Consider the following 115343-nt stretch of genomic DNA (forward strand, 5'->3'; position numbering starts at 1 on the left):
AAAGTTATTTACAGAAATTTTATTCTGGCCGGGTCATGTGTTTCATGAATCTCGACTACCGTCGATTTCGATTCACGCTCGCTACGTTTTGTTCATTTCAATATCTTAAAGAACTCTTCTTTTCATCTTGTCGCTCCCGTCATCCCCTCGTGCCCTCCTCTTGAAAGCGGCTGCAAAGGTAAGGCTTGTTTTTCATTCTCCAAACTTTTCAAGCTTTTTTTTCAAACTTTTTTTTCCCGTCCCCTCGTTTAACCTCTTTCCCTCGTGCCCTCTCTCTCGAAAGCGGGTGCAAAGATAAGGCAATGATTCCCCCTTTTCCAAATTTTTTCACCATTATTTTTCATCTTTTTTTCAAGCCCCCGACCAATACCGTGACTGGCAAAACGTTAGGGAGAAAAAATTTTACCGGGAAAACGGGAAAGACCACCGGGAAAAGGGAGGGAAAGGCGGCACGACCGGGAAAAGGGACCGCGCTCTCGCCCGGCAAGCACCTTTCATCGACACCCGTGAACGTCTTTGAAACGTCCTTGATTCGAATTTGATACGCCTTTAATCCCTGTCTTCCCCCTGTTTTCAACGGGAAAACAACGGGAATAACAACGTGGCCCTGACGATTCTTACCCGCCGAACAAACGCCCACGAGCGACCTTGTACCGAAGGAGAACCGAAGATGTACCGTGATTGATTGCTGTCTTCACCCTGTAATCTACGGGTATTCACGTAAAGTGATCGAGAGTATTAAAAATTAAGAGGGAGTCAACATTTTTTCAACTCCCCCTTTCGCACGCACCTGAAAATAAAAAGCACTTTATTTCTTCTTTTTCCTCTTCGTCAACTCCGCCATTTTAGCACGAAGCTCTGGAAACGAAAGATTACGAGCAACGATACGATTCTCGGCATCCAGCAGGAAATAAGTCGGGAGATCCCGCACCAGATAGAGGCGGACAATCTCGGACTCCATACCCTTAAGGTCTGAACCGTTGGTCCAAATCATCCCATCAAGCCCAATAGCCTGTTTCCACATGGCAGCACTTTCATCCAGAGCCACACTGACAATTTCAAGACCTTTCGGGCGATATTGCAGGTAAAACTTAACCAAATCAGAGTTATCCTGCCGAGAACTACCTTGTTGTGCAGCCCAAAAATGTATAACCTTCCATTTAGCGGGCAAACCATGTAAGGTAAACGTGTTGCCATCAGGTTTCATCAAGGTGAAATTGGGAACAACTTCTCCCTCGATCAATTTACCATATCGATCTAACATCGCCGCTATGGCTTTGCCGGGAGCTGTGGCACGAGCCGACGTCCCCAATAATTCATATTTAGCACGAAGCGTGGCTTCATCATCTGCAGCCATGTTCAAGGCGATGATGTAAGCCGAGACATAATTGTCAGCGTTAGCCTTGATCAATTCCTGTGTTTTAAGCACCGATTGCTTGTAAGCATTGTCAAGACGAAATTGCAAACTTTCAACTTTCGCCGCATTACCCTCGCCTTCCAAAGCCTTATACTCTGCCTCGGCACGGTTTTTCTCGACAGCATAATCATGGCCGATGCGTTCAAACTCCTTCCAAAGTTTCACGGCCAGTCCTTCACCCTCTATTGCAGCCCCTTGTGCCGTAACTGAAACCTGGTAATTTATATTCTCCAACAACAAGGGTACCTGTCCTTCCACCCCGGCAAAAGCTAGATTCACGGCACGAGCTTCCCCGGACACCGTTCCTCTGAGTATAAACTTATCCCCCTCAACAAGGGTTGATGCCAGCGTATCGACCCGACCAAAATCGGCTGTCACGACAAAGACTTTAGTAATCGATATGCCCCGAATTTTCCCGGAAATCGTGTATCCATCCTGGGCCAAACAAGTCCCTCCAAACAACACTCCGGATAATAGTAACAGTATCACTTTCTTCATATATAATTATTTTTATGCCCCAATCAAAAGGAGCGTTCTACATGTTTATTCAAATCACTGATCACATTTTATCTTCACGCTTCAACTTCGCATTCAGTCAACGTTTCTATAAAATTAAGCCATGCGTAATCCTATTTTACAATTAATATTTCATCAGCGTTACAATGTTAGAAAATGGGGTTACATTCAGGTCCATCTTAAAACATGTATCTACATCTGCTGTTCTTCATCTCTTCTCTTGCTTCCTATCCTCTCGTTCTCTCTCCTTCCTTATTTGGTCCCATTCTTTCTGATCTTGTTTCTGCCTCTTTTTTCTCACTTTCATAACCTTTTCCACTTCAAGAATTTCATTAGAAAATACACAGAATGGCAAATTCTCTGTCAAAAGATCCTTCAGCCTATCCTCGCTGATTTCAGGGACTTTGAACCTTTTCACGATATCTTGTTCTATTTCGTGGAGTCTGTCAGGATCAATATTTAACCAAAATCCATCGTAATGATCCGGGTAGCGCTGTCTTTTCCGAACAATTTGTCCTATTTGCAAAGCACTACTTAAATTTACGTTCGCACCGGGATTATTTACCGGTTCCCACCTTGTCATTGTATCGGGATTATGAATATTACGAACCGTCCACTCAGCATAATTCCATTTATACTCTTTTACTTCGTATGTCACATTTTTCCCTTTCACTATTCCAAGTTTGAATACATCTTGACAAAACAGTGAAAAATTCACGCCGAATAGTAATAATACTAATAAAATAACCTGTTTCATTTGTCTTTTTTTAATAGCTTCTGGTTATTTCATAAAATTTCTCATGTTCGATCTATTTAACTATTACGATCCATTCCGACATTCATTTTTAATGAAAACATCATTCTTCATCTTGTTTTTCCTTTATTACAAATTTAGGCCATGGCCGAACTTCAACTTTAAAATCTTTTTGCTTCCAGGCTTCTATCGCTTTTCTTCGAGTCTCTCTCGTTTCCTCTATATTTTGAATCTCACTTCCATATACAAAAACGAAAAAGTCAGCTTCCACGTAGATTTCTTGCAATTTCGACGGTAATTTCAATTTTCTCAAGATAAGCTGTTCCAAATCATGCAATCTGTCCGGAGAGAAGTTTGCCCAAAACGGTTCATCGCACAAGTAAAAAAAATTAGTTACCTGCAATAATTCCTTTTTTTTCGCATCGACCCTAAATGTCATACCGATAAGAGCACTACGATATATTTGGGCTAATTCTTTCGGTGACAATCCATCGTGTATAATTTCAGCTACTTGCATGTTGATATCAACCATTTGCGGAGGGATTATATTATGATTAGGCACCTCTCGAAAAGTGGTGTCCGGGTTATTCACGTTTCGTATAAACGTGAACGATTTCAAATGTCCTTTGCCACGCTTGACTTCATACGTCACGTTCTTACCTTTCACGATACCTTCGTCATACAATATTTGGGAAAACAAGATATTCACGATAAACAAAGAAATAATCAACAAAATAATCTTTTTCATGTGTATTCTATTTTATAATTTTTACAACAATACTGGGCAACATAAGCTTCCACTTCATTGTTCAAGTTCCTATTTGGAAGTAAGTTGCCATTTTGAAAAAAGTGAAAAAACTCATGAAACAAGAGTTCATCTCTATTCGCATCTCGTAATATCTTTTCATTATAATCAATCCTTCCCATCCCATAATATCTCAGTTCTCCATCAACCCCCATGACCAAATTTCCGTCTTTATCCATGATGGGCCAGAAATAAATTAAAGGACGATTCGGTATACTTTTAACCCTTAGAAGCAATCTCCTTCCCAGTGTATTCCCCAATATTTTTCCCGTGGCTTGTTTAAATTCCTCGGGAGAATTATCTCGAAGCAAATCCGCAACCGTTACATTTTCGGGAAGAAGGTTCAATTCGGCATCAAAAAGTATCTCTTCCTCGATTCCCAACTCTGGCTCCGCACAATTCCAACAGGAAACGAGTAAAACAAATAACAATATAAATTTGCACGTCTTCATGTCCTCTCTTTTTATTTATTCCCGCCCAGCAACTCCACTATCTTTTTTTCCAGTGCCTTTCCTCGAATTTTAAAAAGCCTATAACTTATACATCTGATTTCTTTTTTGCCAATATTCCCTTGACGCTTTTTGCTCTGCCTCCTCTGCCTCCTTTTTCGCTTTAGCCTTTTCCGGGTCAAGTATTTGATCGGGACATATATATACCTCGAAATCGTCATTCAAATACATCTCCGGTGTGTCTTCAGGCAACACTAATCGTTTCACGATATCTTTCTCTATCGCATACAATCTGTCGGGATCAAAATTCAGCCAAAAACCATCGTAAGCAACAGGATCTCCCTCCCGTTGCCATCCTCTCGCCGCCCGATCCCGTGCCGCCACGTAATGATTATAAAACAAAAAACAAGTCACTTGCAACACTTTACGCTTCGTGCTATCCACACGCAACACGACCCCAGCATTTTCCCCGAATGGTTTATTTTTTCTCTCTTTTTCATTTAGCTCCGCGACCTCGGCTTCTGACAAATGATCGTGGAGAATGATGCCGATCTGCATGCTTAAATCCTCGAAAAAGCCCCGTTTCACCACACCCCTATACGGTATCTCTTTCTGCACGGTATCCACGTTATGAACATTACGAACAATCCATTGCGGGTAAGAAGGCCCCTTAGGCTTATAGAGAGTCACAATATGTTTCACTTCATACGTCACGTGCTTCCCTTTCACGGTTGTCCCGAGTTTAAACACGTCTTGAGCGTTCGCGACACTCGTTGCGAACAATACTGCTAATGATAAAAGAATCTGTTTCATAAGTGTTGATTTAATAATTGAACAAGTTTTGGAAAAGGATGCTCGTTATATCCCGCTTGATCTCGCATCCAATCAGAACCATTATAAGGAGGGGTTTTTGCAATAAAATCCAACGCCGCCACGTATTTCTCGTGAAACTCGTCATACGAGATCCCCTCTTTCAAATAACCGGTACGTTTATCTATACAAGAGGCAAGTGCCACAAGTATTGGTCGAAAATCACGATCAATTACAACAGCAAAATAACTACTGCTTTTACTGTCAGAGTATAAATATTGAGCCAGACAAGCTTCCAGTTCATTGTTCACGCTTTTTCTCGGTGGACGTTCAATACCATTTTGAAATACGTGAAAAAATTCATGGAATAAAAGTTCGTCTTTACAATCATTATTCAGCACTTTACCCGTGTAACGTATTAATCCACTCCCCGCATAAGCCATTTCTTCCTTGCTCATATCCGGCAGTCCATCCTCTCCCGGTATAGCCTCGAAACGAATAAAAGCACGATTGGGACTCAACGCTTTGACATATCTCAACAATTTATTGCCTATACTATTATTCAAAATAGTAAAAGTGGCATCCCCCCAAGCATCAAGGTAACCTGGCGCAAGCAAATCCATGACCCTTATATTTTCGGGGAGAAAGTTCAACTCGGCATCGGGAAGCACCTTTTCCTCGAATCCCAACTCCGGCTCCGCACAATTCCAACAGGAAACGAGTAAAACAAATAACAGTATAAATTTGCACGTCTTCATATCCTCTCTTTTTTATTTATTTTCCTCCAGTAACTCCGCAATCTTCTTTTCCAGTGTTTTCCCCTCCCGGGAAAGTCACTTTACCTTCTAGAATCGGGTTTAAAAAATCAATATCACCACTAGCAACAAATTTCCCTTCGAGGAAATCAAAAAATCCGGTCAAAGGAACTTTCATTTCTTTTATAGTCCGATAAAATCGCTTGATTTGTTCCTCCGTCATGCTTTCAAATAATACACCATACATCTGAAAAGAAACATATATTACTTTTCCTTCTCTATCAAATTGAATAGAAGCCATACAAAAATTCAAATTCGGGTATCGCTCCACATGCTGCACGAGTTTACGCAAAATATCTCCCGGCAAAGCCTTTATACATTGTATAGTCCAAGCCTCTTGTGCGTGATCAAAAGCGATCCGACAAGAATCGATATCATTGTTATAGTCAAAATTATGATCAGCGAACGGGTAATCAGAAACCAAAACCGCATCACAGGTATCTTGGATACAATAAATCCCATTCCCGTATTGAAGTCGATAAGTCAAAGAATCCCAACGAGCCTTCTTTTCCGAACCAAAAACTTTTTCCATCTTCAAATTTTGAGCCTGCCCTCCTAACGTTAGGCATAATAAAACAAATAATAGAATCGCTTTCATCATTTTTATTCATAGTTATATCTACCTGTCTTGTTGCCACTCTATACAGCCAGATGATTAAAGATTGAGGATGAATACAATATACCTTGTTTCATTTTTTCCGTCATTAAAAATTCAGTTTTGCTTTCCTTATTTTCCCCCTAATAACTCCGCAATCTTCTTTTCCAACGCTTTTCCCCGGAGGTTTTTGGCTACGATGCGGTTATCCTCATCCAGCAAGATGGTATGAGGGATTCCCCTGATGAAATAACGGGCGGCGATCTCCGAGTTCTTTCCTTTCAGGTCTGAAACGTTAGGCCAAGTGACCTTGTCGTTTTTCATTGCCTTGGCCCACTCCTGCTTTTTATCGTCTAGCGAAACACCGATGATTTCCAATCCCTTGTCATGATACTTTTGGTATATCTTGCGCACGTTTGGGGTCTCCCGGCGGCAAGGCTCACACCATGAGGCCCAGAAATCCAAGAGTTTCACTCTTGCCTTGATCCCGTGAAGGGAAAGCGTGTCGCCATTCAACGTTACTCCCTTAAAATCCGGGGCAACGGATCCCGGTTCCACTTGTTTTAAAGCTGCTAATTGTATGGCAATCAATTGCCCGTAAAAGCACGTTTTGGCCGGTTCTCCCAACATCTCGTGAAGAGCTTTCAAAGAAGAATAATCCATTTGCAGCATGACAGAGGCGATCATGAAGGCCGTGACGGGCGAATCTTTATAAGTTTTAAACAACTCCTCTTGTTTCTTTCCGACCTCCGTCATTGTCTTCTCAAATTGTTGTTGCAACGCTTGCAACTTCATCTGGTTCTGTTCGGCATAAGCGGCCCGAACCTCCTGTTCCATCCTCATCTTTTCCCGGGTGATAGTTTGATTGATAACGTTGTACTGGTTCAATATCTTTTGGGATTCCCCTCCGCCTCGTACTTCTATGCCATTCTCCCCTGCCACGATCGTGTATTCCAGATTCTCGAGCATCAACGTGGCTATCGGCTGTTGCTCCGCTGTCATTATGTAAGCAAGAATCATGGAATCAACTTGTCCCGAAAATTCAAAACTACCGTTCACCATGAGAGCCTCATCCAATTTAACCGCCCCTCCCGGGCTGGCACTCACCAACACTAAATCTCCCCCGATCGTCCCTCCCAATTCTCCCGTGATCTTGAATCCCTGTTGGGCCAAGCTCACTACAAACGAGCAAACTACCAGCAACATTGATAATACTATTTTTTTCATGACCTTCTCTTTTTTAATAAACCCCTCCCGTTTCGACCGGTAAGTTTCAACGGGAGAGTTGACAACGTGTCTATAATTAATTATTTCTTTCTTCCACTATCGTTGCAACGGATGTTTCAGCACCGGCTCTTCCTCGATCTTCGGTGTAGTCCTGTTGATTTCCACGTCGCCCACGATGATTGCCGACGGGTAGATCAGGGAGGCGGGAACGCCGTTCGGGAAGTAGTTCATCACTCGTTCATCGGAAGATATTCCCTTCAAATCCATTAACTTCGTCAATTCCGGAGCAGACAGATTGTTCACCCGGACCCGGATCTCCTTGCCGTCCTTCACGTTCACCTTGTAAACCGCAGATGCCTCTCCACCGATGCGTCGAACGATGTAGGCGTACTCCAGATCCGCCTCTTTAGCCGCCTTCAACAGGGCCTTCTTCAACTTCTCGGGGCCAACGCCCTTGCTCGCCTGCACGTGAATGGTTCCCGGGGAGACGATCGCCATAGGGTTATCCGGTGAAATCATAAAACGGGCACTACCCGTGGATTCCGGGGCTTTCAGCGTGGGAACCCGACCGTTCAACATTCGCTTAAAGACCCCATTCTCCACGAGGGTCAACTCGGCTGCCGGGACCACGCCATCCCCGTCAATCTCGTAACACCCGAAAAGAGGGGTCCCGTTATATTCCGCCAGCGTCGTGTAATTCTTCACCGTCAAGCGGCTATCTATGATTCTACGCCCCAGTTGCTCGTCCAGCATTCCCCGAGCCGGGGCCATCGTCCGCAGTGCCAGTAATCTTCCCGGTGATAGCAAGTTATCGGTGAACAGCCGGGAGGCAGCCCCCCCCTCGAAGAGCACTGGACCCGTGTAATATTCCTCAATCATCGGTGTCTCCTTCAATTCCATCAAGTTATCGGCAAAGTCCTTCACCTTCTTCTTCAACTCCTCTATGGACGGCAGGTCTGCCGGATTATCCAGCGAACTGATCGCAAGGACATCAGATACCGTCGAGCCGTCGGTCGTTCTCACCGATGCGCTCACCGTGAGCCCTACTAACCCCAGCGGGAATTTCAATCGGACATTCTCGCTTGTCAACCGGTAATTGTCCTGTTCCACGGCGACCAACATCACGTTGGAGTTGAACAACTCCTTGTAATCCTTGAATAGGGCGGAAAGTTCTTTTACCATTCCTTCCAGCGCTGCAAGATCAACCTCGAAGGGTCTCGGCCGCTCTACCATTTTGGTGACGGCCGGAAGTTGTTGCATATCCGGCACGGCTGCCTCGGCCGGCGGCAACGGGTTGCTCTTCAGGTGCGCAATCTTCCGTGCCATCACTTGCAACGAGAAACGATACATCAAGTCCGATGTCTCCCAAAATCCCCGGCGGATGTTGTAGCCGTCCAACTCTGCAGGCAACTGAACGGGAGCCACCTGCCCCATATACTGGATATCACTGTTATGCTGGTAATTCCCCAGCATCACCTGCACTCCACCGGAGCTTTGCCAGGGAGTTACCGTGGAATAAAAGATGCCTCCCAGCGAACCGGCTATCTGCCACTGACGGTAACGGGTCAACACGTAAGACAGGTAATAAGGCTTTGCCTCCCCCGGCAACGAAAGACCGGCCATATTTCTCCGTAACTCCTCGTCCATCGCCCCGAAGATCGCCTCGTCACCATCACCACCGGTAGAAGTATTCACGTCCGGGGCCGGCAACACGGGAGGTAAGTCGCGAGACTGCGTGCGACGTTGCGTTTCCACCTGGCTCACATAAATCATAGGCGAGCAGGCCGTCACGGGAACCCAACCCGACTCGGCACCGCACATCCCCGTGAACACGGCCGGTTGGTCACCGGCGGCGGTAATGTTCGAGAACATCGAGAGCGGGGTCCCAATCATGTCCACCCCGCGAACCAGCTCGTCCGGACGACCGTCAACGTACACCCGGTAAACTTCTAGCGGAGTCACGTTGAACGAGTTCAGACTTCCACCTTCCCCGGTGTAAGTGAATCCGCTGGTCACGGCGTTGAAGTAGTAACCATATTCCTTCCCTTGTTTCTTGGCCTCCTCGATCAACATCTGGCGAAGCTCGGATTCCGTGTAAGGATGTGCGGTCTCGATCACTAGGTTGGACTGCCGGGAAACGGGATCCCCCCCGCCGGAAGTCCGTCCGTGGCCGTTGCTAACCGGAAACCCGTCCAGCGGAACCCGGCTCATCAGAAACTCTTTCAACACGCCGTTCTCCACGTTATTCACCCGTCGAGCCTTCACGCCCTCGTCATCGTAGAGGTAGTGACCGTTCAGGTCCGTCCCGGCATAACGAGTCAACGTGGGATCGCAGTATACTTGGAAATCCACCGGCAACACTTGCTCTCCCACCATTTTCTTGAACGTCTGGCCTCCCGTTTTCAAACGATGACCTTCCAGCCGGTGGCCGAAAATCTCGTGGAAGAACACCCCGCTTGCCGGACCCGAAAGGATCGCCGGACCCGTAAACGGGTCGGCCACGGGTGCATCTCGCAACGCCAGCAGGCGACGGGTCATCTCTTTCGCATCAGCAACCATCCGGTCAATACCCGGTAACTCGTCCGGGTTGTAGGCAAAATAATCCATATTCAATGGTAACACCATCCCGTCGGCAGCTTTTATGGAAGCAGACAACATTACCCGGGCCGATACCCGATTCTGTGCCACCTCCGCACCCTCGCTACTCACCAAGTAGGTCCGGTAAACCTGAAAGGTCAAGTTCGCCATTCCCTGTTGCAGCTCCGGGCAAGCCTTGAACACGGCGGAAACCTCGTTCAAGCGTTTTTCCCACACAGCGACGTCCACTATCTTGTCGATGCCGTCCAGCGGGGCCTCGTAATACTTCTCTGCGGTAACACCCGAAAAACAGGGAGCCTTGTCCTCGTCCTCCACGCTTACCGTGGCTTTCGTTTTCGAGACTTCCAATTGTTGTTGGGCAAACTTGTAACGTTTCAATGTCTCTCGCCAGATTGCCTCGCGGATACCTTCCGTCGTCTCGTCATCCAGCGGCAGGAACACTCCCGAGACATTACCTCTGCGAGGATCTTGTGCCGCCCCTTGCGAATTGTACTTGAAGTTATCCAGTTCCAGGCTGCCCAACCGCACTTGTGGAACCAGTGTTCTCATCCGGGTTTCCCGGGAGGATGCTATCGCACCAAAGCTACTTGTGACGTTCACCGTGTAATCGTCCATTGCCCGCAGATTCATGTAATAAGGAGCTTGAGCCTGCTTTTTTAACTCGTTCATGCTGTACGTCAACTCCGATTTTAGCAATTGCAACAATTTGTCCTGTTCCTGAGCCATGGCAACCGGAGAGCAAAAGAGCAACAAGAACAACAAGAATTTAGATTTTATCATATCTCCATATTTTTAAAGTTCGCCTATAAAATTCATTTTATTAAAAAGAAAGTTTTACATCCCATTTCATATCTCCCTTCAACTTTTCGTCAACGCCAATAACAAAATAATCTGTTTCATTATGAAATTTATTACTTAATACTTCTCAAAAAATCACACAAGGTAGATATAGTCGCGCTACTTCTTTTCATGTTTTCAGCGCCCATAATTTATTTCTCTACACTCCCCGTCAATATACCCCGCTTTAATAAGTACATTCAAGTACGTTCCCTCTCTAGCCCACTTCTCCTCGCTCCTGTCTATCTCTTCGATTAACGCCCGCTCGATTTTATAAAACTGATCCACGGACATCGTCCAAAGCATTCTTGATATTTATCATAAATACATATATTTATGTTTTTCAAAAAATTTCTCTATAAAATATCTCGTAAAGTACACTCTCCTCGGGAATACTTCCTCCGTTTTCCCTCATTCTCTCTAAAATTTTGGATTCGACATTGACCACGAAATAATTTTTCCAACATCCGTTTTTCTTCACTTCCGAATAATAATCGTCCTCTTCATTCAATCGAGCCTTTGCTATAATTCTTTTTTCGATAGCACGAAAACGATCTACCGGGTATGTCCTCCAAAAACAAGCATCACGATGCTTATTGAATGTTCGCTCTACGTGTGCTTTCTCCCACGTTTCAATGGCATCCTTGGAAATCCCGCTATCTATAAATCTCGAGCGCATATAAGCTATATATCCTTTGTCTATTTCGTCAAAATCACAAGGATTTTTAGACAAGCCAAAAACTACTTCTCGTACGCATAAACAAGAATCCAACACGCAAAAAACACGGAAACCGGCCCCCTGACATATTACCTCATCTATTTCCTCCCGAGTTAAATGATTATACACGATTTCCCAAATATTATATCTTAAACTATCAAATCCAGTATTGGCCACATATACATGCCCCTTCTGGTATCCATCTTCAATACCGAGAGTGTCGTACCTATTATTCCGGTTCTTTAAAAAAAGACTTGAAACATCTTTCTTTACCTCGTAAGCCACTTCTTCCCCTTGTAACACATCACCCGTCTTCAAACATTCTAAAGGAATTCCATCGACACAAGAGATTCGTTTACCCCTTATCTCCTGTGAACATACAATGCTATAAAGCAAGATTGACGCTAATAATAAAACTAGTTGTTTCATAATTCCATTAATTTATCATTAAACTTGAAAGTATTCGAACAGAATATGGAGACGGTCCTATTTTCCACCCCTTATCACTACCATACAAAGGATGTAACCCGATCTCTGTAAAAGCGATCAAAAATGCATGTTGAAACATGGATTCATTCGTGGTTTTTCCCGTATATATATCAAAAAATTGTGCTAGACTCTTTATTTTTTCTTCAAAATTCAGATTATTCCCCCTCAACGCCTTAAACTCTTTCCCTGACATCATGCAATAGAAATATTGTCCCAAATAAGCTTCGATTTCAGTTTCCAATAGATATGACAATCTCCCTTTCGGCTCCTGAGCCATATGTATTAATTCATGAAATACTAACTGCAATATGTCACCTGTAGACATCTCTGCAAAATTATACTCCACACACCCATTCCCTATATATTTAAACGTATTCTTCAGTCCCAATTGATAAACAAAACGTGCTTTTATACCACTATTTTTCAAGGCTTCGGCAGCTCGATTGACAAGATTTGCTCCTATTTTTGTTTCATAGAGCCCCAAAAGAGCATCTTTAATAATTAGTGGAACATCCTGAAATTCTGCAGGAAGTTCCTTTTTATTATTCATAATTTGAAGGTCGGGAAGAATCAAATTTTCCTGATCCATATCTAATGGAGACTCAGCACAACTTCCAAAAAGGACAATCGCCACTAGAACCAGTAAAAAGTTTATTCTTGTCATACTCAATTCATTTACTTTTACCAAGATATTTCATCGTGAAAAACTCCAGCATACCGTAGACGTAAGGCTTCATCTGGCTTTCCACATCTCGAATCATCACCACTCACTCTTGTTGTGTTCATGACTTTTTCATGTTTTCAGTACCCGTAATTTATTTCTCTACCACTCCACCCCGCTGTTAATAAGTACTTTCAAGTACGTTCCCTCTCTAGCCCACTTCTTCTCGCTCCAGTCTATCTCTTCGATTAACGCCCGCTCGATTTTATAAAACTGATCCACGGACATCGTCCAAAACATTTTCAAATATTCCTCGTTATCTTTAAACCGGGGATCGACATCTCCCCACTCGGGTTTATCAAACCGGAATGCCAGCTCTTTGATTTTTCCCTGTTTCAATCGAAAATGTATAAACACACCCGCCCACCCCCGTTTGTAAATAGCCCGTTGTTCCGGGGGCAGGCAAGCCCCCACGATCGTCGCCAGTTTCACTCGTACCTCTTGCGGGATATAATATTCATCGATCTTGTCATCCGGGTAAACCTCTCGTAAACCGGTCGAGTCCTGATTGGCCAAGTTTTGCAACACGAAGAGATCATTATCGCTATCCCGGTAAAGCTTGTATTTTACCCCTTTCCCCGTTAGCGTGTCTCCCACCTGCTTGCCTTCCAATATATCCGATTTTGATTCTTTTCCCGTTTGAGAATACAACATTCCGGTATTCAAAACCATTACTAAAAATAAAATAAACTGTTTCATGATAAAGGTTATTACTTGATACTTCTTAAAAAATTACACAAGGTGGATATATCACGAACCGGATATTCCACCCATGGAGCCTCTCCCTCTTTATTTTGATACAACGAACATTGCTTTATCGCTCTCATTGCCTTATCATAGTGAGATGCAAACTCATCGGATGTAATAGTTCCGCTATCCAAATCCATGCATTTTACCAATTTTATTATATTCTCTGTAAGCTCATCATTGGGTGTTTTAAAAATCTCGGGCCGCCCCACGCTCAAACAAAAAATATACTGGGCCATATACGCCTCGATTTCGTCATTCAACACCCGGTTAACATCATTCCCGTCCTTGTAAATATGAAACAACTCATGAAATGCAAGTTGTTCAAGGTCTCCATTCTGCAAATTATTCGGATTGTATAAAACCCACCCCATCCCCATGTAACGCATAGAACGTTCGGGGATACTGAAAGTAGAAGTAAATTCTATCACGTACTTCGGCGGACACCTCAAACTGGCATACGTCAAAAGCGGGCCGCCCAAACGCGTAGTTTTCAAATTCGCTAGAGCTTCATCTATCGGACTAATCCCACTTCGTGTATCGCTAAAAATTTCATCTTCTTGCTCCATTTCTAATGGTGACTCTGTACAACTTCCCAAAAGGAAAATCGCCACCAGAATCAATACATTCATTTTCATAAGCCTATCGTTTAAGTTCGTTATTTCACTCTTCTCGTTTATATTATTGTTGCTTGTTATTCGTTATTTTAAATATTAGAAACCGATCCCGACCTAGATCTTAACATCTCCTCTTTCCAAGCTTCGATCGCCTCCTCTCTCACCTCTCTTGCCTTTTTCAAATTACAGATATACTCGTACAATATACCAATCTGTAAAACATACACGAAATCCCTCGTCATTCCCGGGGGTAGTATGACTTTCTTCACGATGTCTTTTTCTATTTCATACAGCCGGTCGGGATCGAAATGTATCCAAAACCCGTCACTGGGAACATCTGGTTCCTTCTTCCGATATTCTGGTTCTTTTACAAAATACTGCACCTTTGTTATGTTTCCGCTACTGTCTCTATCGATACAATTCATTGGACGTCTCGTTGTATCCGGAATTTCACTGGCACATTTCCGTATCCCGTCCCGATACATGCCGTAAAACACGAACCACTCCACCTGTACCAGCTTATTACTATCAATCCGAATCATCGTTTGAAAATGATCCGAGGGAAAAGATTTTGCTATCTTACTTAGCTTCCGCAATTCTTCTGGTAATAAACGATCGTGAATAATTTTTGCTATCTGCATTTCAATATCCCATGTTTGAGCAACTAAGTTGAACACATCCATCACTTCCACTTTAGCGGTATCCGATTTACGTGTATTTTTGACAATTCTGCCCCACGGGAAAGAATTTTGTTCCTTCACTTCATACGTCACGTGTTTCCCTTTCACCGTCCCAAGTTTAAATACCTCTTGCGAAAACAAGGAACTCGCACTAAACAATGCCACAAATAAAAATACAAAATGCTTCATAAATTTTCATTTATCACGTAATAATCTTATAAGTCTTTGAAAAGGATAGAAACCGTGTTGAACCAACCCCGAAACCCATCCATCACCGCTATAGAACGGCACCGTATTAAGTGCTTGTAAAAAAGTACTATATTTGTTATAATTTTCTTTTCCAACGTTTTCCTCCAAAGTTCAAGACCACAAGCTATATACCCTTCTTCAGACTAAAAAAATGCAACACACCATAAACACAAGGGATTTTTTGATCGTACGCGTTTGCCAGCATCTTGTAACGAATCTTATTTATTGAATCGCGTTTTTCTCTATTCACACGTGAATCCGCCTCTGGGTATTTATCCATAGTATCCATAAACAATTTCCCATCCGGACGATTAAAGTCAAAACAATCCGGGTGGAAAGGCTGATTTATGGCCGCATCATAAATCAGTTGCAATTCCTTTTCTTGAACCACGTCCAACAAGGCCGAATCTACACGAAAATAGACGGACAACACCTCGCCCGTGTTCTTCACTAAAGCATATACATCAAAATAATTCTTGTTTTTCACCTTGCTATATAGCTCGTCTCCTCGTTTCCACAAACGTTTCGTCAATGTATCAGGTATTGCTTCCAACCACTCTTTAGGATAAGGTTGGATTACACCTTCTTTACTTGTAAGACAAACTCGCGATTCCAACCAATAGGTCAGTGTATCGGGAACCGAGGCATTTGTATCCAACAATCCTTTTGCTTTAAAGAACTCGACTTCCTCATCCCAACGAGTATTTCCCTTGCGGACACGGGTTACGTAAGCTATTCCTAAATCAAATCCTTTTTCCCAAACCTCTTGCTGCAAGGCTTCAAATTCCCGCTCTAAATCTAAAGGAACAATCCAAGTAAAATTGTTTTCAATCCGTTTAAAACTTTGAAAATCTTGTCCATATGTATTCAAAAAAGAGAATGATATTGTGAAAATTATATATATCTTTTTCATATCAGTTTTTTTTCTATAAAATCATGGGAGGCCATCCTGCTCGAGGTTTAACATCTTCCTTTTTCCAACGCTCTATCGCTTTCTTTCTCTCTTCTTTTATTTTTTTTATATCACCCAAATCACGAGGCATTATCAAAATATTAAAATCATCCGTTAGAAGTATTTCCGGCATTTTCTCCGGTAGCACCACTCGCTTCACGATATCTTTTTCTATCGCATGTAATCGGTCTGGATCAATATTCAACCAAAAATCATTATATGAAGCGGGGTAATCCTGACGTTTCTCCGGAGGTCTCCTCATTCCAGCCATGTACTTATTGCAAAATCTAAAACAAGTTACTTGCAATAACTTGTACTTATTGCGATCAACACGAAGAATGACCTCAAACCAACAAACTCCTCCTTCCTTTTCTCTCGTTTTCATTTCCAACAATTCTTCCGCTGATAAATGTTCATGTAAGATCTTTGCTATTTGCATTTCAATATCCTTCTCCTGGGAAAAGATCACTCCCGGGTTTGGAACTATTTTTATAGCTGTATCCGGGTTATGAACATTTCTGACAATCCAACGTGTTGGAACATCTTTTTGTTCCCTCACTTTATACGTCACATATTCTCCTTTCACAGTTCCGAGCCTGAACACTTCTTGCGAAAAAAGCATGCTCACGCTAAACAATGCCGCAAATAATAAAACAATACGTTTCATAAATTCTGATTTAGTAGTTTTGCAAGTTTTTGAAAAGGATACAAACCTGCTTCAACCCTACCTGACGTCCAACCGTCACCACTATAATTGGGATGTCCGTCAAGATAATCTAAAGCACTTGTATATACATTATAAAATTCTTCGTAATCAACCCCTTTCCGCAAATAGCCGGTACTTGCATCAATATATGATGCAAGCTCCATAATACGCTCTGTAAATTTTTTATCTATAACCCATGCAGAATACTCTCGACTGCTGGCATAAAAATACTGGGCAAGGTAAGCTTCTAGTTCATCACTCCTATTAAGTAGGTTCCTTACCTGCATACTGGAATACATGAAAAAATTCATGGAATAGAAGTTCGTCTTTGTATTCATTTATTAATGCCGCCTGAGTATAGCCTATTTTCCCTCTCTCACCATAATTCATTCCGATATAACTCATTTCCGGATTTCCATCTTTATCTAGTATTACCTCAAAATGAACAAAAGGCTTATTCGGACTTAGAGCGTAAACAAACTTAAGCAATCTATTTCCTATACCATTATCCAAAATCGTTGCGGTAGCACTTTTCCACCCTTCCGGACTATTCTCTACGAGCAAATCACTAACTTTCAATTTCCCTGCAAGAAGATTCAATTCAGAAATCACAAGTTGTTCTTCCTCTAATCGTAAATCAGACTCTGCGCAACTCCAGAAAAAAACAATGATACCGAATATTATTAAATATCTATTTCTCTTCATCATTACCGGTTTAAATTCGTAGTAATCGTTCTCACGTACCAAACGAAAGGGAAGTATTCCCCTGCCCGCACGCAAGACAGGGAAATACTATTTTGTTAGTAGTTAAACTATTCCACCGTACACGGAATAAACTTACCCAAACGCAAGCAGTACTTTGTCAAGCTACTGATCGTGCCGATCGGACGATTCGACATCTTCAGGCGAATATACCGTACAGGAGTTCGCATTTCCTCCGGTACTAGAAGATAAGTTTCCTCTCCGGGGGTGTTCCCTATCGAGGCACTTCCATCCGTGTAATTGGCATTCGTCCAAGTATAACCGTCGGTAGAAAACTCGATTTTCAAATTAGACAACAAGTAATCTGTATCTCCTTTTTGGTTACGGGTAGGCTGTCCCACTTTAAAACCATCCACAATTTGAGGAGTTTTCATATCATAAGTTACGGAGACAACACTGGCGCCCACCGTTTCTGCCGGCTCAAAATACACCTCCACGTCATATTCTTCCGTATAGCCATAACCATAATCTACCACGACATGCCTCAACCCGTCGAAAAGCAACATGGCAGCCCCGTTATCCTTGTAACCGTTATACACGGTATCAGAACAAGTTACCTCCCAGCCGAGGGTATCCAACGGCGTGTAGACCGGTTTATCAAGCATATTGCTGTTTCCCTTCTCCTCGAATGCTAAATCCGTCAATTTCCCTGCTTTTTTATATGCATCGAAAAAAGACGTTCCAACAGCATCTTTTTGGTAAAAATAGTGCTCATTATAACGCTCTACCGTGAAATCGGGACGAGTATCTTTCAAAAATTGCAACATCACTAAACCCACGTATTCATCCGTGGTACTGTGATTGCTTTTAACATACTGGGAATCCATGTATCGATTTTTACCAAGAACAACTTTCTTCAAGTTCGGAAAATACATCAAATCCTGCATGGAAGTCATATCGAAATCCATTTCCAAGGTCTCCACCTCGTTCACCCGGTTCTCCCAATCCTGTCCGTAGACACCGAGCATCAGCTGGGAGAATGCCGTAGACCACAACCTTTCATTCAGATTCAATGTTTCATCCTTAAAGTCAATTTCATCGACACATCCCAACAATTTTCCCTTCCGCTGCACGATAATCGGTTGGTTAAAATCAATATCCACACCAACCTCATCAGGCAACAAGAAAAAATAGTCACGTCCTAGCTCAACAGCACTTCCCCACTGTTCATAAGAAAGAGAATCGTGTGTGTGGGCTTTCATATCCCACGTATGTTCCACCCCGGCTCTATCTTTAAAACACAACATCATTTCCTTAACATTTTCATTATCCTGATCAAGCACTACCGCCAACTTGTCCCCCATGCGACTAAAAGCCGTGACTCCTCGCGAGAAGGAGCGCAAATCCTCGTGATCGTAGGAATACGGCCGACCGTATTTTTCCTCCACTAATGACTCTCTTCCATTGGCATCCACGTTGTTCACCCGTACCGTGTACATGGCATCTCCCAAATTATCAATATAAACGGTATCCATCAGATCTTCACTGTCTGGATCACAAGGATTGGCGAACATTTCACCAGATCCTTTATCTGATTTCCACGTGATTTTTACTTTTTTTACCCCGGCATCAATATTGTGTTTCCACACCACTTGTAACCGTTCCCACCCCGGATTTACCTCCACATCCGCACATTTGCCCAAGTAGCGGATCATCCCGTCTCCGGCAAACTCGTCGTAGGTCTCTTCAAGACTCTCGCTACAACTTACCACAAAGAGCGCAGTAAGCAGGCCGATTATATAATATAGTTTTTTCATCATAATTGTTCCTTTATTTGTTTTCCATCTTTACAAATACCTCTAGCTCGTCGAAAGTGATGTACTCATTAGCATTATCCTCATATCCATACGGATAGTTATTTGGCCAACGATGACTCATATACGTATCCTCAATGATGAAGAAAACGTAGCGAAAAGCTTTACCTAAATAGTTACACTTCATATCCAAAGAGATGGGATCTGCCGCCTCAAAAGTCTTGTCATCCTTGTCCTTGAATGCTGAACTTCTGTCATTAGGACCTTGTTGATAATCAGAGAAACGACACCAAGCATTACGATAAAAATTAGTCCATCCCGGATCATCATTCAAGGAATAAAGCAGAGTACACTCACTGAGAGGCGCTGTACTAGGATTTTCCGCATTGGTCCCGTACACTTTGATCTTACTTGCTAATCGAGAAGTATACACGGCTGTCCATAACGTACAAACAAACATATCTTTAGTCGGATCAGGATAATTGGGATTAGCATAAGGATAATCACGTCCATGATATAGGAAAGCATCCCCACGCAACATAGCAGGAATCTTCGGTGTGCCAAAGTCTATGACAAAACGTTCCCCGAAGGCATTCGGCCCTGCAACAAAAGTACCAAACTTGTAGTTATCACCTCGCTGGTAATTTTTCCGATAATTAGCACCCTTCTTTTTCCCATCGAAAAGATATTTCACGCCGATTTCGTGGGGTTCATCTTCGATTTGCAAAGCCGGAGGAAAAGAGAATGTAAACTGATCCGGAGACAGCATTTCCATCGCCAAGGCATCAATGCCCTCATAGATTTGCATTTTCACTTGATTTCCCTCGAAATCATCCGTCCGTACAACCACTTTCAGTTCATCCAACGCCTGTTTCAACTCAAAATTTAGCGTGTCTCCCCCTTCTAGAATAGGAAAACTTCCCACCAGGATATTATCCTCTTGTTTCGTGGTAGGATTTATCCCTACATAAAAAATATGTACCGTTCCCTCCACAATAGCTGGCGACGTATAGGTCACGTTGAAACCTCCCCAAAACGGGTTTACCGTTAGATGTTCGAAGAGAGCTACAGTGGCTGCATCTTGTGTGCTGAACGTCTTTTCCAGCGGTGCCGATTCCTTCAGGTTATTATTAAGAAAAGTCAATTGTACCGGCTCGTTAGTCCTCGCCTCCGCAAAACCGTTCAGCAACAATGTGTCAGTCAGATAGGTCCCTTCTTTTACTAACTGCCGCCCGTAAGCATCCTTATAACGGGCCCGTACTCCAAAAATATTCATATTGTCAGGTAACTTGTAGCGCATCACCGCACCTCCCGGAACCGGATCAAAAGAGATTTTCCGAAACTCCACTGGCACGTCGAAACCGTTTTCATCGTCATCCTTACAAGCAACGAATGCAACCAGTATCAATAAAAAGAATAATATCTTTTGCGTCATAATTCTAAATTTTAAATTCTAAATTCTAATTTACCATCCCGGGTTTTGCACACAACCGGCCGTTTGCACCTCCTCACTCCGAATAGGCCAGAAATAGTCTCGCGGTGCAACAAACTTATTGCCGGAATAAACCACCACCGGGCCTCGTCCATTATTATAGAAACTATTAGCATTATTCCCTATCACATTCCACCCCAAGGATTTCTCGTTAAATTCGACATTGGCAATTTTCCAACGCCGCACGTTCCAGAATCTGTATCCCTCAAAAGCAAACTCGATGTTCCATTCTTGACGGATGATATTTCGCATTCCAGTCTTCGTTTTCACTCTACCCGGGTCCTTGGCATTCTTCCAAGCCTCCTCTACATCCGGAATTCCTGCCCGTTTTCGCACCACGTTCAAATATTTGTACACTTCCGCATCAGGAGCTTGTTTACACTCATTCAGAGCCTCGGCTGCAATCAAATACATCTCTGCCAAACGGAAAATAGAAGCCGGTCTTTCTCCCAAACTCCCTAAACCACTTTGATGGCCGAGAAGAGTCGCCCTCGAAGAAGACCATTTTTTCAAATAGTAACCGGTAATGTTTTGCGGACCGGTAGCGGACAAACGTTTTTCATTCAATCCCCATCCTTCACCTTGATAAACTTTCATCAAATAGACATTGTTTGCACCAGTACCCAAGCGCCAATAACAACGATCGGCAGCGATAGTAGCATAAAAACGGGGTTCACGGCGACGATGAAGGTTTAATACAGGTTCGTTCAAAACAACCACATCAGTATACTTCGGGTCGGTCTCCACGCTAAGAGCATAAGGATTTCCACCCCCTACCCACTTCAAATCCTGATCGATGGGTAAACCATTCTCCGTGTAGAACATCTCTACCATTTTCATGCTTGGCGTCAAACAAGCCCCCGGCAACGTATGGTTCGAACCGTCATCAAAATTAGGCAAGGTATAATTAAATAACCCGTCTCCCTGCTGTAGCCTAATCATATACAACACCTCGTCACTCAACCACCCAAACGTCTGAATGGATCTCTCTATATCAAGCATATAACCCTGTAATTCCGTATTAGCAGAATTGCCACTCACCAAGTTCGCTGATCCTGTTTCGGAACAATAATTAATTAAATCAATAGCAGCCTGTGCAGCCCGCTCCCATTTTTGAGGATCAGCCGTAGAACTGAACAAAGGTTCACCTTGTTTATTTTTGAGATTTCCGTAATCGGGATTACCATTGAAAAGATCAGAAGCCTGGTAGCATAATGCCCGCGCTTTCAATGCCATAACAGCCTCTTTATTGAAATATCCACGTCGCTCACTCTGTTTCGCATTGCAGGAGGGAAGTAAATCGACTACCTCATCACAAAGACTCACGATGTAATTGAAACAAGTATCCACGTGAAGACGAGGTAACTTCAATGTTTCGACATCCTGATTCGGATCAAATTGATCCGGCACAATCATTACCGGGCCGTAGCGACGTACCAGCTCGAAATAATAAAAGGCCTTTAGCGCAACCACTTCCGCTTTCCATTCCTCCTTATCTTTATCCGGCAAATTATATACATTGTCTATACGGGTAATAAAATGATTACAAATCACGATTTGCGTGTAAAAATCTTTCCGGCAAGGCACACCATTAGCACTGGTTATATTAAGCCACGTGTCTCCATAAGGATCTAACACGTTCTGCATACCGCCAATAATATCCAATCCTTCCGGATGATAATAAAGTGTATTTCTCATGTAATTGTCGGCAACTAATTCATCTGACCCAGTGTGAGTCACATCATCCCACCGGTCATAAAGGTCTTGCATATAGGCATAAGCACTTTTCAGCCACACGTAAGCCTGATCATAAGTCTCGAATTCCGAATCGATGGTTGCGATATCCTCCTCCGGCACCACATCCAACCAACTGTCACAAGACGTGAACAGTAAAAACGGAAGTAATAAATAAGATAATAAATGTTTCATTTTATCTCTGTTTTTTAATTAGAAGCTAATATTAACACCCATAGCGTAGGTCTTTTGAATAGGGTAATTAAACCCGTTTCCTCCTAATTCCACATCCCACAATTTAAAATTGGAGATCAAAAAAGGATTGTTGGCACGAGCAAAGAATTTCACGTTCTGCATCCGCAATTTTTTGCGGAGTCCCAATGGCAAGTTATACGCCAGTTCCAACGCCGTGCAACGTAAAAAACGACACTCCCGCATAAAATAGGTGGAACGGCGATCATCCGTGTTATTCGCACTCCAATCTTCCTGCTTGTTATAAACAGTGATGTCCTGCACGGAAAGACGGGGCCAGAAGGGGCGGTTATCCACATTTTTCTCCGTCCAATGACTCTCGTAAATTTCCTTCAGCATCGCATGGTCCTCCACAAATGGAGACAAGGCTTTCGGATTAATAAAGAATCCTCGCTTACCAGATCCTTGGAACGAGAAGTTAAACTCCCAGTTCTTGTAATTGATAAAACCGCTGAAACCATACACCATCCGCGGAGTTTCCGGGAAACCGATATGCACCGCATCATTCACATCAATCGTCCCGTTTCCATCCACGTCCCGGTAACGAATATCCCCCGGCATGATACCAGTATTTGCTTGTGGCGAGTTATCGATCTCCGCCTGATCTCGGAATAACCCTTCAGCAATATATCCTACCCGCTGAGAAAGCTCGTACCCTGTTTTCAACTGCCAATACGGTTTATCCTTTGCCTCTTCCAACTCCTTGTAAACCGCCTTGTTATAAGTAAAGGTTCCGTTTAGGATAATCCAAAAATCATTACTGAAAGAGTGTTGCACTTTAGCAGAAAGATCCAAACCTCGAGCCCGAATTTTACCCAAATTGTCCAGTGGGTTCACTTCCACCCCCACCTGAGCAGGAATAGTAACTCGTTGTTCGATAATATTATGACGTATCTCTTGATAAAGATCAAGGTTGACTTCCAAAATATCCTTAAAAAAGCGGGTCTCCAAACCGAGATTTAACTGCTCGGACACCTCCCATTTCACATCCGGGTCACCATAATTTTTAACCTCTTTACGGCTTAATTGCTGCTGTGATCCCGGTTCCGGGTCCATATAACCTGGCCCTCCAATAATTTCCGGCATATACACGAAACGAGGGTCTTTGATGATTCCGTCGTTACCGACCTTCCCCCATGAACCTCTCAACTTTAGGAACGAGATCCATTTATTGATACCTCCCTGCATAAAATTTTCCTTAGAAATAATCCAGGCTCCGCTGACAGCCGGGAAAAACCCCATTCGATTATTTTTAGTAAAACGCTCAGAACCATTATACCCAAAGCTCGCCTCTACAAAGTAACGATCTAAGAATCCGTAACTACCACGCATGGAAAAACTCAAGTTACGTTGCTCGAAACTACCAAACAAATCACTCACCGGAGCAGAATTAGCTTGTAGTGCCTGAAATACAGCCGTCAACGATGTCTGGTGCAAAGTTGCATCAACCCCACCCCAAGCTGCGGTATGCAGCATACGACCTTCATACACCAATTGCGTGGAAGAAGTCGAGGCAGATCCTCCCTGATAAGGCTTTTGCAAGGTCCGTCGTCCATTCGACAACAGCGTCAATTTATGTTCTCCGGTTTCAAAATCATACCCCCCATTTTCTGCATCCATCGCATAATAAAAAGGTCTGAACTCAAAAGCATTCATCTCGTACCCGGTTTTTGACAAAGAGGCACTCGCTCGTAATTCCAATCCCTTCACCAATCCAGATAAATTATGGATATACTCTAATTTAGTCGTCGCACTATAACGGCTCCGATCTTGATAACCACTCTGTATTTGAGCGTATGGATTAAGGGCAACGCCACCACCTTTCCTCACACTCCCGAAACGTAAATGCGGCCAACCATGTTCGAAATCACCCGGATAAGTAGGGGCAAAATTTACTGGTGAAGCATTGAATGCATAAGCATAAGCAGTTTGTACTTCAGAGCGAGGTCCATGATATTTATCGTAATTTATATTCGTATAGACCAACATTCTGATACCGGAACTTAAATTTACATTCAAGTTGATACGCGATGAAAGCGTGGAATTCTTAATGTTCACTTCAAACTGATTCAACCGATCGGTTTTCAACATTCCCTGGTCACGTACATAATTGACAGAAGCATAATATTGGACTGTTTCGGACCCACCCCGAACATTCACCCCCACACGATGGTTCACGGAATAATCTTTGAACAGGACCTTAAACCAGTCGTTAGCAGGGTACACCCAAGAGGGATAATCTTTACTACCCGTACGTTCGATACGATTCAAGGAATACTGGGGAGTAGCACCCGGATTTCGCGCCAACAACGCCTCATTGTACATCCGCATATAAGTTTGAGGATTCACCACTTCGATTTTATCCGTCGGCATAGAGGCTACTGCCTCGTAACGTACAGAAGTATATACACTCCCGGCTTCTCCCTTTTTTGTTGTCACGATAATAACCCCATTTGCACCGCGTGCCCCGTACATCGCTGTTGCCGACGCATCTTTTAACACGGAGAAACTCTCAATATCCTCTGGAGCCATACGTGCCAAATCCAAACGGGAAGATTCCACCCCGTCAATCAACACTAAAGGTTCTGAGGCTCCGTTAGAAGAACTGATACCCCGAATGTAGAACTTGGTGTTCATTTCCTCTTCAGTCAATGCACCAGGAGCACCACCCGTCTGCCAACCGATGATTCCGGCAATTTTACCGGTAAGAGCGGAAGTCAAATCACTACTAGACGATTTCAAATCCATTGGGCGTATGGTAGTAATGGCACTCGTTACACTCTCTCTTTTTTGCTTACCGAAGGCCACAACCTGCACTTCGTCCAATTTTTGCTCCTCGGGATTCAAACGTATATTCACTTTCGTTTTCCCTCTCGGCTCCACTATCGACGTTTTGTAACCGATAAAAGAAACCCGTAAAGCATCTGTCGGTCTCACGTTAATCACATAATATCCGTCCATGTTCGTGACTACACCATTTGTAGTTCCCTGAATCAACACGGTAGCCCCGGGGACCGGATTCCCGTTTTCGTCAACCACCCGACCAGTAATCTCGGTCAACTTCACGTCCGGTAGTTTCCGCAGCGTGATCACCACGTTTTTGTTCACGATCTCAAAACTAAAACGTGTTCCATCCAGACATTTTGTAAGAATCTGTTCTAAAGTCACATTCTTAAAAGATTCGGTAATCTTTTTCGTCTCATTTTTTACGTTCTCGCTGTTGTACGTGAACTTGTAATCGCTATTTTTTCCAAAATAATCAAACACCTCTGTTAAAGAGGCATTTTTAAAATCCACGGTAAATTTCGGGACTTCTTGAGCCACAACAACACCTATATTGCCTATGATAAACAAAGACAACAAACTCAGGAATCGTTTCAAAAACCTGTCATTCCCAAAAATACACTCTCCAAAAGTGTAACAAATCGGTTTTTTCTTCATAAATTTGCTTTTAATTATTCAATTAATGAGTAACAAATAGGTAAAGGGAGTGAAGGCTCTTTGCCTATTTTTCTTTTATAATGATTAAATCACCTATTCTCGTGTAATGGAAATCACCCGTACCTGCCAAAATCTGCAACACACTATCCACATCCGAATACCTTTCCACCATTGTCGTGTAGGGAATATTTTCCAAAGCAGAGTTCTCAAAACGACATTCACACCCGTACCAATTCTCCAGCACGTCTGCAATTTCCCGTAACGGAGCCTCCCGGAAGGCAAACATGTTATCCATCCAACTCGTGTAATATCTCGTATCAACTACCTGCACTCGTATTTTCCCAACCCCGGTAAGCAAAGCTTGTTGCCCAGCGCATAATTCCACGCTATCCAACATTCCATGTTTCATTCTCACACGCCCTTCCACCAAGGTCGTAACACACGAATTTTCTCGGGCGTTCACGTTAAAACTTGTTCCTAACACACTGATCTCGGAAGAGATCGTTTTCACCACAAAGGGATGACCGTGATCTTTTGCCACATCAAAATAAGCCTCCCCTTTCAAATACACAACCCGCTGGTTTTCAACGAACGTATTCGGATATCGCAATTCACTCCCAGCATTCAGCCACACGAGACTACCATCGTACAAAACCACCTTTATATTTCCTTGTTTTGAGGTCGTCAACACGTTGTATTCTACTTCTTGCTCGGGAACAGATTGTACGTCCCGCTCACTTTCCTGCGGTTTCAAAGTCTCCTTATTTCCCCCCATCTTCAAAGACTCTTGTTTTACAGAGTCCTCCAGATAAACCACCTTTCCCGCCGTGGTCACTAATGTCGCAAAAGGTTCCATCTTTCCTTTTGATACGGAAGAAAGTAACACCTGCCTCACCGGCATCTTTTCTTCCTTTTCCATCAAACCCCAAAGCACCACTCCCACCAATAACACGGCCGCAACACCCGAAACATACTTCATCAAACGTACTCGTTTCTTTTTCCTGATCCGATCATCCACATTCTTAAAAGGTACCTTGGTATCCACATTATACATATCTGCCACCCCCTCGTAAAGATGGTCAGCCTCCCGAAGCTCCATGAATAATTTCCGGTTCCTCGGTTCCAAACACCATGCCTCCAACAATTCGTCCTCGCTTTTTGAGGTCTCTCCCCGAAGAGATTTATAAATCAAATCACTAATTTCGATATCCTTCCGTATCCTTTTCATGAATATACTTTTTATCTATTAACAAAAACATGCAACCAACAGCGAAACCAATATCAGAAGGCACTGGTTATAATCCGACAAATGGACTTTCAAATCCTTATATGCCTGTTTTTTATGCGTTTTCACCGTATTAATACTCAGAGATAATTCTTCCGAGATCTCGTCATAGCTATACCCTTTCATGCGTAACAACATGATCTCCCGTTTCACATCCGACAGTTTATTGATCTCTTCCAATATTCTGGCTTTCAACTCATGCTCGATAACCAAATGATCGATAGAAACTTCATCGACAAAAACATCTTCCAATTCTTCCATATTCCGTTCCACCTTATGATCCCGAATATAGTTTAAGGTCTTATTTTTCAGACAACTGTATAAATAAGATTTAAACGATATCATATCCGGAAAACGATATGCTTTTTCCCACATATAGAGAAAAGCTTCTTGAGTAATATCCGCACTAATGACCTCATCCCGGAGTAACTTTAGCGTGAAAGCATAGGCCCGGGGATAGAACATATTAAAAATAGCCTTGAAAATCTGAGTATCTTTCAAGTCTATTTCTGACGTTTCTATTTGAATTTTTTCTACAACCATTATTTAATTATTAGTGCCTTTTCCCCTAAAGCACGAAAACGCCATAAAAGGGGTGAGGCAAATATGACTTTTTTTACAGAATATGATTATATTTTTCACAAACCACTTGTAAAATGTGAAAATTAGTAACAGAAAACGAATATACTAAATAATCCTTACCTTTGCTGAAAACAATAATCTAGAAACAGAGAACATTATGCAAATAAAGAGTATTCAACCCGTATATTTTTCACCGACTCATACTTCTGCAAAAATCGTTTCGACGATTGCAGAAGGAATGAATATTATAGTAAATAAAGAGATTGATTTAACTTACCCGTTCGCAGATCAAAAAACAATACTATCGGACACACTCACAATCATCGGTGTTCCAACCTATGCGGGGAGAGTAGCCCCGACGGCATTGGAAAGGCTACAAAAAATAAAAGGAGATAACACCCCGGCTATCATTATTGTTCTTTATGGAAATCGGGATTACGAGGATGCCTTACTTGAATTACGGGACACCGTGAAACAACTGGGTTTTATCCCTGTTGCCGGTGGAGCCTTTATCGGGGAACACTCGTATAGCACGGAGGAATTTCCCACGGCAGCCGGACGTCCCGATGTATCCGACATACAAATAGCGGTCGAATTCGGAAAGAATATTATAAAGCAACTGGATCAATATACCGATATAACAAAAGTATCGGCTTTACAGGTAAAAGGGAATTTCCCGTATAAAGAGAATAAACCTAAAACTCCGGCAACCCCGATCACCATTGACGAACTGTGTACACAATGTCAATATTGTATCGAAATCTGTCCCGTTGAAACCATTGAATTAAAAGAAGAGATCGTGAGCGATCCCGAAATTTGTATTAAATGTTGTGCTTGCGTGAAGGAATGTCCTAACGGAGCCAGAGTTTTCAACACTCCTTTTTCAGAATTTCTCTTCAAGAACTTCCATGAGAGAAAAGAACCGGAACTTTTCTACCTAACTCGCTAAAGTATTTCTTGATTTACGATTTATGATTGAAAAATAGCCAATCATAAATCGTAAATCAAAAATCATTCAGTCTTTCAGTGCTTCTTCCACAAATTTCTGGATAAAATCCACCGTTTTGTGTACTCCCAATAGACTTGAGTCAACAGATAGATGGTAAGATGATGCCACACCCCACTCTTTATCTGAGTAGAAATTATAATAATTCGGACGAGTTTTGTCCATCTTGCGAATCAACTCACGGGCTTCCTGTTCCGATATATGTTGACGATTCATCACTGTCTTCACGCGTTCTTCTATATCTGCATGAACAAACACGTTGATACAACGTTTATTGTCACGCAAGATGTAATCGGCACAACGTCCCACGATCACACAGGAATGTTCGCCTGCCACCTTACGAATCACGTCCGACTGGATTTGAAAAAGCTTATCATTAGAAAGAAAATCATTGTACTGGAAGGGCCCGAAGGTAAATCCGGCAGCAAAAGCCTGTAACAAGTTTCCGGAATTCTTTTCATCCGCCTTCTCGAAAAACTCCTGACACAAACCGCTTTCTTTCGATGCGAGGGAAATTAATTCCTTGTCATAGAAGGTAATCCCGAAACGTTTTGCCAACTCTTGTCCGATCTCTTTACCACAACTTCCGAATTGGCGGCCTATTGTAATAACAAATTTATTATCCATATTTTGATCTTTTAAATCTATTCTTCTACAAAGCTATCGATTTTTTTTGAACCTGTAACCCGCCATAATATAAATTTCTTCATGCTTTCAGATGTTTTAGTTGCCATCTTAACATACAGGCCGCCACGATCGTTGCGATGGCATCCGCAACCGGCATACTCATCCAGACTCCGACCGTTCCCCAAATGGATGGAAACACCAATAATGACGGGATCAAGAATAGCAACTGTCGTGTCAACGACAAAAAGATCGCCTTCTTGGCCATCCCGATAGATTGGAAGAAACTGGATGTCACCATCTGGAAACCGACAACCGGGAAGAATAGTAACACGATACGCAGACCTTCCACGGCAATATTAGTTAAAGTTTCGTCCGATGTGAAAAGGTAAATCAATGGCCGGGGAAAAATCTGTCCCGCCAGAAAACCGACTGTCGTAACAGTCACACCACAAAAGATGGTATATTTCAATACCTGAATCAAACGGTCGAACTGCCGGGCTCCAAAATTATACCCCGCAATAGGCTGCATTCCTTGGTTAAATCCCATCACGATCATGATAAACAAAAAGACGATCCTGTTTACAATACCATACGCCCCGATAGCCAAATCCCCTCCATACGTTTTCAAACTCTTGTTGATCAAGATCACAACAAAACAAGCACAAAGATTCATCAAGAAAGGAGATAACCCGATGGCCAACATTCCTCCCACGATCTGACGTTTCAACCCGAAGATTCCACGTTGGAAATGTAAAAAACTCTTTTTCCTTGAAAAATGGTGGATTTCAAACCCTAAAGCAATAACCTGTGCGGCAATGGTTGCCAAAGCTGCACCCCGGATTCCCCAGCCGAAACCTAAAATAAACAAAGCATCCAACCCACAATTCACGATAACAGCCGTCAAAGTAGCAGCCATCGCTTTTTGTGGATAACCCGAAGCTCTTAAAACCTCGTTCAACCCCATATAAATATGCGTGACGAGATTTCCCGCCAGAATCACCTGCATATATTCCCTTGCATAAGGCAACGTGTCCGGACTCGCCCCGAAAAAGAGCAATATCGGATCAAGGAAAAGCAATGCCACGGTCATAAATACCAAGCCGATAATCCCGTTCAGCATCACCACGTTCCCCAAAACATGAGTAGCACTCTCCTTGTCTTTCTGTCCTAATTTAATAGCAACCAACGTCGATGCCCCTACCCCCACCAACGACCCGAAAGCCGCAGCCAGATTCATAAACGGGAATGTAATAGCCAATCCCGCAATCGCCAATGGTCCCACTCCATGACCGATAAATATACTATCCACCATGTTATAAAGTGAAGAGGCCGTCATGGCAATAATCGCCGGGATAGCGTATTGCATCAACAATTTTCCGATCTTCTCGGTACCTAAAACTAAAGGTGCGGTATCTCTTGTATCAGTCATTCCAATCTCCGTTCTCTTTTATTAATTGTTTCAATGCCTCAATGGCTTCTTCCTCCGGCACGGCCACACGCACCATCTCTTTTCCCCGGAATAGATTCACTTTCCCGTTTCCGGCACCCACATAACCATAGTCCGCATCCCCCATTTCACCGGGTCCGTTCACGATACACCCCATCACGGCAATCTTCAAACGACTCAGATGAGCAAATGCTTTCTTTACTTTCGCCACGGACTCCTGCAAATTATATAATGTTCGTCCACATCCGGGACAACTGATAAACTCTGTTTTATAACGACGCACTCCTGCCGATTGCAATATATCCTGACTCAAATGTACCCCGTAGAACATATCCGGAATACCGGGACATGACAACCACAAGCCATAAACCAGTCTGTCAAGGAATAAACCACCCAGATGAGCTGCCATCCACAAACTCAACCTGTTGGAATCCGACTCGTCAAACATGGCCCGTACAATTACCCGGTTCATTATCCCTAAACGTTTCAACTCTCCCAAGTACAAACGATACAAAGTGCTAGAAGGACGCTCAAGATTCAACACCACGATCGCATTTTTCTCCCGTTCCAACTTTTCGGCAAGCTCGGTATTTATCACTTCCACGTCGCGCACTTCCACGACAATACCATCCCCCTCCACGGGTTTCGATAGCCGGACGAAATCTTTGGCATCAATCAAGGCGACCGCCTTACGATTATACACGTGGGCAATATCCAGACTATCAAAAGGAACCACCACGGTCACGGAATCCGGTAATTTCGTCAACTCCGGTCCCAATGCCTCCGTGTAGATCATCTCCGGAGACCGCATCCCACCTTGCAACATATCGCCATACACGGGATCATTCTCTGTCGCCACGTGAAAATCCAGACCAGCCATCACAGCCTCGTCAAGACATTCCACCTTAGAAATATCCGCTACAATCACGGGATGAGAGTAACGCCCTTCCACGTGAATCGGTTCCGTTTTCAAATCCTGTAAACAACAAATCTCATTTAAAAGATTCGCCACGGGAATCTCCTGTTCCGGTTCCTCAGTCAAGGATACCCGGATCGTATCGCCTAATCCTTCATTTAATAAAGTACCAATACCCACGGCAGAACGAATTCTTCCGTCCTCTCCTTCTCCGGCTTCAGTCACTCCCAGATGCAACGGGTAATCCATCCCCTCTTTCTCCATCTCCTTCACAAGCAAACGCACGGCCTCAACCATCACCCGGCAATCACTCGATTTCAAGGAAATCACGACATCATCAAATTTCTCATCCCGGCACACCCGCAGGTATTCCATGGTTGCCTCCACCATCCCGGCAGGTGTGTTCCCGTAACGGCTCATAATCCGGTCAGACAAAGATCCATGATTCGTACCTATCCGCACCGCCGTCCCGTATTCCCGGCACACGTCCAGAAATGCCGTGAACTTTTCACGCAAACGCTCTAACTCCGCGGCATATTCCTCGTCCGTATAAGTCAATGTTTTGAAAGTCGCCCGTTTATCCACAAAATTCCCCGGATTAATACGTACTTTCTCCACGTGTCTGGCAGCCTCAATCGCCGCCTCCGGGTTAAAATGAATATCCGCGGAAAGCGGAGTCGTGTAACCTCTCCGACGTAGCTCCGCGTGAATATTTTCCAGATTTTTAGCCTCCTTTATTCCGGGAGCCGTAATCCTCACCAACTTTCCTCCCGCCTCGATAATCCGTATAGCTTGTTCCACACAAGCTTCCGTATTCATCGTATCGGTATTTAACATGGATTGTACCAAAACCGGATACTCCGATCCAATATATATTTCTCCAATCTTAACTTGTTTCGTAGATCGACGCTTCATAATAATTGAAAATTGAAAATTGAAAATTGAAAATGATTACACTTTCTGACTTTCAATTCAAGATATTAATTGCTTTAAATTCTGAAGGTTACGTTTATTCGTAATTTCTTTTCCTTCCGGGGTGTAAAGATAATCGATTTCTTCTTTAAATCGGTCATAAACTTTAGCTCTTACGACTTTCATGGTCGAATTTATCATACCATTCTGTTCGTTCAGCGCCTCCGGTAACACGGCCACGACGGCAGGCAGCCACCTTTCCGGAAATAAATGAGCGTGTTTCCCACCTACCCGGTAAGCCATCAGCTCACTCTGGATCTTTTTCAACATAACCCGGTAAGCATCCATGGAATCCGGTTCGACATTCTGTCTCTCGATATACTCCCGTAACGCCGTTTTATTCGGGACAATTAACCCGGCCGTGTACGGGGATTGATTATTATATAATATACAATAATCTATATATTTCGACTGTTCGGCAATGGTTTCCTCGATTCCTTCCGGGCTGTATTTCTCCCCGTCATTCGCGATCAGTAAGGATTTGAAACGCCCCAGCACGTACAACCAGCCATCGGGATGTAAATACCCCAAATCGCCTGTATGCAGCCAGCCGTCCACGATCGTCTCGGCCGTACTCTTCTCGTTTCGCCAGTATCCAGCCATCACGTTTCCTCCTCTTATCCACAACTCCCCTTTTTGTCCTTGGGGTAATTCCTGTCCTTCCTCATCACAAACTTTCAAATCAATCGGTTTTACCAATATCCCGGAAGAACCGAAACGATAACGCCCGGGGGTGTTCGAGCTGATCACGGGAGAGGCCTCCGACAAACCATACCCTTGAAACATCGGAATTCCCAAAGCCGCGTAGTAACGCTGTAATTCAATATCCAGCAAGGCTCCACCTCCCACGAAAAAACGAAGGTTCCCGCCAAATACCTGTTTCCGAAGTTTCGAGAATAAAAGAGAGTCCCATAATTTCACCAAAGGTTTCAACAACACCTTCCATCCTCGTCCCCGATCGTCCCCGAAACCATTATATGTATAAGCAATCTTCAATCCCAGACGATAAAACCGATCTGTAAAACGTCCTTTCCCTTTGATCCCCGCCTCGATATTCTTGCGGAAATTTTTCGCCAAGGCAGGTACGCTCAATAATATATGAGGTTTCACTTCCTGCAAATTCACCGGGATATTACGCAAATACTCCATTCCCGACTGCCCGTAATCGACAGAAGCCAGCGAGGCCCCGTTATACATAAAAGAGTAAAGCCCTACCGTATGGGCAAAACTATGATCCCATGGTAAAAACAATAATATCCGATAATATGCCGGGATTTGTATCAAGGAATCTGATTGCAACACGTTCGTCACGTAATTCCGGTGGGACAACATGATTCCTTTCGGCTCCGCCGTCGTCCCCGAAGTATAAGAAATATTTACCAGATCATCCTCCGTCACGGCATGAATCCGGTCATTCAACAACTTCTCGCATTCTCCCCGCCAAATCTCCCCCTCTCGTTGTAACAACTCAAAGGACACGTATTTACCTTCATTTATATCTGAATGTATCACGATAATCTTTTCCACCCCTCCGATTCGCCCTTCAATTCCCCGAACTCGATTCAAAAAGTTTACGGACACGATCAAAAAACGAGCCTGAGAGTGTTCCACCCGAAAAACAATTTCGTTATCCGTCAACTTTATGGATAGCGGCACATTCACGCCTCCGGCGTATAACATCCCCAATTCCGAGTACACCCAAGCATTACAGCCTTCGCTTAACAATGCAATCCGGTCTCCCCTGTCCATTCCCAATTGGCACAAAGCACCCGCAAAGTTCAATACTTCTCGCTTTACCTCCATATATGATGTAGCCGCAAATTTCCCGTTTTTCTTTTCCCATAAATAAGGATTATCCGGAAACTTTTCGCAACTTCTTTCAAATAAATCTATAACCGTCTTCATATCTTTCATCATTCCCACAAAGCTAACAAAGAATTTGGAAATTCTTACGAAGAAAACCGACCATTCGTTACCGTAAGGAACTTTTCACTCTAGATCTGTCGGGAAACAAATCCGGAAATGGTAGCTCTCTACAATGAATTCAATTCCCAAGGTTTGGAAATCATCAGTATTTCTCTGGATAGTGACAAATCCGAGTGGCTGGAAGCCATTGGAGAAGACGGTTTACTATGCCTTATCACGGTTCCGAACTAAAATCATCGTTATCAACCTGAAAGGTGAATCCCTAAAACAAAAAATCAAAGGACTGATGAAGTAAACACCGCCAAAGGCCTGCATTGTAACCTTATCGTCACATTTCCCGTAAAATCAAATTCACCTAAAATCGAAAGCTATGATAAGAGCATTAATCTTGGCTATCGTTCTTTTCCTTATCGGAACAACGATAGCAATAAATAATTATATCAAAACTCAAGACCAAGTACCCTCGTCAAAGGAAGTGTTTCAACCGGACAAATCCCATATCCCCAGTTTTACACACAATACGCTCTCTCTCGAATATCATTCATTATAAGCAAGATAATTATTGCATAATTTGTGCAGCACTTTTTATGCTACACAAATTACGCAATGACTTTTAAGAATAACAAGAGATTTAATAACATTTACGCTTTCTTTAATATCTCCTCCAAAAACAATCAACATCTGCACAAATCCAAACATAAAACACCTAATATTTGTCACAGATCCAAACATAAAACGATAAAATCTGTCACAAATCCAAAGTAAGACAAGATAAAACGTCGATAGGAAAACTACCGACGCTTTACTATTTAATAAATGAATTTTATCGTGTTGCTGCCGCTTTCTTCGCATCCAACCGACGTACCACTTTCCCGTAAATAATCAGGGCCACGGCTGATACCAAAGCAATTGCCGCAAAGTAATACCAGATGTAATGCGCATTTGCAGAGGCAGCCATCCAATCGGCCTCGCTACTAAATAATTCACGGGCAGGGCAATATTTACTCAGCAAGAACCCGGACAACCCGAACCCGAAAATGGATGACAAAAAAGAGTGTAGATGACTAAAACCCAAATACATTCCTTCTTCTCCCTTCGGTGCTTGTAAAGAGAAATATTCCAAGAAACGAGGAGAAATAAACACTTCTGCCAATCCCTGGAACACGATTCCCACGATCATCATAAACGCCACGGGATGCAATCCAAGAATCTCACCACCGCCCAACATATTCCCGGAGGCCATACACAAAGCCGAGATCGGCATAATAAACATACCACAAGTCATGGAGAACAAAGCTGACTTTTTACGCATCAGCGAAGTCACCAGATTCACCGTCAACACGACCACCAAAGGATTTACGTTAGCATACCAACCGATAGCACTTGCCTCTCCCGCCAAACGGGTCACGTATTTCGGCATCGTGGCATACAACTGATGTTGTACCATCCAGAACCCGGTAATAATCAAGATCAAAACAATCAACCGTCCGTTAGTACAAACTTTCACCAAAGCCGTCCATATCTGTCCGAAAGTCTTTCCCTCCCCGGCGTGTTTATCACTCTTGTAAAACAAATAAATCGCGATCAACGCGAGAAAAGTCATTCCTGCGGAGAAATAATTTAACACGATCATCCCCTCATGCCCCATGGCATCACGTAACGGGGTGACAAGAACCTTTCCGGAGAAAGCTCCGATATTCACCATCCCGTAAAAAATAGCAAACCCTCTTGCCCGATTTTTCTCGTCCGTCTCTTTGGCCACCGTACCGGAAATCACACTCTTAATGAATGATCCTCCCACGATAATCAGAATCATAATCGGAATAATCCCGTAGCGATAACCGCTTTCCTGCAATCCCGTAAACTTTGTCACGTAACCATACTCAACCAATCCCGTCGAGGCCAGAAAATTCGGGAATAATCCCAATCCCAAATAACCTAACGACAATAAGGTAAACGCCAATAACATTGACTTACGAAAACCGATCTTATCGGCAAGCGCACCCGAAAATGTCGGCAATAAATACAAACAAGCGGAAAAAACTCCCGCGATAGTCGCCGCCTGAATATCCGTGAATCCTAAGACGTTACTCAAATATAACGTGATCACGACGAACACCCCGTAATAAGCGGCACGCTCTAACAATTCTACCGTGTTGGCAACCCAAAACGCTTTACTAAACTTTACTTTCTCTTTCTTTTCTGTTGTCACACTCATACTATTAATTTATTACTAACATTTACACACGCCGACAAAAATAATATTTTACAATTGAAAATGAAGAAAAGTTTAAAGTAATGTAGAATTTAGAGTTTAGAATGAAAAAGATTCCGTGATTGCCGATTCGATGATTGGGTGATTAAAATCACTTAATCGAAAATCATTAAATCACTTAATCGATAGGAGCTAAAATCCAAAACCTAAAATTAATAAATCACTTGTTCGTCCAGTTTTTCCCCTTTCAACGCATCGTCCGAATACACGTGTAAACTGTGAGCCGTATCGCTTAAACAGGTAATCCGGTGAATATGATTGTTGAATTTACCGGCCTCGCCGATAGCATATAACCCGTGAATATCGCTAATTGTCATCTCTTGAACCAGACGGATCCCCTCTTTAAAAGGTTCAAAAACCTCAACCAAAAATTCCCCATCGGCAAACGTGTAACCAGCAAACTGGGGATGAGCATGAATGGCCGTACGGTTTCCTTTCTTCCACGACATCACGATAGCCTCCCAACCGGATTCGTCCCTGCCAATATAATTCCGCATGTAGGTCTCATCCAAAAAGCGATCAAAAGAATCCAACGGGTGATTTTGAACAAAATCCAGCACATACGACTTGATCTGTTCTCCCACGCTCTCGCAGATCGGCCCGGAATGTACGATATTCAACAAACCACCCATAAAACTTTCATATCCGGCAACCATACACGGAGTCAAGTCAAAATCTTCTTGCAATATCTTATTCATACTATTCTTCTTTTTTACCGCATACAAACATACACGATTTCCTGGCTCCCCGCTTGTGTATATATACTTACTTCACAAGGTAAAAAATACGTAATATTTTTATAATTCGATGTTATTCGCTAATTTCACGGTCTAATTGAAACTGAATTCGTAAAAGATGAAAACAATATTCGTCACGTTACTTGCATTTATATTACTTCTTCTTTCTTGTATTAAAGACGAAAAAGAGGATGTTATAAATTACATCGAAGAAAACGACAAATTACCGGAATTCACCGTGAAAAACGCAACCGGAGAAGAACTTCATAGTGAAGATTTATCGGGAAACACAACCCTGTTGGTTTTCTTCGTTACCACCTGTGGCGATTGCAAGCGGGAACTCCCGAAGATTGACAGCGTGTGGAATGAACTGAAAGACCAGCCCACCTTCCGACTCGTCACCATCTCCCGCGGGGAAACAGCCGAAGTCGTCAACGCATTCTGGAAAGAACAAAACTTCACGATGCCGTTCTACCTTGACCCGGACGAAAAAGTCTTTTCCCTTTTTGCCAATAGCACCATTCCCCGAGTCTACCTTGTCAACCGGAAAAACATCGTGACTTGGATGGCCGTTGAGCAAATGAACCTGTCAACTGAACAACTCATTCAAAAAATAGAACAATTGATCAATAAGGTTTTGTAATTTTTCTCTTTCAACAAAATAAATTATTCCTATTTTTGTACAAAACACGGGGATATGATATGAGCGTCAGTGATGCACAAATAATAGCTTTACTACAAGCCGGGAAAAAACAAGGCATGAATACCTTATTCGAACGGTATTATAAACCTTTAGTCCTATTCGCCAATACTCTGCTTCATGATTTACCAGAGGCAGAGGACATTGTACTAGAACAATTCGTAAAAATATGGGAAAAGGAACTTTACAGACACATTCATCCCCATGCTCTTTCCACTTTTCTTTTCACTATTGTAAAAAACGCTTGCATAAACCAAATAGCCAAACAAGGATTATTTACAGAACAATTAGATTTACCTCATTATTCTATTGCCGAAGAGGAATCCAATCAACTAGACGAAACTGCCATCGAAACAGTCTTGACTGCTGTTCGGAAACTTCCTGAAAAAACACAACGTGTTGTTCAATTAGTCATGTGCCAAGGATGTACATACCAAGAAACGGCAAATAAATTAGACGTCTCCATCAATACTGTAAAAACATTATTGAAAGCAGGAATGAAAGAATTACGATCTGAATTAAAAGGATATAAAAAAATATTCCTTCTTTTCATGTTATTTCCTCGAAAGTTTCAATAAAACGCCTTCTAATCATCTATTTATCAGACACATATTTTTTCCTCTCAATTTTTTTCCCAAATTCATTCACCCGCCCAAACCAAAAATCTGTTTAACTAATAAAAGTTACATGGAAAGATGGAAATAAGCGATAACATATTTCAAGCCATTCAAGCATGTTGGAGAGGAAAAGCCTCACGGGAACAAATAGAACTCATTCAAAGCTGGTTAAACACAAGCGAAGAAAATAAAGAGCTATTCGAAAAATTAAGCCGGACCCATTACCAACTGACATACGCCCAAACATGGGAACAGATTGATTCCAAGAAAGGAAGAGAAAAATTAAACTCCCGACTAATAAGTAAAAAGAAATCTATTCATTGGAAACACTTCATATCAGGAGTTACAGCAGCTTGTCTGTTTCTTTTTGCCATAATAAAATTCATTTCTTATGAACCTCTTCCCGAGAAAACAACAATGGACCTAGCCCAAGTAAAAACCGGTAGTCCCAAAGCCACTCTTATCCTTAATGACGGGAAAAAAGTTCTATTACACACGAACAATAACTTCGAGCTAGAAACTAAACATACTATCATCAAAGACGAAGAATCTTCCGGATTAAAATATGAAATTACCGATTCTTTTGCGACACGGGAATTAGATGAAGATATGGAATTCAATACCCTTGTTGTTTCTCGTGGCGGAGAATATATTCTTACCTTATCTGATGGAACGAAAGTATGGTTAAATTCTGAAACAGAATTAAAATACCCCGTCCGATTCATGGGTAATACACGGGAAGTCCACGTGAAAGGGGAGGCTTATTTTGAAGTAAAAAAAGACTCCCTTCACCCTTTTATTGTACACACACCACACACGAACACAAAAGTACTCGGGACATCATTCAACGTCAGTGCCTACGAGGACGAGGAGCTTACAGCCATAACCCTCGTTCAAGGAAAAGTCGAGGTTTACAACCAGAACGAGAAATGTATCTTAGAGCCAGGTTGGCAGGCTGTTTCCAACAATATTTCCGAAGAAATGAAAAAACAACAAGTAAATATTACCAGTTATGTATCTTGGAAAGAAGGGATGTTTGAGTTTTACGATATGCCGCTGGGACAGCTAATTGTTCAACTTAGTCGCTGGTACGATGTAGACTTCTTTTTCGTGAATGAAACGACACGTCAATTCAAATTTACAGGAGCCATAAAGCGAAGTAACACTCTAAAATTCATGCTTGAATTCATAGAGAAAACTTCAAATGTCTATTTTAAAGTAAACGGAAATGTAATTCAAGTATTTCAGAAATAAAAAGACCGTCAGGTGTTCGCACCACCTTTCGGTCCAAATCAAGTTTTATTAACTTAAAGTACAAATGTATGAAAAAAAATCCACTCACAGGGTTCGTTTTTATAAAAAATGAACGTTGGAAATTATTCTTAGCTATGCGACTGACAATTGTATTTTTATTTTGTTTCATGCTAGGAGGAAATGCGACAATAATGGCACAATACCGCCTAAACATGAAAATGGGAGAAACCACTTTCGAAGAGTTGTTTCAGGAGATCCGTAAACAAACCGGCTGTATCGTTATGTACAATAATGACATGTTGAACAAAAACGAAAAGGTCGATGCAAATTTTGGAAAAATCGAACTGGAAGAACTACTCGAAAAAATACTTTCAGACAAAGGCCTAACCTTCGAAATCAATCGGGAATTTGTAATTTTAATGAAGGCCCCTCAGAAAAGGGAAGAACAAAAAAAAGTTACTATAACCGGAATCGTGAAAGATAAACAAGGTGAATCGCTGATTGGAGTAACCGTATTAGTCAAAGGAACATCTATCGGTGCTGTTACAGATAGTCTAGGAAGATATAAAATAACTTTACCTGAACAGCAAGATCTAGTGCTAATATTCTCGTTCATCGGAATGCAATCAAAAGAAGTGAAAATAAACAATCAAAAGGAAATAAACGTAACCCTAGAAGAAGACATAGAAACTTTGGAAGAAGTCGTAGTATCCACGGGATATTATAACCGTAAAAAAGAAAGTTACACGGGAGCCACAACCTCTTTTACCGGAGACAAATTACGCATGGTATCTTCCGGCAACGTTCTATCCACACTCTCCGTACTAGACCCGTCATTCAAACTACTGGATAATATTGAAATGGGTAGCGATCCGAACACTATTCCAGAATTTACAATCCGAGGTGGAGGAAGTCTGCAATCGGAATACGAAAATTCACCCAATATGCCAACATTCATCCTAGACGGATTCGAAGTCAATGCTGAAAAGATTTTCGACCTAGATCCCAACAGGGTAGCCTCAATCACCATATTAAAAGATGCCGCCGCAACAGCCATATACGGATCAAGGGCATCAAACGGGGTAGTCGTTGTTGAAACGGTAGAACCACAAGCTGGTAAATTGCGATTAAATTATACCTTTTCCGGAGATTTTTCGTTTGCAGATTTAAGTGTCTATGACCTAATGAATGCCACCGAGAAACTGGAATATGAACGTCTGGCAAAATTATACACTCACTCCAACATCGAAATGGGAGACCGATATACAGATCTTTACAATCAAAGATTAAAATGGGTACAAGAGGGTATTGATACAGACTGGCTCAGCAAACCGATAAAAGATCTGGGATTCGGGCACAAACATTTCTTATTAATAGAGGGTGGTGACTCGTCTATCCGTTACGCTCTTTCCGTAAATTACAACAAAACGGATGGAGTTATGAAAAAATCAGGAAGAAGGACCGTAGGAATTGGAAGTAAATTACAATACAACTATAAAAACTTGCGTTTCATCAATGACCTGACATATTCTAACGTGAAGGGTACAAACTCTCCTTACGGTTCATTCACGACCTACACTTATCAAAATCCTTATTTCCATCCGTATGATGAAAACGGGAATGTGAAACAATATCTCTACGAACCGACTCTTGACGGAGATGTACTCGTAACAAACCCGTTATACAATGCTGCCAAAAAAACTCGTAATGAATCCACGTATAGCGAATTTAACAACAATTTTTCGATAGAATGGAATATCATGGAGGGAATGACTTTACGCGGGAAATTCTCCTTAAACAGCAAACAAGAAAATACCGACGATTTCAAACCGGCTACACACACGGATTTTGCAACGACACAATACAAAGGAAGCTACCAGAAAGGAGAACAAAAAACATTCACGTATGATGCAAACATTGTGTTCAACTATGCCCGCTCATTCATGAAACACAATATAAATTTAGCAGCAGTTTGGAATGTAAGAGAAAGTAACATCGATAGTTATTCTGTTACGGCGGTAAATTACCCCAATGAACAAATGGACCATTTTGGTATGGGAACAGCTTTCCAAGACGGAGCCAAACCTGCAGGAGACTACGAGGTAAGTCGTTTAATGGGATTTGCTGGAAATGTCAATTACGGCTGGGATAATCGCTATCTATTAGACCTTTCCATCCGGACAGATGGCTCCTCTGTATACGGGGCAAATCAACGCTGGGGGACATTCGGTTCTATCGGAATTGCCTGGAATATACATCGTGAAAAATGGTTTGAAAACTCTCGTATAGTAAATAACTTAAAATTACGAGGGTCTATTGGAAGTACCGGAGGACAAAATTTTTATCCTTTCCAGTCCATCCGTATGTTCTCCTACAAAGACGATTTAGTGGACGGTATTACTTACAACGGTAGCATCGGCGCATTATTAAAAAGTTATGGGAACACTGATTTGAAATGGCAGAAAAACCTAAAACGTAACATAGGGCTAGACTTTGCCCTTTTCACAAGTCGCTTGTCCGGTTACGTGAATTTTTATAAAGAGGATTCCAAAGCCTTGCTAATCGATGTTCTATTAGCACCCTCAACAGGTTTTGATTCATACAAAGACAACCTCGGGGAAGTCGAAAACCAAGGAATTGAAACAAACATTCGGGGATCTGTAATCCGGGACACGGGCAAGGAACTACAATGGGATTTATTTGTCAGCCTGATGAGTAACCGGAATCGACTCCTAAAATTAAATGATGCTTTGGCCGCTTACAATCGTATGCAAGATGATAAGGTAAATAATGCCGATGATGACCAAAAAAGTAATCGCCCCGTGGTCCGCTATCAAAAAGGGAAATCCATCAATGCCATTTGGGCTAATGAATCATTAGGAATAGACCCGAATAGTGGACAGGAAATTTTCCTAGACCAACAAGGGAATAAAGTGGATAAATGGAGTACGGACAATTATAAGCCCTTGGGTTGTACAGATCCCGACGTGGAAGGAAGTTTCGGTACAATGTTCATGTACAAAGGATTCCAACTCAATGCCTTTTTCAAATATAGCATCGGGGGCGACATATATAACCAGACATTAGTTGACAAGGTTGAAAACGTCAACCCCAAAAATAACGCCGATCGTAGAGTCTTATATGATCGTTGGAAAGAAGCAGGAGATATCGCCCGTTTTAAAGCGATCGACAACACGGAAACCACGATGCCGACCTCACGTTTTATAGAGAAAGAAAACTACGTACAACTTTCTTCTTTAAGTGTCTCGTATCGTTTCCCGGTAGAAAAATTACGCCGTCTCGGAATGGAATCATTGAAAGTAACGGCCATCGGTAATGATATATTCCGAGCATCGACAGTGAAAATGGAACGAGGAACAGTTTATCCTTTCGCTCGTACCTACACACTCTCCTTGCAGGTTACTTTTTAAACAATGTAATAAATAAAGATACCAAAGTTATGAAAAATATGAAAATCATAATTATCGCCCTTCTCACTTGTTTAACTATGAGTTCATGCGAGAAATGGTTCGATGTATCCCCAAAATCAGACGTGAAGTCGGATGACCTGTTCAAAGATGAAAATGGCTTTTGGGATGTATTGACCGGGGTTTATTCGATCATGGTTACCCCATCGGCTTACGGTAGGGAACTGTCCTTTGGGTACTTGGATGTAATGGCTCAATATTACGATAAAATCACGAGTCAGACACATAACTATTATAAAACAAAAGGATATGATTATACGGATACACAAGAAGAAACTCGTCTAAAATCTATTTGGAAAGGACATTACAAAGCCATTGTCAACTTAAACGTACTATTGGAATACGCTGATAAAAACAAAAACGTATTTGCTTCCGAGCAACACTATCGAGTCGTAAAAGGAGAAGCATTCGGATTGCGTGCATTTCTACATTTCGACTTGTTACGCCTATTCGGCCCCTCGCCTGCCGACGGGTTGGAACAACAAGCTATACCTTACGCAGACACTTACACGAACGTGGCTCAAGCCGCCCTTCCTCTCGGCTCTTTTGTAAATCGGGTCACACAAGATCTGGATTCTGCCCGAATCATGTTAGCTAATTCCGATTGGTTCGGACCGGCATATCAACAACTCTACGAAAAACGTGATTCCACACAAAAAGAACGTCACAGCCGCATGAATTACTTCACGGTAGCAGCATTACAAGCCAGAGCGTACAATTACATAGGAGACAAAGAAAACGCCTTGAAAGCAGTTCATGAAATCATAAATGAAAATACGAAAGAACCTATGGCTCCACTAAGCCTGACAACTTCTGCCAGTGAAAACGACCGATTATTTAAAAATGAAATCCTGTTCCGGTTGAATATTGAAAAGCTAGAGGATGACATCTCTTCATATTTCGGAGAAAATGCAATTGCTTACGGGGTTAGTTCAAGTGCCACTGCATTATGTTTCACTGCCACGAAAGTCTCAAACCTGTACCAAGCTGTTTCGGCCGGAGATGATGACTATCGCCTGAAATTATGGTTCCAACCTACTGATGTCAGCTCATCTTGGATGCCGGCTAAATATAAAAATGCGAAATATATTCCTATCGTAAGATTATCCGAAGTATATTTAATTGCAGCAGAATGTGCCTCCGGAAACAATGGCCTAGCATATCTAAATAAAATCCGGGCACACCGGGGATTGGTAGCTTTAGAAAACATTACGGACCTAGATGCAGAAATTGCCAAAGAGTACCAAAAAGAATTTATTGCTGAAGGACAAATGTTCTTTTATTACAAACGAATGAACCTAGGGCGCATCGGGGTTTTCAGCAACGTGAACCTGACAGATAAAAATAAAGTGTATCAGCTTCCCGTTCCTACCGACGAATTGGACTACGGGAACATGTAATCAAAATAACTTTTAAATGAAAAGCTATGATAAGAAATATAATACTGATATATATATTCACGATCCTTTGTATCGGGTGTCACGAAAATGATCGTTTGATATACACGACAAAACCTTCGGTATTTTTCCCTGACTACGTAACAGGCAAGGATAGCGTGACATATTCATTCCGCATGACGAAAGAGGACAGAGATACCATTTATTTAACAGCTAAACTGGTCGGAAAAAGCTTTGAAACCCGAACCCCGATAGGCTTAAAAATAGACAAAGACCAAACGACTGCCCAAGAAGGAATCTACTACGAAATGGAAGATTCTTACTGGTTTGAACTGGGTAAAGGAGAAATAAAAATACCTATCTACCTGATACAGGGAGGAACAGACATAGATGATGATATATTAACCATAGCACTTCAACTTATCCCGACAGAGGATATTGATGTCGCTTACGAGGATAAATCCCGCGTGTACGTGAGGATCACCAACAAACTTGTAAAACCCAGTTATTGGGAAGATTTGTTAATCATTTACTTTGGTGAATACTCCCAAGTGAAACACGAGAAATGTATCGAGGTAATGGGACACGACTTTCCACTCACGATGGCTGAAATTGCCACATTCCCGGGCAGCTACAGTTATTTTATGACACAAGGAAGAACAGTCTGTTACTATTACGCCACTCACAATGAAGTGGACGAAAACGGGAAAAAAATAGAAGTGTGGGACCCATTTTAATCAAGAATGAACATGAAACGAAATTTACTTATATGGTTTACAATCCTATCTTCTCTTATAGGATGTGTGGATGACAAAAGCAATACTCGAATAGAAGAATTAAACGAAGTTACAATAGGAGCATTACAGGAAAAATATAGTGCGAAACTGGGAAGTTATCTACAAATTCCTCTTCCAATCACAACACGCACCGGTGATGAATCTCAATTAAGTTATGCATGGTATACCTACACTCCTACCACGAGAACACAGGCAGACACGCTAGGTAAAACCAAAGACTTGAATGCCTTCATGGATCCGAAAATTCTGACCCCTGGCGAGGATTATTCCCTAGTCGTAAAGATTACAGATCTATCAACCGGGGTTTATTACCGGAAAAAAATGAAACTGGAAGTACTCTCAGATTTCACGAAAGGAACTCTTCTACTATGTAAAGAAAACGAAAGTTACGCACTCCATTTTATGGTAGACGATGCTGAGAAAACATTTGTAAAAAACATTTTCGAAGCAGCTAACGGAACAAAATTAGAAAATCCGGTACGAGTTTATGCCTTAAATCCCAATAAATACCAACCACAAATGAAAGAGGTTTTGGTGTTATGCGAAAATGAAACGGGCGGTTATTTTCTCAATCCGGTTTCTATGAAAAGTAATCGAACTGTTGAAAGCGCAATAACTTTCAGTCCCGAAACCGGAATCTATTCACCCCAATTACACGTGGAGAGCAGTTCGAGAAGTGTTGACTATTTAATCATCAGCGATCAAGTCTTCAAACGGGGAACAAACATGGGTGCAATGACTTGGGATGCACCAATGGTTGTAGTCGAAGGTTCGACAGAATACAAAATCGGAACCGGAATGGTTCAATCGTCGAGTGGACCCGCTTTCTATGACGAATTAAACGGACGTATTCTCGTGCATAATAACTCAGCATGGAACAAAGCTCCTTTAAAGCAACTAAAAACAGAAACGGGCGATCTGAACTATTTCGATTGCAATAATATGGGAACGAACATGGAGTATTTGGCGGGAGGACTACTTTCCGCAGATAACGAATGTTGGATGTTACTACGTCACAAAGAAAATCAGCAAAATTATCTATTCAAAATAAAGATCACGTCTGATAACCGGGGAACTAGCCTCGCCAAAATAGCCATAACCCCGGAAGTTGCACCTCATCTTCAGGAAGCAACTCATTTCGCTTCGCTTGAAGGAATGAAAGACCTTCTTTTTTATTCGACAGGAAACAGCGTATACGCTATCGCTTTAAGTAATTTACGAGAAGGCGTAACCAATAATCTGGAAGCACAGATTATAAACGGACTAGAAGATGATTTCTCCATCACCGGAATGAAATTAAGTGACATCCTCGTCCCCGATCCAACGCCTGAAAATCCGCTCGCAACCAAAACAACACAACAAATCCGCCTGTATATCCAAGATCAAAAAATATCAGGCAACCAAAAAGGTGGAGTTGCTTATTATGAATTAGGAACCGTTGGAGGAATCCATGCAGATCCGGTATATCGACTATCCGGATTCTGTGATCAAGTAATTGATGTAGAAGAAAAGTACGAATAACATGAAACAAATTATATTATTAATAATGATCTCATTCTCTGTGCAGCTTGCCTCTGCACAGGGGATCATATTCAGTTCCGGTGATTTTGATGATATTGTAAAACAAGCGAAAGAACAAAAAAAAGGTATCTTCGTGGATGTTTACACCTCCTGGTGTGGACCATGTAAAATGATGGCCAAAAATGTCTTCACAAACACCAAAGTGGGAGAATACTACAATACTTCTTTCATTTGTATAAAATTAGATGCAGAAAAGCAACGAGAACACGTTTTTTTCGCAAAATATAAGGCTGGAGGTTACCCTTCTTTTTTCTGGTTAGATGAAAACGGAGACTTACTGGATTTACACGTGGGTTACCTAGAAGCTGAAACATTTATAAAGAAGGGGAAAGAAGCAAAAGAATCGGATTTCCCCAAACAATTAGCTGCAATGAAAGAACGGTGGGACAAAGGGGAACGCTCCATTGAACTCGTCCGTTCTTATGTCTTCAAAAACCTAAGCAAAATCGATCCGGATCAAGCCGAAACCTGTCTAAGGGATTACTTATCCGGACTCTCACCCGAAGAATTACTCTCGCAAGATGCCTATTCGGTATTAAGGTCCTTTATGCGTTCACCTGACAAGACCATCCGGGAGCAACTCATTCGACATGCTGACGTGTATAAAAAATACGATGATAATTTTTGGATCAATCTCTATCGGGCAATTGTTCGTGTCGGAAGTATCATACATAACGAGAAACCGGAAGAGTACAAACAATACATTACCGAACTAAAAGAAATAGACGTCCCTTTGTCTACCATGTATTGCAACATCTTGGCAATCGAGGAACAGCTCTTTAACCATGAATTCGGAAAAGCAATTCCCGCTATCATACCATTAGTACAAGAATGTGGGGACGAACACCGCTACCTGTATAGTCAGCTTTTTTACACGATGATTATTGCCGATTATTTTCGGAATGCGCCTGTTGTGGATAAAGAAGTTGAAGAGGTGATACGGATTGCCGACCTTGCCATGAAAGCACAGCCTTGTCAAGAGAATTTACTATATCTGGCTGCAGCCCATGCCAAACGGGAGGATTTCAAGCAAGCTTATGCCGTACTGGCAAGTATGCCCATGTTTGAAAAACCCATGTTATCATTGGCCTTATATCGTTACCTAAACTTACCTTTCGTAGGACAAACATATCGATAAAAGAAAGGGCTGTCCCAAAAGCCATTTTATTTCAAGAACTCCTCCGTCACTTCGTGCCACCTTCTCTATAAACAGAGGAGGTGCTGGTGACTCTTCCCGAAGACAAGGAGTATTTCAACTCTCCCTTTGTTTATACAGGGAAATCGGCGAGAGCCGATTCGAGACTGCTTGCAGGCTCAATACCCCGAAGCCGGGAGGGTGTTTGAGAAATGACTTTGGGGACAGCCCCTTTTCATCTAATAATAACATACTTTCCTACAATCGTACCTATAAAATCCATCTCCCCAATTAGTACCATAAACTACCGTAATAATTCCCTGTTAAGTAATTAAAGCCGAGACAAAGACGATTTACAGACGAGATAAAGACAAGTCGAACTCGTCTTTATTGTTATCATATTTAATCCACATACCCCCTATCTGCATTTATTTTTCTATTATATCGGTTACAAAACTGATATTAAAAAGCGATTAAACCAGCCTGAACAACTCCTATATACGTAAACAAACAACTAAAAATTGATATAACAGCTTGTAATAAATCAAAAAAATCATACCTTTGTATTAAGGATTGAGCGGAGAGCCGCCATAAATCCGATTATGATGTTGAGGTTAAAATGTTCATTTTCCAGAAGTAGCGATTCAGACATAATGTCAATGGAAAATGGGATTGCAACACTCACGTTTGTTACACGTATATTCTTTCAGAATTATACTTATAGCGGCGTGGGGTTGCTTTTTTCATGTTGACAGATCGCTACTTCCATGAATTAAGTCAATCCCGAGCCGTTATGCCATACTCCGGATTGACTTGCTCGGTCCGGATTTTTTATTGACCGGGATATAGAAACAGGAGTAGCCGGAACCTGCATTGATCCGGCTATTTTCCCCTGTTACTTTTTGCCCCGACATCAAATAAGACAATTTAGAATTTTCATCGTTGACTTGGTTCAGACCAACACGAAGTCCGGACTTACATTTCACAGTTGCAACCAGTGAAAAGACTTCGTGCAGGAAGGGGGACGATCCATTTTCCCCCTTCCTATTTCTATTACAGAATCTTCGTAGAAGCATCAATCTCGACGCTCGTCCCACATTGCTCCACGGGTAAACTAGGGATAAACTATGACAAATGCCAAGTAATGACAAAGCAAAAACACGGCAAATACATAAGAGATTGATCTTGCTATGTTCATGCTATGAAGATGCTGTGTTCTTGTCATAGCCTATCGATAGACAAAGGATCGCCAACGGGATAATATAGCACGAACTCCCTCCCCCTTCGGGTACTCCCTCTATAAACAGAGGGAGAGCTGGGTAACTCTCCCTCTTCGGGAATTATTTCTAATCCTATAACCTGTGTAATAAAATCAAGGCGTTAGCATTTGCCTCACAACCGCATATAAGCATCAATCTCCCGGAACTGATCGGACGAATAATCCCCCAGCAAGTGTTTCGCGAAGTGGAACCACATCTTCCGTTGATAGAAAGCCTGTTGTATGCCCATAAAACCGTGAGCTTGTCCCGGTAAAATCACCAAGTCAAAATTCTTTCCCGCTTTCAACAACGCATCTGCCATACGCAAGGTATTCGCCGGATGCACGTTATTATCCACGTCACCCGTCACCAGCATCAAATACCCTTTCAAATTCTTCGCCAGCTCGATATTCGTCGGGATTTTCGTCTCGAACTTGATCTTCTCCACGGAAATCGTGGTATCTTTCCCCGTGATGGAATCTTTCACGGTTTTCTTCTCGAAAGATTTAACCTCCCGAACCCCGTGATGCGTCTCTCCCCACCATTGGTTATAAATATTATTGTCATGATTTCCCGCCGACGAAACAGCCGCCGTGTAGAAATCGGGATAAGTACATAACGCCGCAGTAGACATGAAACCTCCACCGGAATGTCCGAAAATACCCACCTTGGACTTATCAATAAAAGAAAAACGATCAGCCAACTGCTCTATACCGCACTTATCATCCGCCAACGGGTAATCCCGCAAATTATTATACCCGAACGTGTGATACCATTTATCCCGCATCGGGCTACCTCCCCGGTGACCGAAAGTTACCACCACGAAACCGACTTGTGCCAGACCAACATTATAAGCTGCCGTCACGGAAAACTCCAACGGAATCGCCTCGGTTTGCGGTCCGGGATAAACATACGAAATAATCGGATAACGCCGGGTTGAATCGAAGTCAAAAGGCTTCCACATAAAACCGTACAAATCCGTATGCCCATCGGCAGCCTTCACCGTGAAAGGCTCCGGCATCTTCCATCCGGCCTCGTAAAGCCGGGTCAAATCGGGTGATGCCAATTCCAGAATCACCTTTCCCTTGTTATCCCGCAACACGCTCCGGGGTTCCAAGTCCGCACGGGAATAATTATCCACGAAATAACGTCCCGACTTCGAAAAATAAGCCTCATGAGTGGCCTGTTCGGGAGTCAGCACCTCCACTTGACCATTCCCGTCAATCCGGGCTTTATTCACCCGGGCATAGTAGGGACACGCCCCCTTCTCCTGCCCGTAAGCCCCGAAATAAATGGTGCGTCCCACGGTATCAATCTTAACCATCTTCCCGGCCGTCCAGTTCCCGGCCGTAATCGCGTTCTTCAGATTTCCCTCGCCATCGTAATGATAGAAATGCCCGTGACCCGTTCTCTCCGACCACCAGATAATATCTTCCCCCTCGTTCAACAAGGAAAGATGGAAGAAATCATTATTGAAATAAGGCTTACTAATCTCGTTAATCAACACCTTCACCTCCCCCGTTTTCAAATCCACCTTACAAAAATCGATCTCGTCACAAGTTCTCTTTTTGCGCAGGAAATAAAGACTGTTGACCTTTTTTCCCGGGGTAAATAATCTCAACGTCTGATCCGGCCATTTCTCAACCGGTACTTTGATCAATTTCTTATCAGTCGTGTCCACCAAGAATAATTCCTCGTGTTGCACCTCCTGATCTCCCGCCATCACGTACTCATACTCGTTCAACGTCGGACGGGAACTCAAATTATTAACCACATAAAGCGTTTTGATCTTTCTCCGGTCTGAGCGACGCACGTAAAAGCGTTCAGAATTCTCGAACCAAGTCACCCGGGCAGACACCCGTTTACTCGTGGTATCCGTATCACCGTAGGCATAAGAGTATTTTAATTCTCCGTCCGTCGTGATCTGGGTTTCCACGGAATCTTTCACGGAAAGCATATACAGGTTATGACTTTTCGCGTAAACGATATAAGTACTATCCGGAGAATACGTTCCCTCCAGCCCGTTCGATTTCTTGGGAGTTGTATCCGGCTTTTTCCGGGCAGAATCTATTTTCACCAACCGATTGGTATAAATGTTATATTCGAAACGGAAAGTATCCACTTCGAACTTCAATGTTTTCTCATCTTCTTTAAAAACCAATGCCCGCACGGGTAGTTCTTTATAATTCACCGGTCCGTGGGTATACTTGCTGATCTCGGCAGTCATAAATTCCCGATCGAATAACTCCCGGTGAATCCTCGCCTTCGGGTCAACGAAATAATAACGGGTTCCATCGCCCGTTTTGTAACTATACCAAAACTTATCGCTTTCCTTCAAAAAGTGGGGACTTACTTTCGTTGATCCTACCAGTTTTTCCGCGTTCCCACGCATAAAACGTTCGGCTTCTTTGTAATTGGCTTTCTGTGCAAACCCGGCCAGCACGAAAAGGCAGGGCACGAACCATAAAAAACATTTGATCATCATTTATTCCTTTAAATTTGTTCTATTGGTCTTTGTGAAAGCGAAATTAATTATATCCTCCCAAAGATTACCTTTCTATCGAAATCTTAATAAATATTTAACAGATTCAGATTATTTAAACTAATCATCTTCTACACAAACGTTTGAATATGCTACAAAACATAACCTCTGACGCCACGATTTCATTTTTTATAGCTATTTTTGCACGTGTATAAACATGCTAATATTTTCATTTACTTTAAATAAACAGGACAAGGTGATGGAAGTTTTCCCGATAGATAAAAAAGTAGAGCAACTCTTTAAAGAAGTCAGCCGAAGAATATTCCGGTTACAAAACGGAAGAAGTCTTGACAGCATGGAACGGATAGGAGCTGACACGCGGGGACAGATCGGGGCAAGTTACCTCTCTCTCAAAAATCTGGCCGGACAATACCAACCCGATTTAAGATTGGCACAACTATTGTGGGGAACAAAGAAACGAGAAGAACAAATCGTTGCCTGTTTTTTATTCCCGGTTCAAGAGTTGATTACAGAAAAAATTACTCAATTATTACAATACTGTTACAACTTCGAGATCGCGGAATATTTCGGGACGTTGGTTCTTTCGAAACGGGAAAACGTGGAACAAATGGTAAATGAATATTTAAATTCCGATCATCCCTATCTTCAAGTCGCGGCACTAACCGCCATCGGCAGGAGCCGGATTGATCGAAAACTAAACTCCCCATTCACCGACAGTTACATTCTAAACATAGATCGTAACAAGTTCACGGACACGAACGTACAAAAGGTATACGATCGTGTAAGCATATGCTTGAGAGAATAGGAAAACAAGAACGTGTTAATAAAACATAAACGGACAAGGGAAAGGAGAAATTGGTTCTTTTATATCAAAATGTTTCCTACTTTTGTGCCGAATTAAAGAAAAAAAGAATTAATTAATTTCTAACATAAATTTATTGCTATGGCAAAATTAGATTTAAGTATTTATGGAATCACGGATGTGAAAGAGATCCTTCACAATCCCTCATATGAAGAATTGTACAAGGCAGAAACAGACCCGAAACTGGAAGGGTACGAAAAAGGATATTTGACCGAGCTTGGCGCAGTTAACGTGATGACCGGAATCTACACCGGACGTTCACCGAAAGATAAATTCTTTGTAAAGAACGAGGCCAGCGAGGATTCTGTATGGTGGACTTCTGACGAATACAAGAACGACAACAAACCTTGTTCGGAAGAAGCATGGGCAGATTTGAAGGCAAAAGCCGTGAAACAATTGTCCGGCAAAAAACTGTACGTGGTTGACACGTTCTGCGGGGCTAACGCGGGTACCCGTTTGAAAGTTCGTTTCATCATGGAAGTTGCATGGCAAGCTCACTTCGTGAAGAACATGTTCATCCGCCCGACAGAAGAAGAATTGGCGAACTACGGGGAACCGGATTTCGTTTCTTTCAACGCTGCAAAAGCTAAAGTTGAAAACTTCAAAGAATTAGGCTTGAACTCCGAAACAGCTACCGTTTTCAACTTGAAAACCAAAGAGCAAGTAATCTTAAACACTTGGTACGGTGGTGAGATGAAGAAAGGTATCTTCTCTATCATGAACTATCTGAACCCGTTACGCGGAATCGCATCTATGCACTGTTCTGCCAACACGGATATGGAAGGTAAGAACACCGCTATCTTCTTCGGTTTGTCAGGAACAGGTAAAACGACCTTGTCAACTGACCCGAAACGTCTTTTGATCGGTGACGACGAACACGGATGGGATGATGAAGGCGTGTTCAACTACGAAGGCGGATGCTACGCCAAAGTTATCAACTTGAGCAAGGAAGCCGAACCGGACATCTATAACGCCATCAAACGTGACGCTTTGTTGGAGAATGTTACCGTGGACGCTAACGGAAAGATCGACTTCAATGATAAATCAGTTACCGAGAACACTCGTGTTTCTTACCCGATCTATCATATCAAGAATATCGTGAAACCGATCTCTAAAGGTCCGGCTGCACAACAAGTTATCTTCTTATCAGCTGATGCGTTCGGAGTATTACCTCCGGTATCTATCCTGACCCCGGAACAAACGAAATACTATTTCTTGTCCGGATTCACTGCAAAATTGGCCGGAACGGAACGCGGTATCACTGAACCGACTCCTACTTTCTCGGCTTGTTTCGGTGCAGCATTCTTGTCATTACACCCGACAAAATATGCAGAAGAACTGGTTAAGAAAATGGAGAGAACAGGAGCAAAAGCATACTTGGTAAATACCGGATGGAACGGAACCGGGAAACGTATCTCCATTAAAGATACTCGCGGTATCATCGACGCTATCTTGGATGGCTCTATCGATAAAGCCCCGACCAAAACAATCCCGTTCTTCAATTTCGAGGTTCCGACTGCGTTGCCGGGAGTTGATCCGAAGATCCTTGACCCTCGCGACACATACAGTAACGCCAGCGAATGGGAAACCAAAGCAAAAGATTTATCAGAACGTTTCATCAAGAACTTCAAGAAGTTCGAAGGAAACGAGGCCGGAAAGGCATTGGTTGCCGCAGGTCCGAAATTATAATTCCAGGATTAGAACAGCAAAAAAGCACTTCGCAAGGAGTGCTTTTTTTATTACCCTTCTCTCCCCCATCACCATATCTTCCCTTACATCCGTTCGTTAAGGCTATTACATCTCTTCGTTATCTCTCCGTTCCTAGATAGTATAACGAAGAGATAACGCCAATATGTGAGTTAATTTACTGATTATCAATAATTAAAATTCATCCCATTGATAATACACCTTAAAGAAATGGGAATTATATACTTAAATCGACTAAATAATATTTAGCAAAATTTTGAAATGGTGTAATAAATGACTATCTTTGCATGTATTTTAATGATATATGCGTATGGTAGTACAGTTTAAATCTTTGCCCGACCTACTAAAAGCATTACCAGATGAGGAGTCATGTATTGCCTATCTTGAATGGATAGTGTGGAAAGGAGAAAAAGTAGTTTCTCCTTATGACCCAAATTCTAAGGTGTATAAATGTAAGGGAGGAAATTATAAGTGTAAGAACACCGGCAAGTATTTCAACGCAAGAACCTTTACGATGTTTTATCGTTCTTCTGTTCCTTTACAAAAATGGTTCATGGCTATTTGGCTTTTTATGACCCATAGGAAAGGAATTTCTTCCGTGCAACTATCTAAGGATATTGGTGTTACACAGAAGACCGCATGGGCAATGTTGCAGAGGATTCGTAAATGTTTTGGCAAAGAAAATGATAAATTGGTGCTTGACGGTACAGTAGAAATTGACGAAACTTTCGTCGGTGGCAAAAACAAGAATCGACATAAGGATAAGAAAGTCAAACATTGCAGAGGTCGTAGTTTTAAAGATAAAGTTCCCGTATTCGGTATGCTCCAAAGGGGCGGAAAAGTTGTTGCTAAAGTTGTAGAAAATACAAAGGCTAAAACTCTCCGTACTGAAATTGATAAGACTATCAAAGCTGGAAGTACCATATACAGCGATGAATGGTATTATGGGAATCTCTCCAAGAAATATATTCACTCCTTTATAAACCATTGTTACGGTGTATATGGAATAGGTGAAGTCTATACCAATACGATAGAAGGATTTTGGTCTATACTGAAACGTGGAATTATAGGAGTGTATCACCGGGTGTCGAAAAAGCATCTACAAAAATATGTGGATGAATTTTCATGGAGATATAACCAAAGAACCCTATCTTTGCAAGAGGTATTTAACAGTGCCTTGAATTGTTTGAATCATAGAATAACTTATAAAGATTTGATATATGCCAACGAGAAAGCCTAAGAAATCTTTTGAAATGAAAAAAGTAAATGGAATTGAAATCAGGCAAAGACTGTCTGACGGTTACATGGACGCTATGGCTATATGTGATGCGTGTGACAAAGATTTTGCCGACTATATTCAGATTCGTTTTACAAAAAGATTCCTTGTAGAGCTATCACGTGATACGGGTATCAATGAATCTGATTTAATACAAAAGGAAGACGGGGTTGATGAAATATGGGTACACCCACAGATTGCTATTAATTTAGCTCAATGGGCATCCCCAAAACTTGCCGTTATAATTCCTAAATGGGCACTTGAATGGAGCATCAAAAGTGCCAAAACAATGGAGCCTACCGAAAAGCCTAAGTTTGTATCTTCATCAGGAGTAAAGTTTGAGGATATTGACCCAAGTTTTGCGGCAATGATAAGTAAGGCTGCTAAGTTTAATCCCGATGAAGATAATACGGAGCCTTAACCCCGTATTATTTCTTCTTTCCGGAAGTAAGGAGTATTATACCCAATACTGCGGCACATACCCAACCAACTGGACCGAAAAATAAAAGTACAATAAATAGAATTGCTACTATACAACCTTTCATAATTACTTGGCTCTAAAGATTGCTATTTCATATTCATTAGCGTATTTACTGCTTGTGGAGACTTCCAGATAAACATTCCCATTTTTAGTTGTTTTGCTATAACGCTTTACTTTAGTGCCATAAACATCAGGAAGTAATTTCCCAGTATTGGAACGTATATTTACGTTTTCTCCTTTAGCCGCATATTTATAACCGTAATCAATAGCTTTTTGTATAAAATCCTCGGCAGTATCTGCATACAATCTGAGAGTCATTTGTATTACCACACCTTCTTTGTTGGCTTCCATTCCTACGAAGCAATCTCCAAAATCGTAGAAGAATGTTAAGTTTAAGATTCGTGCGGGAGTTACATCAAATTCTTTTTCTATTGTAGCAATAGTAAAGAACGAAGCACCAACGAACTGTGTGTAATACTCCGGAGTAAGCATGGCCTTTCGTTTTTCTGAAACAGTTTGCGGTGTACTATTTACTTTGGCAGTAATACTGTCTTGCTGTGGTAACGTATCAGCACTTACAGTCTGTGCAGAACTCATTAAACTAACAACAGAAAATAATACCGTCAAAAGGAATGTTTTAGATACTCTTGTTTCCATTCTACATTTTATTTTAGTTAGACAATAATCTGTAAAACGGCAACGGTAAAAACGTAAAGACGTAGAACCACTGCCTAACGTCGTCATGGCCTACCACAGCCAACTTATCCATAGGCGCAGTCCTACGTCAATGACGTAAGAACACACTTTACCCAATGGATAAGTCCTGCAAATTAGCCTGTTCATATCAAGGTGGTAGTTCGACGACGATTAGGCTATATGTTTCTTGTTGAGAGTGCAAGCACTCCCTTTATGGGCACAAAAATACAACTAATTATTTTTATAACAATAACAATCAAGAAGTATGAAAGCGATTATTGAAAAGAAAATTGAGTATTGCCCCAATCGTGCGGGCAAAGAAACTCTTAGTGATGATGTTTCGGAATTTAAGTTTATCACCACTACTATTTATTTTCTTGGTATCAAGATATACCGAGAAGTAAAGTTATTATCTACACAGATTACAAATCAATCCATTGATTGAAGAATCTACTGTCTATACTTTCTGAATAGCAAAATGTTTGAGTAATGGGGTTGAAGAAAATCACTTTTATCGTATCTTTAGAAACTTCGCATACAGTAAATTTATGTTCGGAGTCTGATTTGAGATATACTACATCTCCTATTTTAAATTCATTCATAACTTGTAGGATTAAAAATTTGAGCGTAAAAGTAGTTACTTCTAATGAGATAACAAATAAGAACTATTTGCTAAATTCAAAACATTACGCTATAATTGTATAGTTAAGTATATAAATACCAAAGAAATATTCTAAAATTTTTCCACGCTTTGAAGGAATTTTAAAATTTTATCGTACATTCGCACCAGCCATAGATAGATATAATACATTCAATATAGTGCCACTTTCACAATAATTATAAATGCAATTCACATAACACTATAGACATTTTAATTGAAACAACATATTGTTATATACTCTTTTAAATGCAAGCAAAACAATGCAACAATCGACATGCAAATACCCTGATTTAAACCGCAACTTGTTGGAACAATTCAACAAAAGAGAGGAAGACGCTTTTTGTTTTGTTTATGAACATTTCTATAATGAATTATATTACTTTGCCTCCAAATTATTTTTAGACAATACAGTTCTACCTTATGATGTTTTACAGGATATTTTTTTGAACGTTTTGGAGAACAAAAAACAGTTCGAATCTTTTGACCTGTTGAAATCCTATTTGTATTTATCTATCCGCAATCGTTGGAAAAATGAACATAAACACACCGAGGCAGCCCAACGTTACACCGCCCAGAATTTCGATGAAAAAGAAGACAATATCCTGTCAAATATTTTCGAGTCAGAAACATTAGCCATTCTATACAATCACCTAAAACTCCTTCCTCCGGAATGTGCCAAAGTCATGAGACTTTCTTTAGAAGGACATAAAAACCCGGAAATAGCTGAGCTCTTATCCATCTCGATTAACACTGTCTATGCTCAAAAACAGAAAGCACTAACCGTTCTAAGGAACAAATTGTCGAAGGATATGTTCGTTATTTTATTATTCTCCCTTTTTTCACACGGGGAATAATCCGCTAATTCTTAGATGGTTATCACAAATACATATTTTTTTTCAAAATATTGCCCTTTTGCGTAATTAATTTTCAAACCGATGTTGTTTCTATTATAAACAGGCGGGAGGAAACAAATTAATTTACGGAAAGATGGATTTGTATTTAAAAGCAAGAAAATTAGCACAGGAAAAGGCACAACAAATTATCGACGGTATAAAACCGGATGAATATTTCGTGGAAAATGACGAATGTAAAGAAACAATATATTTACTTTCTGATCCGGAACAAAGAACCATTCTATTAAAGAAATTTGACCAGAATGAAAAACAAAAAGCCGTAGCCTCTCTGAGAAGTTATATACGGTGGAAAAGACGCCGCCGAATAATACGTAACAGCAGTAAAATTGCGGCAATCCTAGTATTGGTAATAGGGATTGCTATCACATTCTATTCCCCCTCTCCCACCAATTTACAAACACGGGAACCGGATGGTTATCTTACACCGGGGAAACCACAGGCAACTTTAATTCTGGCAAACGGGCAAGAGATTAAATTAGACCGAGAACTTGAATTGAAAGAAAAAAATACGGCTATCCTGAACAAAAAATCAGGGGAGGTTGTTTACACGCCCGACTCCGGAAATGTTGAAATACAACAATACAACACCATCAAAGTACCCCGTTACGGAGAATACTCGGTTGTCCTGTCAGACGGGAGCCGGATAAAATTAAACTCGGAAAGTGAACTTCGTTATCCTGTTGTTTTCACGGGAGAACAGCGAGAGGTGTATTTGAAAGGGGAAGCTTATATGGAGATCTCCAAAGATCAAAAACCGTTTATCGTACACGCGTATGACACCAGAATAAAAGTATACGGGACCTCTTTTGATGTAAACAGCTACAATCCGGATGAAATTCGTATTGTGTTAGTGCAGGGGAAAGTAGGGATTCACCACTCAAAGATGCAAGAAGTAATCCTGTATCCCAATCAGTTGGCACGGGTCTCTGAAAAAGAAGGAATTGTCGTCAAAGAAAATATCAATGTCAATTATTATATCGCTTGGCAGGAGGGATATTTTGCTTTTGAGGAGGAACGTCTCGAAGATATTATGACGACACTTTCACGCTGGTACCGGATGAAAGTAATATTTGAAAATCCACAATTAAAAGATATTCGTTTTACCGCTTCGGTTCAAAAAGAAGAAAACATCAGCAAGCTACTGAATCAATTCGAACTGACCCGTACCGTATCATTCAATATCATTGAAAATCAAATTTTTATAAAGTAATATTTTAAATCAACACAATTTATCAAACTACAGTCAAAAGCTGTCAGTAAAGGGAGTTTTAACACTAATACAAAAGCTATGAAAAATTATCAGTCGGGATTTTATATCCGAAACAATCATTTGAAAATACTCTTTCTGATGATTTGTATGGTGACTCTGGCACTTTCGTTACGAGCCAACGTAACCGCCCAGACAAAAATCAACTTAAACCTTAAAAGTGTCACATTCAATGATTTGTTTCTGGAGATTCAGAAACAAACAAAAATGAATTTCGTTTTTAACGCCGACCAATTGAAAGAAATAGGCAAAATCGATCTGACAGCAAAAGATGAAAGTATCAATAGTTTATTAGAAAGAGTATTGACTCCGTTCTCTTTCACTTATGTCATAGAAGGAACAACCATTGTCATTGTTAGAAAAGACAAGGAGAACCGGGCACAGGAACAACCGGAAATGATTACCATTCGAGGTAAAGTTACAGACTCGGACGGCAACGCCCTAATCGGAGCCACGATACGGATAAAAGGTACTGCTATCGGAACGGCAACCGACGTGAACGGCGAATATAAACTAAGCGTACCCACCGAACAGAAAGAATTACTGGTAACTTACATGGGGTATATTGACCAAGTGGTGAAAGTGAACGGAAGAACCGTTATCAACATAATCCTGAAAGAAGACCGCAAGGAAATGGAGGAAGTGGTAGTCACCGGATACCAAAGCGTGAGACGGGAACGTTTGACGGGTAGTACGAAAACAATCTCGGCAAGAGAAATGGAAGGGAAAGGGCTAACCTCCGTGGAAGAAGCATTGAGCAGCACCGTTGCCGGTTTGAACATGATCAGTACCGGCCGACCGGGACAAGACGCCAAGATTCAGATCCGGGGAATCAATTCATTAAACGGAAGCACGGAACCCATTTGGATTGTTGACGGAATGCCCATGCAAGGAGAAATTCCGAATATAAAAATCGGATCAGCCGATTTACAGTCAACGATCTTCACTTCCGGTATCGGGAACTTGTCTCCCAACGATATAAAATCCATTACAGTACTGAAAGATGCAGCAGCCACGGCCATTTACGGAGCCCGGGCAGCCAACGGGGTTATTGTCATAGAAACAAAACAAGGATTAGTCGGAAAAACCCGTTTCAATTTCTCCTTGAATTACGGTATTACAGAACGGCCTGTAAATAATATACACATGATGAATACCGCCCAGAAGATTCAATTCGAACGGGAGTTTGCCACAGATGAAGCCTCCTGGTTATATGAACCCGGGCAGGTGATGAATATTTTAAGAATGAGAGACATGGGGAAATACACGACCGAGGAAACCGAAGCGAAAATTGCCGAACTGGGAAAAATTGACACGGACTGGTTTAAAGAGATATTCAGAACAGCCATCTCCCAGCAATATAATTTCAGCATGTCCGGAGGTTCTGAAAAAACACAACATTACACTTCCGTAAATTACCTGACGGAAGAAGGTACTGTTCCCAATAACACATACAGCCGTTTAGGAATGAGCAGCAAGATCACCCATTCCCCTTCCGAAAAGATTCGGATTACCGGAGGTTTGAGCGTAACTTATAAAAAGGACCAGATAACAGCCAGCTTGGTAAATCCGTTGGAATACGCCATGTATGCCAATCCTTACGAACGTCTCTATAACCCGGACGGTTCTTATGCATCCGATATTACTTACGCCCCGAATTCAAGTTCATTACATCCCGGTTTACAGTGGTCTACTTTCAATATCATGAAAGAAATCAAAGAGAACACCCAAAACACCCGGTATATTGATGCAGATATTTCGATGAAAGTGGAATGGGAGATTATCAAAGGGTTAATGTTTACCACACATGGTATTTATAACGTCAATTCCAACCATGACCGGACGGTGGAAGGTCCCGGAACCTACACGAATTACAAGAACAATTGGTATCAAAGCATGCTCGGTTGGTCTGGTGAAATGGACCCGGATATGGCGCAAGGTTCTTTGCGGGAAAGTACTTCCTACTCGAACAGTTACACGCTAAAAAATACTTTATCCTATTCAAAAGATTTCTTGGATACCCATTTCCTGAATTTATTCATCGGTCAGGAGATTATGGAACGACAAAGTAAATCTTTCTATAACTATTCCCCGATATTCGATGAGGAACACAACATCATCGGATTTCCCGAACTAACAGGCATAGCACAATCGGACATCAATTTATTGGAATTAGGAAATACGGGTAAAGAAGTTTCCCGTTTGTCTTCCTTCTATGCCAATCTGTCCTATTCATACAAGGATCGTTATATAGTAACCGGGTCCATGCGTTATGACGGTTCGGATGTAATCGGAAATAAAAATCAGTTCACTCCCTTATGGAATGTAGCTTTACGGTGGAATGTACACAAAGAACGTTTCTTGGAAACAGTATCATGGATAAACATGTTATCATTCCGGGGCGGTTTCGGTTATACCGGAAGTATAGATAAAAATGCCCTTCCTTTTCTGGTTTATACTTTAAATAAAAATATAAAATACGACGATCAACTTGTTCCCCAATCATTCACTTACCCGAATCCCAATATCAAATGGCAGACCAAAAGAGATATGAATGTCGGTTTAGACCTGTCATTGTTCGATTACCGGGTAGAGTTGAACTTGAACTATTATTACAATATTACCCGTGATGTACTGGATAAAAAACACTTGGCAATTTCTTCCGGACGAGAGGAAGCAACAGCCAACGTGGCGAACCTGCACAATAAGGGTATTGAAATTGACTTGGGCATAACTTTATTGAAAATGAAAAGATTACAATGGTTTGCCAATTTCAATATAGCCTACAATAAAAATACGGTAAAAAATACTTACTACAAAAGCGTGGATGACCTACCCACAAAAATTTCCCAGGAAGAAGGACACCAATTTGTCGAAGACAAACCGGCAGGAGGCTGGTACGGTTACCGGGTAGCAGGAATAAACCCCATGACCGGGACTACACTGGTACATAAGAATAGCAACGACGCTACTTATGACATGGCGACTAATTTCTACGATATTCCCGGAGACATGGTAAGTTACTTGGGAGACTCCAATCCACATTATGTAGGAGGCTTCTCCACGACAGTAAATTTCAGGCAATTTGTATTCTCCGCCAATTTTGAATTCAAAACAGGCCACATGATCCGTTCGTTCAACACGTTTAAAGACCCGGACAGCCAGAACCGGCACGTAAACGATTTGAATCGCTGGCGGAAACCCGGAGACATCACCAATGTTCCCCGTCTGACTCAATTGAAAGGACTCTATACTTTCTATATGTTCGATTGGGGGTTGGAAAAAGGAGACTATCTGAAGTGCGGCTATGTATCATTAGGGTATAACTTACCACTTGAATGGCTTGAAAAGATAGGGTTCAACTCCGCCCGTCTGAGTTTCACGGCTAAAGATTTATTCACAATCACAAGCTACAAGGGAATAGATCCTTTGTTAATGGGTGAATTTGGTTATCCGAATTCCCGGAAATATACATTTACATTGAATTTTGGATTCTAAAAAATAATGAAGATGAAAAAAATAATAATATGCCTCTGGGCACTGATCGTTTGCTGCTGGGGATGTGAGGATTATTTGAATGTCAAACCGTCAAATGTTCAAGCTATCCGGACTTATGACGAAGTAAAAGCTTTACTGGGTGGACATTTACGTATGTATGCCGAGCCCGATTACGACAATCTGGAGGGAACTTCAATCCCCTATATCGAAAATGACATCTGGACCTTCCTCCACTTTTACGGGGATGACATTGACGTGGACACCTACGTTAAAAACCGCTATATATTCGGGAATATAAAGAATTTGTACGTGGAATCAGCGAACTGGAAAAACACGACACAACCGGGAGTCATCTGGAAAGCCTATTACTCGAATATCGGTTTCTTTAATACGATTATTGATGAATTGAGCCGGGTTGAGGCTTCCAAGGAACAAGCCGATATTGTTCGTTGTGAAGCAAAAGTGTTACGGGCTTGGCATCTATTCAAGTTAATGCAATACTTTTCCCCTTACCACTTAAATAAATACGGGTTACCCGTCAATCTGGATGCCCAAAAGGTAGCAGAATACGACGCCTCACGCAAGACTCAGGAAGAGGTTTACCGGATAATCATTTCCGACCTGACGGAATGTGTGGAATGTACGACCGAACCTCGATCTACCTACAATGTTTTCTATGATAAAAACATCATCCATGCTATCTTAGCCCAAGTATTCCTTTATAAAGGGGATTCGGGAGCCAAAGCCGATGACGATTACGAAAATGCTGTATCACACGCAAAATCTGCCTTGGAAGCATTAAAATTACAATCCACCGAGGATTATCAGCCTTTCCCGGTATATAACGAGGTACTTGGGATTTCAAAAGAGGCTCCGCATGCTTTAATGGTTGACTTTAGGTCTGCCAACGAATTACGATTTATTGTCGGAAATCCTAAATCCGCATCACAAAATCTGTATTCTTCAGCCAGTCTCTACACATTATTTAAAGATAATGATATTAGAAAAACAAAGTTCTTCAATGACAAGCAGGTAATTACTAAATACATGAATATCGCAACCGGATATGTTTCAGTAGAACTCTATCAATTCTGGTCTGCTGCCGAAATGTACCTGATCATTGCAGAGAGCTATGCCCGTTCCGGTAATGAGTCGGAAGGAAAGAAATGGTTGGAGGATTTTCAAAAACATCGGTATTCAAATTATAACGGTTATCAAGGAAATGACCTTTTACAAGAGATATTGAATGAACGTCGCCGGGAATTCTGTTATGAATATGATATGCGTTGGTGTGACCTAAGCCGATTACAAACAGGCTGGACCCGTAATTCTTATGAAGACGCCGAACATCCTACTTATACTTTGGAGGACAACGATTATCGTTTCACGCTACCGATACCCGTGAAAGAGGAATTACAATATAACGACATCGAACAGAATCCAGGATGGCTGATTGTTACAGAATAATTAATAGTTTAAGAATTTGACATCATGAAAAATATCAGTTTTTTTATCATCATAATTTGTTTTTTATGCACAGCCTGCGAAAAACAAGAATATGAATCTTACAAAATCGAGGCTCCGCTAAATATCGTACGCCTAAGCTTGAGCCCCAACAGTCCCGTGCTGATAGCTGACGGCACCGCTGAATTAAAGTTTATCGTAAAAGCTTTCTGTGCAGTTGAAAATACCCGTTTGATACAGAAAGAAGTAGACGGAGAAATAAACCTGATCGAGAAAACTTATAGAGACACGATAGAAGTTTCTGCCGAACAGCTTGACTCGAGTCAAATAAAAATCTACCAAAAAGACGGCACTCCCGTGGATTGGACCTTTAAAACTACCGATCTTTCAGAAGATACACTGGTATTTCAGGCTTCATACCAAGGGTTTGAGTCTACACCTAGGAAAGTTGCTTTACGTCCGGCCCCGACCGATGTGTTTGAACCCATTACGGTACCCGTAATATTTCACATCGTTGTGCCCCGCAGCCAAGCAAATGCCTATGCAAGTATTCATGCCGAAGATATTGAGAAATTGATTGACCGGGTTAACCGAGTTTTTAAAAACGAAATCATTCATGCTCCTTCTTCTATCGATTCAAAAATCACGTTTGAACTGGCTACTCATGATCCCAAAGGAAACGAACTAAAAGAAAAAGGAATCAATCGAGTGGATGTCAGTGATGAGACAAGTATTAATAGTTACATTAAAAGTTATCTGATTTGGGATATAAATCACTATCTAAATATTTATATCTCCGAATTCACAGAAGACCAAGTGAACTTACCCGCATATATTTTAAATAATGGCAGTCATTTGGAAATGGGCGATCGGTATATCAGAACCGTTAATAACATTTCTGATGCAAAATATTATAGTTTCAATGAAGTTGCTGTCGGGCTTACCAGAAGCACCTATTATTCAATGGTTCAAGACAATAAGGGACTCGAAGACGCTTTAGGAATTTTCTATGGACTTTTCCCCACATACTACGGAATAGGAGTCGGAGAGCTAGACGATTTCTGCGATGATACTTACACGGCCGCTTACTCAAACATGAGCCTTGAAAAATGGACGTATCAAGAGGACGGGAATCATCTTTACAAAAACGGTAACGAAATTTACTACAATTCTTACCAGATTATGGATGTTTATGGGCCCGCTTACACGATAACCTATGATCAAGTAAAACGTATCCGCACGGTGATTGAAAATTGTCCTTTCCGGATGATGAGAAAATAAAGAACAGATACAAGTAAGTAAATCCTTACAAACGAAAGAGGTGTGGTAGAGTACCACACCTCTTATATTTTAATGCTTTGGATTTTTATCCCATATAGCCTTTCATGACACCCCGTTTGCTGTTACGCACGAACATAATGATCTCGTCACGTTCTTTGGATGCCGGCATCTCAGCCTCGATTCGTTCCACCGCGTCAGAGTTGTTCAACCCGGATTGGAAAAGTATCCGGTATATATCCTGAATCTCGTTGATCTTTTCGTTCACGAATCCGCGACGGCGCAAACCGATCGAATTCACTCCCGCGTAGGATAAAGGTAATCTCCCGGCTTTCACGTAAGGAGGTACATCCTTACCAATCAAAGAGCCGCCTTGAATCATCACGTGACGACCGATATGTACGAACTGATGTACGGCAGACATTCCACCGATAATAGCAAAATCATCCACAACGACCTCTCCGGCTAACTGACAAGCATTCGTGATAATGCAATTATCCCCGATCTCGCAGTCATGCGCGATATGCACGTAGGCCATGATCAAACAATTGCTCCCGACTTTAGTTACGCCCTTAGCGGCAGTACCTCTATTTATAGTCGCACACTCCCGGATGGTCGTGTTATCACCAATCTCGACGATTGTCTTCTCTCCCTTGAATTTAAGATCTTGAGGAATGGCAGAAATAACAGCCCCCGGAAAAATCTTACAATTTTTCCCGATATGCGCTCCCTCCAGGATAGTGACATTCGAACCAATTCTTGTTCCCTCCTCAATGACAACATTCTTATCAATTGTCACGAAAGGCTCAATCACCACGTTATCCGCGATCTGAGCTTCAGGATGAACATAAGCTAACGGTTGTTTCATTCGTTTTTTTATTTAATTACAATATAATAGTTACATTTTAAGTACAAGCTTATCACTATTTTTTCGTTTTTGCAACCTGGGCCATGAATTCACCCACTTCACAAACTAACGTTTTACCGACAAAAGCGTACCCTCTCATCGTCACGATCCCGCGACGGATGGGAGCAATCTTTACCAGCTTAAAGACCAGCGTATCGCCCGGAACAACTTTATGACGGAATTTGATACCATCTATTTTCACGAAATACGTGGAGTAATTCTCCGGGTCCTCCACCTGATTCAACACCAGAATCCCCCCGCACTGCGCCATCGCCTCCACGATCAGCACACCCGGCATCACCGGTTCTTCCGGGAAGTGTCCCACGAAGAAAGGCTCGTTCATGGTAACATTCTTACAACCGATCACGATGTCATCCGTCACCTCGTAAATCTTGTCAACCAACAAGAAAGGAGGACGATGAGGCAACAAGGCTCTCACCTTATTCACATCCATCAACGGTTCGGCTGTCGTGTCCACGTCAGGACGAACATCTTCTCTCTCCGCCTGCGTGATGGCCTTACACATTTTCTTGGCCAAGCTGGTGTTTGCTTTATGACCCGGTCTCTCCGCGATAACACGTCCTTTGATAAAACGCCCGCATAAAGACAGATCCCCGATAACATCCAGCAATTTATGACGAGCCGGTTCATTGTCAAAGTACAGGTCCAAATTATTCAAAATACCCTGTTTCACCTCGATAGAATCGTGGTTGAACAGTTTAGCCAGACGGTTCACCTCTTCTTGAGAAATTTCACGATCAACGATCACAATCGCGTTATCCAAATCCCCGCCTTTGATCAGATTGTGCTGCAAAAGCATTTCCAACTCGCGCAGGAATACGAATGTCCGACACGGGGCAATCTCTTTCGCAAAATCGGTTACTTGCTCAGAATAAGTAGCATACTGCATTTGCAAGTAAGGAGAATCGTAAGCAACGACCAAATTTATATTATAGTCGGTATCCGGCAATAACGTGATTTTCGTCTGCCCGTCCTCGCTACAAAATTCCATTTGCTCTTTCACGGTAAAGTAGCGTCTATCCGCTTTTTGTTCTTCAAAACCTACTTTCTCTATCTCTTCCACGTAATATTTAGCACTACCGTCCAAGATCGGGAATTCTTCCCCGCTTAACTCGATCAGGCAGTTGTCAATTCCGCTCCCGTAAAGAGCTGCCATCGCATGCTCCATGGTGAACACGCACACGCCGTCTTTTTCAAGACAACTGGCACGATCCATTAATTTTACATATTCAGCCAAAGCTGGAATTTCAGGAGTCCCCTCCAAATCCATTCGACGTATTCGATAGCCAAAGTTCTCTTCAGCTGGCTTAAAGGTCGCGGCCACCTGTTTCCCGGTGTGCAAACCTTTTCCATTCAAAGAAAATTCACTCTTTAAAGTTCTTTGCTTTACTGACATTTTATTCTGATTTTAATTTATTTACTTCTTTCTCTAAATCTTTTATTTGCCCGTATAGCTCCGGTAATTTACGGAACATGACATAACATTTCTGGTATTTCGGATAATCGAATGCAGGCGATCCGCGCAGGACAGATTTTTCCGGTATGTTGGAAGTGATACCACTCTGGGCAGCAATCTGCGTCCCCGACCCGATATTCAAGTGACCGACAATACCCACTTGCCCGCCGAACACGCAGTTCTCACCGACTTTTGTAGTCCCGGCAATCCCAGACTGGGCAGCGATAACCGTGTTACCACCCACCACCACGTTATGTGCAATCTGGACTAAATTATCGAGTTTAACTCCTTTTTTAATAATCGTAGAACCCATGGTGGCCCGGTCGATACAAGTATTTGCCCCGATCTCCACGTCGTCTTCCAGCAACACGTTACCGATCTGCGGGATTTTCTTGTAATGATCACCTTCCGGAGCGAATCCGAAACCGTCAGCTCCCAGTACCACTCCGGCATGAAGGATACAGGATTTCCCGACCACGCATCCCGTGTAAATCTTTACCCCGGCATAAATAATCGTGTTATCCCCGATAACCACACCGTCACCGATATAGGCCTGAGGATATATTTTCACGTTATTCCCGATTTTCGCACCTCTCCCTATATATGCAAATGCCCCGATGTAAGGTTTTTCCCCGATCGTGGCACTATCACTGATATAAGACGGTTGTTCAATTCCTACTGGTTTCGGCTTCATATCATCATACATTTGCAGCAATGTTGCAATGGCATCATAAGCCGATTCCACCCGGATCAAAGTACAGGAATACTCGTGCGTGGGTTCGAATGTTTTATTCACTAACACGATCGATGCTTGCGTCGTGTAGATATAATGTTCGTATTTAGGATTAGCTAAAAAAGCCAACGTTCCCGGCTTTCCTTCCTCTATTTTAGATACGTTATTTACAGAAATCTCGGGGTCTCCATCGACAACCCCGCTTAATAGAGCTGCTATGTCCTTTGCTTTAAACTCCATAATTCAAAAAATTTCGGCAAACTTACAAATTTTATTTGGAACTATATAGAAAATGTGACAAATATGTTTCAATACCAATATTTAAAACCATACATATCAAGGCCTAAAGGCTTGTCTCCAACACGATTTCCATTGCTATGAAACCCCTTTCCCGGAAACGTTCGCACCGAAAAAAAATATTCCGCCATCACCTATTTTCCACTGGAACTCTTTGGATTAAAAATAATTAATTGTATCTTTGCACTCGGTTATTAACAAACGAGGGGGCGATTAGTCCCCTCTTCTGTTATCTTAGATTAAAGAGTAGAATGAAAAGTACAGAGGAAATAAAAGACATTATCGAAACAATACTGCAGGGGACAGATTTGTTTCTGGTGGACTTGAAAGTATCTCCGGACAACTCGATCGAGGTCTACATCGACTCCCTGAAGGGTATTAACGTGGATTCCTGCGTGACCCTCAGCAAACAATTGGACGCAAAACTAGATCGAGATACCGAGGATTTCGAGTTAACCGTTTCGAGTGCCGGAATCGGTTATCCCTTCAAAGTAACCCAGCAATACGAGAAAAACCTGGGTAACCAAGTGGAGGTGAAACTGCAAAACGGGGGGAAATTACAGGGAATATTAAAATCCCATTCCAACACGGGAATCGTGATCGAATGTGAAGAAAAAGTGGCCGTGGAAGGAAAGAAGAAGAAAAGCATTGTCAAAGTGGAGAAAGAGATTCATTTTACAGACATAAAGGAGGTTAAAGATATTGTTGTTTTCTAAATACATAAAATAAAAATGGAAGCCATTAATTTGATAGATTCATTCGCGGAATTTAAAGAGCTTAAAAATATTGACAGGGCAACCTTGATGAGAGTATTGGAAGATATTTTCAGAAACATGCTTATCAAGCGTTACGGGACGGACGAGAATTTTGACATCATTATAAATATCGACAAGGGTGACTTGGAAATCTGGAGAAACCGCATCGTGGTGGAAGACGATGCCTTCGAAAACCCGAATACCCAAATTTCGCTAACGGAGGCAAAGAGAATCGATGCCGACTACGAGGTGGGAGAAGAGGTGACCGACGAGGTGAAATTCAAAGATTTCGGACGCCGTTCCGTGCTGGCTTTAAGACAAAACCTTTCAGCCCGGATTCTTGAACTGGAAAAAGACCACATCTTCACCAAATATAAAGAGAAAGTGGGCCAGATCGTGACCGGAGAGGTTTATCAGGTATGGAAAAAAGAGATTTTAGTTCTGGATGACGAGGGCAACGAGCTGATCCTTCCGAAACAGGAGCAAATCCCCAGTGATTTCTTCAAGAAAGGAGATACCATCCGTGCAGTCGTTATTCGCGTGGAGATGAAAAACGCCTCCCCGTACATCATCCTTTCCCGTACATCACCCGTATTCCTTGAAAGATTGTTCGAGAACGAGGTACCGGAAATATTTGATGGTTTGATCACGATCAAAAACGTGGTACGTGTTCCGGGAGAACGCGCCAAAGTGGCCGTTGAATCATACGATGACCGTATCGACCCGGTAGGAGCTTGCGTCGGAATGAAAGGTTCACGTATACATGGCATCGTCCGGGAACTGAGAAACGAAAATATCGACGTGATTAACTATACGAACAACATCCAACTATACATCACCCGTGCGTTGAACCCGGCCAAGATCAACAAGATCGAAATGGACGAGGAAAACAAGAGAGCGAACGTTTACCTGAACCCGGAGGAAGTTTCCCTGGCTATCGGTAAAGGCGGTTTGAACATCAAACTGGCCAGCCAACTCACGGGCTACGAGATCGATGTTTATCGTGAACTTGAAACCGCAGAGGAAGAAGACGTTAACCTGGAAGAATTCTCCGACGAGATCGAACCATGGGTAATCGAGGAACTGCAACGCGTGGGTTGTGACACGGCAAAGAGCGTGTTAGAGTTAAGTGAATCAGAATTAGAGAGCAGGACTGATCTTGAGATAGAGACCATCAGGGATGTTCTCAAAATATTAAGAGCCGAATTTGAATAAGGAACGCTCAAGGTTATAATGCTTGTAAAATAAAATCTTAATATGGCAGTTAGACTAAGTAAAGTTGCTAGAGAATTTAACGTAGGTTTGTCCACGATAGTGGATTACCTGCAGGAAAAGGGGATTAAGATTTCATCTGATCCAAACGCAAAATTAACAGATGACCAGTACTCTTTAGTAGCGAAAGAGTTTTCTACCGATAGCGAGGCTAAAAAAGAATCCAATCGGGTAGATTTAAAAAATACACGGTTAAAAAAAGAAACGGTTACCATTGATAACATGAACAATGGTACGGAGGAACACGCTCCGGAATTTATATCTATAAAGGACGAGATTAAACTGGAAAATAAAATTAAGGTCGTGGATCACATCGACCTGAACAGACTGAATAAACAACAAAAACCGGAAGAGAAGGTTGAGGAGGTAAAAGAGGTGAAGATCGAGGAAAAGAAAGAAGAAAAACCGGCAGAACCTCAGGTAAAAGAAACTCCCGTAGTTGCACAAAAGCAAGAACGGGAAGAAGCTCAAGCTCCTGTTGCCAGAACTCCGAAAACGATCATCAAGCAACCGAAAGTTGAAACCCGTCAGGAGGAAAAAGCCCCGTCTGAAGATCATTCCAACAGAACCGACAGGGAAGTGAGCTACAAATCACCGACCCCGGCAATTAAAGACGTGAAGGTTGTCGGGACAATCGATCTGGACGCAATCAACCAGCGTACTCGGCCCCCGAAGAAGAGTAAACAAGAAAGAGAAAGGGACAAACGAGAACTCAAGAAAAAATCTTTGGTTCCTCCCAAGAGTACGGATGACATCGTGATCAAGAAAAATGTTGTGATAAACGAAGGTGAAGAAGATTCAGATGAATCGGAAACTCGTAAAAAGAGAAAACGTATTCTGAAAAAAGACGAGAAAATCAATATTGAAGCTTCTAAAACCGCCAAACAGGAAGAAAGCAAGAAAAAAATAAAGAAGATAAAGAAAAAGAAAGCCAGCAAGGCTGAAATTTCTGAAGAAGACGTACAAAAGCAAATCAAAGACACGTTTGCCCGTTTGGGGAACAAGGGAAAAACCAAGAGTTCCAAGCACCGGAGAGACAAGCGAGATGCCGTACACCAGAAGATGCAGGCCGAAATGGAGCAGGCAGAGTTGGAAAAGAGTATCCTTAAACTCACGGAATTCGTTACGGTTAGCGAGTTAGCAACCATGATGGATATTTCCGTGGCAGATATTATCTCAACTTGTATGTCCTTGGGCTTGTTCGTGTCCATCAACCAACGTCTGGATGCAGAAACCATTAATATCGTGGCAGAAGAATTCGGATTTGATGTCGAATTTGTGAGCGTGGATATTCAGGAGGCCATTGACGAGGATGAAGACGAACAAGAAGAACACGTGGAATCCCGTCCGCCGATCGTGACCGTTATGGGACACGTTGACCACGGTAAAACATCTTTACTGGACTATATCCGTAAAGCAAACGTGATTGCCGGAGAGGCAGGAGGAATCACCCAGCACATCGGTGCTTACAGCGTGAAACTTACTGACGGAAGAACCGTGACCTTCCTAGATACCCCGGGACACGAGGCGTTTACGGCCATGCGTGCCAGAGGTGCCCAGGTAACGGATATTGCCATCATCATTATTGCAGCCGATGATAACGTCATGCCGCAAACTGTTGAGGCAATCAATCACGCCAGTGCGGCAGGAGTACCCATTGTATTCGCGATAAACAAAATTGATAAACCGGGAGCTAACCCCGACAAGATCCGGGAAGAACTGGCTGCCATGAACTACCTCGTAGAAGAATGGGGTGGTAAATACCAATGTCAGGAAATCTCCGCTAAAAAAGGTCTTCATGTAGAAGAACTTCTGGAGAAAGTGTTACTCGAGGCAGAAATCCTAGAGTTAAAGGCTAACCCGAAACGGAAAGCGATCGGTTCAATCATCGAGTCCTCGCTGGATAAAGGACGGGGTTACGTGGCAACCGTACTCGTACAAAGCGGGACATTACGCGTAGGAGACGTGGTACTAGCCGGACAATATTTCGGACACGTGAAGGCCATGTTCAACGAACGCGGAAGTAAAATGGAAGAGGCCGGACCATCCTGCCCGGCATTGATTCTCGGTTTGAACGGGGCTCCACAGGCTGGTGATAAATTCAACGTCATGGGTAACGAGAAAGACGCCCGTGCCTTGGCTAACAAACGGGAACAGTTACAACGCGAGCAGGGATTGCGTACCCAGAAACATATCACGCTGGACGAGATCGGCAGACGTATTGCCATCGGAAACTTCCAAGAGTTGAACATCATCGTGAAAGGAGACGTGGACGGTTCTATAGAGGCTTTGTCCGACTCTTTGATCAAGTTGTCAACCCCGGAAATCCAGGTGAACGTGATTCACAAAGCCGTGGGACAAATTTCCGAAGGCGATGTTATGTTGGCTGCCGCATCGAACGCCATCATCATCGGATTCCAGGTACGTCCCTCCATGGGTGCCAGAAAGCTGGCAGAGAAAGAGGAAATCGACATCCGACTTTACTCTATCATCTACACGGCGATCGAGGAAATCAAATCCGCCATGGAAGGTATGTTATCCCCGGAATTCAAGGAAGAGATCACCTCTACCGTGGAAGTGCTTGAAACATTCAAGATTACCAAGGTGGGAACGATTGCCGGATGTATCGTGAGAGACGGAAAGATCACCCGTTCTTCAAAAGTACGCGTGATTCGGGACGGTATCGTGATCTTCACCGGAGAACTGGGATCATTGAAACGTTTCAAGGACGACGTGAAAGAAGTTTCCAAGGGATTCGAGTGTGGTTTGAACATCAATAATTACAACGATATTCAGACAGGAGATTTCATCGAAAGCTTTGAAGAAGTGGCCGTGAAAAAAACATTATAAAAAATTTAACTATAAGCTAACATAGTTTCTCTCGATAATTTTGTACTTTGCATCACTAAATTTTAGAGAGAAATTATTTTAAAAACTAATTTAATTTATTCATGAAAAGACTATTAATTCTTACAGCAATATTAACCTTAATGGTTGGGGCTGCAAATTCACAGGTATTAAAACCAGTGAAATGGCAAATTTCTTTCAAGAAAGTAAGCGAAGGTGTTTATGACATCATCTGCAAAGCGACAATTGAAAGCGGATGGCATCTGTACGATACCAAATTACCGGAAAACGGACCTCTTCCTACAACCTTCAACATGGATGAAGACGAGACGAAAGACATTGAATTAGTAGGAGAATTTAAAGCAACAACAGAACCTAAAACTGAAAAGAGCGAGGCCTTCAACATGGAATTGAAATATTTCGAAGGGACCGTGACTTTCGTACAACGGGTGAAACTGAAAGGAGACAAAGCTAAATTAGTAGGCTACGTAGAATATATGTCTTGCTCTGGCGGACAATGTATCCCTCCTGCCGAAGAAGAATTTGAATTCGAATTAACGAAATAATCAAAAGGCCGTCTTCGGACGGCTTTTTTTATCTCTCTTTCCCATTGATCAACTAGAAAGAATAAAAATACATGCACTACAACCGAATTCTCTTGTTCTGTATCGTCTTCCTGTTGTTCACGTCTTGCAAGGAGAAGAAATCACCCGTTCAAACCGATTACTCGCTGGAATTTCCTCACTCGTCACAAACGCTGACTCTTTTGTTTTGCGGGGACATCATCCAACACCTTCCGCAGATATATAGCGCGCACGAACCATCGGAAAAAGACTACAAGTACCAGAAATGTTTCAAGTACATCGCTCCTTATTGGGCAGATGCCGATTTCGTCATCGCCAACCTGGAAACGACCTTGGGAAATAAAGACTTTTCCGGTTATCCCCGCTTCTGCTCTCCCTGGCAAATTGCCCGGGACCTTCATCAACTGGGAGTAACAACCTTTGTTACCGCCAACAACCATAGCTGTGACCAACTCGGGAAAGGGATCACCAATACCATCTATTATTTGGACTCATTAGGAATCCCACACACGGGAACATTCACAGATACCCTCAATTACAAAAAGAGACACCCGCTCTATCTTCAAAAAGACGGTTTCAAAATAGCATTGCTCAACTACACGTACGGGACAAATGGCCTCCCCGTTCCGAAAGGTTTTGTCGTCCCGCACATTGACACGACCGCCATAAAACAAGACATCCAACTGGCCCGCCGGGACACGGTCACCAACATCATAGCCTTCATGCACTGGGGGTATGAATACCATAACTTTCCGAACAAGGAACAGCGGGCATTAAGTAAATGGTTGCATGAACAAGGAGCTGATATGGTCATCGGCTCACATCCCCACGTGGTCCAGCCGATAGAATATTATACCTCGGACAAAGATACACTAGGCGTTACAGTTTTCTCTCTGGGCAACTTTATTTCCAACCAGTCCCAACAAGGAACAGAAGGAGGAATATGTATTCGCGTGACTTTAACGAAACCCCGGAACCATCCTGTACGTTATCAGATGGAGCCGATTAAATTTTACATGTACCGTCCCTACGAGGAAGGGCGGCGGCGTTATTACGTGGTACCGGAAAATTTGGCTGACAGTGTTATGAAAGATTTTCACCTGACGAAAAGCAAGAATTTCTTCAAGAAAACAGATACAATACTGAAATCAACCAAAACTTTTAGTTTTTAGCTTTCCGGTTTTCACTTACATATTTATATATTTGTATGACCTTAAAATAACATGAAGATGAAACTAGCAGTAATCGCACATGACGGGAAAAAAGCAGATATGGTTGCTTTCCTGAACAGACATTATGAATTCATGCACTCGGCAAACATAGAGATCATTGCTACCGGGACTACCGGAAAACATGCACAGGCTGCCGGGTTAAAAGTTGAACGCCTTCTTTCCGGTCCACTCGGGGGAGATGCCCAGATTGCAGCACAAGTGGCAGAACATAAAGTACAAATGGTGCTGTTCTTCCGTGACCCGCTTGGGAAACACCCTCACGAACCTGACGTGCAAATGTTAATGCGTGTATGTGACGTTCACAATGTTCCATTAGCAACGAACCCGGCATCCGCGGAATTGATGCTGAAAGGTTTCGAGAAACAGATGCAGAAATAGTTAATGTTTTATTAAACTTTGTGTGAAGATTTGCAAATCCGCACACAAAAAACTATGTTTGTATCGATTAAAGGTTTGTAAACCATGAGGAAACGACAGATAGCTATTATCCCGCTTATTTTTGCTAGCATGATTATGCTACTGTCGTCCATTATGCCTCATCATCACCACGGTAAATTAATCTGTTTCACGGCTACACATGAACACAGTTCGTTCATCGAAAAAGCATGTAACCACGAACATGACTCAACTCCTACCGAGGGTGAATGTGAAGTCAGATTACTATTCCAGACAAGTGTTGTAAAACAACATCATGACGAGTGTAATTGTTGCCCGAATATCATTCCGGATCAACCATTCCAATCCATACTGACCCTTGCCAGGTTAGATCACTCGTTATCACTTCTCGGAGTACCAAAAGAAGTTCCACCCATATTTTACCGGGAACGTCTCCACCCGATCACGTGGAGCGTCACCTCTGCCGGCAGGGCTCCTCCTACCGTAATAGCTTAAATATAGAATTACTCGCCCGGCGTGAACCGGACAATTATTATTTATTGTTTTATTCTCAACATTAAATCACTTATTTATGAGAACAATTATTTATGCTATTACAATATTAGCGATCTCCTTATGGGGGTGCAAAAACCAATCATCACAAGATAAACACACTCACTCCGCAACGGAAACTCACGCAGGACATGACCATGAAGGACATGACCATAGCCACGAAGGACACGATCATGAACACGAGGGACATGATCACGAACATGAGGGACACGATCATGAACATGAAACCGGGGAGGAACATGCCGGTCACAGTCACGAAAGTGAAGAAACAAAACACAGTGACGAGATCATTTTCCCGAAAGCACAAGCAGCAAAAACCACTTTCGAAGTACGGGAAATTCAACCCGCCTCTTTTAATCAAGTAGTTAAAACAACAGGACAAGTGCTTGCCGCTCCCGGTGATGAGGCTGTTATCGTCGCTACCAGTAATGGCGTCGTTTCTTTCTCTTCCAACAAACTAACGGAAGGAACAAAGGTTCAAAAAGGGCAATCCCTATTCCAGATTTCTTCAAAGGACATTGCGGAAGGAGATTATTACACGAAAGTAAAAGCAACTTACGAGGCAGCTAAAGCCAGCTATGACCGTGCCGAGGCTCTTGTAAAGGACAAAATCATATCTCAAAAAGAATTCGAAAGTACCAAACTGGAATTCGAGAACGCAAAAACAGCTTATGACGCCGTATCCAATAACAAAACGGCAAAGGGAGTCAGTGTAAACGCCCCGATTAACGGACACATGAAAAACATTCTTGTAAAAGAAGGAGAATACATCACGGTTGGACAACCGTTAGCAACGGTTTCTCAAAACCAACGCCTAGTCCTCCGGGCCGAAGTATCCCAAAGATACTACAATGCCATGCAATCCGTAAAGAGCGCTAATTTCAAGACTCCGTACGATAATAAAGTTTACTCCTTGGAAGACTTGAACGGACGCTTGCTTTCTTTCGGAAAAACTTCCAACGAGAATTCATTCTTTATCCCCGTATCTTTCGAATTTGACAATAAAGGCGAAGTGATCCCGGGATCCTTCGTAGAAGTATATCTTATTTCAGCCCCAATTGAAAACACGTTATCCATCCCTGTATCCGCGTTAACCAACGAAATGGGAATCCACTACGTGTACGTGCAAATTGACGAGGAAGGCTACCGCAAACAAGAAGTGGCATTGGGTGCCAATAATGGCAAAGAGGTACAGATCATCAAAGGCCTGCACCCCGGAGACCGTGTCGTAACCAAAGGAGCCTATCAAGTCAAAATGGCCTCTGCATCCGGAGCAATTCCTCACGGACATAGCCATGAACACTGATAAACTAAAAGTTAGAAGATAAAAACTAAAAGTTGAAATCTAAAATTAATCGCGGATGCTGAATAAGATTATACAATATTCATTACATAACCGGCTGGTGGTAATGATCGCGTCGATAGCTTTGCTCCTATGGGGGTCCTACACGGCGCATAAAATGGAAGTGGATGTATTCCCGGATTTGAACGCGCCCACGGTGGTAGTTATGACCGAGGCGCAAGGAATGGCTCCCGAAGAGGTGGAGCGTATGGTAACCTTCCCGATCGAAACGGCTGTCAATGGAGCCACGGACGTGAAAAGTGTACGTTCATCCTCTACAACCGGATTCTCGGTAGTCTGGGTACAATTTGATTGGGGTACCAATATTTACACGGCCCGTCAGATCGTGTCTGAAAAACTATCCACGTTGGGAGATGTTTTACCGAGTAACGTGGGACAACCCACCCTTGGACCGCAATCTTCCATCTTGGGAGAAATGATGATTTTCGGGTTAACTGCCGACAGTACTTCTTTACAGGATTTACGGACGATTGCCGACTGGACAATCCGGCCCCGTTTGTTATCCACGGGTGGAGTTGCACAGGTAGCCGTGATCGGTGGTGACATCAAGGAATACCAGATTCTTCTTGATCCCGCACGGATGAAACATTACGGGATCAGCATGGATGAAGTGTTGACCGTCGTGGATAACATGAATCAGAACTCCACGGGAGGTATTCTATACGAATATGGTAACGAGTACATCGTGCAAGGTCTTTTGGCAACAAATGACGTGGAAGAAATCGGTAAAGGTGTGGTAAAAACCGTGAACAACGTTCCGGTTCTATTATCAGACATCGCAACCGTACAAATCGGACCGAAAGAACCGAAACTGGGTCTTGCCTCCGAAAGAGCAAAACCTGCCGTACTGGTAACTATCACGAAACAACCGAACACGAACACGCTGGAACTAACCGATAAACTGGATCAGGCCATCGTGGACCTGCAAAAGACATTACCGTCTGACGTGAAAATCTCTTCCGACATATTCCGTCAATCCCGCTTTATCGAAAGTTCTATTTCTAACATACAGCAAGCACTATTCGAGGGAGCTATTTTCGTGGTTGTCGTGCTTTTCTTCTTCTTAATGAACGTGCGTACCACGATTATTTCGCTAGTTGCCCTTCCCCTATCCTTGCTGGTTGCCATTCTAACCCTTCACGGGCTTGGCCTGACGATCAACACGATGAGTTTAGGAGGACTTGCCATTGCCATCGGTTCACTCGTGGATGATGCCATTGTCGACGTGGAGAACGTGTACAAACGACTGCGAGAAAATCAATTAAAGCCCGCGGAAGAAAGACTTTCCTCGCTGAAAGTCGTGTTCGAGGCATCCCGCGAGGTACGTATGCCGATTCTGAACTCGACACTGATTATCGTGGCTTGTTTCTTACCCTTATTCTTCCTTTCCGGAATGGAAGGACGTATGTTGATCCCGCTAGGTATCGCATTTATCGTGGCCTTGTTCGCCTCAACAGTTGTGGCATTAACCTTGACCCCGGTACTATGTAGCTATATGCTAACGACTAAAAGAGCATTGAAACAAAACGAAAAAGAACCTTTTGTATCCCGTACCTTAAAAGTATGGTATAAAAAAGCATTGGAATGGGCTCTTTGCTATAAAAAAATAGTTATCGGAACCAGTGCCGCCCTGTTAATCTTCACGATTGTCATCATGACCGGATTGGGACGTAGTTTCCTGCCCCCGTTCAACGAAGGATCGCTCACGATTAACATCAGTACCATGCCGGGAGTTTCCTTGGAAGAATCTGATAATATGGGACGTATGGCAGAAGAGATTCTTCTGGACATTCCGGAAATACAAACCGTGGCCCGCAAAACCGGACGTGCAGAATTGGATGAACACGCCCTTGGAGTAAACGTTTCTGAAATGGAAGCTCCTTTCGAACTGGATAAACGTTCCCGGGATGAATTCTTGGCTGACGTTCGTCAACGATTGGGAGAACTAAAGGGAGTGAACATCGAAATCGGGCAGCCGATCTCTCATCGTATTGATGCCATGCTTTCCGGTACAAAAGCGAATATCGCCATCAAGCTATTCGGAAACGACTTGAATAAACTATATAACATCGGTGGACAAATCAAAGAGGCCATTCAGGGAATTGACGGAATTGCCGATTTGACCTTGGAACAACAAATTGAACGTCCCCAATTACAGATCAAACCTAAACGGGATATGCTCGCTAAATACGGTATCCCTCTGCCTGAATTCTCGGAATTCATTAACGTGGCTCTTTCCGGTAAAGTCGTGTCACAAGTGTACGAAGGCGGTAAAGTGTTCGACCTCACCGTAAAAGTACATGATGATGACAAGGCTAACATGGAACAGATCGGCAATTTGATGATTGATGCCAACGGGCAGAAAGTACCACTTCACTACGTGGCTGAAATCCTTCCCTTGGTAGGTCCGAACACCATCAGCCGGGAAAACGTGCAACGGAAAATCGTTGTTTCGGCCAATGTTGCCGGACGTGACTTGAACGGTGTGGTAAAAGACATCCAAAAAACAGTAGGGGAACAAATCACCCTACCGGAAGGTTACCACGTGGAATACGGCGGACAATTCGAAAGCGAACAAGCGGCATCCCGCACGTTGTTCCTAACCTCGGTAATATCCATATTATTGATCTTCCTTTTATTGTTCAACGAGTTCCACAGTATGCCGTTATCCGGTATCATCATGTTGAACTTACCGTTGGCAATTATCGGAGGAGTACTAAGCATTTGGTTTACATCGGGAATCATCAGTATTCCGGCCATCATCGGGTTTATCTCCCTGTTCGGAATCGCTACCCGAAACGGTATATTACTCGTGTCTCACTACAATCACCTGCGCTCGGAAGGTATGTCCTTGCATGATAGCGTTGTTCATGGTTCACTTGACCGGTTGAACCCGATCTTGATGACAGCCTTGACTTCCGCTTTAGCCTTGATTCCGTTAGCCGTAGGCGGTGACCTTCCGGGTAATGAAATCCAAAGCCCCATGGCTCAGGTAATTCTAGGCGGATTGTTAAGCTCTACTTTATTAAACGGTTTTGTCGTTCCGATCATGTACCTGTTACTTAATCACAAACAGAAAGAGATCGAGAACCTGGAAATGTAACCTTTTGAAAATAAAGAAATGAAAACATATAAATTGTACATACTCGGATGGATGCTTTTGGGTACTCTCACCACGAGAGCCCAAAACAGCATCGATCAAGTGCTGAAAAGCATTGAAACCAACAACAAGTCATTGCAAGCCAACACGAAAATGACCGATGCTCAAAAGTTGGAGGCCCAAACCGGGAAGTTCCTTGCCAATCCCTCGGTGGAATGGGAACAGATGTGGGGTAACCGCAACAATCCCGGTTCGGAGTACACGTTGACGGTAAAACAATCTCTGGATTTCCCAACAACCTACTCCAACAAAAACAAACTGGCAAACTTAAAAGCAAACACGATCGGATTCCAATCCGCCGCCTATCGCCAACAATTACTTTTAAATGCCAAACAGACTTGTATAGAGATCATCTACTTGCGGAAACAAAAGAGCCTCTTGGACGAGCGGTTAGCTAATGCAGAAACCATGTTCGCTCTCTACAAAAAGCGGTTTGAATCCGGTGACGCGAACCAATTGGAATTAAATAAAATCCAGTTGGAATTATTGAATGCTCAAAATCAAAGCCGCTTGAACAAAGCCGCCTTAACCGCTGCCGAAGAGCAACTTCGCAATTTAAACGGGGGGAACCCGATCACGTTTGACGCGACGGACTACCCGGCGGGGGAAGAACTCATCAATTTTGACCAATTACAAGCTGCCTTCATGGAGGCAGACCCGAATTTGAAAAGCCTTACCGGAGATCAAGAGATTGCCAACCGGGAAGTGAAATTAAGTCGTTCCCTTACCTTGCCGAAATTCGATGTCGGGTACAAACGTAATGCAGCCTCGGACCACGTGGCTTCTAATGGATTTATGGTAGGAGTATCTATCCCCCTGTTCGAGAACAAGAACACGGTGAAAAAAGCGAAAGCACAAGCTGAATTTGCCACGGCCTCATTGGAAGACAATCGCTTGAATTTAAAAACGAATCTTCAACAGCTTTACCAACAAGCCGAGGCATTACAGATTTCTCGTGCCGATTATGCCAAAGTATTGGAACAACAACGTAATATCGAATTACTCAACAAAGCCCTGAATGCCGGACAACTCTCCGTAATTGACTATTTCACGGAACTCACGACAATCTATGATAGTCACCAAAGCTATCTGGACGTGGAGAAAGAGTATCACAGCATATTAGCTCAATTGTATCAATACAAGCTATAAAAATTACGGGGCTGTCCAAAAAGTCATTTGTATATCAAAAACTCCTCCGTCACTTCGTGCCACCTCCTCTATAAACAGAGGAGGAGCTGGTGACTCTTCCCGAAGACAGGAAGTATTTCAGCTCTCCCTCTGTTTATAGAGGGAGTACCCCGAAGGGGGGAGGGAGTTTGAAAAATGACTTTTGGGACAACCCCGTTCTTACTGATCTAATCAAACAATTGAGAACAAAAATCTTTCAACTTTTCACCTCTTAACCCTTTAGCTATAATCTTTCCATCCGGGTCAATCACCCAAATGGCAGGAATTCCGACTATACCGTACAACTCGTACACGTGTTTTTTATTCTTACCTCGTAAGATTCCTTGATTCCACACCATACCGTCATCTTCTATTGCTTTCCGCCATGCCTGTTCATCCTTATCCGACGACACAGACAAAACATCCAATCCCTTTTCATGAAGTTTTTGATAAATTTCCTTCACGTGAACCGATTCGGCACGACATGGCATACACCAAGACGCCCAAAAATCCAGAATAACATATTTTCCCCGCAGGTCGGCCAAAGATACGGTATCACCCTCCAAAGTTATAGCGGTAAAAACAGGAGCCATACTTCCCGGAGCCACCCGAGTCAATGTCTCTGCCCGATTCTTCATATCAAGATAATAACGATTACCAGCAAGTTGTTGATCGAATTTCTTTAAAACCGAATAAATCTCGTCAGCATCCATGTTCAAATATCTCTTCCAGTAACTATACAAGGTTGCTAAAGAATTTCCATCTCCGGCCAACTTATCTTGAAAACGAAGTAATTCTTCCTCGTATTCTTGCATAATCACTTTCCGTCTTGCTATCTGCTCTTCCTCGCTCGCCTCTCTCATTTCAGGAGCAAACATGACATTCTCTCTCTTTTCCGATAATAACTTCGTAAACCGTTGATAACTCTGCCACTCATCATTTCCCCGAGTACCCGATGCCCGGGAGAAGAAAAGAGAATCCACGTGACCACGCACCTGTACATTTCCTTTCTCCGCAAAGAAAAGAGCCCTTCCCGGCAGATTACCAAATTGTAATTCATACGCTTCCCCGTAATATTCTCCCGGCAAATCAAACTGGAACCGTCCCCCCTGCATAGTTACATTCATCACCGTATCATACTGAAATCCGGCAACCTGACGTAGAACCGCAATCTCTACATCATTCTTTATTCCCTCTATACGCCCCTGCACGTGGCAAACATCTTTAGATGTACAGGCACAGACACAAATCACCAACCATAACCCTAATAATCCCTTCATACGCTTATTTATTTATACATGAATAACTTCTCTGGAGTATTCTCCTTCTTCGACAAAGTTGCCAGCACATCCGTACGGCTAGGCAGGATAACTACAACTGTCCCCTTATCCACGAATTTAGACAACTTCACCAAATCATCATTTTTCAATCGGATACATCCATGAGTCTCCCGCCCGGGAACCGTTGCAGGATCATGCGTACCATGAATTCCAATACCTTTAAATCCCGGAGTACTCAACCGGATAAACAGAGGCCCGTAAGCCCCTTTCACCGGTCCTTTCCCGAAGTCATACGTCCAATGTGCCGCAGATTCCTTACTCACAACTTTAAAAACACCTTCCGGTGTCCGGTTATCCCCCGCTTTCACTTTCTGCCCGAAATTCATCCCGCAAGCGATAGGAAATTTTAATAACTCCTTCCCGTCATTATCATAAACGGTCATCTTCATCTCTTCCTTAGAGACAATAATGTAAGCGGCCTTTTGCGCAAAGGCCGTTGACGTGATCATGAGAAACGATAAACACGCCAGAATATATTTTAATTTCATGTGATTACTTTCCTAATATTTCAGCAATAATATAATTCATGTGAGCATATTTTTCCGTGATAAAGAGCAGGTACCGAACGTCCAAACAAATAACTCGATGTAGATTTTGATCAAAGTTGAAATCACGGGTCATGGACTCCCAGTTGCAGTCAAATACCAACCCGATCAATTCTCCTTTTGCATTCAATAACGGACTTCCTGAATTACCCCCAGTAACATCTCCATTCATGATAAAATCAGTCGGCAGATCGCCGTTCTCTCCATAACGCCCGAAATCTTTACTACCCCAAAGTGTTCTCAATTTCTCCGGCAAATCGAAATCCGGATTCCCCGCATTCGCATCCGCTTTCGCTATCACCCCACTTAATCGTGTCTGGTAAGGTTTCACTGTTCCGTTTCCTAAAGGTAAATCACAAATCGTTCCGTAAGAAAGACGGATCGTCTTATCTGCATCCGGATAATAATCTTCTTGGTGGAAATTCAATCTTCCTTTGTTATACTGGTATTGAGCTTTTCGAACTACATCCAGTTTTTTGCTAACCAAAGCAAATATCTCCCTATCCTTTTTCTCCATTTGCCCTGCTATTTTATAAGCAAAGTCATCTTCAACTTTCCAATTCGGATTTTTCAATGCGGCCAATAAACGTTCTTCATTAGCAAATGCAGATTGTTCATACATTTCATCAACAAAACGATCTATATCTCCATTATAGTCTGTCTTCAAGGTTGCAAAACAATTAGGTTGTAAATCTGCATCCAGATCATCTCGTACCAATTTTAACAAGGCTTTTGTCACAGCCCGATCAACTTTCTCTGAATAATCTTTGTAGTGCATTTTCACATTCACCACAAAATTTCTCATTGACTCCCCTTTTTCTTTCATGACATAGGGAACGGAACGCCCAAAACCGGAAATAAAATTCAGCATTTCACACCCATTTCGAACTTCCACATAATACCCTAGAGCAATACGATAACGAGCGCTTTCTCTAATTCCTTTCTCCATCGTCTGAAGCATTCCAGCATAAGCCTGACGGACGGAATCATTCTCGCAAGAATTCAAGAACTCTTGTTCTTGTTCAGCCTTTTTTTTACAAACATCAAGATCCTCAATCCATTGATTTACCCCGATGGAGTTCTTACAATAATTGGCTGATGATGCAAATTTTTCTGCATATTTTATACGCAGACTCTCGTCCTCACGCATAAACTTCTGCAATATTTCCTGTCTGGCCGTACGAACCTTGATTAACGGGGGATTCAACACGTTCTGCCTCTCCCAGATCAGCATCGAAGTTGCATTCCGTTCCGTGAAACCGGGATAACCAATTGACATAGCGTAATCTCCTTTTTCATAGCCTTCTGCTGAAACCTTCAGATACACTTCCGGATGATAAGGAACATTATCGGCATGATAACCGGTTGATTTCCCGTCTTTAGATACATACACTCTCAGAAAAGCGAAATCACAACCATGACGAGGCCACGTCCAGTTATCTGTCTCTCCTCCAAATTTTGCAATTGCAAAAGGGGGCGCCCCCACGAGACGAACATCCTGAAATGATTGCGTTACATACAGCACGTGCAACGTGTAATCCCGGTAACTGCGAATATTCACTTTCATTCCCGGATATTGTTTCCGGTATTTTTCCGCAATGCCATTAACAACTCCAAATCTTGTACTATGTTCCGGTTTTACTCCCACCAACTTGGCGTTCACTTCCTCTGAAATATCTTTAATCACCCGGTTAATGGAAATATCAACTCCCTTCAATGGAATTTCTTCCCCCTGATTCATCGCCCAAAATCCATCTCGAATATAGTTATGCTCATCCGAACTACTCTGTTGAATAGCTGCATAGGCACAATGATAATTCGTTAGCAACAAACCGTCTTTTGAAATAAAAGAAGCTGTCCCACTTCCATTGTAAGAAATAATAGCCTGGCTTAAACTATCTACAATATATTCCACGGGAATTTTCAATCCCAATTTTTTCATCTGAGCCTCATTGTGCTGTTTCAAACGTGATAACAGCCACATTCCCTCATCAGCACGCAGCGTCAGCACGGGGCATACCAGTAATAGTAATATAATTATTTTTTTCATTCTCGAACATTTAGAAAACAACCCAGTAATCACTTATTTTGGAATAATCCGGTACAAAATGCAACCAATTCTTCCCCTTTAAGTCCTTGAGCCAGAATTTTACCTTCCGGATCAATCACCCATATAGCCGGAATACCGTCAATCCCGTATAGTTGTGCCACCGGGGTATTTTTACCGCCTTTTAATAACTGGCACCCATGATTCCAGATCATGCCATCTTCCTTGATCGCTTTCAACCAAGCTGCTTTTTTATCATCCAAGGAGACAGAAAACACTTCCAATCCCGCATTATGAAATTTATTATATATATCCTTGATATAAACCGTCTCTTCCCGACAAGGCGCACACCAAGATGCCCAGAAATCCAAAATAAGATATTTACCCCGGAAAGAAGAAAGTTTTATCGTTCCATCATCCACCGTCTTCACTTCAAAATCAGGAGCCATCACTCCCGGAGATATTTTACGTAAAACATCAGCCTGTGCTTTCAATTCTTTATAATACCTGTTATCAGCTAATTGAGGGGTAAATTTTGCTAATATCCGATCAATCTCATCGTATTTCAACAATTGCAACGATTGATGATACAGCAATAAAGGGACCACGGAATTTGCATCCGCTTGTGCTAATGAATCTTTATAACGTTCGATCTCTCCCTCTAACTTTTGGAAAAGTTGCGTGTATTTTACTCGTTTAATGCTATCCGACTCGTTACTGTTACCTATTTCTTTTCCCAAAAGATTTCGTTGCTTGGCGATATTCAACATGAACTTCTGGTATCGATCCCAACTATCGTTTGCCGGCGTTCCCGTTACATTTGCATCATAAATCGTTTTCCCACTTCCTTCGATACGTACATTTCCCTGTTCAGCAAAAAAAGCAACCGACGAACGCTTATCTCCAAATTTCAAACTATATTGCTCACCCCATAAATCACGAGGGATCTCCAAGCGGAAACTCCCGTCTTTCATGACGGTTTGCATAAGTGTATCATGCGTGAACTCACCCGTTCTCCGCAACAGATAAACCGTTGTCTCTCCGGAGAAGTCACTCATTTTACCATCCACGTTACACGCATCACCACTACAACCACTTAATATTAACATACAAAGTAGATACATCAATCCACCAAACTTTTTCATACTCGACTCTTTTATAAATACAGTTTTTACATACACGAACATTTTCAGAGGGAATACACCGACATCAACCGCCGATGCTCCCCCTGAAGAATACTAAACTTTAGGTCTATTTTGACTTGTAAGCCATGTGAGTAATCTTCTTGAAACCCTCATACGTCTTAATCTTGTCTTTTAACACCTCTCCACTTGTCTCCACGATCGGACATTCCAGCAATTTTCCTTCTCCTGTCGTTGAATTATAAACTCCGACATAAAGAAGTTTGCCTTCATTCTCTTTACCGGATACTTTAAACAAATACATCATGCTAATTTCATACCCCGCTTGAATCAACTCATCCGGCAAGGTATAACGCAAGGTTGAAGTTCCACCCGAAGTATAATTACATTGCTTTACTTCTGTCGCTGTCGCGTAATAAAGTAACTCACTCCGATTTCCCACGGCAAATGCCTTGGCATCCTTCATGTCCGTACATCCGCTTGCACTGTATTTCCCGACACCTCGATTTCCATCGTCAAATTTGGAAAAATCACACACGTAAATAGTGTGATCAGCTAAATTATCCGGATCTCGCATCACGCAATACCATTTTTTCTCGAATCCATGCTCTGCATATACCATATCCTTCCCGATCAAATTCATGTCGAAAGCGGCTGCAGCCCCGGCTTCTTTAAACGTTTTAGGAGTTCTACTATAATCAATATACAAGAAACGTCTTTGTAACCGATCATAGAAAATACCATAATAATACCCACGTTCTTGAGTCCCAATAAACGGTTCTGCATAATACTCCATACCGAAAACAGGAACACCAAACTTCGTGAATGTAGTGGTTGACTGGCTGGCGAAATACAACTTTCCTCCGTTAACTAACAAATCGTTGTAAAGCCATGAATTATATCCTTGGAAATCGATCTGACTGCTTTCCAACGGCTCCGTGAACATATCGGCATACGCATCCAATATCTCCAAATCACTTCCTCTCGTCCGGAATCCCCCCTGATTTCCTTTCGTGTACACGTAAACATTATGGGTATTATTCACGTAGGCAACCATCCCCGGAGCCCCAACTGCTCTATGACCGTTAGTTATCGAGAAAATATTATGCTTTACACCATCTGTCGCCGCATCCGTAACAATTCTATCATTTACCAGAATACTCACGTCCGTCGAATCAGAATCACCATGCATAACCATCAATCCCACCGAGGCAAAAGATTCCACATAAAGTTTACGGGACATCACCTCGGAAACGCCATTTTGTTTATCCGTTACCGTAAAACTAAGCGTATATTCTCCCGGTGGAGTTGTCACCTTATAATTCAATTTTCTTTCTTGCCCAACCACATCGTTTACAATCTTTCCCGTTTCCGTGTTAGGCATATTCGACTCTTGGAAAATCTTCCATTCGTAAGATAAATTTGAATCATCCGCCCCTTGTTTAACACCCGGGTCGACCACCAAATAATCCAACTGGGTTATCCGATACGAATTTGCCATTTTTGAAGAATCAATTTCGATAGGTAACAAATCCGAATAGGAATAATTTCCTTCATCATCCAAACAAGCTTGGAAAAGGAAAAGTCCCATAATCAATATCCATATATTTTTATTCATATTCTTCCAATTAATTCAATCAACATCTATATTTCCTATCCGATACCACCTGTTCCGGTCCAAACCTGAAATTCTACCAATCCAAGTTCATCCTCTAAAGGTTCATCATGTGTTTTATTGTATTCGTAAAGAGCTTCACGCACCTTCGCGTTATAAAACCCTAATGTCACAAGATCCTGCGGGTCCGGTAATTCCACGATGCCACAAGCCTCCAAAATGAAAGCATAACGGGTCTCGGTAAACTCCCCGAAACAATTCTTATAATTGGAAGAATCCCAGTTATCCGGCTTGATAAACATATCTCCCCACAAAAAAATGGCTTTACTCGTTTTCTCAAAACCAACCCCAAAATACTCATTCGGTTCAACGGTCAACTCCAAGCGTACACTCTTATCCTTTAAACCGGCACGATACACGACCAAAGGTACATCCACCGTGTAGCTATTAGCTGGCATACTGACAGGGTCTAGTTTATAGTTTTCATCTTTCTTTGCCGTGGTCGTTTCCTCGTTCACCACGAACTTGATTTCCCGGTCATACGGAACCGATTTCCCGATAATACGAGCTTTAAACCACAAGGTATCTTCTACACATTCATCACCTTTGGCCGGAAAAGAAAACACCATCGAATCCCGAGGAGTATTGTACAAACCATAACCCGGCATTTCAAACACCAGATACGCCTCGTTCCCGTAAACCTCTACATCTTTTTCTTCACAAGAAGACAAAGCAAATACCGAGGCTACAACCAGCATGATATATTTAAAATAACAATTCATAATTCTCTTATTTTGTTTCATCTGTCGTGTAATAGTCTCCAAACTCAATTTCATCATCCGGCTTCGGCAACACGTAAACATTATCCTCCGTTGCGGTCTGGTAACCGTAAGGGAATTTTGTCAGCTCATTACGCTTGCAATAGTAGAAAAGCTGTCCCTCCGCCAAAAACTCTTTCGCGTACTCTTTCGTCAATTCGTCACGCAATTTACTTGCATCCGTCAAATCTGACACGATACCCCGATGCCGTCTCACCTCGTTCAAATACTCCAAAGCCTTTGCGTCATCTTCTCCGATCAAACACTCGGCCATGATGTATGCCATCTCGGAACGACGAATCATCGGTAATCTCTTGGCATAATCTGCTTTATAGTTATCCGGTTGATAATATTTACGAATCACGTAATCCCGGCTACCAGTCTCCTGCTGTTTCATGATATAGTTTACCCGGTAATCATTCCCTCCGACAGCATTTCCCCGTCCGATCTCGTACCATTGTTGCATCGTGTAATTCTGGCAATAAAGCTGTTGACTACTCCCGTCTGTCAATAACCATTTATTAGCCAAATCTTTTAAATCCTTCACGTTAAGAGCAAAAATATGTTCGGTAGAGAACGTGAAATCTCTATCTTTATCTTCCGTTGCGGAAATAGCACTTGTCGTTACCCAAGGAAAAATATCATCGGCTATTGCCAAAATCTCCCCGGCAGCCGCCTTGGCCGTCTCCAGATCATCTCCCCACATGGCAACCCGAGCCTGCAATGCCTTCACCGCAAAATAATTGATACGCATCTGGCGGGCATTCATAAAACCATCACCGGAAAGATCTTTCAATTTCCCTTCCCTAATCGGGTCCTTTTCCAGACAAGTCAAGGCATTTTTAATATCCTCGTTCAACAAGGCCAACACCTCTTTCCCCGTGTACACGTGAGGCACTTCGATTTGTAAGGTTTTTACATACGGGATTGCCTCTTTATTCAAATCGGCAGCCGATGCAAATAAACGCAACAAGTCAAAATGGATATACGCTCTTAATCCCAATGCTTCTCCCTTGATAATATTATAATTATCACCCGTGAAAACAGATTGACGCTTATCAATATTATCCAATAGATTATTCACATTGGCCAGCATATTATACATCTTACTCCACATCGCATCAATCTGCGCCCGTACGGTTGTACTGGTCAAATATTTCCATTGTGAAACCTCATTGTACACCTGATTATTATAAGCGGCATAAGGCCCTGTCACAACATCAATAAACCCGTAAGTCAATTCACGCCCGTAAAGAGCCTCCGCTTTCATCAAAGTATAAGCCCCGATCAAAGCATCCTTAAAACCTGCCTCTGTTTCAAACAGATCATCAGACTTCACCTTCGTACGGGGTTCCACGTCCAACCATGACTCGCAAGAACTTGCCAACACGATCAGAATCAGTAACACACTGTATATAATTCTCTTTTTCATCTTCAGGTTTCTTAAAAGTTAACATTCAACGTAAACGAACAATACCGGGCAAAAGGATATGAGGTTCCGCGTTCTATCTGAACAGAAGATATTTTACCTATGTCATTCATATTAAATTGCAACTGCAATCTTTCCAATCCACATTTCTCCACGAAACCAAACCGATAGAAATCATACCCGATCGACAATGCCGAGAAATCGAATTCATTTAACTTCTGAACAAAACGGGAAGTTGCCTGAGTCGGTTTGTTCCAAGCCCCGATACTCTTGAATTGTACATTATCACCCTCTTTCAGCCATGCATCATAGTAAGCCCGTTTGTCCACGTTATAATTCAACTGGGCATTTTCAACCTTGTCTACCAAGGTTTGATTATACATATACTCCCCGATACGATACAACCCGGTGAAAGACACGGATAATCCTTTGTACTCAAAAGTAAAACCAACATTTCCCATCAACTTCGGCTCGGAATCTCCACAAACCACCTGGTCCAAAGCCGACCACGTATCTGTTAACGTCCCGTCCGGACGTACAAAAACTTCCTTACCACTGGATGGATCAATTCCTTTAGAGCGAACAGCCCAGATAGCATTCAAAGATTGTCCCTCGACAAAACGCACGAAAGGCTTGTTCGACTTGGCTGCCTCTTTATCTTGCGAACTCGTCAAAGAACTCAAAGAATTGGAAATCTCTTTAATCTTGTTCTTGTTGGAAGTTCCGGCAACAAACACGTTCAATGACATCCGGTCTTCCGGACGAGAAAGCACCAAATAATTCACGTTAAACTCGTACCCGGTATTTAACAACTTACCTAAATTATCCTTGTAACTGGTAAATCCCAGAGAAGGCGGGGTCGTAATATCGGTCAGCAAATTATTGGTTACCGAACGATAGTAATCAAACTTCACGTTCAAACGCCCCCACAAATTCACATCAATACCATAGTTCGTGTCAAATTTTTGCTGCCATTTCAATTTACTGTTAGCCAACCCTTCCAGGTAAGTTCCGATAAAATCCAGATAAGAATCATCCGTGAAGTAATTATACAACAACATCCCTTGATATGAATTAAAGTTCTGAGAACCTGTATATCCCATGGATGCTCTTAATCGCAATTGTCTCACCACACCGGATTCTTTAAAGAAAGCCTCGTTATGCACGTTCCATCCCAAACCGGCAGACCAAAAAGTCCCCCACCGGTTATCTGATCCGAACTGAGAAGAGGCACTTGCTCTCAACGAAAAGTCAGCCAAATAACGATCATCGTATGAATAGTTCACCGCCAACAAAGCACCCACTTCCCTGTCAATAGACTCGCTTCCCGTCGGCTTTGAATTATCGGCATATTGCTTTGCAAAAATGATGTTATCCATTTTATCGTTCGGGAACCCGACAGCCGAATGGATGTACTCTTCCGAATTACTGCTACGAATATTAGCCCCCAAGTTAGCAAACAAAATATGCTTGTCCCAATTATGAGAATAATTCAGGTTTATATCCGAACTTACAGAAAATGATTTTCCGTATGTTTGCTTGTAACTTCCTCGTTTGAAAAAATCATCCTCTGCCGTATTTATAAATTTCAAATGACTCCCCGGCAAAAATTCTTCTCCCCCGCTAATTCTATTCGTCAAACCGACACGTCCCACAAGTTTCATCCCCGGCTGGATATTCCATTCCAAATAAGTATTATTCGTATAATCCGTGTAATTCTTCTTATACGTTGTATTTATGGTAGCATTATACAGAGGGTTGTACACTTTTTCCGAAAGCACCGGACCTACGCCCAAATATTTCCGCAATGTTCCATCCTCATTATAAGGACGCCAATAAGAATTTAACTTGGCATATTCCGAGAATTCACCATACGGAGAATCCTCCGACTTCGTGGTTGAAAACGAGAACTGGTTCCGGAACAATAACTTTTTATATTGATAAATTACGGTGAATCCTCCCCCGATCGTGTTACGTTTAGACCCCTTCATAACACCTTCGATATTATTGTAAGAAAGGTCTACCCCTACTCTCAGCTCACTCGTACCGACCTCAAAATTCAACGTATGCTTATGTCCGATTCCATTACGCAAAGGCTTAGACAACCAATCCGTGTTTACTCCCTTCTCAACTTCTTCCAGATTATGGTAATACAATTGTGTCTTCTCGAAATCCTGCTTGGGAGTTGTTCCCTCGTAAGCGCCCAACTGATATTCCAAATCTAATTTCTCTCTGGCGTTACACAAATTATAACTGCTCAAATCAGGCATCTCCAAATTCAAAGAACCGATATAATTCACCCGTAACTCTCCGGATTGCACACGAACCGTTTCAATAACCATTACCCCGTTCGCCGCTTTAGAACCATAGATTGCTTTTGCCGCGGCATCTTTCAACAAGGTAACACTTTCAATCCGATTAATATCCAAATCAATCACCTTCTCCAAGGTCGTCTCGAAACCATCCAGAATAAATAAAGGCAAATTCGGATTCGACGTGTATTGTCCTTTAATATCCGGAAACGAAGAAGTTCCCCGTAACTCCATATCCGGCAACTTATTCGGGTCCGAACCGAAAGATAAATTCTGGGAAATATTCAACGCCGGGTCCATATTTCTTAAACTCTGGATCAGGTTTTGGTTTCCCCGTTTTAATAATTCCTTCCGGGTAACCGTTGTTGCCGAACCAGTAAAACTTTCTGCCCTACGTTCGAAGACACCGGTAACCACCACTTCCTCCAAACTCTCGGAACTCTCCTTTAAAACTACTCGTAAAGGCTTTTGATCCTTCACCACGATTTCTTGGCTTTCCATCCCCACGAACGAAAATACTAAGGTTACCTCTCCTTCCAAAGTAAGCGACAACTCGAATTTTCCATCCACATCCGTCGCCCCTCCAAAAGTGGTTCCCTTCACGACAACCGTTACCCCCGGTAAAGGCTCCCCTTTCACGTCAACCACCTCGCCGGTAAACACCCGGGGTTTCACTTGCGCATCCTTTTGTTCCGAGGCTCTTTTCACCACGTAAACCCCGTCAACCTTAGAATACACGAATCCACTTCCTTCCAAAATTTTTCCAAGAGCAACATCAACGGTAACATTCACCAAGTTCAAATCCTTACAAGCTTTATCACCTAAAAGCTCTTCATTAAAAAGAATCTGCACTCCGGTCAAATCCTTAAACTTGATCAAGGCATTATTCAATGACTCCGATTTCACCGTAAAATTAACCAGTTTCGTAGAGTCCTCTCTCGCCGCGTAAGACAAGGAAAAAGAGAACATTAAAAACACCACTAGTAAAATTTTTTGCAAAAATACAGACCGCACATGCCTGTCACGTGTCCTTTTTTTCATACATTTGTAAAATTAATTGTTAATATTAATCACCGTGTAGAGAATGTCATCTAAAGTTTGCCGACCAAAGAATGCATTCTCTGCTTTTTTTATTTTCGCATCACTTTTATCGTATTTCCATCCACAACAAATTTAACATCGAACACTTCTTCAAAAAAATGTAATATCTTGTCTATATTATCATAGCGATTCAGATTTCCCGAAAACTTAAAGTTTTTCAACGCCGGGTCCTCGAAAACAACATCCACGTTATACCACCTTTCCAACTTGACCATAATACTTTCCAATCTCTCGCTCTCAAAACAAAACATTCTATTCTTCCACGCAATCTCGTTATAAATCTTCACGGGTTTCACCTCCGGTTTTTTAGCCCCCTCCGCCAATCTTAACTGATACCCCGGTTTTATTTTCAACTCGGCCACCTGTTCGCTCCTAAAACCGATATTTCCTTCTACAAGCGTGGCCTTTATCTCTCGCTCCTCGGGATAAAATTTCACGTTAAACTGTGTCCCATATACCTTGACCTCTCCCAAATCCGTCTCCACGATAAAAGGTTGTTTATCATTTTTCGTCACGTCAAAATAAGCCTCCCCCTTTAAAAACACCCTTCTCTCGGTCCCCACGAACGTCGTCGGAATTCTTAATTGAGTTTCCGCATTTAACCAAACCTTTGTCCCGTCGCACAACTCCACCTGATACTCCCCACCTCTCGGGATCATGATTGTGTTATACTCCACTTTCGTGTTACTTTTTCCCATGTATCGAATCTTTCCCTCTTCCGTCGTGACTTCAACCCCATCTACCTTATAACGACTAGAATCGGCCAACCACTCCACGTCCACCTTTTCCCCGTCTGCCAAAAGAATAATTGCCCTATTTCCTCCCGGAAGAATCTCTTGGGCCATCTTGGGTTCCACTTTAACCGGCTCATCATTCTGGCTAAAAAACCACATTCCTCCCCCCACGGTCAAAACCACCAGTAAACAGGCTGCATACCGGTACACGTTCCGCATTATCCGACGACGGCGGAGTTCTCTCTCTTTCTCCACGTAAGCATCAAAACGAGTCATCACCTTGGACAGATTTGACTTTAAAGAAGAAGTCGGCTCATCCGCATCCCAAACCTCTCGCACTCGTTCAAAATATACTTCATGACTTTTATCTTGAGCCAGCCATTCCTGGAATGCACTCTCCTCTTCCGGTGTCAACCCCCACCGTACCTTTTTCACCAGAATATCCCAGCTAATATTAATTTTCTTATCCATAAGTCAACACGCTTAATCAGATGTTACATTTTACTCCTAATTAACATGAGATTCAAAAACGGATGACACGATACCAAAAAAAAATTTATCTTTGTCCGAAATAAGATGTCAACTATGGATCAGTTTACTGTACAAGACGACTTGGGACACTTGATCAAAAAACATGATCAAGAGGCTTTTCACGAGCTATACCGAACGTCTTTCAACAAGCTGCAGCAATACGCCATGCGTTACCTCTACGATTGGGATGACGCCGAAGATCTCGTGCAAGATGCTTTTCTTTCCCTGTGGTCTCACCCGGAACGTTATAATGAAACACAACCCGTATTCTATTACTTATTAGGCATCGTCAAAAATAATTGCTTGAACTACCTCCGCTCTCTAAATATCCAATATAAACATCAGGATAAAATCATCGAGGCCATGCTATTTTCCAGCGTAGAAGACCCGGAAATCGACGAGGACATCCACGAACGGTTGAAATATATTCTGGAATCCTTACCCGAAAAACAACGGGAAGTTCTCTTATTACACGTCGTGGAAAAGAAGAAGGTCCGTGAAATTGCCGAACAAATGGACATCGCGGAGACAACCGTGAAGACCCACTTCCAGCGTGCCTTGGCCATCCTCAGAAATAATTTGAAATTCGTACTGTTCGGAATATAAGTCGCCTACCAGCCTTCCGACAAAAGTTGTTCCATTCGTTGTAACACGATTCCTTTTTCCGCCAAGCGTTCCGCACTATTATGTCCCCCGGCATACAATCTGAAATCAAACCCCAAGGCTTCCGCAACCTCTGCATCATGCAGAGTATCACCGACCATGACCGTCTCTCCCGGGACAATCGGGAACATCCGTAACATCTCCTCCCCTCGTGCCACCTTCCCATCCGCGTAAATATTATTTGATCCGCAAACTCCATCGAAATATTCCCGAATACCGAATCGCTCCAACATTCCGGTCAATAAATCTTCTTTCAACGCGGATAATATATATTGCCGTATGCCTTTTTTCTTTATTCCTTCCAGCACTGGAATAATACCGGGAGTCAGCTCCACGTCTTTCGCCAAATCATTATAGATATTCACAAAGTCTCTCGACACGGCTTCCCAGTCATCCCGCGTGAAATCAAACCCGATCGATTCGTAATAAGGCTTCACGGGAAACCCGAAGATCGAGCGGTATTCCTCCACCGTCAATTTCCCCAAATGTTTCCGTTCCAGCATCACGTTAATTGTATCCACGCTAATTTTCACGTCATCCAACAACGTCCCGTTCCAATCCCAAACCACATTCTTGTATTCCATATCATTCATTATTTCTGCATTTAAACGGCCATTACACCACGTGTAAATCTTGCCCGACAAAGGTAACCATTTCCCGTTTGAATTGAAAAACGGAGTTCGAGTAATGATCTATTCATGCAAAACGAGTATTCAGATAAATCTCATCATTTATACAATAATCATCATGTTATTATTTACTCATGTAAATGTTAACACCTACTATCTAACTCTAATTTTTTATTATTGCAATAGGAGCGGAATAGGACAGGAATGGGAGCGGAATGGGAGCGGCTTACTTTATGATAACACAACGATAGCATTTAAATAACATTATTTTACATTAATTCAAGATAAACTTTTGACAAACCTCATCAAAATTAAGTATCGTTCCCGGCTCATTTCCCATTACACGGGCCTCCACCATGTTTACTCGTTTTCCTCGGGATGAAACGCCTCAATTCCCGTCCATCCTAACCGTTGACGAGCCACGTTCTCCGGGAAAATCCGATAAACTACATCAGCCTCGCTACCCAACGTTCCATCCGCATTGAATAATTCCACGTGCATCTTTGCCAAACGGGTACTTTGTTCCACGATACGGGAACGCAGGAATATTTCCCCTCGATCGGAATAAACGGTAGCACGATATTTCGTAGTTAATTCAACCGTAACTCCCGCACTCTTCACTTTCGCAAAAACGTTCCAACACGCAATTTCATCTATCAATGTTGCCTGTATTCCACCGTGTAACACGTGAAAAAAACCTTGAAATTCAGGTCGGGGCATCCAATGACAAGTAATATATTCCCCTTCTTCATAGAATTCACAGCGCAAACCATGTTCATTTCCGGATGCACAACCGAAACAATTATATCCCTCGTGTTGTTCGTAAGCGTTGTATAGTTTTTTTCTTTCCATCTTCTGATAAAAAAAGGGACGTGGTCGCGTCCCTCATGATAAATTGTCTAATATTTTTACAAATTGCTATTAATCAGCTTAGCACAAGCTTCCATTTCCTCTTTCGGGAATTGTTTCTTTGGGTTAGAGAAGTTCAACTCATTGCCTTCAACCAAAGGAACCAAGTGAATATGAGCATGTGGAACATCCAAGCCCAGCACGGCTACCCCCACTCGTTGGCAGGGAATACTCTTCTTAATTGCTTTGGCCACCTTTTTGGCAAACACCATCATCCCGGCTAATTCCTCATCCGTCAGGTCAAACAAATAGTCTTCTTCTCTCTTCGGAACCACTAACGTGTGTCCCTTCTGCATGGGGTTTATATCCAAGAATGCATAATAATTTTCATCCTCGGCCACCTTGTAAGATGGAATCTCCCCGTTAATAATCATCGTGAAAATTGAAGCCATGATCTATTTTAGATTTAAAATTTTAGATTTTAGCTTTTAACTTTTATCTTTCTCGTTCTCCGTTTTCAATTAAATTGAAATGTCCATGATCTCAAACTCCATCAATCCTGCCGGCACTTGCACCTCTACTTTATCCCCTAGCTTTTTACCGATCAAAGCTTTGGCGATAGGAGTGGTGATCGACAACTTACCAGCCTTGAAATCAGCCTCACTTTCTGACACCAAAGTATAAGTCATCGTTGCCTTTGTCTTTATATTTTTGATCGTCACTTTATTTAATATCTGAACTTTTGACGTGTCAATTTGTGACTCGTCAATGATCCGGCAATTGGAAACTATATCTTGTAGCTGGGCGATTTTAGCCTCCAGTAATCCCTGGGCATCTTTCGCCGCATCATACTCTGCATTCTCGGAGATATCTCCTTTTTCGATGGCTTCTCCGATTGCCTTAGAAATCTTAGGGCGCTCTACATTCTGCAGATTGTCCAGTTCATCCTGCAATTTTTTCAGCCCTTCTTTGGTTACATAAGATACCTTCTTTGTCATAATTGTTATATTAAGATCTTGATTTGTACATAAAAAAATAAATGACACTTATCCTCCAATAAGTGCCTTTATCTAGTTAAGAATTCCATTCTCTCTGGAATCCTCACCTCCTGAAGACAAAATTAGGACCTTTTTTTGAATAAAACAATTTTTCCCCACAAATATTTTTATTTTAAAAATTCGATGCCATTTATCTGATACAGAAAAAACTATCTTTTCCACTCTACAAGCGGGAAAAGGAGGATCACTTAAAAATCATTCAATTCCGTTTTTATCATTTCCCGGTATATAAACAGCGTCAAGGCAAGTAATCTTCCCGGATATTTTGCATCGCTGCAAACAAATTGCTCCGGGCATGGGGAGAAATCATTTCCATCTGGTCAAGCAATTTACTCACGGCATCCCGGTTCGTTGCCTTTTCATGGGGGCAATGCTTTTTTTGCTTTTTAAACTGCCGCATTTCGGCATATCGTGACGTCTCGTCATTCGAAAGATAGATTAATGGACGAATAAGCGTGAACGTATTCTTGAACATTTCCAACCGGGCAGGCATACTGCAAATCGTTCCGTTGAACATCATGCTCATCAAAAGACTTTCCACGGCATCATCCCGGTGATGGCCCAAGGCCAGTTTCTTACAATCATACTCTTTGGCAATATCGAAAAGCATCTTGCGTCGATGCCATGAACACACGAAACAAGCCGGTTTCTTGGGATTCACCGTCGTGTCGACCCGAATCGTCCGGTAAACATACTCCACTCCCAGACGTTCACAAAACGCTCGCAAGTAATCGCTGTCCACTTCGTAAGCGACATCCTCCACCGCAATATGAGCCGCTATGACCGTGTAATTCTGTTTCGGGTCCTTGGCACGCATGGCCAACACTTCCAACAAGGCCAATGAATCCTTCCCGCCCGAAACTCCTACCAAAATCCGGTCCCCGTCCTCTATTAAATTATAATCATGTATCGCTTTCCCCACCTTTCGAAAGAAATCCCGGGTAAATACTTTATCTTGTTTTTCTTCTGTTATCATTCTCTTCTACGTATAATTTCCCTGCCTCTGTTGTTATGTATTTTTGGTTCTTATCTTTAGGGTTATCGGGATTAGTCCGTATAAGTAACTTCTGTTTCACTAATGCGGTAATATATAATTTAATATTTCTTGAATGATACGTCACTTCCAACATATCGAATATTTCCTTACTTGTCCGAGGTAACGAACAAAATTCTAACGTCATTATTTGTTTTTCATTCAGATTTATTCGTTTTTTTTCACTGACACTTTCACTGACACTTTCACTGACACTTTCACTGACACTTTCACTGACAGTCAACTTTTTACCAACATCATCTTGGACACTTTCTTGGACACTCGTGTATTCCCGATACAACTCGACATCCACGAAATCTCCTTTTTCAGTAATCAACGGTTTTGCAACCCCGGCCTCTTCGCACCATGAAAATATCCTCTTTATTCCACTGCCCCATTGTTCGATATAGTCCAACTCTTTAAACACACGGGCTATCGCCTTGTTTCTCGTTTCAGAGCGTCCTGCAAGCACGTCCTCAATCGTAATCGAACTCGGGAAACCTCCGGGGGAAACAATATTCACGATGTCATCATAAATACCGACTTTTATATCCCGCCCTAAATTAATATAGTCCCTATGTACATAAGCGTTCAATATAACTTCCCGAATCGCCTCCATCGGGATCTCGTACCGATCTTCTCGTTGTAACCCTTTAATCACTCCCGCCAAATGGAGATGGTTTTTTATAAACATCTCGACTTGATCCAATTGAGAAAAAAGGTCTCCCGAATATTCCTTCTTATCAATAAATGATCCCATGGTCGTTCCCTTAAAACGGGCACACTTCACGGTGGCATTTTCCCGTAACCCTAACAAAATTAACAAAGCTTGTGAAGGATACAAATGCCCATGTTCTTCTTGGACGAGTTTCAGACTTTTCAACTTCTCTATATCAAGAATCTTCCCCCTCGCCTCGAACCTTTTCTGCAACGGGGTCAAATCCAGACTATCAAAAGACGTGTCAAAACAGATCTCCTCATCAAAACTTCTATTTATTCTCTGCCGCTCCAAATCGATCACGGTCTCCACGTCTGCTTTACGGTTAGAACTTCCTATCCGCACGTAAGTACCATGATTTCGCCCTTCTTTTTTCAAATAGTAAGGCAACAGATTCCCACGATAGACCTCTATTATAAACAATAACTTTCCATCCACGTTTGTCGTGTAAAATTCGGGAAGAATATTCGGGTAACATAAATCATAGATAATGGATGCCACTCTATCCTGCAATTCAAAAATATCCACGTCGGGGTCAATGCCTTTTATCGTTCTGTCGTCTCCAACCCCGATAATTAATTGCCCCCCGCTAGTATTAGAGAATGCAATAACAGTTTTCGCTATTTTATCCCCTTGCGGCAGAATTTCTTTGAATTCCAAGACTTTACTCTCCCCCGCCAGTATTTTATCCTGCAAACATGAGTCCATACGGTTATGATTTACTTCTTTCATGCAAATTTAAGAATTCCACGCCACATATTGTTGCTCTCTCACAAATATTTGTAAATTTGAACCCTCAATCTAAAACACAGCCCGCTATGCTAAAGAAAGTGCCACACACCTACACCATTGTATTCTCAATCATTATCATCTGTGCCATCCTGACGTGGATTATACCGGGCGGGGAATATGCCCGGGAAACCGTCGATGTCAATGGAGTGGAACGTACCGTAATCGTGAACGATTCATTCCACGAGGTGGCCAAAAGCCCGCAAACGTGGCAGGTGTTTTCGGCCCTTTTCAACGGATTCGAGAAACAAGCCGGAATTATCGCTTTTATCCTGATCATCGGGGGGGCTTTCTGGATCATGAATAACAGCAAGGCCATTGACGTGGGAATTTTCTCCTTCTTACGCTCCACTCAGAAACTCGAACATATCGGGATTATCCGTAAACTAGGGGTCAATAACATCATTATCACCATGGTCATGCTCCTGTTCAGTTGTTTTGGGGCGATCTTCGGGATGAGCGAGGAAACGCTGGCTTTTGTCATTATTATTGTTCCTCTGGCCATATCCATGGGTTACGATTCTCTCACGGGAGTATGTATGGTCTACGTCGCCGCCCATGTCGGATTCGCGGGTGCTATTCTGAACCCCTTCACGATCGGTATTGCACAAGGATTATCAGACCTACCGCTATTCTCCGGGTTTGAATACCGGGTTTTCTGCTGGGCCATCCTCAACGTGATCATGATTGCTTGGGTACTACGCTACGCAGCAAAAGTCAAAAAGAATCCCAAAGCCTCTCTCGTGTATAACTTGGATAGCCATTGGAGACAGGAAAAAGTGGACAACACGCAAGAAATTGAATATAAAAGTTACACTTCTTCTTGGGTGGTTTATCTTTTTATCCTCTCCGGACTTGTACTCTTCTCCTGTTATTTCCCCTGCACGACACTATCCATCGGAGAACATTCCAGTCTGACCACATTTGTTGTTCCGGCATTAACCGTGCTATTTGCCTTGATCGGATATTTTTCTTTACGGAAATCTTTTCACTTTTTTATCTTGACAATCCTAGGTTTCACGATTCTTTTCCTAATCGTGGGAGTGATGGGCTACGGGTGGTATCTGCCCGAAATATCCGGTTTATTCCTTGCCATGGGAATCCTTTCCGGATTCGCAGCCAAGGAAAATGCAGATAGTATTGTCAAACTCTTTATTGCGGGAGTAAAAGATATTCTTTCTGCCGCACTAGTAGTCGGGTTGGCCGGGGGTATCATCATTGTCTTGCAGGAAGGACATATTATAGACCCGATCCTTCACTCGCTGGCAAGCCTGATGAGTGAGGCAGGACGTGTACTTTCACTAGGAATCATGTACTTGATTCAAACCATGATCAACATCATCATCCCATCGGGTTCAGCCAAAGCGGCCCTCACTATGCCGATCATGGCTCCTTTCTCCGACGTGATCGGGCTATCCAGACAAGCCACCGTGATGGCCTTCCAGTTCGGGGACGGATTCACAAACATGATCACCCCGACTTCCGGCGTGCTGATTGGCGCCTTGGGCATTGCCCGTATTCCTTACGATATTTGGGTGAAATTCTTCTGGAAATTCATCCTGCTGCTTGTCATTATCGGTTTCGTGTTATTGATTCCCACGGCAACCATGCAGTTGAATGGGTTCTAATGATAAAGAGTAGCTTAAAAGCTACTCTTTATCATTAACTCCAGAAACACATAATGCCCACGCATAACCGCAAGCCGGGTTCTTCACGAAAGAAGGCGGTAGTGTCACCAACACCCCATTCCCAACTCGTTTATATGACAAATTCCCTTTATAACCCAACAACGAGATTTTAGCCCCTTTAGCCGGATTAATACTGTACAACATAATCTGTGAGGGCGGATTCGGTTCATCTTCATCATTTAGATAAATAGCATACACTTTCCCGTTATTCTTATGTTTCGTGTAACAAATCCTCGCCTCTTTGTAAGGAGCAATCGGCCGGGTCTCGTAGATTGCCTCTCCGTTAACCTTCATCCACGCTCCCATCTCTTTCATAATTTTGATTCCTTCCGGCGGGATCTCCCCGTTACCATCCACACCCACGTTCAACAGGAAATTTCCTCCCTTACTGACAATATCCACAAGGTAATGCACCAGTTCCCGGGTAGACTTATACTTATCACCCGGCAAATACGACCATTGATTGGCCATCGTCATACACGTCTCCCACGGGTACTCCCACGGCTTTTCGGGAATCTTCTGTTCCGGGGTACGGTAATTCTCGTACTTCCCTCCAATCCAGCGATCCACGACTATCAAGCCGGGTTGATACCCCCGGGCCATATCGATAATCCGATCCATTTTAATATCCTGTCCCCGATTCTCCGGGGCTACCCATCCCCCGTCCAGCCAGATAATATCTATATTCCCGTAGCCGGTCATCAGTTCCTTCACCTGATTATAAGTAAAGTCGCAGAATTTCTCCCACATCCACGGGTGCTCCTTGATCTTGTAATTCACGTTACGATCGCCATGTTGCCAGCGATCCGACCAATAATAAGGGCTATTCCAATCCGGCTTTGAAAAATAGGCCCCGATCATGAAATCTCTTTCCCCGAAGGCTCGAAACAACTCCTTCACGACATCCGCATTCGGAGCCGTATGGAAAGGACATTCCTCGGAAGTAATCTTGTAATCCGTTTCCCGGGTATCCCACATACAGAACCCATCATGGTGTTTCGTGGTAAACACGAAATACTTCATTCCGGCCTCTTTTGCCAGATCAGCCCAGTATTCCGGGTTAAACTTCACCGGGTTAAACGTCTTCTTTAATCCCACGTAATTCCGGTAATACTCGTCATAAGAAATCGTCGTGTCCCGTTGAATCCAATCCACGTCTTCCGAACAAATCGTCCACGACTCGCAATACCCTTTCTGGCTATAAGGTCCCCAATGCACGAAAAAACCAAACTTCAAATCCTGCCACTGTTCTAATTTTGCTTGTACCGCCGGGTCCTGTTCCCGGTAATATTCCATTCCCTCGTACTGGGCATATAATAATATGCTCCATCCGACAAGAATCACACTCAATAATACTTTCCGCATGACTACTTTTTTTACAATTCATATATTTTACACAAACATTTGCAAATATATAAAAAAGAGTCCATGTCTAAAGTTCATCATCTTCTTACAATCAAAAAAGGGAATCCAATTTCACTTATCGGATTCCCTTTACATTTTAAAACACAAACCTTATTTCAATCGTTCAGAGACAAAAGCCTTCAATTTCTCTCCTCTCAGATTTTTAGCTATAATACGATTATTTTCATCCAACACGAAGATCGTCGGAACAGCATCAATATTGTATTTCTTTATCACGTCGCCCTGCCATCCTTTCAGATCAGAAAGATGCAACCAAGTCAACCCGTCTTTCTTGATCGCCTCCACCCACTTATCCTTTTTCTCGTCCAAGGAGACACTGATCACGGACAAACCTTTATCTTTAAATTCAGCATACAGTTTCACCATATTCGGGTTCTCCATCCGACACGGCCCACACCAAGATGCCCAGAAATCGATGATCTTCAATTTTCCTTTCACGTCATACAAGGCAACGTCCTCCCCCTCCGGTGTTTGTAACGTGAAATCCGGGGCAACAGCATTTACATCAACCCCTTCCAACGCCTGAATTCGAGCTGCCACTAACTTACCGGGGCCTGTTGCTTTTGCTTTATCCGTCAAACTCGCGTAACACTCCTTCAAGCGATTCAAATCCAAACGTTCCATTCCCGCCGTCTGGATATAAGCTGCAAACACGTTATCTTTATTCCTCTCCACGACCTCACCTAAACGAGATTGTGCATCTGCCATCACTTGATCCAACTTCTTCTGCAATTCACTTGCTGTACGGAAATGTTTCGCCTCGCTTGCCTCCACCAGTTTTGCCCGTGCAGCTTTAATTTTCTCGTTTTCTTCGGAAACAATTTTCTGGTATGCTATTAACTCGCTCTGTAATTTTCCTCCTTTAATTACGCTTTTACCAGACTGGAACAATTCCATCTCGTAAGGAGCATCTGAATCCAAAATAAAAACAAAGCCTCCGCCATACCCTTCCACGTAAATCAATGCCACGCAAGGTTCATTTATTTCTCCTTCCACCACGAACTTCCCGCCATGAATATCCCCTCGCCCCAACGTATCCACCCGGTCCACCAATTGGGTAATCACTATCATTCTGCCTGACGGCATTTCCGGTATTTTCCCGTTAATCGTGAACTTCTTTCCTTCCCCGAAAGATAATCCGGGGAAAAGGAAAAAAGCAATTATAAACAATTGACTAAATAACTTATACATATCTATTGAATCACTCTCATTACTGTTGTAAAAATCAAATCTTTTATCTCTCCGAAACCGGTAAACGTATGTGAAGTCACGAAATCCCCCGCCTCGTCCAAAATTACCTCATGCAATTCACCCGCACCTGCCACATTCACGACAATTCCCAAGCAACGGTACGGGGAAGAATTATCCGGGAAACTAGCATCAGTATCAGACCTGAACTTCAACTTCGTGATCACGTCACCCGCATCATACAATTCTATCGATTCTTTACTTACGGTATTAAACAAGAACACCTTACTCTCTTTCGTGTAAAAGAATTGTTCTGCATAAGCGGAAGACGTGGCAAAACAAGTATTCTGGTCAAACCCGAGTTCTCCCAAATTCACTCTCGTCACCTTAATCGGGGACTCTTCGGCCCTCATTGATTTTCCCTTATCACTAGCCTCTATATAGAAGATGTAACAGGTATCCGTCATCACGCCAATAGCTGTTGCTCCGGTCTCTTCGGAACCCGAAGTAACTCCTTGCCCCAACCACAAAATCTCCATCAAATGAGTCGTCCCGTTAACAACTTCCGACAATCCTTCCACCGGGAAATCACTTATCTCTACCGTGTTTGATTCAACCGCATTTTGCGGGTAACTCCCGTCAGAACTCGTAATATTATAACACTGGTTTTCAGCTGGATTAAAAGACATGAATTTCCGGTTCGTTTTATCCCAAATCGTGGTAAAACCAGCCCGACTCATATAAATCTTGTCGATCACGTAATTCTGCACGTCAGTTTCTGCCAAACCTGCAAAATAATATCCACTCATTCCCGAATGATAAAATTTACCGTTATTATCCACGGCAATAGCATACCTACTCAAAGGATGAGATTCACTATAAACCAAGTTATTCGGGTTAGCCCCCGGTGCAAATAACGACCTGGAGTCTTTCCGGTCTTCCAACACGAAAGGCAACATCAAAGCAACAGAATCCCGCTGAATAACATATAAATTTTCATACTTATCCCCACCATCCATGTGAGTCAGGAAATTCACGTACGACAAAGCCTCCGCTTTTTGGAAGCGTTCCCTGTTCCACAAATCCTTATAAGCATCATAACTGATGATCGGGCTCGTGGAATCCGGTTCCTCCACGGTAGATAACTTCCTGTTGTTTTCCGGGCCATTCAGGACAAACCACGCATTCACGAACGGCACTTTCGTAGTCATGGTAAAATCACGATAATGATCAACGCCTGTCCGCTTATCACTCAGCCGGAATTTAACATTATATCTGGTTGTTTTCTTCGGAGGATAAGCCAGTTCCAGTTCTTTCGTGAACACGCTATCCACAACATTCTCAGAACCATCCTTGTATCCCACCGTCCACAAATACTCCACGTTATCCTCCCCTTCCACCATACTTTGGGTAAATACCGGAGAGTAGGTCACCTTCAATTCTTCCTGTGCCGGCTGGCGGTACTCGTATCGATACGTATTTCCTTCTTCCACGGTAATCGGTGTAGGCATAAACGTAAGCCCATCAATTGTGTTTATATCTTTGTAGTCGTAATTTCCTTTATCATCATAACATCCGACAAGAAACCACGCGACAAATCCGACTATAAATATTAATCTTTTCATTGTTTTTCTATTTTATGAATCATAGAATAATCTTTCTCTCATATAACCGGGAACTGTTCGAACGGTAGCGGATCATCCGGGTGTTCAGCGTTATATTCGTCATAGGCATCCCGTAAGCGTTGGTTCATTCCAGCCTCATCCTCTATCCACCACCAACCGAAATAGTTATAATCATACCCTAAAGCCTCCTGCATAAATTGATTCTTGGCCATAGAATATTCTCCGATTATGTGTTCAAACGTACTCCACCAAGTAGGAGCCGGAGGTTCCGGGAATGTAAAATCTTTCTCTTCTCCGGGATGTGAAGCATTGTATTCGTTCAAAGCCTCTAACAGCGTGGCTATATCAGAACTCCAGTTGGCATACGGATCATACAATTTCCCCAAAATGGTCACCATGAACGCATACTTGTCCTCGCTAAACTCCCCGACAACACTCGCATCCCATTGAGATGGCTGTGGATAACGATTACTTAATAGCACTTGATATTCATTCTTTTCCATTGCTCCCAATTCCAATGAAGGATCGGAATTTTCCGTATCTAAAACAATACCAATCGTGTAGTTCACCCTAGTACCCGGATTCAACACGTACACTTCCACCGTGTCTTTCAATTGCCCGGCACGGAACACGTACGAGGGAGCAAACTCCAAGAAAGTTTTTGCTACTTCATCCGTACCTTCCGCCACTACCGCCTTCAACCGAAATTCCCGGTCATAATCCACGGCATGCCCCATCATGGATAAATTCAACTGAATTTTCTTTTTCAGTAAAGAATCTCCGGTGTACCATCTTGACGTGTAATAAGATCCCTCTCCCGGAATTCCGGAATACCACATCGTATCAATTCTATACTCCTGCATAAAATCAACCGTCACTCTCATTTCATTCGTGTCATAATCGAACTGCAAACCATCCCGTTCTATCGAGTAGCCGAGAATCTCCTTTTCCTGACACGCCGCTAAAGAGAATAACAAAACACTTATAATAACATATATATTTCTCATATTCTATACTTTGCGTTTAAATGATTACTCAGCCTCACCATACGTTTTTTCGTCATCCGGAACCGGAAGCACGTAAGCTGAAAAATTCTCCACGGGACAACGGTAGAAGGTTTTCATGTTATGTCTTTTCAAGAAGTAGAAATACTGCCCTTCTGCAAAGAATTCCTTTTGATACTCCTTGTTCAATTCCTCCAAACGTTGTTCTTCAGTCACACCCGTGCCAACGTCGTATGCCCTAGAAATACCCCTGGCGTTCTTCACCGCGTTGATATATTGTCCACATTCAGACAAAGCAACCGATTCTGCCAGTATATAGTACATCTCAGCCAAACGGATCAACGGGATTTTCTCTCCATACATTCCGCTGGCACCTAAATATTTGCGACAAAGAAAAAGATTGGCAGAAGTATGAATAAAGCCATAATTCGAACGATAACGCATATCATTCAACCCGATGCCCGAATTGGTTTCAAACACGGATGAAATATTAGTTCGAGAAATATAGTACTGCGTGTCGAAAGTCGTGGCATCTTTCCAATAAGCCGCTAACTTTTCTTCCATATTATACATGGAAAGTCCGAAAATAGTCTCCCCGTACGAAGACACGTCTTCCCGGTTATCACGTACAAGCCGCAACCCGGAATCATTAATTACCTCCCGGGCATAATTCGCTGCCTGCGTCTTATTTCCCATGTACAAATATACGCGGGCCAACATAGCCTTAACGGCATACTTGTTCATACGATGCTTGCGATAACCGATGAAAGGCTCGTCTGCAACATTCTCATAATTCATCGGATCATTCTTCAACAATTCCTCGGCAGCTTTCAAATCGGCAACAATACGTTTCATCACCTCGTTAGCCGCCATCAAGGGTGCGCTTTCCGAATTAAATTGCTCCCGGTAAGGAATGCATGCTTTTGTCGAATCCTGGGAATAAATAGGTCCCCATAAACGCAACAGGTCAAAATAATGGAATGCACGTAAGCCAAGAGCCTCCCCTTTCATCAGATCACGATACCCCTCCGTCACGATCACATCCCCGTTTGACTCAAGGTATTGCAGGAAATTATTGATATTCGCAATCTCGTTATATAACTTCAACCAGATCTCGGCAATTGCGTTTTTAGAACTTGTTGTTTCACCATATTTATAGATAGCAGCCCGTTCCTCATCCGTCACGGTTCCTGCCGCGTAATTGTCATATCGTTGAACCAATTTCTCCACGAAATCAAACGTCATCTGTCTTCCGTATGACTTTTCCAGTACCATCATGCTATACAACCCGGTCAACGCACTCTTGAACCCGTCCTCTGAAGTAAAGAACTCTTCGGCCTCAATATCCGTTTTCGGATTCACATCAATCCAATTCTGACAGGAAGACAAGAACAACGAAACGATGCAAATTGCTGATAATAATAAGTTTTTCATCTCGTACTCCTCCTCATTTTAATTAAACAATACCGACAACGACACGTTGAACGTTCTGGCAAACGGGTAATCCAATCCCCTTTCCGTTCTGATCGATGAAATTCGACCTAATTCCTCCATCGTGGCGTTCAGCGACATACTGGCAATCCGGCACGCTTGCAAGAATTTAAAATTCTTCGGGTCAAAACGATAACCGATTGCCAAAGACGTAAATGACAATTCATTCCGTTTCTGAGCGAAACGGCTACTCATTCCCGTATCTTGATTCGTCATCGTTATCGCTTTGTAACGGGCATTCCGGTTATTCTCGCTCCAACGATGTGATAACGCCCGGCGATCCAAGTTATAAGCAGCACTTGAATTTTCTATTTTATCTACCAGCGTCTGGTTATACCACCATGCTCCCAACTCGTACGAACAAGCCAGAGAAACACTCCAATTCTTATACGTAAACGCAGAAGAAATAGAACCTCTCAATTTTGGTTCCGTGTCACCGATTGCCACTTTATCCAGCGGATCCCAGATATAGGTTTTCTCCCCGTTGCGGGTTAAGAACACTTCTTGCCCCGTGGCTGGATCAATTCCCAAAGAAGGAACCACGAACAACTGGGTGGTGGATTTCCCTTCCTCGTAAATAGCCTCCGGGCTCCCGTTCTTTTTCTCCAGATTTTTCTGGTTCATAGCCTTCATCTCGTTCGAAATCTTCTTGATCACGTTACGATTATGCGAACCGTTCATTGAAATACTCCATTGAATTTGTCTTTCGTAATCCTGAATAGGCATCACGCTTAACGAAATATCATATCCCTCGTTTTCAACAGCTCCCACATTCATGGTTTTACTTTCAAACCCGGTAGAAGGAGCCATATTATAATCCAACAGCAACTCATCCGTGTAATTATTGTAATACGAGAAGGATGCATTTACCCGACTATTCCATAGTCCGACTTCTATCGCCAAACTACGATTCTTCGTCGTAGACCATCCCAAATCCGGGTTACCCATACCTTTCAACTGCGCTCCCAATATATCCGAAGAGGGGTAGGGGAACAACAAATCATCATAGGTGTAAGTCTCTTTCGCTTGGTAAGGAGAATAACTTTGCGAACCCGTGACACCGTATGACCCACGTAACACCAAGTTCGAGATGAAAGTATTTTGCAACCATTTTTCCCGGTGTACATTCCAACGAGCCCCGGCTGCCCAGAAAGGAGCCATACCCGTGTTCGACCCGAATTGCGAGGAAAGATCCCCACGAATACTAAAGTCTACCGAGAAACGCATATCATACATATAACTAAGCTGCCCGATAATTCCGACCGTCCGGGAAGTCGATTCCGACCCGCTCACCCGGTCTTCCATCTTATAGGCAAACAAAAAGTCATCCATATTATCATTCGGGAAGCCCATAGCCGACAAGTTTACACTATTACTCTTGTTCTCATCCACGTTCCAACGTCCGAACACACTTAACAAATGCTTATCCTTCGTGTAGTTATAACTTACAGAAGCATTCACGCTCCAAGAAACATTATCCCCTGTACTCTTGCTGTATGACCCTTTTCTGGTCAAATCCGTCTCGGTTAAAAAGTCCGTGTGGTTCATCGATTTGAAAACCTCCATCCGGGAAGTACCCTTCGTGATAGATGCTCCCGCTGACACCCGGAGATTTTCCAGAATCGCGCACTCGATATTAAAGTTATCCACGACACTAAAATTCTCCGTGAAATCCTTATATTTCCACAACAAATTATACAACGGGTTCACGATATTCACCGTTCCTCCCCCTTCGCCCGGTAACTTCTTCTGGTCCAAAAGACTGGTATAACGTCCGTTCTCATCCTTTTTCCGATAATACGGGTTCAGTTTCGTGTATTGACTGAAAGAACCATAAGGAGAATTATCCCCTCTCACGTTCGCCAGACTCAATTGATTCTGGATATTCCATTTTTTCCGACGGTATTGAAGAGACAGATTCAATCCCATGCTATTACGCCCAGATTCCTTCATCACTCCCGGTTCTCTTGAATAATTTATTCCCAAGTTATATCTTAACGCCTCATCTCCACCTTCCATTGTCAACGTGTGGCGGTGAGTGACGGCCGTCCGTAAGGGCTCTGACAACCAGTACGTGTCAACCCCTCTTAAAATTTCTTCTTTATATTTATTGTAATAATTCAACTGGCTCGTCGTGCTGAATACCCCGGCCATCCGTTCGTATTCCAACTTCTCTTCCGCATCCATCAAATTATAATCCGACAAATCAGGTACAGAAATACCCATATTCATACTGTATGAAATATTCAACGCTCCCGGAAGGGGTTTCTTCGTTTCCACGACAAGTACCCCGTTAGAGGCTTTCGAACCGTAAATTGCCGTTGCAGCAGCATCCTTCAAAATAGTAATAGATTCCACACGTTCCGGGTCCAAGTCAACAATCCGTTGCAAGGTGGTTTCAAATCCATCCAACACGAAAAGCGGCATATTCGGGCGTTGAGAATAATCCCCCATCATCATCTCCATGCTATTAGCATCCACCCCACCGTTTCCTAGCTGCACGTCACCCCGCAAGCGGAATTCCGGCATGGCATTCGGATTCGAACCGGCATTATTATTTTCCACGATACGAAAACTCGGATCAAAAACCTGTAAAGCCTTCAACAGATTATTCGGGCTTATCTTCTTCAACTCGCTCCCTTTCACGGAAACATAACCACCCGAGAAACTTTCCACCTTACGAGGTGCCATACCCGTCACCACCACGTCTTCGATCTCCGTGGTTTTCGCCGTCAACTTGATCTCCAAATCTTTCATATCCCCAGTCACCGTAATCGTTTCTTCCTCGTAGCCAACGAATGAAATCAACAAGGCAGATGTTCCCTGAGGAACCTCGATAAAAAATTTCCCGTCAAAATCCGTCACCACTCCCATCCCCTTATTCTCTTTCAGGATAATACTCGCACCGGGAAGAGGCTCTTTCGTGGATGCATCAATAACAGTTCCGTTAATTTTATAAATAGTTACTCCTTGTGTCGGTTTTTGATACTTCAAAACCACAACACGATTCATCTGGTACTCCACAGACACCGGTTGATCTCCCAAAGCAAGCATCAACACGTAATCCAGTTCTCGATCCTTCACATCAAAGGACACTTTCCTATTAACATCTATTTGCGAATGATTATAAAAGAATCGTACTTTAGCCACTGATGCCAGCGTATCAAGCACGTCGTTCAATTTCATATCCTTCACATTCAGCGTTACTCTCGTTTTTTTATAATCCTGTTCCTGCCCCAAAACAGACGAAATTGGCAGCAAAGCATATAAAAAAACACAACAAATCGATTTAATGATTAAATCTCTACATAGACACTTCTTTTTTTGCATAATTTTGTATTGCTTTTAATTTAGAGAAATTAAATTAAAATTCAGAGTGGGGAAAATGTACTGCAATACATTTCCCCTTTTTAATTTACTGCATCACTTGATTCAAAATCTTCTTGTATTCCTTATTCTTATTATACTTTTTCAAATAATCTTTTACCAGTTTCTCGATCACGTTAAAATCTCCATTGGATGTGATTGAATTGTACAGGAGTACGAATAATGCAGCATCCTGTAAAGACCCCTTGTAAAAAGCAGCCACATCCTTATATTGTTCCTCCAAAGAAATCAACGGCTGATAATCCTTCCCTTGATCATGAGCCTCTTTGCGACGCATATAATCTTTGTAAGGTAAGAGAAAAGCCATATACACCCGATTTCTCAATGACGCCTCATCCGTCCGGAGCTTGTAATCATCCAAAGCCGTCCAATAATCCTCGGCCAGACAATCCTCCAATTTTTTCTTGTGAAAATCTGCACTCGCATAAGGATAGGTAATCAGATTCGTCAACAAGGTTCCTTCAATTTGCGCCATCGCCATATTATACACCCGGGGATCAACCTGATCTTTCACCTCACTTATAATCTTCTCCTCATCTTTCACTTCCTGCACCGTTGCCGCGTGAAACTTCTTCGCGTCAGTTTGAGTCACCAACATGGCCGGGATATTAGTTTTATAACGACGTTCCCGCTGTAACATCTCCTTTTTATTTATCGCAGAACAGATAGCGACCGCTGCCGGGGTTCCGGAGAAT

General features: G+C 42.5%; 92 protein-coding genes (1 of these 92 running past the window's edge). 33 read left to right on the plus strand and 59 right to left on the minus strand.

The genetic code is table 11. The features are described from left to right. Nucleotides 1-808 precede the first annotated feature (808 nt). The 25 genes from I2I33_RS10560 to I2I33_RS10680 all read right to left on the minus strand — a co-directional run bounded on the left by I2I33_RS10560 (nt 809) and on the right by I2I33_RS10680 (nt 27965). Nucleotides 809-1915 (minus strand): TlpA disulfide reductase family protein, encoded by a 1107-nt coding sequence (locus tag I2I33_RS10560; protein ID WP_087421560.1) that lies wholly within the window; start codon nt 1913-1915, stop codon nt 809-811. A 226-nt stretch (nt 1916-2141) separates the two neighbouring features. After that, nucleotides 2142-2690 carry a hypothetical protein gene (locus I2I33_RS10565; protein WP_087421559.1) on the minus strand — a complete coding sequence of 183 codons (549 nt, stop codon included), beginning with the start codon at nt 2688-2690 and terminating at the stop codon, nt 2142-2144. Nucleotides 2691-2790: 100 nt separating this feature from the next. Beyond that, nucleotides 2791-3435, minus strand: coding sequence for a hypothetical protein (locus tag I2I33_RS10570; protein ID WP_087421558.1), 645 nt, complete (start codon nt 3433-3435; stop codon nt 2791-2793). Then, nucleotides 3432-3944: a hypothetical protein gene (locus tag I2I33_RS10575; protein ID WP_087421557.1), complete on the minus strand. Its 513-nt coding sequence runs from the start codon at nt 3942-3944 to the stop codon at nt 3432-3434. Before I2I33_RS10575 ends, I2I33_RS10570 begins: the two co-directional genes overlap by 4 nt. A gap of 78 nt (nt 3945-4022) precedes the next feature. Continuing rightward, on the minus strand, nt 4023-4754 hold the full coding sequence (locus tag I2I33_RS10580) for a hypothetical protein (RefSeq protein ID WP_087421556.1): 732 nt from the start codon (nt 4752-4754) through the stop codon (nt 4023-4025). Beyond that, the gene (locus I2I33_RS10585; RefSeq protein ID WP_087421555.1) at nt 4751-5509 is read right to left on the minus strand and encodes a hypothetical protein; all 759 of its coding nucleotides are present in this window, start codon (nt 5507-5509) and stop codon (nt 4751-4753) included. Before I2I33_RS10585 ends, I2I33_RS10580 begins: the two co-directional genes overlap by 4 nt. Before the next feature lie 16 nt (nt 5510-5525). After that, on the minus strand, nt 5526-6098 hold the full coding sequence (locus I2I33_RS10590; RefSeq protein WP_147344457.1) for a hypothetical protein: 573 nt from the start codon (nt 6096-6098) through the stop codon (nt 5526-5528). Nucleotides 6099-6293: 195 nt separating this feature from the next. Beyond that, on the minus strand, nt 6294-7388 hold the full coding sequence (locus I2I33_RS10595) for a redoxin family protein (protein WP_087421553.1): 1095 nt from the start codon (nt 7386-7388) through the stop codon (nt 6294-6296). Between the two features lie 96 nt (nt 7389-7484). Beyond that, nucleotides 7485-10766 carry a metallopeptidase TldD-related protein gene (locus tag I2I33_RS10600; protein WP_162613817.1) on the minus strand — a complete coding sequence of 1094 codons (3282 nt, stop codon included), beginning with the start codon at nt 10764-10766 and terminating at the stop codon, nt 7485-7487. Between the two features lie 195 nt (nt 10767-10961). Then, entirely contained in the window at nt 10962-11129 is a 168-nt protein-coding gene (locus I2I33_RS10605; protein ID WP_162613816.1) for a hypothetical protein, read from the minus strand. A 37-nt stretch (nt 11130-11166) separates the two neighbouring features. Then, nucleotides 11167-11970: a hypothetical protein gene (locus tag I2I33_RS10610; RefSeq protein WP_087421552.1), complete on the minus strand. Its 804-nt coding sequence runs from the start codon at nt 11968-11970 to the stop codon at nt 11167-11169. Nucleotides 11971-11977: 7 nt separating this feature from the next. Further along, complete coding sequence (locus I2I33_RS10615) at nt 11978-12718, minus strand: hypothetical protein (protein ID WP_195666802.1); 741 nt, start codon at nt 12716-12718, stop codon at nt 11978-11980. Nucleotides 12719-12853: 135 nt separating this feature from the next. Further along, nucleotides 12854-13450: a hypothetical protein gene (locus I2I33_RS10620; RefSeq protein ID WP_140402599.1), complete on the minus strand. Its 597-nt coding sequence runs from the start codon at nt 13448-13450 to the stop codon at nt 12854-12856. Nucleotides 13451-13461: 11 nt separating this feature from the next. Further along, complete coding sequence (locus I2I33_RS10625) at nt 13462-14136, minus strand: hypothetical protein (RefSeq protein WP_087421549.1); 675 nt, start codon at nt 14134-14136, stop codon at nt 13462-13464. A 68-nt stretch (nt 14137-14204) separates the two neighbouring features. Beyond that, a complete protein-coding gene (locus I2I33_RS10630) occupies nt 14205-14984 on the minus strand; it encodes a hypothetical protein (protein ID WP_087421548.1) in 780 nt (259 codons plus the stop codon). A 184-nt stretch (nt 14985-15168) separates the two neighbouring features. Beyond that, complete coding sequence (locus I2I33_RS10635) at nt 15169-15957, minus strand: hypothetical protein (RefSeq protein ID WP_087421547.1); 789 nt, start codon at nt 15955-15957, stop codon at nt 15169-15171. Nucleotides 15958-15970: 13 nt separating this feature from the next. Then, nucleotides 15971-16663 (minus strand): hypothetical protein, encoded by a 693-nt coding sequence (locus I2I33_RS10640; protein WP_087421546.1) that lies wholly within the window; start codon nt 16661-16663, stop codon nt 15971-15973. Beyond that, nucleotides 16660-16989: a hypothetical protein gene (locus I2I33_RS10645; RefSeq protein ID WP_087421545.1), complete on the minus strand. Its 330-nt coding sequence runs from the start codon at nt 16987-16989 to the stop codon at nt 16660-16662. Before I2I33_RS10645 ends, I2I33_RS10640 begins: the two co-directional genes overlap by 4 nt. After that, on the minus strand, nt 16967-17407 hold the full coding sequence (locus I2I33_RS10650; RefSeq protein WP_087421544.1) for a hypothetical protein: 441 nt from the start codon (nt 17405-17407) through the stop codon (nt 16967-16969). Before I2I33_RS10650 ends, I2I33_RS10645 begins: the two co-directional genes overlap by 23 nt. A 107-nt stretch (nt 17408-17514) precedes the next feature. Beyond that, nucleotides 17515-19224 (minus strand): DUF4998 domain-containing protein, encoded by a 1710-nt coding sequence (locus I2I33_RS10655; RefSeq protein WP_087421543.1) that lies wholly within the window; start codon nt 19222-19224, stop codon nt 17515-17517. A 10-nt stretch (nt 19225-19234) separates the two neighbouring features. Beyond that, nucleotides 19235-20653 carry a DUF4959 domain-containing protein gene (locus I2I33_RS10660; protein WP_087421542.1) on the minus strand — a complete coding sequence of 473 codons (1419 nt, stop codon included), beginning with the start codon at nt 20651-20653 and terminating at the stop codon, nt 19235-19237. Nucleotides 20654-20683: 30 nt separating this feature from the next. Further along, the gene (locus I2I33_RS10665) at nt 20684-22639 is read right to left on the minus strand and encodes a RagB/SusD family nutrient uptake outer membrane protein (RefSeq protein ID WP_118303984.1); all 1956 of its coding nucleotides are present in this window, start codon (nt 22637-22639) and stop codon (nt 20684-20686) included. Between the two features lie 18 nt (nt 22640-22657). Beyond that, nucleotides 22658-26137, minus strand: coding sequence for a TonB-dependent receptor (locus I2I33_RS10670; protein WP_087421541.1), 3480 nt, complete (start codon nt 26135-26137; stop codon nt 22658-22660). Between the two features lie 64 nt (nt 26138-26201). Further along, nucleotides 26202-27365, minus strand: coding sequence for a FecR family protein (locus tag I2I33_RS10675; RefSeq protein ID WP_087421540.1), 1164 nt, complete (start codon nt 27363-27365; stop codon nt 26202-26204). An 18-nt stretch (nt 27366-27383) separates the two neighbouring features. Then, complete coding sequence (locus I2I33_RS10680; RefSeq protein ID WP_087421539.1) at nt 27384-27965, minus strand: RNA polymerase sigma factor; 582 nt, start codon at nt 27963-27965, stop codon at nt 27384-27386. A gap of 196 nt (nt 27966-28161) precedes the next feature. On the opposite strand from I2I33_RS10680, the gene I2I33_RS10685 reads away from it, so the two are divergent. Further along, on the plus strand, nt 28162-28953 hold the full coding sequence (locus I2I33_RS10685; RefSeq protein WP_087421538.1) for a 4Fe-4S binding protein: 792 nt from the start codon (nt 28162-28164) through the stop codon (nt 28951-28953). A gap of 66 nt (nt 28954-29019) precedes the next feature. Here the strand turns inward: I2I33_RS10685 and I2I33_RS10690 are convergent, their stop codons facing one another. The 4 genes from I2I33_RS10690 to I2I33_RS10705 all read right to left on the minus strand — a co-directional run bounded on the left by I2I33_RS10690 (nt 29020) and on the right by I2I33_RS10705 (nt 34877). Beyond that, complete coding sequence (locus I2I33_RS10690; RefSeq protein WP_087421537.1) at nt 29020-29637, minus strand: AAA family ATPase; 618 nt, start codon at nt 29635-29637, stop codon at nt 29020-29022. A 79-nt stretch (nt 29638-29716) separates the two neighbouring features. Then, a complete protein-coding gene (locus I2I33_RS10695) occupies nt 29717-31066 on the minus strand; it encodes an MATE family efflux transporter (RefSeq protein ID WP_087421536.1) in 1350 nt (449 codons plus the stop codon). Further along, nucleotides 31059-32915, minus strand: a complete 1857-nt coding sequence (gene ispG, locus I2I33_RS10700) for a (E)-4-hydroxy-3-methylbut-2-enyl-diphosphate synthase (RefSeq protein WP_087421535.1) — start codon at nt 32913-32915, stop codon at nt 31059-31061. The genes I2I33_RS10695 and ispG overlap by 8 nt, the downstream gene beginning before the upstream one ends. Nucleotides 32916-32972: 57 nt before the next feature. Beyond that, nucleotides 32973-34877, minus strand: a complete 1905-nt coding sequence (locus I2I33_RS10705; RefSeq protein ID WP_407712172.1) for an AMP-dependent synthetase/ligase — start codon at nt 34875-34877, stop codon at nt 32973-32975. Between the two features lie 117 nt (nt 34878-34994). On the opposite strand from I2I33_RS10705, the gene I2I33_RS10710 reads away from it, so the two are divergent. Further along, nucleotides 34995-35129, plus strand: a complete 135-nt coding sequence (locus I2I33_RS10710; RefSeq protein ID WP_140402598.1) for a hypothetical protein — start codon at nt 34995-34997, stop codon at nt 35127-35129. A gap of 139 nt (nt 35130-35268) precedes the next feature. Next, complete coding sequence (locus I2I33_RS10715; RefSeq protein ID WP_140402597.1) at nt 35269-35448, plus strand: hypothetical protein; 180 nt, start codon at nt 35269-35271, stop codon at nt 35446-35448. 273 nt (nt 35449-35721) lie between these two features. Here I2I33_RS10715 and I2I33_RS10720 read toward each other — a convergent pair whose 3' ends face one another. Both I2I33_RS10720 and I2I33_RS10725 read right to left on the minus strand, forming a co-directional pair. Then, entirely contained in the window at nt 35722-37110 is a 1389-nt protein-coding gene (locus I2I33_RS10720; RefSeq protein ID WP_087421883.1) for an MFS transporter, read from the minus strand. A 215-nt stretch (nt 37111-37325) separates the two neighbouring features. Further along, nucleotides 37326-37871 carry a hypothetical protein gene (locus tag I2I33_RS10725; RefSeq protein WP_087421534.1) on the minus strand — a complete coding sequence of 182 codons (546 nt, stop codon included), beginning with the start codon at nt 37869-37871 and terminating at the stop codon, nt 37326-37328. A gap of 157 nt (nt 37872-38028) precedes the next feature. Here I2I33_RS10725 and I2I33_RS10730 point away from each other — a divergent pair, with 157 nt between their 5' ends. The 8 genes from I2I33_RS10730 (at nt 38029) to I2I33_RS10765 (ending at nt 48882) form a co-directional block, all read left to right on the plus strand. Further along, nucleotides 38029-38553, plus strand: a complete 525-nt coding sequence (locus I2I33_RS10730) for a TlpA family protein disulfide reductase (RefSeq protein WP_229128270.1) — start codon at nt 38029-38031, stop codon at nt 38551-38553. A 59-nt stretch (nt 38554-38612) separates the two neighbouring features. Beyond that, complete coding sequence (locus I2I33_RS10735; RefSeq protein ID WP_087421533.1) at nt 38613-39188, plus strand: RNA polymerase sigma factor; 576 nt, start codon at nt 38613-38615, stop codon at nt 39186-39188. Between the two features lie 117 nt (nt 39189-39305). Beyond that, a complete protein-coding gene (locus tag I2I33_RS10740; RefSeq protein ID WP_087421532.1) occupies nt 39306-40481 on the plus strand; it encodes a FecR family protein in 1176 nt (391 codons plus the stop codon). Nucleotides 40482-40549: 68 nt separating this feature from the next. Then, a complete protein-coding gene (locus tag I2I33_RS10745; RefSeq protein WP_229128271.1) occupies nt 40550-43912 on the plus strand; it encodes a SusC/RagA family TonB-linked outer membrane protein in 3363 nt (1120 codons plus the stop codon). A 29-nt stretch (nt 43913-43941) separates the two neighbouring features. Beyond that, nucleotides 43942-45369, plus strand: a complete 1428-nt coding sequence (locus I2I33_RS10750) for a RagB/SusD family nutrient uptake outer membrane protein (protein ID WP_087421531.1) — start codon at nt 43942-43944, stop codon at nt 45367-45369. A 26-nt stretch (nt 45370-45395) separates the two neighbouring features. Beyond that, on the plus strand, nt 45396-46103 hold the full coding sequence (locus I2I33_RS10755; protein ID WP_087421530.1) for a DUF4843 domain-containing protein: 708 nt from the start codon (nt 45396-45398) through the stop codon (nt 46101-46103). A gap of 12 nt (nt 46104-46115) precedes the next feature. Continuing rightward, a complete protein-coding gene (locus tag I2I33_RS10760; protein WP_162613815.1) occupies nt 46116-47684 on the plus strand; it encodes a PKD-like family lipoprotein in 1569 nt (522 codons plus the stop codon). Between the two features lies 1 nt (nt 47685). After that, a complete protein-coding gene (locus I2I33_RS10765; protein ID WP_087421528.1) occupies nt 47686-48882 on the plus strand; it encodes a thioredoxin family protein in 1197 nt (398 codons plus the stop codon). A 788-nt stretch (nt 48883-49670) separates the two neighbouring features. On the opposite strand, the gene I2I33_RS10770 is transcribed toward I2I33_RS10765, so the two are convergent. After that, a complete protein-coding gene (locus tag I2I33_RS10770) occupies nt 49671-49865 on the minus strand; it encodes a hypothetical protein (RefSeq protein WP_140402596.1) in 195 nt (64 codons plus the stop codon). Between the two features lie 406 nt (nt 49866-50271). Then, complete coding sequence (locus I2I33_RS10775; RefSeq protein ID WP_087421880.1) at nt 50272-52620, minus strand: S9 family peptidase; 2349 nt, start codon at nt 52618-52620, stop codon at nt 50272-50274. 217 nt (nt 52621-52837) lie between these two features. Between I2I33_RS10775 and I2I33_RS10780 the strand changes: the two genes are divergently transcribed. From I2I33_RS10780 to I2I33_RS10795, 4 genes are all read left to right on the plus strand, one after another. Then, a complete protein-coding gene (locus tag I2I33_RS10780; protein ID WP_118260433.1) occupies nt 52838-53446 on the plus strand; it encodes a DNA alkylation repair protein in 609 nt (202 codons plus the stop codon). Nucleotides 53447-53584: 138 nt separating this feature from the next. Further along, nucleotides 53585-55192 (plus strand): phosphoenolpyruvate carboxykinase (ATP), encoded by a 1608-nt coding sequence (gene pckA / locus I2I33_RS10785; protein WP_087421526.1) that lies wholly within the window; start codon nt 53585-53587, stop codon nt 55190-55192. Between the two features lie 322 nt (nt 55193-55514). Next, a complete protein-coding gene (locus I2I33_RS10790; RefSeq protein ID WP_087421525.1) occupies nt 55515-56450 on the plus strand; it encodes an IS1595 family transposase in 936 nt (311 codons plus the stop codon). Next, complete coding sequence (locus I2I33_RS10795) at nt 56431-56907, plus strand: KilA-N domain-containing protein (RefSeq protein WP_087421524.1); 477 nt, start codon at nt 56431-56433, stop codon at nt 56905-56907. Before I2I33_RS10790 ends, I2I33_RS10795 begins: the two co-directional genes overlap by 20 nt. Before the next feature lie 126 nt (nt 56908-57033). Here I2I33_RS10795 and I2I33_RS10800 read toward each other — a convergent pair whose 3' ends face one another. Continuing rightward, nucleotides 57034-57624: a hypothetical protein gene (locus I2I33_RS10800; RefSeq protein ID WP_087421523.1), complete on the minus strand. Its 591-nt coding sequence runs from the start codon at nt 57622-57624 to the stop codon at nt 57034-57036. Between the two features lie 304 nt (nt 57625-57928). Between I2I33_RS10800 and I2I33_RS10805 the strand changes: the two genes are divergently transcribed. From I2I33_RS10805 to I2I33_RS10830, 6 genes are all read left to right on the plus strand, one after another. Continuing rightward, a complete protein-coding gene (locus I2I33_RS10805; RefSeq protein ID WP_087421522.1) occupies nt 57929-58108 on the plus strand; it encodes a hypothetical protein in 180 nt (59 codons plus the stop codon). 476 nt (nt 58109-58584) lie between these two features. Continuing rightward, nucleotides 58585-59178: an RNA polymerase sigma factor gene (locus I2I33_RS10810; RefSeq protein WP_087421521.1), complete on the plus strand. Its 594-nt coding sequence runs from the start codon at nt 58585-58587 to the stop codon at nt 59176-59178. A gap of 133 nt (nt 59179-59311) precedes the next feature. Then, a complete protein-coding gene (locus I2I33_RS10815; RefSeq protein WP_087421520.1) occupies nt 59312-60448 on the plus strand; it encodes a FecR family protein in 1137 nt (378 codons plus the stop codon). 78 nt (nt 60449-60526) lie between these two features. Then, a complete protein-coding gene (locus I2I33_RS10820; RefSeq protein ID WP_087421519.1) occupies nt 60527-64003 on the plus strand; it encodes a SusC/RagA family TonB-linked outer membrane protein in 3477 nt (1158 codons plus the stop codon). 12 nt (nt 64004-64015) lie between these two features. Further along, nucleotides 64016-65470: a RagB/SusD family nutrient uptake outer membrane protein gene (locus I2I33_RS10825; RefSeq protein ID WP_162613814.1), complete on the plus strand. Its 1455-nt coding sequence runs from the start codon at nt 64016-64018 to the stop codon at nt 65468-65470. Between the two features lie 24 nt (nt 65471-65494). After that, the gene (locus tag I2I33_RS10830) at nt 65495-66748 is read left to right on the plus strand and encodes a hypothetical protein (protein ID WP_087421517.1); all 1254 of its coding nucleotides are present in this window, start codon (nt 65495-65497) and stop codon (nt 66746-66748) included. Nucleotides 66749-66833: 85 nt separating this feature from the next. Here I2I33_RS10830 and lpxA read toward each other — a convergent pair whose 3' ends face one another. The 3 genes from lpxA to lpxD are packed head-to-tail and all read right to left on the minus strand — an operon-like array spanning nt 66834 to nt 70102. After that, the gene (lpxA, locus tag I2I33_RS10835) at nt 66834-67613 is read right to left on the minus strand and encodes an acyl-ACP--UDP-N-acetylglucosamine O-acyltransferase (protein WP_027200407.1); all 780 of its coding nucleotides are present in this window, start codon (nt 67611-67613) and stop codon (nt 66834-66836) included. 55 nt (nt 67614-67668) lie between these two features. Next, on the minus strand, nt 67669-69069 hold the full coding sequence (locus tag I2I33_RS10840) for a bifunctional UDP-3-O-[3-hydroxymyristoyl] N-acetylglucosamine deacetylase/3-hydroxyacyl-ACP dehydratase (protein WP_087421516.1): 1401 nt from the start codon (nt 69067-69069) through the stop codon (nt 67669-67671). A 1-nt stretch (nt 69070) separates the two neighbouring features. Then, nucleotides 69071-70102 carry a UDP-3-O-(3-hydroxymyristoyl)glucosamine N-acyltransferase gene (gene lpxD / locus I2I33_RS10845; protein ID WP_027200409.1) on the minus strand — a complete coding sequence of 344 codons (1032 nt, stop codon included), beginning with the start codon at nt 70100-70102 and terminating at the stop codon, nt 69071-69073. Between the two features lie 308 nt (nt 70103-70410). Here lpxD and rimP point away from each other — a divergent pair, with 308 nt between their 5' ends. The 10 genes from rimP (at nt 70411) to I2I33_RS10895 (ending at nt 83469) form a co-directional block, all read left to right on the plus strand. After that, nucleotides 70411-70875, plus strand: a complete 465-nt coding sequence (gene rimP, locus I2I33_RS10850; RefSeq protein WP_087421515.1) for a ribosome assembly cofactor RimP — start codon at nt 70411-70413, stop codon at nt 70873-70875. 15 nt (nt 70876-70890) lie between these two features. Next, a complete protein-coding gene (gene nusA, locus I2I33_RS10855) occupies nt 70891-72129 on the plus strand; it encodes a transcription termination factor NusA (RefSeq protein ID WP_087421514.1) in 1239 nt (412 codons plus the stop codon). A gap of 42 nt (nt 72130-72171) precedes the next feature. Continuing rightward, nucleotides 72172-75036 (plus strand): translation initiation factor IF-2, encoded by a 2865-nt coding sequence (gene infB, locus I2I33_RS10860; protein ID WP_087421513.1) that lies wholly within the window; start codon nt 72172-72174, stop codon nt 75034-75036. A gap of 101 nt (nt 75037-75137) precedes the next feature. Beyond that, the gene (locus I2I33_RS10865; protein WP_229128272.1) at nt 75138-75599 is read left to right on the plus strand and encodes a protein-disulfide reductase DsbD domain-containing protein; all 462 of its coding nucleotides are present in this window, start codon (nt 75138-75140) and stop codon (nt 75597-75599) included. 71 nt (nt 75600-75670) lie between these two features. After that, nucleotides 75671-76789 carry a CapA family protein gene (locus tag I2I33_RS10870; RefSeq protein ID WP_087421511.1) on the plus strand — a complete coding sequence of 373 codons (1119 nt, stop codon included), beginning with the start codon at nt 75671-75673 and terminating at the stop codon, nt 76787-76789. A gap of 57 nt (nt 76790-76846) precedes the next feature. Next, nucleotides 76847-77227: a methylglyoxal synthase gene (locus tag I2I33_RS10875; protein ID WP_027200415.1), complete on the plus strand. Its 381-nt coding sequence runs from the start codon at nt 76847-76849 to the stop codon at nt 77225-77227. Nucleotides 77228-77311: 84 nt separating this feature from the next. Continuing rightward, nucleotides 77312-77740 (plus strand): DUF6769 family protein, encoded by a 429-nt coding sequence (locus tag I2I33_RS10880; protein ID WP_140402595.1) that lies wholly within the window; start codon nt 77312-77314, stop codon nt 77738-77740. Between the two features lie 76 nt (nt 77741-77816). Then, nucleotides 77817-79103 (plus strand): efflux RND transporter periplasmic adaptor subunit, encoded by a 1287-nt coding sequence (locus I2I33_RS10885; RefSeq protein ID WP_087421510.1) that lies wholly within the window; start codon nt 77817-77819, stop codon nt 79101-79103. Nucleotides 79104-79158: 55 nt separating this feature from the next. Then, nucleotides 79159-82263: an efflux RND transporter permease subunit gene (locus tag I2I33_RS10890; RefSeq protein WP_087421509.1), complete on the plus strand. Its 3105-nt coding sequence runs from the start codon at nt 79159-79161 to the stop codon at nt 82261-82263. An 18-nt stretch (nt 82264-82281) separates the two neighbouring features. Then, nucleotides 82282-83469 carry a TolC family protein gene (locus I2I33_RS10895; RefSeq protein ID WP_087421508.1) on the plus strand — a complete coding sequence of 396 codons (1188 nt, stop codon included), beginning with the start codon at nt 82282-82284 and terminating at the stop codon, nt 83467-83469. Between the two features lie 206 nt (nt 83470-83675). Here I2I33_RS10895 and I2I33_RS10900 read toward each other — a convergent pair whose 3' ends face one another. The 9 genes from I2I33_RS10900 to I2I33_RS10940 form a co-directional block, all read right to left on the minus strand. Continuing rightward, on the minus strand, nt 83676-84767 hold the full coding sequence (locus I2I33_RS10900; RefSeq protein WP_087421507.1) for a TlpA disulfide reductase family protein: 1092 nt from the start codon (nt 84765-84767) through the stop codon (nt 83676-83678). Between the two features lie 8 nt (nt 84768-84775). Continuing rightward, on the minus strand, nt 84776-85315 hold the full coding sequence (locus tag I2I33_RS10905) for a L,D-transpeptidase (RefSeq protein WP_229128273.1): 540 nt from the start codon (nt 85313-85315) through the stop codon (nt 84776-84778). 4 nt (nt 85316-85319) lie between these two features. After that, nucleotides 85320-87422, minus strand: coding sequence for a S46 family peptidase (locus I2I33_RS10910; RefSeq protein WP_087421506.1), 2103 nt, complete (start codon nt 87420-87422; stop codon nt 85320-85322). A 29-nt stretch (nt 87423-87451) separates the two neighbouring features. Then, entirely contained in the window at nt 87452-88564 is a 1113-nt protein-coding gene (locus tag I2I33_RS10915) for a TlpA disulfide reductase family protein (RefSeq protein ID WP_162613813.1), read from the minus strand. Nucleotides 88565-88670: 106 nt separating this feature from the next. Next, complete coding sequence (locus tag I2I33_RS10920; protein WP_087421504.1) at nt 88671-90179, minus strand: PKD-like family lipoprotein; 1509 nt, start codon at nt 90177-90179, stop codon at nt 88671-88673. A 35-nt stretch (nt 90180-90214) separates the two neighbouring features. Continuing rightward, on the minus strand, nt 90215-90958 hold the full coding sequence (locus I2I33_RS10925) for a DUF4843 domain-containing protein (RefSeq protein ID WP_195666803.1): 744 nt from the start codon (nt 90956-90958) through the stop codon (nt 90215-90217). Nucleotides 90959-90965: 7 nt separating this feature from the next. After that, nucleotides 90966-92426 (minus strand): RagB/SusD family nutrient uptake outer membrane protein, encoded by a 1461-nt coding sequence (locus I2I33_RS10930; protein ID WP_087421502.1) that lies wholly within the window; start codon nt 92424-92426, stop codon nt 90966-90968. An 11-nt stretch (nt 92427-92437) separates the two neighbouring features. Further along, complete coding sequence (locus I2I33_RS10935; RefSeq protein ID WP_087421501.1) at nt 92438-95776, minus strand: SusC/RagA family TonB-linked outer membrane protein; 3339 nt, start codon at nt 95774-95776, stop codon at nt 92438-92440. Nucleotides 95777-95865: 89 nt separating this feature from the next. Further along, nucleotides 95866-97041, minus strand: coding sequence for a FecR family protein (locus I2I33_RS10940; protein WP_087421500.1), 1176 nt, complete (start codon nt 97039-97041; stop codon nt 95866-95868). Between the two features lie 114 nt (nt 97042-97155). On the opposite strand from I2I33_RS10940, the gene I2I33_RS10945 reads away from it, so the two are divergent. Further along, nucleotides 97156-97707 carry an RNA polymerase sigma factor gene (locus I2I33_RS10945; RefSeq protein WP_087421499.1) on the plus strand — a complete coding sequence of 184 codons (552 nt, stop codon included), beginning with the start codon at nt 97156-97158 and terminating at the stop codon, nt 97705-97707. A 5-nt stretch (nt 97708-97712) separates the two neighbouring features. Here I2I33_RS10945 and I2I33_RS10950 read toward each other — a convergent pair whose 3' ends face one another. From I2I33_RS10950 to I2I33_RS10975, 6 genes are all read right to left on the minus strand, one after another. Beyond that, complete coding sequence (locus I2I33_RS10950) at nt 97713-98357, minus strand: HAD family hydrolase (protein WP_229128274.1); 645 nt, start codon at nt 98355-98357, stop codon at nt 97713-97715. Nucleotides 98358-98753: 396 nt separating this feature from the next. After that, nucleotides 98754-99245: a PaaI family thioesterase gene (locus I2I33_RS10955; protein WP_087421498.1), complete on the minus strand. Its 492-nt coding sequence runs from the start codon at nt 99243-99245 to the stop codon at nt 98754-98756. Between the two features lie 56 nt (nt 99246-99301). Next, entirely contained in the window at nt 99302-99694 is a 393-nt protein-coding gene (locus I2I33_RS10960) for an HIT family protein (RefSeq protein WP_087421497.1), read from the minus strand. Between the two features lie 69 nt (nt 99695-99763). Continuing rightward, the gene (greA, locus tag I2I33_RS10965; RefSeq protein ID WP_087421496.1) at nt 99764-100240 is read right to left on the minus strand and encodes a transcription elongation factor GreA; all 477 of its coding nucleotides are present in this window, start codon (nt 100238-100240) and stop codon (nt 99764-99766) included. A gap of 298 nt (nt 100241-100538) precedes the next feature. Next, nucleotides 100539-101276 (minus strand): ATP-binding protein, encoded by a 738-nt coding sequence (locus I2I33_RS10970; RefSeq protein WP_087421495.1) that lies wholly within the window; start codon nt 101274-101276, stop codon nt 100539-100541. Then, nucleotides 101251-102759 (minus strand): RNA-binding domain-containing protein, encoded by a 1509-nt coding sequence (locus I2I33_RS10975; protein ID WP_087421877.1) that lies wholly within the window; start codon nt 102757-102759, stop codon nt 101251-101253. Before I2I33_RS10975 ends, I2I33_RS10970 begins: the two co-directional genes overlap by 26 nt. A 110-nt stretch (nt 102760-102869) precedes the next feature. Here I2I33_RS10975 and I2I33_RS10980 point away from each other — a divergent pair, with 110 nt between their 5' ends. Then, nucleotides 102870-104468: a YfcC family protein gene (locus tag I2I33_RS10980; protein ID WP_087421494.1), complete on the plus strand. Its 1599-nt coding sequence runs from the start codon at nt 102870-102872 to the stop codon at nt 104466-104468. A 21-nt stretch (nt 104469-104489) separates the two neighbouring features. Here the strand turns inward: I2I33_RS10980 and I2I33_RS10985 are convergent, their stop codons facing one another. The 7 genes from I2I33_RS10985 to I2I33_RS11015 form a co-directional block, all read right to left on the minus strand. Next, on the minus strand, nt 104490-105893 hold the full coding sequence (locus tag I2I33_RS10985) for an alpha-L-fucosidase (protein WP_087421493.1): 1404 nt from the start codon (nt 105891-105893) through the stop codon (nt 104490-104492). Nucleotides 105894-106043: 150 nt separating this feature from the next. Continuing rightward, nucleotides 106044-107144 (minus strand): TlpA disulfide reductase family protein, encoded by a 1101-nt coding sequence (locus I2I33_RS10990; RefSeq protein ID WP_087421492.1) that lies wholly within the window; start codon nt 107142-107144, stop codon nt 106044-106046. Between the two features lie 2 nt (nt 107145-107146). Further along, complete coding sequence (locus I2I33_RS10995; RefSeq protein WP_087421491.1) at nt 107147-108766, minus strand: PKD-like family lipoprotein; 1620 nt, start codon at nt 108764-108766, stop codon at nt 107147-107149. A 38-nt stretch (nt 108767-108804) separates the two neighbouring features. Next, nucleotides 108805-109773 (minus strand): DUF4843 domain-containing protein, encoded by a 969-nt coding sequence (locus tag I2I33_RS11000; RefSeq protein ID WP_087421490.1) that lies wholly within the window; start codon nt 109771-109773, stop codon nt 108805-108807. A gap of 24 nt (nt 109774-109797) precedes the next feature. Further along, complete coding sequence (locus I2I33_RS11005; protein ID WP_229128275.1) at nt 109798-111204, minus strand: RagB/SusD family nutrient uptake outer membrane protein; 1407 nt, start codon at nt 111202-111204, stop codon at nt 109798-109800. An 18-nt stretch (nt 111205-111222) separates the two neighbouring features. Beyond that, the gene (locus I2I33_RS11010) at nt 111223-114591 is read right to left on the minus strand and encodes a SusC/RagA family TonB-linked outer membrane protein (RefSeq protein WP_087421489.1); all 3369 of its coding nucleotides are present in this window, start codon (nt 114589-114591) and stop codon (nt 111223-111225) included. An 85-nt stretch (nt 114592-114676) separates the two neighbouring features. Beyond that, nucleotides 114677-115343 carry the 3' portion of a hypothetical protein gene (locus I2I33_RS11015; protein ID WP_087421488.1) on the minus strand. Its footprint extends 311 nt past the window's final position, so the window shows 667 of its 978 coding nt (coding positions 312-978); the start codon falls outside the window, past its right edge; it ends in the stop codon at nt 114677-114679.

The organism is Butyricimonas sp. BSD2780061689_150309_C8, assembly GCF_015560935.1.
Lineage (GTDB): Bacteria > Bacteroidota > Bacteroidia > Bacteroidales > Marinifilaceae > Butyricimonas > Butyricimonas paravirosa.

What these genes read in the sequence shown, in the direction of transcription:
- I2I33_RS10560 (WP_087421560.1), bottom strand. Translation starts at nt 1,915, where the DNA reads ATGAAGAAAGTGATACTGTTACTATTATCCGGAGTGTTGTTTGGAGGG.
- I2I33_RS10565 (WP_087421559.1), bottom strand. Translation starts at nt 2,690, where the DNA reads ATGAAACAGGTTATTTTATTAGTATTATTACTATTCGGCGTGAATTTT.
- I2I33_RS10570 (WP_087421558.1), bottom strand. Translation starts at nt 3,435, where the DNA reads ATGAAAAAGATTATTTTGTTGATTATTTCTTTGTTTATCGTGAATATC.
- I2I33_RS10575 (WP_087421557.1), bottom strand. Translation starts at nt 3,944, where the DNA reads ATGAAGACGTGCAAATTTATATTGTTATTTGTTTTACTCGTTTCCTGT.
- I2I33_RS10580 (WP_087421556.1), bottom strand. Translation starts at nt 4,754, where the DNA reads ATGAAACAGATTCTTTTATCATTAGCAGTATTGTTCGCAACGAGTGTC.
- I2I33_RS10585 (WP_087421555.1), bottom strand. Translation starts at nt 5,509, where the DNA reads ATGAAGACGTGCAAATTTATACTGTTATTTGTTTTACTCGTTTCCTGT.
- I2I33_RS10590 (WP_147344457.1), bottom strand. Translation starts at nt 6,098, where the DNA reads ATGGAAAAAGTTTTTGGTTCGGAAAAGAAGGCTCGTTGGGATTCTTTG.
- I2I33_RS10595 (WP_087421553.1), bottom strand. Translation starts at nt 7,388, where the DNA reads ATGAAAAAAATAGTATTATCAATGTTGCTGGTAGTTTGCTCGTTTGTA.
- I2I33_RS10600 (WP_162613817.1), bottom strand. Translation starts at nt 10,766, where the DNA reads ATGATAAAATCTAAATTCTTGTTGTTCTTGTTGCTCTTTTGCTCTCCG.
- I2I33_RS10605 (WP_162613816.1), bottom strand. Translation starts at nt 11,129, where the DNA reads ATGCTTTGGACGATGTCCGTGGATCAGTTTTATAAAATCGAGCGGGCG.
- I2I33_RS10610 (WP_087421552.1), bottom strand. Translation starts at nt 11,970, where the DNA reads ATGAAACAACTAGTTTTATTATTAGCGTCAATCTTGCTTTATAGCATT.
- I2I33_RS10620 (WP_140402599.1), bottom strand. Translation starts at nt 13,450, where the DNA reads ATGAAACAGTTTATTTTATTTTTAGTAATGGTTTTGAATACCGGAATG.
- I2I33_RS10625 (WP_087421549.1), bottom strand. Translation starts at nt 14,136, where the DNA reads ATGAAAATGAATGTATTGATTCTGGTGGCGATTTTCCTTTTGGGAAGT.
- I2I33_RS10630 (WP_087421548.1), bottom strand. Translation starts at nt 14,984, where the DNA reads ATGAAGCATTTTGTATTTTTATTTGTGGCATTGTTTAGTGCGAGTTCC.
- I2I33_RS10635 (WP_087421547.1), bottom strand. Translation starts at nt 15,957, where the DNA reads ATGAAAAAGATATATATAATTTTCACAATATCATTCTCTTTTTTGAAT.
- I2I33_RS10640 (WP_087421546.1), bottom strand. Translation starts at nt 16,663, where the DNA reads ATGAAACGTATTGTTTTATTATTTGCGGCATTGTTTAGCGTGAGCATG.
- I2I33_RS10645 (WP_087421545.1), bottom strand. Translation starts at nt 16,989, where the DNA reads ATGCAGGTAAGGAACCTACTTAATAGGAGTGATGAACTAGAAGCTTAC.
- I2I33_RS10650 (WP_087421544.1), bottom strand. Translation starts at nt 17,407, where the DNA reads ATGAAGAGAAATAGATATTTAATAATATTCGGTATCATTGTTTTTTTC.
- I2I33_RS10655 (WP_087421543.1), bottom strand. Translation starts at nt 19,224, where the DNA reads ATGATGAAAAAACTATATTATATAATCGGCCTGCTTACTGCGCTCTTT.
- I2I33_RS10660 (WP_087421542.1), bottom strand. Translation starts at nt 20,653, where the DNA reads ATGACGCAAAAGATATTATTCTTTTTATTGATACTGGTTGCATTCGTT.
- I2I33_RS10665 (WP_118303984.1), bottom strand. Translation starts at nt 22,639, where the DNA reads ATGAAACATTTATTATCTTATTTATTACTTCCGTTTTTACTGTTCACG.
- I2I33_RS10670 (WP_087421541.1), bottom strand. Translation starts at nt 26,137, where the DNA reads ATGAAGAAAAAACCGATTTGTTACACTTTTGGAGAGTGTATTTTTGGG.
- I2I33_RS10675 (WP_087421540.1), bottom strand. Translation starts at nt 27,365, where the DNA reads ATGAAAAGGATACGGAAGGATATCGAAATTAGTGATTTGATTTATAAA.
- I2I33_RS10680 (WP_087421539.1), bottom strand. Translation starts at nt 27,965, where the DNA reads ATGGTTGTAGAAAAAATTCAAATAGAAACGTCAGAAATAGACTTGAAA.
- I2I33_RS10685 (WP_087421538.1), top strand. Translation starts at nt 28,162, where the DNA reads ATGCAAATAAAGAGTATTCAACCCGTATATTTTTCACCGACTCATACT.
- I2I33_RS10690 (WP_087421537.1), bottom strand. Translation starts at nt 29,637, where the DNA reads ATGGATAATAAATTTGTTATTACAATAGGCCGCCAATTCGGAAGTTGT.
- I2I33_RS10695 (WP_087421536.1), bottom strand. Translation starts at nt 31,066, where the DNA reads ATGACTGATACAAGAGATACCGCACCTTTAGTTTTAGGTACCGAGAAG.
- ispG (WP_087421535.1), bottom strand. Translation starts at nt 32,915, where the DNA reads ATGAAGCGTCGATCTACGAAACAAGTTAAGATTGGAGAAATATATATT.
- I2I33_RS10705 (WP_407712172.1), bottom strand. Translation starts at nt 34,877, where the DNA reads ATGAAGACGGTTATAGATTTATTTGAAAGAAGTTGCGAAAAGTTTCCG.
- I2I33_RS10710 (WP_140402598.1), top strand. Translation starts at nt 34,995, where the DNA reads ATGGTAGCTCTCTACAATGAATTCAATTCCCAAGGTTTGGAAATCATC.
- I2I33_RS10715 (WP_140402597.1), top strand. Translation starts at nt 35,269, where the DNA reads ATGATAAGAGCATTAATCTTGGCTATCGTTCTTTTCCTTATCGGAACA.
- I2I33_RS10725 (WP_087421534.1), bottom strand. Translation starts at nt 37,871, where the DNA reads ATGAATAAGATATTGCAAGAAGATTTTGACTTGACTCCGTGTATGGTT.
- I2I33_RS10730 (WP_229128270.1), top strand. Translation starts at nt 38,029, where the DNA reads ATGAAAACAATATTCGTCACGTTACTTGCATTTATATTACTTCTTCTT.
- I2I33_RS10735 (WP_087421533.1), top strand. Translation starts at nt 38,613, where the DNA reads ATGAGCGTCAGTGATGCACAAATAATAGCTTTACTACAAGCCGGGAAA.
- I2I33_RS10740 (WP_087421532.1), top strand. Translation starts at nt 39,306, where the DNA reads ATGGAAATAAGCGATAACATATTTCAAGCCATTCAAGCATGTTGGAGA.
- I2I33_RS10745 (WP_229128271.1), top strand. Translation starts at nt 40,550, where the DNA reads ATGAAAAAAAATCCACTCACAGGGTTCGTTTTTATAAAAAATGAACGT.
- I2I33_RS10750 (WP_087421531.1), top strand. Translation starts at nt 43,942, where the DNA reads ATGAAAAATATGAAAATCATAATTATCGCCCTTCTCACTTGTTTAACT.
- I2I33_RS10755 (WP_087421530.1), top strand. Translation starts at nt 45,396, where the DNA reads ATGATAAGAAATATAATACTGATATATATATTCACGATCCTTTGTATC.
- I2I33_RS10760 (WP_162613815.1), top strand. Translation starts at nt 46,116, where the DNA reads ATGAAACGAAATTTACTTATATGGTTTACAATCCTATCTTCTCTTATA.
- I2I33_RS10765 (WP_087421528.1), top strand. Translation starts at nt 47,686, where the DNA reads ATGAAACAAATTATATTATTAATAATGATCTCATTCTCTGTGCAGCTT.
- I2I33_RS10775 (WP_087421880.1), bottom strand. Translation starts at nt 52,620, where the DNA reads ATGATCAAATGTTTTTTATGGTTCGTGCCCTGCCTTTTCGTGCTGGCC.
- I2I33_RS10780 (WP_118260433.1), top strand. Translation starts at nt 52,838, where the DNA reads ATGCTAATATTTTCATTTACTTTAAATAAACAGGACAAGGTGATGGAA.
- pckA (WP_087421526.1), top strand. Translation starts at nt 53,585, where the DNA reads ATGGCAAAATTAGATTTAAGTATTTATGGAATCACGGATGTGAAAGAG.
- I2I33_RS10790 (WP_087421525.1), top strand. Translation starts at nt 55,515, where the DNA reads ATGCGTATGGTAGTACAGTTTAAATCTTTGCCCGACCTACTAAAAGCA.
- I2I33_RS10795 (WP_087421524.1), top strand. Translation starts at nt 56,431, where the DNA reads ATGCCAACGAGAAAGCCTAAGAAATCTTTTGAAATGAAAAAAGTAAAT.
- I2I33_RS10800 (WP_087421523.1), bottom strand. Translation starts at nt 57,624, where the DNA reads ATGGAAACAAGAGTATCTAAAACATTCCTTTTGACGGTATTATTTTCT.
- I2I33_RS10805 (WP_087421522.1), top strand. Translation starts at nt 57,929, where the DNA reads ATGAAAGCGATTATTGAAAAGAAAATTGAGTATTGCCCCAATCGTGCG.
- I2I33_RS10810 (WP_087421521.1), top strand. Translation starts at nt 58,585, where the DNA reads ATGCAACAATCGACATGCAAATACCCTGATTTAAACCGCAACTTGTTG.
- I2I33_RS10815 (WP_087421520.1), top strand. Translation starts at nt 59,312, where the DNA reads ATGGATTTGTATTTAAAAGCAAGAAAATTAGCACAGGAAAAGGCACAA.
- I2I33_RS10820 (WP_087421519.1), top strand. Translation starts at nt 60,527, where the DNA reads ATGAAAAATTATCAGTCGGGATTTTATATCCGAAACAATCATTTGAAA.
- I2I33_RS10825 (WP_162613814.1), top strand. Translation starts at nt 64,016, where the DNA reads ATGAAAAAAATAATAATATGCCTCTGGGCACTGATCGTTTGCTGCTGG.
- I2I33_RS10830 (WP_087421517.1), top strand. Translation starts at nt 65,495, where the DNA reads ATGAAAAATATCAGTTTTTTTATCATCATAATTTGTTTTTTATGCACA.
- lpxA (WP_027200407.1), bottom strand. Translation starts at nt 67,613, where the DNA reads ATGAAACAACCGTTAGCTTATGTTCATCCTGAAGCTCAGATCGCGGAT.
- I2I33_RS10840 (WP_087421516.1), bottom strand. Translation starts at nt 69,069, where the DNA reads ATGTCAGTAAAGCAAAGAACTTTAAAGAGTGAATTTTCTTTGAATGGA.
- lpxD (WP_027200409.1), bottom strand. Translation starts at nt 70,102, where the DNA reads ATGGAGTTTAAAGCAAAGGACATAGCAGCTCTATTAAGCGGGGTTGTC.
- rimP (WP_087421515.1), top strand. Translation starts at nt 70,411, where the DNA reads ATGAAAAGTACAGAGGAAATAAAAGACATTATCGAAACAATACTGCAG.
- nusA (WP_087421514.1), top strand. Translation starts at nt 70,891, where the DNA reads ATGGAAGCCATTAATTTGATAGATTCATTCGCGGAATTTAAAGAGCTT.
- infB (WP_087421513.1), top strand. Translation starts at nt 72,172, where the DNA reads ATGGCAGTTAGACTAAGTAAAGTTGCTAGAGAATTTAACGTAGGTTTG.
- I2I33_RS10865 (WP_229128272.1), top strand. Translation starts at nt 75,138, where the DNA reads ATGAAAAGACTATTAATTCTTACAGCAATATTAACCTTAATGGTTGGG.
- I2I33_RS10870 (WP_087421511.1), top strand. Translation starts at nt 75,671, where the DNA reads ATGCACTACAACCGAATTCTCTTGTTCTGTATCGTCTTCCTGTTGTTC.
- I2I33_RS10875 (WP_027200415.1), top strand. Translation starts at nt 76,847, where the DNA reads ATGAAACTAGCAGTAATCGCACATGACGGGAAAAAAGCAGATATGGTT.
- I2I33_RS10880 (WP_140402595.1), top strand. Translation starts at nt 77,312, where the DNA reads ATGAGGAAACGACAGATAGCTATTATCCCGCTTATTTTTGCTAGCATG.
- I2I33_RS10885 (WP_087421510.1), top strand. Translation starts at nt 77,817, where the DNA reads ATGAGAACAATTATTTATGCTATTACAATATTAGCGATCTCCTTATGG.
- I2I33_RS10890 (WP_087421509.1), top strand. Translation starts at nt 79,159, where the DNA reads ATGCTGAATAAGATTATACAATATTCATTACATAACCGGCTGGTGGTA.
- I2I33_RS10895 (WP_087421508.1), top strand. Translation starts at nt 82,282, where the DNA reads ATGAAAACATATAAATTGTACATACTCGGATGGATGCTTTTGGGTACT.
- I2I33_RS10900 (WP_087421507.1), bottom strand. Translation starts at nt 84,767, where the DNA reads ATGAAGGGATTATTAGGGTTATGGTTGGTGATTTGTGTCTGTGCCTGT.
- I2I33_RS10905 (WP_229128273.1), bottom strand. Translation starts at nt 85,315, where the DNA reads ATGAAATTAAAATATATTCTGGCGTGTTTATCGTTTCTCATGATCACG.
- I2I33_RS10910 (WP_087421506.1), bottom strand. Translation starts at nt 87,422, where the DNA reads ATGAAAAAAATAATTATATTACTATTACTGGTATGCCCCGTGCTGACG.
- I2I33_RS10915 (WP_162613813.1), bottom strand. Translation starts at nt 88,564, where the DNA reads ATGAAAAAGTTTGGTGGATTGATGTATCTACTTTGTATGTTAATATTA.
- I2I33_RS10920 (WP_087421504.1), bottom strand. Translation starts at nt 90,179, where the DNA reads ATGAATAAAAATATATGGATATTGATTATGGGACTTTTCCTTTTCCAA.
- I2I33_RS10925 (WP_195666803.1), bottom strand. Translation starts at nt 90,958, where the DNA reads ATGAATTGTTATTTTAAATATATCATGCTGGTTGTAGCCTCGGTATTT.
- I2I33_RS10930 (WP_087421502.1), bottom strand. Translation starts at nt 92,426, where the DNA reads ATGAAAAAGAGAATTATATACAGTGTGTTACTGATTCTGATCGTGTTG.
- I2I33_RS10935 (WP_087421501.1), bottom strand. Translation starts at nt 95,776, where the DNA reads ATGAAAAAAAGGACACGTGACAGGCATGTGCGGTCTGTATTTTTGCAA.
- I2I33_RS10940 (WP_087421500.1), bottom strand. Translation starts at nt 97,041, where the DNA reads ATGGATAAGAAAATTAATATTAGCTGGGATATTCTGGTGAAAAAGGTA.
- I2I33_RS10945 (WP_087421499.1), top strand. Translation starts at nt 97,156, where the DNA reads ATGGATCAGTTTACTGTACAAGACGACTTGGGACACTTGATCAAAAAA.
- I2I33_RS10950 (WP_229128274.1), bottom strand. Translation starts at nt 98,357, where the DNA reads ATGAATGATATGGAATACAAGAATGTGGTTTGGGATTGGAACGGGACG.
- I2I33_RS10955 (WP_087421498.1), bottom strand. Translation starts at nt 99,245, where the DNA reads ATGGAAAGAAAAAAACTATACAACGCTTACGAACAACACGAGGGATAT.
- I2I33_RS10960 (WP_087421497.1), bottom strand. Translation starts at nt 99,694, where the DNA reads ATGGCTTCAATTTTCACGATGATTATTAACGGGGAGATTCCATCTTAC.
- greA (WP_087421496.1), bottom strand. Translation starts at nt 100,240, where the DNA reads ATGACAAAGAAGGTATCTTATGTAACCAAAGAAGGGCTGAAAAAATTG.
- I2I33_RS10970 (WP_087421495.1), bottom strand. Translation starts at nt 101,276, where the DNA reads ATGATAACAGAAGAAAAACAAGATAAAGTATTTACCCGGGATTTCTTT.
- I2I33_RS10975 (WP_087421877.1), bottom strand. Translation starts at nt 102,759, where the DNA reads ATGGACTCATGTTTGCAGGATAAAATACTGGCGGGGGAGAGTAAAGTC.
- I2I33_RS10980 (WP_087421494.1), top strand. Translation starts at nt 102,870, where the DNA reads ATGCTAAAGAAAGTGCCACACACCTACACCATTGTATTCTCAATCATT.
- I2I33_RS10985 (WP_087421493.1), bottom strand. Translation starts at nt 105,893, where the DNA reads ATGCGGAAAGTATTATTGAGTGTGATTCTTGTCGGATGGAGCATATTA.
- I2I33_RS10990 (WP_087421492.1), bottom strand. Translation starts at nt 107,144, where the DNA reads ATGTATAAGTTATTTAGTCAATTGTTTATAATTGCTTTTTTCCTTTTC.
- I2I33_RS10995 (WP_087421491.1), bottom strand. Translation starts at nt 108,766, where the DNA reads ATGAAAAGATTAATATTTATAGTCGGATTTGTCGCGTGGTTTCTTGTC.
- I2I33_RS11000 (WP_087421490.1), bottom strand. Translation starts at nt 109,773, where the DNA reads ATGAGAAATATATATGTTATTATAAGTGTTTTGTTATTCTCTTTAGCG.
- I2I33_RS11005 (WP_229128275.1), bottom strand. Translation starts at nt 111,204, where the DNA reads ATGAAAAACTTATTATTATCAGCAATTTGCATCGTTTCGTTGTTCTTG.
- I2I33_RS11010 (WP_087421489.1), bottom strand. Translation starts at nt 114,591, where the DNA reads ATGCAAAAAAAGAAGTGTCTATGTAGAGATTTAATCATTAAATCGATT.